Annotated in this window: 94 protein-coding genes, 2 tRNA genes and 3 pseudogenes (2 of these 99 cut by a window edge); 72 read left to right on the top strand and 27 right to left on the bottom strand. The window is 65.6% G+C overall.

Annotation, left to right across the window (positions count from 1 at the left end; translation table 11 throughout):
• The 3 genes from carB to DIE11_RS20440 all read left to right on the top strand — a co-directional run.
• Positions 1-2,210, top strand: the 3' portion of a protein-coding gene (gene carB / locus DIE11_RS20450; protein ID WP_059603591.1) for a carbamoyl-phosphate synthase large subunit. Its footprint begins 1,045 nt before the window's first position; only the last 2,210 of its 3,255 coding nucleotides appear in the window; its start codon lies beyond the left edge, outside the window; its stop codon occupies positions 2,208-2,210.
• A 118-nt stretch (positions 2,211-2,328) separates the two neighbouring features.
• Positions 2,329-2,805: a transcription elongation factor GreA gene (gene greA, locus DIE11_RS20445; RefSeq protein ID WP_057927897.1), complete on the top strand. Its 477-nt coding sequence runs from the start codon at positions 2,329-2,331 to the stop codon at positions 2,803-2,805.
• A 14-nt stretch (positions 2,806-2,819) separates the two neighbouring features.
• Positions 2,820-3,278 carry a DUF4149 domain-containing protein gene (locus DIE11_RS20440; RefSeq protein WP_059603594.1) on the top strand — a complete coding sequence of 153 codons (459 nt, stop codon included), beginning with the start codon at positions 2,820-2,822 and terminating at the stop codon, positions 3,276-3,278.
• Between the two features lie 58 nt (positions 3,279-3,336).
• On the opposite strand, the gene DIE11_RS20435 is transcribed toward DIE11_RS20440, so the two are convergent.
• Positions 3,337-3,864, bottom strand: coding sequence for a YhbY family RNA-binding protein (locus DIE11_RS20435; RefSeq protein ID WP_124626665.1), 528 nt, complete (start codon positions 3,862-3,864; stop codon positions 3,337-3,339).
• 194 nt (positions 3,865-4,058) lie between these two features.
• On the opposite strand from DIE11_RS20435, the gene DIE11_RS20430 reads away from it, so the two are divergent.
• From DIE11_RS20430 to phoR, 11 genes are all read left to right on the top strand, one after another.
• Entirely contained in the window at positions 4,059-4,721 is a 663-nt protein-coding gene (locus DIE11_RS20430; RefSeq protein ID WP_059523464.1) for an RlmE family RNA methyltransferase, read from the top strand.
• A gap of 166 nt (positions 4,722-4,887) precedes the next feature.
• Positions 4,888-6,783: an ATP-dependent zinc metalloprotease FtsH gene (gene ftsH, locus DIE11_RS20425; RefSeq protein ID WP_059603600.1), complete on the top strand. Its 1,896-nt coding sequence runs from the start codon at positions 4,888-4,890 to the stop codon at positions 6,781-6,783.
• Positions 6,784-6,811: 28 nt separating this feature from the next.
• A complete protein-coding gene (gene folP / locus DIE11_RS20420; protein ID WP_409364578.1) occupies positions 6,812-7,753 on the top strand; it encodes a dihydropteroate synthase in 942 nt (313 codons plus the stop codon).
• A gap of 36 nt (positions 7,754-7,789) precedes the next feature.
• Positions 7,790-9,145 (top strand): phosphoglucosamine mutase, encoded by a 1,356-nt coding sequence (gene glmM, locus DIE11_RS20415; protein WP_124626661.1) that lies wholly within the window; start codon positions 7,790-7,792, stop codon positions 9,143-9,145.
• A 456-nt stretch (positions 9,146-9,601) separates the two neighbouring features.
• A complete protein-coding gene (pstS, locus tag DIE11_RS20405) occupies positions 9,602-10,636 on the top strand; it encodes a phosphate ABC transporter substrate-binding protein PstS (protein WP_124626659.1) in 1,035 nt (344 codons plus the stop codon).
• Between the two features lie 94 nt (positions 10,637-10,730).
• Positions 10,731-11,714 (top strand): phosphate ABC transporter permease PstC, encoded by a 984-nt coding sequence (gene pstC / locus DIE11_RS20400; RefSeq protein WP_124626658.1) that lies wholly within the window; start codon positions 10,731-10,733, stop codon positions 11,712-11,714.
• Complete coding sequence (pstA, locus tag DIE11_RS20395) at positions 11,711-12,604, top strand: phosphate ABC transporter permease PstA (RefSeq protein WP_059603615.1); 894 nt, start codon at positions 11,711-11,713, stop codon at positions 12,602-12,604. The genes pstC and pstA overlap by 4 nt, the downstream gene beginning before the upstream one ends.
• Before the next feature lie 15 nt (positions 12,605-12,619).
• A complete protein-coding gene (gene pstB / locus DIE11_RS20390; protein WP_059523444.1) occupies positions 12,620-13,468 on the top strand; it encodes a phosphate ABC transporter ATP-binding protein PstB in 849 nt (282 codons plus the stop codon).
• Between the two features lie 18 nt (positions 13,469-13,486).
• The gene (gene phoU, locus DIE11_RS20385) at positions 13,487-14,191 is read left to right on the top strand and encodes a phosphate signaling complex protein PhoU (RefSeq protein ID WP_059523442.1); all 705 of its coding nucleotides are present in this window, start codon (positions 13,487-13,489) and stop codon (positions 14,189-14,191) included.
• A 30-nt stretch (positions 14,192-14,221) separates the two neighbouring features.
• The gene (phoB, locus tag DIE11_RS20380) at positions 14,222-14,923 is read left to right on the top strand and encodes a phosphate regulon transcriptional regulator PhoB (RefSeq protein WP_006750313.1); all 702 of its coding nucleotides are present in this window, start codon (positions 14,222-14,224) and stop codon (positions 14,921-14,923) included.
• Positions 14,924-14,980: 57 nt separating this feature from the next.
• Positions 14,981-16,300, top strand: coding sequence for a phosphate regulon sensor histidine kinase PhoR (gene phoR, locus DIE11_RS20375; protein WP_124626656.1), 1,320 nt, complete (start codon positions 14,981-14,983; stop codon positions 16,298-16,300).
• Positions 16,301-16,431: 131 nt separating this feature from the next.
• On the opposite strand, the gene ppk1 is transcribed toward phoR, so the two are convergent.
• Entirely contained in the window at positions 16,432-18,495 is a 2,064-nt protein-coding gene (gene ppk1 / locus DIE11_RS20370; RefSeq protein ID WP_124626654.1) for a polyphosphate kinase 1, read from the bottom strand.
• A gap of 278 nt (positions 18,496-18,773) precedes the next feature.
• Here ppk1 and ppx point away from each other — a divergent pair, with 278 nt between their 5' ends.
• A complete protein-coding gene (ppx, locus tag DIE11_RS20365; protein WP_059603629.1) occupies positions 18,774-20,288 on the top strand; it encodes an exopolyphosphatase in 1,515 nt (504 codons plus the stop codon).
• A gap of 53 nt (positions 20,289-20,341) precedes the next feature.
• Here ppx and DIE11_RS20360 read toward each other — a convergent pair whose 3' ends face one another.
• On the bottom strand, positions 20,342-20,782 hold the full coding sequence (locus DIE11_RS20360; protein ID WP_124626652.1) for a hypothetical protein: 441 nt from the start codon (positions 20,780-20,782) through the stop codon (positions 20,342-20,344).
• A gap of 338 nt (positions 20,783-21,120) precedes the next feature.
• Between DIE11_RS20360 and DIE11_RS20355 the strand changes: the two genes are divergently transcribed.
• The 6 genes from DIE11_RS20355 to DIE11_RS20330 all read left to right on the top strand — a co-directional run bounded on the left by DIE11_RS20355 (position 21,121) and on the right by DIE11_RS20330 (position 28,351).
• Positions 21,121-21,348: a hypothetical protein gene (locus DIE11_RS20355; RefSeq protein ID WP_260437150.1), complete on the top strand. Its 228-nt coding sequence runs from the start codon at positions 21,121-21,123 to the stop codon at positions 21,346-21,348.
• Positions 21,349-21,881: 533 nt separating this feature from the next.
• Positions 21,882-22,124 carry a hypothetical protein gene (locus tag DIE11_RS20350; protein ID WP_124626650.1) on the top strand — a complete coding sequence of 81 codons (243 nt, stop codon included), beginning with the start codon at positions 21,882-21,884 and terminating at the stop codon, positions 22,122-22,124.
• Positions 22,125-22,264: 140 nt separating this feature from the next.
• Positions 22,265-25,039: a type VI secretion system Vgr family protein gene (locus DIE11_RS20345; protein ID WP_124626648.1), complete on the top strand. Its 2,775-nt coding sequence runs from the start codon at positions 22,265-22,267 to the stop codon at positions 25,037-25,039.
• A gap of 35 nt (positions 25,040-25,074) precedes the next feature.
• On the top strand, positions 25,075-27,021 hold the full coding sequence (locus DIE11_RS20340) for a triacylglycerol lipase (protein ID WP_124626646.1): 1,947 nt from the start codon (positions 25,075-25,077) through the stop codon (positions 27,019-27,021).
• A gap of 74 nt (positions 27,022-27,095) precedes the next feature.
• Positions 27,096-28,052, top strand: a complete 957-nt coding sequence (locus DIE11_RS36440) for a T6SS immunity protein Tli4 family protein (RefSeq protein ID WP_185633793.1) — start codon at positions 27,096-27,098, stop codon at positions 28,050-28,052.
• A gap of 11 nt (positions 28,053-28,063) precedes the next feature.
• A complete protein-coding gene (locus DIE11_RS20330; protein WP_124626644.1) occupies positions 28,064-28,351 on the top strand; it encodes a PAAR domain-containing protein in 288 nt (95 codons plus the stop codon).
• A 480-nt stretch (positions 28,352-28,831) separates the two neighbouring features.
• Here the strand turns inward: DIE11_RS20330 and DIE11_RS20325 are convergent.
• Positions 28,832-28,908 (bottom strand) — tRNA-Pro (locus tag DIE11_RS20325).
• 161 nt (positions 28,909-29,069) lie between these two features.
• Here DIE11_RS20325 and sixA point away from each other — a divergent pair.
• On the top strand, positions 29,070-29,531 hold the full coding sequence (gene sixA / locus DIE11_RS20320; RefSeq protein ID WP_124626642.1) for a phosphohistidine phosphatase SixA: 462 nt from the start codon (positions 29,070-29,072) through the stop codon (positions 29,529-29,531).
• Between the two features lie 159 nt (positions 29,532-29,690).
• Positions 29,691-30,497, top strand: a complete 807-nt coding sequence (locus DIE11_RS20315; protein ID WP_059606381.1) for a GNAT family N-acetyltransferase — start codon at positions 29,691-29,693, stop codon at positions 30,495-30,497.
• 209 nt (positions 30,498-30,706) lie between these two features.
• Here DIE11_RS20315 and DIE11_RS36435 read toward each other — a convergent pair whose 3' ends face one another.
• Complete coding sequence (locus tag DIE11_RS36435; protein ID WP_162840567.1) at positions 30,707-30,877, bottom strand: hypothetical protein; 171 nt, start codon at positions 30,875-30,877, stop codon at positions 30,707-30,709.
• Positions 30,878-31,012: 135 nt separating this feature from the next.
• Between DIE11_RS36435 and DIE11_RS20310 the strand changes: the two genes are divergently transcribed.
• Positions 31,013-31,204, top strand: a complete 192-nt coding sequence (locus DIE11_RS20310; RefSeq protein ID WP_124626640.1) for a hypothetical protein — start codon at positions 31,013-31,015, stop codon at positions 31,202-31,204.
• Positions 31,205-31,229: 25 nt separating this feature from the next.
• Here the strand turns inward: DIE11_RS20310 and DIE11_RS20305 are convergent, their stop codons facing one another.
• The 5 genes from DIE11_RS20305 to DIE11_RS20285 form a co-directional block, all read right to left on the bottom strand.
• A complete protein-coding gene (locus tag DIE11_RS20305; RefSeq protein WP_124626638.1) occupies positions 31,230-32,600 on the bottom strand; it encodes an MATE family efflux transporter in 1,371 nt (456 codons plus the stop codon).
• A gap of 10 nt (positions 32,601-32,610) precedes the next feature.
• Entirely contained in the window at positions 32,611-32,937 is a 327-nt protein-coding gene (locus DIE11_RS20300) for a DUF2288 domain-containing protein (protein ID WP_124626636.1), read from the bottom strand.
• 88 nt (positions 32,938-33,025) lie between these two features.
• Positions 33,026-34,645 carry an acyl-CoA synthetase gene (locus DIE11_RS20295; protein ID WP_124626634.1) on the bottom strand — a complete coding sequence of 540 codons (1,620 nt, stop codon included), beginning with the start codon at positions 34,643-34,645 and terminating at the stop codon, positions 33,026-33,028.
• A 378-nt stretch (positions 34,646-35,023) separates the two neighbouring features.
• Positions 35,024-35,716, bottom strand: a complete 693-nt coding sequence (locus DIE11_RS20290; RefSeq protein ID WP_059606395.1) for a peptidoglycan DD-metalloendopeptidase family protein — start codon at positions 35,714-35,716, stop codon at positions 35,024-35,026.
• Positions 35,717-35,852: 136 nt separating this feature from the next.
• Complete coding sequence (locus DIE11_RS20285; protein WP_124626632.1) at positions 35,853-36,764, bottom strand: aldose epimerase; 912 nt, start codon at positions 36,762-36,764, stop codon at positions 35,853-35,855.
• A 485-nt stretch (positions 36,765-37,249) separates the two neighbouring features.
• Here DIE11_RS20285 and DIE11_RS20280 point away from each other — a divergent pair, with 485 nt between their 5' ends.
• From DIE11_RS20280 to DIE11_RS20215, 14 genes and pseudogenes are all read left to right on the top strand, one after another.
• Positions 37,250-38,080 (top strand): undecaprenyl-diphosphate phosphatase, encoded by an 831-nt coding sequence (locus DIE11_RS20280; protein ID WP_059606402.1) that lies wholly within the window; start codon positions 37,250-37,252, stop codon positions 38,078-38,080.
• 183 nt (positions 38,081-38,263) lie between these two features.
• Positions 38,264-38,340, top strand: a tRNA-Arg gene (locus DIE11_RS20275).
• A 1,359-nt stretch (positions 38,341-39,699) separates the two neighbouring features.
• Positions 39,700-41,196 carry a ShlB/FhaC/HecB family hemolysin secretion/activation protein gene (locus DIE11_RS20270; protein ID WP_124626630.1) on the top strand — a complete coding sequence of 499 codons (1,497 nt, stop codon included), beginning with the start codon at positions 39,700-39,702 and terminating at the stop codon, positions 41,194-41,196.
• Between the two features lie 79 nt (positions 41,197-41,275).
• Positions 41,276-42,178 (top strand): hypothetical protein, encoded by a 903-nt coding sequence (locus DIE11_RS20265; protein ID WP_124626628.1) that lies wholly within the window; start codon positions 41,276-41,278, stop codon positions 42,176-42,178.
• Between the two features lie 72 nt (positions 42,179-42,250).
• Complete coding sequence (locus DIE11_RS20260) at positions 42,251-51,742, top strand: hemagglutinin repeat-containing protein (protein WP_124626626.1); 9,492 nt, start codon at positions 42,251-42,253, stop codon at positions 51,740-51,742.
• A gap of 459 nt (positions 51,743-52,201) precedes the next feature.
• Complete coding sequence (locus tag DIE11_RS20255; protein WP_124626624.1) at positions 52,202-52,714, top strand: hypothetical protein; 513 nt, start codon at positions 52,202-52,204, stop codon at positions 52,712-52,714.
• A gap of 254 nt (positions 52,715-52,968) precedes the next feature.
• Positions 52,969-53,418, top strand: a complete 450-nt coding sequence (locus tag DIE11_RS20250; protein WP_124626623.1) for a hypothetical protein — start codon at positions 52,969-52,971, stop codon at positions 53,416-53,418.
• Positions 53,419-53,467: 49 nt separating this feature from the next.
• Positions 53,468-53,623, top strand: a complete 156-nt coding sequence (locus tag DIE11_RS36430) for a hypothetical protein (protein ID WP_185633791.1) — start codon at positions 53,468-53,470, stop codon at positions 53,621-53,623.
• 342 nt (positions 53,624-53,965) lie between these two features.
• Positions 53,966-54,199 carry a hypothetical protein gene (locus tag DIE11_RS20245; protein ID WP_124626621.1) on the top strand — a complete coding sequence of 78 codons (234 nt, stop codon included), beginning with the start codon at positions 53,966-53,968 and terminating at the stop codon, positions 54,197-54,199.
• A gap of 1,353 nt (positions 54,200-55,552) precedes the next feature.
• Positions 55,553-55,816, top strand: coding sequence for a hypothetical protein (locus DIE11_RS20235; protein ID WP_124626619.1), 264 nt, complete (start codon positions 55,553-55,555; stop codon positions 55,814-55,816).
• 767 nt (positions 55,817-56,583) lie between these two features.
• Positions 56,584-56,688, top strand: a pseudogene (locus DIE11_RS36980) (peptide transporter); the annotation flags it as partial.
• Positions 56,689-57,070: 382 nt separating this feature from the next.
• The gene (locus DIE11_RS20225; protein WP_124626615.1) at positions 57,071-58,900 is read left to right on the top strand and encodes an acyl-CoA dehydrogenase; all 1,830 of its coding nucleotides are present in this window, start codon (positions 57,071-57,073) and stop codon (positions 58,898-58,900) included.
• A 126-nt stretch (positions 58,901-59,026) separates the two neighbouring features.
• Entirely contained in the window at positions 59,027-60,007 is a 981-nt protein-coding gene (locus DIE11_RS20220) for an NADPH:quinone oxidoreductase family protein (protein ID WP_059606595.1), read from the top strand.
• Between the two features lie 91 nt (positions 60,008-60,098).
• Complete coding sequence (locus tag DIE11_RS20215; protein WP_124626613.1) at positions 60,099-60,536, top strand: nuclear transport factor 2 family protein; 438 nt, start codon at positions 60,099-60,101, stop codon at positions 60,534-60,536.
• A 24-nt stretch (positions 60,537-60,560) separates the two neighbouring features.
• Here DIE11_RS20215 and DIE11_RS20210 read toward each other — a convergent pair whose 3' ends face one another.
• Both DIE11_RS20210 and DIE11_RS20205 read right to left on the bottom strand, forming a co-directional pair.
• Positions 60,561-61,931 carry an ATP-binding protein gene (locus DIE11_RS20210; RefSeq protein WP_124626611.1) on the bottom strand — a complete coding sequence of 457 codons (1,371 nt, stop codon included), beginning with the start codon at positions 61,929-61,931 and terminating at the stop codon, positions 60,561-60,563.
• Positions 61,932-62,657 (bottom strand): response regulator, encoded by a 726-nt coding sequence (locus DIE11_RS20205; protein WP_059606429.1) that lies wholly within the window; start codon positions 62,655-62,657, stop codon positions 61,932-61,934.
• Between the two features lie 246 nt (positions 62,658-62,903).
• Here DIE11_RS20205 and DIE11_RS20200 point away from each other — a divergent pair, with 246 nt between their 5' ends.
• Positions 62,904-63,650 carry a MipA/OmpV family protein gene (locus tag DIE11_RS20200; protein WP_124626609.1) on the top strand — a complete coding sequence of 249 codons (747 nt, stop codon included), beginning with the start codon at positions 62,904-62,906 and terminating at the stop codon, positions 63,648-63,650.
• 273 nt (positions 63,651-63,923) lie between these two features.
• Positions 63,924-64,259 carry a hypothetical protein gene (locus DIE11_RS20195; protein ID WP_124626607.1) on the top strand — a complete coding sequence of 112 codons (336 nt, stop codon included), beginning with the start codon at positions 63,924-63,926 and terminating at the stop codon, positions 64,257-64,259.
• Positions 64,260-64,280: 21 nt separating this feature from the next.
• Here the strand turns inward: DIE11_RS20195 and DIE11_RS20190 are convergent, their stop codons facing one another.
• Positions 64,281-65,495 carry a transglycosylase SLT domain-containing protein gene (locus DIE11_RS20190; protein ID WP_124626606.1) on the bottom strand — a complete coding sequence of 405 codons (1,215 nt, stop codon included), beginning with the start codon at positions 65,493-65,495 and terminating at the stop codon, positions 64,281-64,283.
• Between the two features lie 415 nt (positions 65,496-65,910).
• Positions 65,911-67,071 carry a porin gene (locus DIE11_RS20185; protein ID WP_124626604.1) on the bottom strand — a complete coding sequence of 387 codons (1,161 nt, stop codon included), beginning with the start codon at positions 67,069-67,071 and terminating at the stop codon, positions 65,911-65,913.
• Between the two features lie 434 nt (positions 67,072-67,505).
• Between DIE11_RS20185 and DIE11_RS20180 the strand changes: the two genes are divergently transcribed.
• Positions 67,506-68,090: a flavin reductase family protein gene (locus tag DIE11_RS20180; RefSeq protein ID WP_059606439.1), complete on the top strand. Its 585-nt coding sequence runs from the start codon at positions 67,506-67,508 to the stop codon at positions 68,088-68,090.
• Between the two features lie 104 nt (positions 68,091-68,194).
• Here DIE11_RS20180 and DIE11_RS20175 read toward each other — a convergent pair whose 3' ends face one another.
• Genes DIE11_RS20175 through DIE11_RS36975 form a run of 3 tightly spaced genes read right to left on the bottom strand, consistent with a single transcriptional unit; the run spans position 68,195 to position 70,015 of the window.
• Entirely contained in the window at positions 68,195-69,124 is a 930-nt protein-coding gene (locus DIE11_RS20175; RefSeq protein ID WP_124626602.1) for a phosphatidate cytidylyltransferase, read from the bottom strand.
• 37 nt (positions 69,125-69,161) lie between these two features.
• A complete protein-coding gene (locus DIE11_RS20170; protein WP_059467781.1) occupies positions 69,162-69,794 on the bottom strand; it encodes a lysophospholipid acyltransferase family protein in 633 nt (210 codons plus the stop codon).
• Positions 69,791-70,015, bottom strand: a complete 225-nt coding sequence (locus DIE11_RS36975; protein ID WP_239007135.1) for a hypothetical protein — start codon at positions 70,013-70,015, stop codon at positions 69,791-69,793. Before DIE11_RS36975 ends, DIE11_RS20170 begins: the two co-directional genes overlap by 4 nt.
• 229 nt (positions 70,016-70,244) lie before the next feature.
• Between DIE11_RS36975 and DIE11_RS20160 the strand changes: the two genes are divergently transcribed.
• Positions 70,245-70,850 carry a CDP-alcohol phosphatidyltransferase family protein gene (locus DIE11_RS20160; protein ID WP_124626598.1) on the top strand — a complete coding sequence of 202 codons (606 nt, stop codon included), beginning with the start codon at positions 70,245-70,247 and terminating at the stop codon, positions 70,848-70,850.
• A gap of 68 nt (positions 70,851-70,918) precedes the next feature.
• A pseudogene (locus DIE11_RS36970) lies at positions 70,919-71,191 on the top strand (serine aminopeptidase domain-containing protein); the annotation flags it as partial.
• A 37-nt stretch (positions 71,192-71,228) separates the two neighbouring features.
• On the opposite strand, the gene DIE11_RS20150 reads toward DIE11_RS36970, so the two are convergent.
• The gene (locus DIE11_RS20150) at positions 71,229-72,251 is read right to left on the bottom strand and encodes a sensor domain-containing diguanylate cyclase (RefSeq protein WP_124626596.1); all 1,023 of its coding nucleotides are present in this window, start codon (positions 72,249-72,251) and stop codon (positions 71,229-71,231) included.
• A 504-nt stretch (positions 72,252-72,755) separates the two neighbouring features.
• Between DIE11_RS20150 and bcsB the strand changes: the two genes are divergently transcribed.
• From bcsB to DIE11_RS20100, 9 genes are read left to right on the top strand one after another with little or no spacing between them, the layout of a single operon-like run.
• Positions 72,756-75,083 (top strand): cellulose biosynthesis cyclic di-GMP-binding regulatory protein BcsB, encoded by a 2,328-nt coding sequence (gene bcsB, locus DIE11_RS20140; protein WP_124626594.1) that lies wholly within the window; start codon positions 72,756-72,758, stop codon positions 75,081-75,083.
• 3 nt (positions 75,084-75,086) lie between these two features.
• On the top strand, positions 75,087-76,307 hold the full coding sequence (gene bcsZ / locus DIE11_RS20135; protein ID WP_124626592.1) for a cellulose synthase complex periplasmic endoglucanase BcsZ: 1,221 nt from the start codon (positions 75,087-75,089) through the stop codon (positions 76,305-76,307).
• Positions 76,292-80,224, top strand: a complete 3,933-nt coding sequence (locus tag DIE11_RS20130; protein ID WP_124626590.1) for a cellulose synthase subunit BcsC-related outer membrane protein — start codon at positions 76,292-76,294, stop codon at positions 80,222-80,224. Before bcsZ ends, DIE11_RS20130 begins: the two co-directional genes overlap by 16 nt.
• A gap of 9 nt (positions 80,225-80,233) precedes the next feature.
• Positions 80,234-82,189 carry a cellulose biosynthesis protein BcsE gene (gene bcsE / locus DIE11_RS20125; RefSeq protein WP_124626588.1) on the top strand — a complete coding sequence of 652 codons (1,956 nt, stop codon included), beginning with the start codon at positions 80,234-80,236 and terminating at the stop codon, positions 82,187-82,189.
• On the top strand, positions 82,186-82,395 hold the full coding sequence (locus DIE11_RS20120; protein ID WP_059606456.1) for a hypothetical protein: 210 nt from the start codon (positions 82,186-82,188) through the stop codon (positions 82,393-82,395). Before bcsE ends, DIE11_RS20120 begins: the two co-directional genes overlap by 4 nt.
• A complete protein-coding gene (gene bcsQ / locus DIE11_RS20115; RefSeq protein ID WP_124626586.1) occupies positions 82,392-83,180 on the top strand; it encodes a cellulose biosynthesis protein BcsQ in 789 nt (262 codons plus the stop codon). Before DIE11_RS20120 ends, bcsQ begins: the two co-directional genes overlap by 4 nt.
• Positions 83,177-85,714, top strand: coding sequence for a UDP-forming cellulose synthase catalytic subunit (gene bcsA, locus DIE11_RS20110; RefSeq protein WP_124626584.1), 2,538 nt, complete (start codon positions 83,177-83,179; stop codon positions 85,712-85,714). Before bcsQ ends, bcsA begins: the two co-directional genes overlap by 4 nt.
• 27 nt (positions 85,715-85,741) lie before the next feature.
• On the top strand, positions 85,742-87,295 hold the full coding sequence (gene bcsG, locus DIE11_RS20105) for a cellulose biosynthesis protein BcsG (RefSeq protein WP_124626582.1): 1,554 nt from the start codon (positions 85,742-85,744) through the stop codon (positions 87,293-87,295).
• Positions 87,277-87,471: a hypothetical protein gene (locus DIE11_RS20100; protein WP_059691215.1), complete on the top strand. Its 195-nt coding sequence runs from the start codon at positions 87,277-87,279 to the stop codon at positions 87,469-87,471. Before bcsG ends, DIE11_RS20100 begins: the two co-directional genes overlap by 19 nt.
• Before the next feature lie 60 nt (positions 87,472-87,531).
• Here the strand turns inward: DIE11_RS20100 and DIE11_RS20095 are convergent, their stop codons facing one another.
• From DIE11_RS20095 to DIE11_RS20080, 4 genes are read right to left on the bottom strand one after another with little or no spacing between them, the layout of a single operon-like run.
• Entirely contained in the window at positions 87,532-88,416 is an 885-nt protein-coding gene (locus DIE11_RS20095) for a pirin family protein (RefSeq protein ID WP_059606463.1), read from the bottom strand.
• A 24-nt stretch (positions 88,417-88,440) separates the two neighbouring features.
• Entirely contained in the window at positions 88,441-88,833 is a 393-nt protein-coding gene (locus DIE11_RS20090) for an OsmC family protein (RefSeq protein ID WP_124626580.1), read from the bottom strand.
• Between the two features lie 52 nt (positions 88,834-88,885).
• A complete protein-coding gene (locus tag DIE11_RS20085) occupies positions 88,886-90,466 on the bottom strand; it encodes a Na+/H+ antiporter (protein WP_124626578.1) in 1,581 nt (526 codons plus the stop codon).
• 10 nt (positions 90,467-90,476) lie between these two features.
• Positions 90,477-90,737, bottom strand: a complete 261-nt coding sequence (locus tag DIE11_RS20080) for a DUF1427 family protein (protein WP_059508791.1) — start codon at positions 90,735-90,737, stop codon at positions 90,477-90,479.
• A 284-nt stretch (positions 90,738-91,021) separates the two neighbouring features.
• Here DIE11_RS20080 and DIE11_RS20075 point away from each other — a divergent pair, with 284 nt between their 5' ends.
• Entirely contained in the window at positions 91,022-91,708 is a 687-nt protein-coding gene (locus tag DIE11_RS20075; protein ID WP_059606600.1) for a hydrolase, read from the top strand.
• Positions 91,709-91,726: 18 nt separating this feature from the next.
• Here the strand turns inward: DIE11_RS20075 and DIE11_RS20070 are convergent, their stop codons facing one another.
• Complete coding sequence (locus tag DIE11_RS20070; protein WP_124626576.1) at positions 91,727-92,650, bottom strand: LysR family transcriptional regulator; 924 nt, start codon at positions 92,648-92,650, stop codon at positions 91,727-91,729.
• Between the two features lie 113 nt (positions 92,651-92,763).
• Between DIE11_RS20070 and DIE11_RS20065 the strand changes: the two genes are divergently transcribed.
• The 5 genes and pseudogenes from DIE11_RS20065 (at position 92,764) to DIE11_RS20045 (ending at position 96,382) form a co-directional block, all read left to right on the top strand.
• The gene (locus DIE11_RS20065; RefSeq protein WP_059467730.1) at positions 92,764-92,931 is read left to right on the top strand and encodes a DUF1427 family protein; all 168 of its coding nucleotides are present in this window, start codon (positions 92,764-92,766) and stop codon (positions 92,929-92,931) included.
• A 130-nt stretch (positions 92,932-93,061) separates the two neighbouring features.
• Positions 93,062-93,220: pseudogene (locus tag DIE11_RS36420) on the top strand (DoxX family protein); the annotation flags it as partial.
• A gap of 53 nt (positions 93,221-93,273) precedes the next feature.
• Positions 93,274-94,188 carry a glyoxalase gene (locus DIE11_RS20055; protein ID WP_124626573.1) on the top strand — a complete coding sequence of 305 codons (915 nt, stop codon included), beginning with the start codon at positions 93,274-93,276 and terminating at the stop codon, positions 94,186-94,188.
• Positions 94,185-94,883: a YoaK family protein gene (locus DIE11_RS20050; RefSeq protein ID WP_124626571.1), complete on the top strand. Its 699-nt coding sequence runs from the start codon at positions 94,185-94,187 to the stop codon at positions 94,881-94,883. The genes DIE11_RS20055 and DIE11_RS20050 overlap by 4 nt, the downstream gene beginning before the upstream one ends.
• Entirely contained in the window at positions 94,880-96,382 is a 1,503-nt protein-coding gene (locus DIE11_RS20045; RefSeq protein WP_124626569.1) for an alginate export family protein, read from the top strand. Before DIE11_RS20050 ends, DIE11_RS20045 begins: the two co-directional genes overlap by 4 nt.
• 105 nt (positions 96,383-96,487) lie before the next feature.
• Here DIE11_RS20045 and DIE11_RS20040 read toward each other — a convergent pair whose 3' ends face one another.
• Positions 96,488-98,074 carry an acid phosphatase gene (locus DIE11_RS20040; RefSeq protein ID WP_124626567.1) on the bottom strand — a complete coding sequence of 529 codons (1,587 nt, stop codon included), beginning with the start codon at positions 98,072-98,074 and terminating at the stop codon, positions 96,488-96,490.
• 223 nt (positions 98,075-98,297) lie between these two features.
• Here DIE11_RS20040 and DIE11_RS20035 point away from each other — a divergent pair, with 223 nt between their 5' ends.
• From DIE11_RS20035 to DIE11_RS20025, 3 genes are all read left to right on the top strand, one after another.
• Positions 98,298-99,647, top strand: a complete 1,350-nt coding sequence (locus DIE11_RS20035) for a cytochrome-c peroxidase (protein ID WP_124626565.1) — start codon at positions 98,298-98,300, stop codon at positions 99,645-99,647.
• Positions 99,648-99,759: 112 nt separating this feature from the next.
• Positions 99,760-100,146 carry a hypothetical protein gene (locus DIE11_RS20030; protein ID WP_059606483.1) on the top strand — a complete coding sequence of 129 codons (387 nt, stop codon included), beginning with the start codon at positions 99,760-99,762 and terminating at the stop codon, positions 100,144-100,146.
• 11 nt (positions 100,147-100,157) lie between these two features.
• Positions 100,158-100,628, top strand: coding sequence for an NUDIX hydrolase (locus DIE11_RS20025; RefSeq protein ID WP_124626563.1), 471 nt, complete (start codon positions 100,158-100,160; stop codon positions 100,626-100,628).
• Positions 100,629-100,747: 119 nt separating this feature from the next.
• Here the strand turns inward: DIE11_RS20025 and DIE11_RS20020 are convergent, their stop codons facing one another.
• A complete protein-coding gene (locus DIE11_RS20020; protein WP_059606487.1) occupies positions 100,748-102,457 on the bottom strand; it encodes a glutamine--tRNA ligase/YqeY domain fusion protein in 1,710 nt (569 codons plus the stop codon).
• A gap of 253 nt (positions 102,458-102,710) precedes the next feature.
• Here DIE11_RS20020 and DIE11_RS20015 point away from each other — a divergent pair, with 253 nt between their 5' ends.
• Positions 102,711-102,920, top strand: coding sequence for an ornithine acetyltransferase (locus tag DIE11_RS20015; protein WP_124626561.1), 210 nt, complete (start codon positions 102,711-102,713; stop codon positions 102,918-102,920).
• Positions 102,921-103,092: 172 nt separating this feature from the next.
• Positions 103,093-103,641 carry an alpha/beta hydrolase gene (locus DIE11_RS20010; RefSeq protein WP_124626559.1) on the top strand — a complete coding sequence of 183 codons (549 nt, stop codon included), beginning with the start codon at positions 103,093-103,095 and terminating at the stop codon, positions 103,639-103,641.
• A gap of 106 nt (positions 103,642-103,747) precedes the next feature.
• Here the strand turns inward: DIE11_RS20010 and DIE11_RS20005 are convergent, their stop codons facing one another.
• Positions 103,748-104,968 carry a CaiB/BaiF CoA-transferase family protein gene (locus DIE11_RS20005; RefSeq protein ID WP_124626557.1) on the bottom strand — a complete coding sequence of 407 codons (1,221 nt, stop codon included), beginning with the start codon at positions 104,966-104,968 and terminating at the stop codon, positions 103,748-103,750.
• Between the two features lie 239 nt (positions 104,969-105,207).
• Here DIE11_RS20005 and alaS point away from each other — a divergent pair, with 239 nt between their 5' ends.
• A complete protein-coding gene (gene alaS, locus DIE11_RS19995; RefSeq protein ID WP_124626709.1) occupies positions 105,208-107,832 on the top strand; it encodes an alanine--tRNA ligase in 2,625 nt (874 codons plus the stop codon).
• A 141-nt stretch (positions 107,833-107,973) separates the two neighbouring features.
• On the opposite strand, the gene DIE11_RS19990 is transcribed toward alaS, so the two are convergent.
• Positions 107,974-108,891 (bottom strand): LysR family transcriptional regulator, encoded by a 918-nt coding sequence (locus DIE11_RS19990; protein ID WP_124626555.1) that lies wholly within the window; start codon positions 108,889-108,891, stop codon positions 107,974-107,976.
• A 124-nt stretch (positions 108,892-109,015) separates the two neighbouring features.
• On the opposite strand from DIE11_RS19990, the gene DIE11_RS19985 reads away from it, so the two are divergent.
• The 8 genes from DIE11_RS19985 to DIE11_RS19950 all read left to right on the top strand — a co-directional run.
• Positions 109,016-110,272, top strand: coding sequence for a YbfB/YjiJ family MFS transporter (locus DIE11_RS19985; RefSeq protein ID WP_124626553.1), 1,257 nt, complete (start codon positions 109,016-109,018; stop codon positions 110,270-110,272).
• 121 nt (positions 110,273-110,393) lie between these two features.
• A complete protein-coding gene (locus tag DIE11_RS19980; protein ID WP_059606500.1) occupies positions 110,394-110,930 on the top strand; it encodes an NUDIX domain-containing protein in 537 nt (178 codons plus the stop codon).
• Between the two features lie 139 nt (positions 110,931-111,069).
• Positions 111,070-111,507, top strand: coding sequence for a thioesterase family protein (locus DIE11_RS19975; protein ID WP_059606502.1), 438 nt, complete (start codon positions 111,070-111,072; stop codon positions 111,505-111,507).
• A 12-nt stretch (positions 111,508-111,519) separates the two neighbouring features.
• Positions 111,520-112,455, top strand: coding sequence for a branched-chain amino acid ABC transporter permease (locus tag DIE11_RS19970; protein ID WP_124626551.1), 936 nt, complete (start codon positions 111,520-111,522; stop codon positions 112,453-112,455).
• Positions 112,448-113,674: a branched-chain amino acid ABC transporter permease gene (locus DIE11_RS19965; RefSeq protein WP_124626549.1), complete on the top strand. Its 1,227-nt coding sequence runs from the start codon at positions 112,448-112,450 to the stop codon at positions 113,672-113,674. The genes DIE11_RS19970 and DIE11_RS19965 overlap by 8 nt, the downstream gene beginning before the upstream one ends.
• On the top strand, positions 113,671-114,420 hold the full coding sequence (locus DIE11_RS19960; RefSeq protein ID WP_124626547.1) for an ABC transporter ATP-binding protein: 750 nt from the start codon (positions 113,671-113,673) through the stop codon (positions 114,418-114,420). The genes DIE11_RS19965 and DIE11_RS19960 overlap by 4 nt, the downstream gene beginning before the upstream one ends.
• On the top strand, positions 114,417-115,121 hold the full coding sequence (locus DIE11_RS19955) for an ABC transporter ATP-binding protein (protein WP_124626545.1): 705 nt from the start codon (positions 114,417-114,419) through the stop codon (positions 115,119-115,121). Before DIE11_RS19960 ends, DIE11_RS19955 begins: the two co-directional genes overlap by 4 nt.
• 162 nt (positions 115,122-115,283) lie before the next feature.
• On the top strand, positions 115,284-115,343 hold the start of the coding sequence (locus DIE11_RS19950) for a glucose 1-dehydrogenase (protein WP_124626537.1). It continues 687 nt past the right edge of the window; only the first 60 of its 747 coding nucleotides appear in the window; the start codon lies at positions 115,284-115,286; its stop codon lies beyond the right edge, outside the window.

Raw genomic sequence — 115,343 nt, 5'->3', positions numbered from 1 at the left:
GCCAGACGCCGGCATCGTTCGAGCCGACGATCGACTACGTCGTCACGAAGATCCCGCGTTTCGCATTCGAGAAGTTCCGTGAAGCCGATTCGCGCCTGACCACGCAGATGAAGTCGGTCGGCGAAGTGATGGCGATCGGCCGCACGTTCCAGGAATCGTTCCAGAAGGCGCTGCGCGGCCTCGAAGTCGGCGTCGACGGTCTCGACGAGAAGTCGACCAACCGCGACGAGATCGCGATCGAGATCCACGAGCCGGGCCCGGACCGCATCTGGTATGTCGGCGACGCGTTCCGCATCGGCATGACGGCCGAGGAAATCTTCGCGGAAACCGCGATCGATCCGTGGTTCCTCCATCAGATCGAGCAGATCATCCTGAAGGAAAAGGCGCTCGCGGGCCGCACGCTCGCGTCGCTGACGTTCGACGAGCTGCGCTACCTGAAGCAGAGCGGCTTCTCCGACCGCCGCCTCGCGAAGCTGCTCGGCGCGACGCCGGAAGACGTGCGCCGCCGCCGCATCGAACTCAACGTGCGTCCGGTGTACAAGCGCGTCGACACCTGCGCGGCCGAGTTCGCGACCAAGACGGCCTACATGTACTCGACCTACGAGGAAGAGTGCGAGGCGCAGCCGACCACCAACAAGAAGATCATGGTGCTGGGCGGCGGCCCGAACCGGATCGGTCAGGGCATCGAGTTCGACTACTGCTGCGTGCACGCGGCGCTCGCGATGCGCGAGGACGGCTACGAAACGATCATGGTCAACTGCAACCCGGAAACGGTGTCGACCGACTATGACACGTCCGACCGCCTGTACTTCGAGCCGCTGACGCTGGAAGACGTGCTCGAGATCGTCGACAAGGAAAAGCCGGTCGGCGTGATCGTCCAGTACGGTGGCCAGACGCCGCTGAAGCTCGCGCTCGACCTCGAGGCGCACGGCGTGCCGATCGTCGGCACGTCGCCGGACATGATCGATGCGGCCGAAGACCGCGAACGCTTCCAGAAGCTGCTGCAGGACCTCGGCCTGCGCCAGCCGCCGAACCGCACCGCACGCGCCGAAGACGAAGCGCTCAAGCTCGCCGAGGAAATCGGCTACCCGCTGGTCGTGCGCCCGTCGTACGTGCTGGGCGGCCGCGCGATGGAAATCGTCCACGAGCCGCGCGACCTCGAGCGCTACATGCGCGAGGCCGTGAAGGTGTCGAACGATTCGCCGGTGCTGCTCGACCGCTTCCTGAACGACGCGATCGAGTGCGACGTCGACTGCATCTGCGACGGCGAAGCCGTGTTCATCGGCGGCGTGATGGAGCACATCGAGCAGGCGGGTGTCCACTCGGGCGACTCGGCATGCTCGCTGCCGCCGTACTCGCTGTCGAAGGAAACGGTCGCCGAACTGAAGCGCCAGACGGGTGCGATGGCGAAGGCGCTGAACGTGGTCGGCCTGATGAACGTGCAGTTTGCGATCCAGCAGGTGCCGCAGGCAGACGGGTCGAAGCAGGACATCATCTACGTGCTCGAAGTGAACCCGCGCGCATCGCGCACGGTGCCGTACGTGTCGAAGGCGACCAGCCTGCCGCTCGCGAAGATCGCGGCGCGCGCGATGGTCGGCCAGAAGCTCGCGCAGCAGGGCGTGACGAAGGAAGTCGAGCCGCCGTATTTCAGCGTGAAGGAAGCGGTGTTCCCGTTCGTGAAGTTCCCGACCGTCGATCCGGTTCTCGGGCCTGAAATGCGTTCGACCGGCGAAGTGATGGGCGTCGGCCAGACGTTCGGCGAGGCGCTGTTCAAGTCGCAGCTCGCGGCCGGTTCGCGCCTGCCGGAGTCGGGCACGGTGCTGCTGACCGTGATGGACGCCGACAAGCCGAAGGCGGTCGAAGTCGCGCGCATGCTGCACGACCTCGGCTACCCGCTCGTCGCGACCAAGGGCACGGCTGCCGCGATCGAAGCGGCCGGCGTGCCGGTGAAGGTCGTCAACAAGGTGAAGGACGGCCGTCCGCACATCGTCGACATGATCAAGAACGGCGAGATCGCACTCGTGTTCACGACGGTCGACGAGACGCGCCAGGCGATCGCCGATTCGCGTTCGATCCGCATGAGCGCGCAGGCGCACAAGGTCACGTACTACACGACGATGTCGGGCGCGCGCGCGGCCGTCGAAGGCTTGCGCTACCTGAAGGATCTGGAAGTCTATGATTTACAAGGTCTTCACGCTCGCCTAAACTAAGCGGTCAGTTACCTGTCGAAGCAACACGTGCCGCGATTAAGCGGTGTTTCCGGTTCGCCGGAAATGCGCTTAATCGCGGTGATTTTTTTTAAAGCCGTTTTTAGCGATTGAGCCGTTTATGAGCACCATTCCGTTGACAAAGCGTGGCGCAGAACTCCTGCGCGATGAATTGCAGCGCCTCAAGTCCGTCGAGCGGCCGGCCGTGATCAACGCGATCGCGGAGGCCCGCGCACAGGGCGACCTGTCCGAAAACGCCGAATACGATGCCGCGAAGGAAAAGCAGGGCTTCATCGAGGGTCGTATCGCGGAACTCGAATCGAAGCTGTCGGCCGCGCAGGTCATCGATCCCACCGTGCTCGACGCCGAAGGCCGAGTGGTTTTCGCATCGACGGTCGAACTCGAGGATCTCGAGTCCGGCGACACCGTCAAGTACCAGATCGTCGGCGACGACGAAGCCGACATCGATCACGGCCTGATCTCGGTCAGCTCGCCGATCGCACGCGCACTGATCGGCAAGTCCGAAGGCGACGTCGCGGCCGTGCAGGCGCCGAGCGGCGTGCGCGAATACGAAATCATCTCGGTCAGCTACATCTGAAGCGGGGCGACGTGATGCCGCATCGCGTGTTCCGTCTGCTGTCGGCCGTGTGGGTCGGCAGCCTGCTGACGATCGGGTATGCGGTCGCGCCCGTGCTGTTCAAGACGCTGGAGCGGATGACGGCCGGCACGGTCGCCGCCCAGTTGTTTCGCATCGAGGCGATCCTCGGTGTCGTATGCGGTGTGTTGCTGCTCGCGCTGTCGAACCAGCAGGTGCGGCGCGGCAGCGGTGATTACCGTCGCGTGCGCTGGATCGTCGCGGCGATGGTCGCGTGCGTGCTGGTCGGGTATTTTGCGCTGCAGCCGTTCATGAACGCGCTGCGGGTGGCCGCGATGGAGGCGGGCACCGATATCGCGAACTCGCCGTATGCGAGCCGCTTCGGGATGCTGCACGGCGTCTCGAGCCTGTTCTATCTCGTCGAGAGCGTGCTGGGGCTGATGCTGATCTGGCGTTTGCCGGCGCAAGACGCCTGAACGGCCTGAGCGCCGCACCGGCAGGGCGGCACGGGCTGCCCCGTGCCGCGCGGCAGGATTACTTGTCCTGGTGCGGCCGCTTCGTGCTTGCCTGGCGCTTTTTCGCGCGCTTCACGTTGCCGCCCGCCGTCACGCGCTCGTTGCCGCGCACGACGACCTTGGTCGGCTTCGGACGACGCACGGGGCTCGCGTTCGGCGACACCTTGACGACCTTGACGGTGCGCGGCGCACGGCCTTTCTTGTCGTCGACGGCTTCGGCTGCGCTCGGCAGCGCGCCGGCACGACGACCGCGGGTCGGGGCCGCCACGGCAGCCTCGGGCTTCCAGATCACCAGCAGCTTGCCGATGTGCTGGATCGGCGCCGCGTTCAGGCGGTCGCAGATCTCGTCGTAAATGGCGACGCGCTCGTCGCGCTCGTCACCGAACACACGAATCTTGATCAGCTGGTGCGCGGCGAGGTGTACCTTGATTTCCTTCAGCACGGCGTCGGTCAGCCCTTCGGCGCCGATCAGCACGACGGGCTTGAGCGCATGGGCCTGGGAGCGCAGCGCGGAGCGCTCGGCGGGGGAAAGCGAAAGGGCGGGCATGGAAATGTCGAAATCTAAATAGGGGCGCGCTGCATCAGAAGCGAATCGCGGGAAGTTACCGCATCAGCCGCGCGCCGAAACCACGTAAAATCGCGGCTTGGGCCCCGGAAGGGGCCGTAGCCGCGCGAAGAAGACGCGTATTATCCGCCAAAAGCACGGCTTCACGAAGCAAATAGCAGCAATCTCTCTCTCGAATGGCAAAAAACCGCTTTAACCAGCACTGGCTGCACGATCACATCAACGACCCGTACGTCAAAATGGCGCAGCGGGAGGGCTATCGCGCGCGTGCCGCGTACAAGCTGAAGGAAATCGACGAGCAGGACAAGCTGATCCGTCCGGGCCAGGTGATCGTCGATCTCGGCGCGACGCCGGGCAGTTGGAGCCAGTATGCCCGCAACAAGCTCGCGCAGGGCAAGAAGCGTGACGCGGAGCGCGAAGGCGGCATCGACGGCACGATCGTGGCGCTCGACATCCTGCCGATGGAACCGATCGCCGACGTCCACTTCCTCCAGGGCGATTTCCGCGAGGACGAGGTTCTTCACCGGCTGGAGGAAGTGCTCGAAGGCCGCTCGGTGGACCTTGTTATTTCGGACATGGCCCCCAACCTCTCGGGCGTGGCCTCGGCGGACGCGGCGCGCATCGAGCATCTGTGCGATCTGGCGCTCGAATTTGCGCAGAATCATCTGAAGCCGGAAGGTGCGCTGCTCGTGAAGTGTTTCCACGGCAGTGGCTACAGCCAGATCGTCGAAAAGTTCAAACAGCAGTTTAAGATCGTCGCGCCGCGCAAGCCGAAGGCGTCGCGCGACAAATCGTCCGAAACGTTCATTTTGGGCCGGCAACTGAAGCATCCGCGGTGACGCGGCGCGCTGTGCCGCAAACGGGCTCCGGCCCTTGCCAGACAAGCGAAGCGCTATTGCGACGGTTGTCAATGCTTATGGCAGGGGTGGTCGGACTGGATTAGAATGACCGAGGAGCGCCGCAAGGAAAATGTAGGCGCTCGTCTACGAGTGAAGGAGTGGTGCTTTGAACAACAATATGTTTTCGAAGGCAGCGGTGTGGCTGGTGATCGCACTGGTGCTGTTTACGGTGTTCAAGCAGTTCGACAAGCCCCGCGTCCAGGAAGGTGTGTCCTATTCGCAGTTCATGGACGACGCCAAGAACGGCAAGGTCAAGAACGTCATCGTGCAGGGGCGCAACCTCACCGTCACTCCGGCTGATGGCCAAAAATACCAGATCGTGTCGCCCGGCGACATCTGGATGGTCGGCGATCTGATGAAGTACGGCGTGCAGGTCAGCGGCAAGGCCGATGACGAACCGAACGCGCTGATGTCCGCGTTGTACTACCTCGGGCCGACGATCCTGATCATCGTGTTCTGGTTCTACATGATGAGACAGATGCAGGGAGGCGGCAAAGGCGGCGCATTTTCGTTCGGGAAATCGCGGGCGCGGCTGATCGACGAGAACAACAACGCGGTGAACTTCTCCGACGTCGCGGGCTGCGACGAAGCGAAGGAAGAAGTGTCCGAGCTCGTCGACTTCCTGCGCGACCCGCAGAAATTCCAGAAGCTGGGCGGTCGCATTCCGCGCGGCGTGCTGCTCGTCGGCCCCCCGGGTACCGGCAAGACGCTGCTCGCCCGCGCGATCGCCGGTGAAGCGAAGGTGCCGTTCTTCAGCATCTCGGGTTCCGACTTCGTCGAAATGTTCGTCGGCGTCGGCGCGGCCCGTGTGCGCGACATGTTCGAGCAGGCGAAGAAGCACGCACCGTGTATCGTGTTCATCGACGAAATCGACGCGGTCGGTCGTCATCGCGGCGCCGGCATGGGCGGCGGCAACGACGAGCGCGAGCAGACGCTGAACCAGATGCTGGTCGAGATGGATGGCTTCGAAGCGAACTCGGGCGTGATCGTGATCGCCGCGACCAACCGTTCCGACGTGCTCGACAAGGCGCTGCTGCGTCCGGGCCGTTTCGACCGCCAGGTCTATGTCGGCCTGCCGGACATCCGCGGCCGCGAGCAGATCATGCGCGTGCACCTGCGCAAGGTGCCGATCGCGAACGACGTCGACGCAGCGGTCATCGCGCGCGGCACGCCGGGCTTCTCGGGCGCCGATCTCGCGAACCTCGTGAACGAAGCGGCGCTGTTCGCCGCACGTCGCGGCAAGCGCATCGTCGAGATGCAGGATTTCGAGGACGCGAAGGACAAGATCTTCATGGGTCCGGAGCGCAAGTCGGCGGTGATTCGCGAAGAAGCGAAGCGTGCGACGGCTTACCACGAGTCGGGCCACGCGGTGATCGCGAAGCTGCTGCCGAAGGCCGACCCGGTGCACAAGGTCACGATCATCCCGCGCGGTCGCGCGCTGGGTGTCACGTGGCAGCTGCCGGAGCATGACAACGAGACGTACTCGAAGGACTACCTGCTCGACCGCCTGGCGATCCTGTTCGGCGGCCGCGTGGCTGAGGAGCTGTTCCTGAACCTGATCAGCACCGGCGCGTCGGACGACTTCAACAAGGCGACGCAGACGGCGCGTGCGATGGTGGCGCGTTTCGGCATGACCGATGCGCTCGGACCGATGGTCTACGTCGACGACGAGAACGACAGCAGCCCGTTTGGCCGCGGCTTCACCCGCACGATCTCGGAAGCGACGCAGCAGAAGGTCGACAGCGAAATCCGTCGAGTGCTCGACGAACAGTACGGCCTTGCGCGTCGCCTGCTCGAAGAGAACCGCGACAAGGTCGAGGCAATGACGGCCGCGCTGATGGAGTGGGAGACGATCGACGCCGATCAGATCAACGACATCATGGAAGGGCGTCCGCCGCGCTCGCCGAAGAGTTCGCCGGCCGTCGGCGGCGATTCCTCGGGTGGCGGCACGGCCGCCGAAGTGAAGCCCGGCAACGCGCCGGCGCCTGCTTCGCCCGCCTGACCTTCGCCGTAGCACCGTTCACGGGCTGGTGTGGCTTCACACCGGCCCGTTTTGCATTCATCAACGTCTCCCGCCCGTGCCCGAATCCGCAGTTCCAGCCTCCATTCCCGCGCCGCTCCAGTGCGGCCGTTTCTCGCTGACGTTCGAACGCCCGCTCGTGATGGGCATTCTCAACGCCACCCCCGATTCGTTTTCCGACGGCGGCCGCTTCCTCGCGCGCGACGATGCGCTGCGCCAGGCCGAGCGGATGATCGCCGAAGGCGTCGACCTGATCGACATAGGCGGCGAGTCGACGCGTCCCGGTGCGCCGCCCGTGCCGCTCGACGAGGAACTCGCGCGCGTGATCCCGCTCGTCGAAGCGCTGCGGCCACTGAACGTGCCGCTTTCGATCGACACCTACAAGCCGGACGTGATGCGTGCGGCGCTCGCTGCCGGCGCGGATATGATCAACGACATATGGGGGTTCCGGCAGCCGGGTGCGATCGACGCCGTGCGCGAAGGCAACGGCGGGCTGTGCGCGATGCACATGCTCGGCGAGCCGCAGACGATGCAGGTCGGCGAGCCCGATTACGGCGACGTCGTGACCGACGTGCGCGACTTTCTCGCCACACGCGTGCAGGCGCTGCGCGACGCGGGCGTCGCGCCGGAACGGATCTGCGTCGACCCCGGGTTCGGATTCGGCAAGGCCGTGGTCGATGACAACTACGCGCTGCTGGCCGCGTTGCCGGACACGGCGCCCGCGCGGCCCGACGGGCGCGCGTATCCGATTCTCGCGGGCATGTCGCGCAAGTCGATGCTCGGCGCGGTGATCGGCGGCAAGCCGCCGATCGAACGCGTCGCGGCGAGCGTGGCGGCCGCGTTGTGCGCGGTCTGGCGCGGTGCGGCGATCGTACGTGTGCACGACGTCGCGGCGACGGTCGATGCGCTGAAGGTCTGGAACGCCGTGCGCGAAGCCGCGCGGCAACGATAAGTCAGAAGTCAGAAAGACGAAGGAGGAAGGTAAGCCATGGGACGTCGATATTTCGGCACGGACGGCATTCGCGGCACGGTGGGCGATGCGCCCATCACGCCTGATTTCGTGTTGCGTCTCGGCTATGCAGCCGGCAAGGTACTGGCCGGCGCGGCCGACGTCGCGGCGGGGGCACGTCCGACGGTGCTGATCGGCAAGGACACGCGCGTGTCGGGCTACATGCTCGAGGCCGCGCTCGAGGCCGGTTTTTCGGCGGCAGGCGTCGACGTGATGCTGGCCGGCCCGATGCCGACGCCGGGCGTCGCATACCTGACGCGCGCGCTGCGCCTGTCGGCCGGTGTCGTGATCAGCGCATCGCACAACCCGTATCAGGACAACGGGATCAAGTTCTTCTCCGCCGATGGCAACAAGCTGCCCGACGACACCGAGGCCGAGATCGAAGCATGGCTCGACAAGCCGCTCGAATGCGCGTCGTCGGACCGGCTCGGCAAGGCGCGCCGCCTCGACGACGCGGCCGGCCGCTACATCGAGTTCTGCAAGAGCACGTTCCCGGCTGCATACGACCTGCGCGGGCTGAAGCTCGTGATCGACTGCGCCCACGGCGCCGCGTACCAGATCGCACCGCACGTATTCCACGAACTCGGCGCGGACGTGATCCCGATCGGCGTCGCGCCGAACGGCTTCAACATCAACGACGGTGTCGGCGCGACGGCGCCCGACGCACTGGTGCGTGCCGTGCGGGCGAACCATGCGGACCTCGGCATCGCGCTCGACGGCGATGCGGACCGCCTGCAGGTCGTCGATTCGACGGGCCGGCTGTACAACGGCGACGAGTTGCTCTACGTGCTCGTGAAGGACCGGATTGCGACCGCCGGCAAGGTCGACGGCGCGGTCGGCACGCTGATGACGAACCTCGCGGTCGAGGTCGCGCTGCAGCGCGAGGGCGTGCAGTTCGTGCGGGCGGCCGTTGGCGACCGCTACGTGCTCGAACAGCTGCGCGAGCGCGGCTGGCAGCTTGGCGCGGAAGGCTCGGGCCACATCCTGTCGCTCGACCGCCATTCGACCGGCGACGGCATCGTGTCGGCGCTGCTCGTGCTGGCCGCGCTCAAGCGCAGCGGCCGCACGCTTGCGCAGATGCTGGACGGCGTCACGCTGTTCCCGCAGAAGCTGATCAACGTGCGGATGAAGGCGGGTGCCGACTGGAAGGCCAGCGCATCGATTCGCGCGGCGATCGACGCAGCCGAAAGCGCGCTCGCCGGCCGCGGCCGTGTGCTGATCCGCGCGTCGGGCACCGAGCCCGTGCTGCGCGTGATGGTCGAGGCACAGCATGCGGCCGACGCGACCCTTCACGCGGAAGCGATTGCCGACGCGGTGCGCGCGGCGACGAGCTGAGCCGAACCGGTGACGGCGCGCGACGGTCAGGCCGTGTGCGCGCCGCCTCTTTGGTGATTCGACGGGCGGCGCTCTCAGGCGCCGCAATTCGTCAGACGCAAAGGTTTGCGCTATTAAATAGAGGGCGACTTCGGCGCGGATTTCGTCTGACGGAGGAAAACATCCGACCCTGAATTGCATTGGCTGTGGCGATGGGTTTTCCTGCCCCCACGTGCGGGTGCATATGTTTCTCTCCGGGCCTCGCATCAGCGGGTACCGAACAGCCCTTCCTGACCGGTAATTCTTGCCGTCATTCCCGCCGCGCTGCCCTTGCGCGGCCGCCCTCACAGGGCCCGATACTCCCTTTCAACCAGTCATGTTACTGTCACACCAGTTTCATCGATTGTCACATTATCGTCATGAGGAGCCCCTAACCTTCGCGGTGCCGTAGTCATCCGCTCACACACTGGAGGTCTCATGAAATTGATGCAAACCGCGATTGCCGGCCTGGCTGGCGCGCTTTTCGCAGTCGCCGCGCAAGCTGCCGACATCACGGGCGCAGGCAGCACGTTCGCGATGCCGATCTATACGAAATGGGCTGCCGACTACCAGCAGTCCGGCGGCGCGAAGGTGAACTACCAGGGTATCGGTTCGTCGGGCGGCCTCAAGCAGATCAACGCGAAGACGGTCGATTTTGCCGGTTCGGACGCACCGCTGAAGGATGAAGAGCTCGCGAAGGAAGGCCTGTTCCAGTTCCCGACGGTGGTCGGCGGCGTGGTGCCGGTCGTCAACGTGCCGGGCGTGAAGGCCGGCGAACTGACGCTGTCGGGCCCGGTGCTCGGCGACATCTACCTCGGCAAGATCAAGAAGTGGAACGACCCGGCGATCGCCGCGCTGAACCCGAAGGTCAAGCTGCCGGATACGGATATCGCAGTCGTTCGCCGCGCTGACGGTTCGGGCACGAGCTTCATCTGGACGAACTACCTGTCGAAGGTCAACGACGAGTGGAAGTCGAAGATCGGCGAAGGCACGACGGTCAACTGGCCGACGGGCACGGGCGGCAAGGGCAACGACGGCGTCGCGGCCTTCGTGCAGCGCCTGCCGGGCGCGATCGGCTACGTCGAGTGGGCGTACGCGAAGAAGAACAACATGACCTACACGGCCCTGAAGAACTCGACGGGCACGGTGGTCGAGCCGAAGACCGAAACGTTCAAGGCAGCTGCTGCTGGCGCGAACTGGTCGAAGTCGTTCTACCAGATCCTGACGAACCAGCCGGGCAAGGAAGCATGGCCGGTCGTCGGCGCGACGTTCGTGCTGCTGCACGCGAAGCAGGACAAGCCGGAGCAGGGCGCCGAAACGCTGAAGTTCTTCAGCTGGGCGTTCAAGAACGGCGAGAAGGCAGCCGACAGCCTCGACTATATCTCGCTGCCGTCGTCGGTCGAGACGGAAATCCGCAAGCAGTGGAAGACGAAGGTGACGGACGCATCGGGCAAGCCGGTCGCCGCAGAGTAAGCAATTCAGCGGTTCGCTGCCCGGCCGTGCCGGCCGGGCAGTGTGTGCGGTAAGGCCGGGCGTCACGGCGCCCGGCGATCCAGAACAGGCGCCCATGTCTGATATTTCCTACACGTCTTCCCGGTCCGATGTCCCGCAGCAACGCGCGCCGAGCCGTCTCGGAGACGTTCTGTTCGGCGGCCTCGCACGGCTCGCCGCGATCGTGACCCTGCTGCTGCTGGGCGGGATCATCGTTTCCCTGATCATTGCGTCGATGCCGACCATCCAGAAGTTCGGCCTCGGCTTCTTGTTGCAAACCGAGTGGGATCCGAACTCGGATATCTACGGTGCAGTGGTGCCGATCTACGGCACGATCGTGACGTCGCTCATCGCACTCGTCATCGCGGTGCCGGTCAGCTTCGGCATCGCATTGTTCCTCACCGAATTGTCGCCCGTGTGGCTGCGTCGCCCGCTCGGCATCGCGATCGAGCTGCTCGCCGCGATTCCGTCGATCGTGTACGGCATGTGGGGCCTGCTCGTGTTCGCGCCGATCTTCGCTGAATACTTCCAGAAGCCGATCGGCCGTCTGTTCAAGGACGTGTGGGTGCTCGGTCCGCTGACGGCGGGCCCGCCGATCGGCATCGGCATTCTCGCCGCCGGCGTGATCCTCGCGATCATGATCATCCCGTACATCGCATCGGTGATGCGCGACGTGTTCGAAGTCACGCCCGTGCTGCTGAAGGAATCGGCCTACGGGATCGGCTGCACGACGTGGGAAGTGATGTGGAAGGTCGTGCTGCCCTACACGAAGACCGGCGTGATCGGCGGGGTGATGCTCGGCCTCGGCCGCGCGCTCGGCGAAACGATGGCCGTGACCTTCGTGATCGGCAACACCAACCTGCTCGACAGCGTGTCGCTGTTCGCGCCGGGCAACAGCATCACGTCGGCGCTCGCGAACGAATTCGCGGAAGCGCAACCGGGCCTGCATACGTCCGCGCTGATGGAGCTGGGCCTGATCCTGTTCGTGATCACGTTCATCGTGCTGTCCATCTCCAAACTGCTGCTGCTTCGTCTCGAGAAAGGAGAGGGCAAGAAATGAGCGAGCCCGTCATGAATTTCCCGGGGCCGAACGGCGCCGCGCTCGACGCGATGCGCAACCGCCTGCAGCGCAAGCGCAAGGTGACCAACGCGATCGCGCTGACCGCGTCGCTCGCCGCCATGGCGTTCGGCCTGCTGTGGCTTGTATGGATTCTCTACACCACGGTGCATCTCGGCATCGGCGGTCTGTCGCTGCAGCTGTTCACCGAATCGACGCCGGCACCGAACACGGAAGGCGGCGGTCTGGCGAACGCGATCGTCGGCAGCCTGCTGCTGTGCGGTTTCGGCACGCTGGTCGGCACGCCGATCGGCATCCTCGCGGGCGTCTATCTCGCCGAATACGGCCAGAAGAACCTGCTGGCGGGCACGATCCGCTTCATCAACGACATCCTGCTGTCGGCGCCGTCGATCGTCATCGGCCTGTTCGTGTACGCGATCGTCGTCGCGAAGTCGGGGCGCTTCTCGGGCTGGGCCGGCGTGATCGCACTTGCGCTGCTGCAGATCCCGATCGTGATCCGCACGACCGAGAACATGCTGAAGCTCGTGCCGAACGCGCTGCGCGAAGCAGCCTTCGCGCTCGGCACGCCGAAGTGGCGAATGGTGCTGAAGATCACGCTGCGCGCATCGGTGGGCGGCATCATCACGGGCGTGCTGCTCGCCATCGCGCGGATCGCCGGCGAAACGGCGCCGCTGCTGTTCACCGCGCTGTCGAACCAGTTCTTCTCGTGGGACATGAGCCAGCCGATGGCGAACCTGCCCGTGACGATCTACAAGTTCGCGATGAGCCCGTTCGCCGAATGGCAGTCGCTCGCATGGGCGGGCGTGTTCCTGATCACGCTCGGGGTGCTCGGACTCAACATCCTGGCGCGCTCGATCTTCTCGAAAAAGTAACGGCGGAGCAATCCGATGAATATGGCAGAAAGCCACCTGAATCCCGTCGAGCGCACCGCTGCGCCCGCCGGCACGCAAGATGCGGCACATGGCCGTCCGCTGGCGCCGCTGAACGCGAAGATCGAGGTCAACAACCTCAACTTCTTCTACAACAAGTTCCACGCGCTGAAGAACATCAACCTGCGCATTCCCGAAGGGAAGGTGACGGCGTTCATCGGTCCGTCGGGTTGCGGCAAGTCGACGCTCCTGCGCACGTTCAACAAAATGTACGCGCTCTATCCGGAGCAGCGCGCCGAAGGCGAAATCCTGATGGACGGCGAGAACCTGCTGACCACCAAGCGCGACATTTCGCTGCTGCGCGCGCGGATCGGCATGGTGTTCCAGAAGCCGACCCCGTTCCCGATGTCGATCTACGACAACATCGCGTTCGGCGTGAAGATGTTCGAGAAGCTCACGCGCTCGGAGATGGACGATCGCGTCGAGTGGGCGCTGACGAAGGCCGCGCTGTGGAACGAAGTGAAGGACAAGCTGAACCAGAGCGGCTACGGGCTGTCCGGCGGCCAGCAGCAGCGTCTGTGCATCGCGCGCGGTATCGCGATCCGTCCGGAAGTGCTGCTGCTCGACGAGCCGTGCTCGGCGCTCGACCCGATCTCGACGGGCCGCATCGAGGAACTGATCGCGGAGCTGAAGAGCGACTACACGGTCGTGATCGTCACGCACAACATGCAGCAGGCTGCGCGCTGCTCGGACTACACGGCCTACATGTACCTGGGCGAACTGATCGAATTCGGCGAAACCGAAAAGATCTTCATCAAGCCGGTGCGCAAGGAAACGGAAGACTACATCACCGGCCGTTTCGGCTGATGACGGAGAATCACAACCATGTCGGATAAACATCTGTCGAGCCAGTTCGACGCGGACCTGAATGCCGTGTCGTCGAAAGTGCTGGAAATGGGCGGACTCGTCGAGTCGCAGATCGTCGGTGCGATGCATGCGCTGAACGAATTCGACCGCGAGACGGCCGAGAAGGTGATCGCGGCCGAGGAAACGCTGAACGCGATGGAAGTCGACATCGACCAGGAGTGCGGCAACATCATCGCGCGGAGGCAGCCGGCCGCGCGCGATCTGCGTCTTCTGATGTCGATTTCGAAAACGATTACGAACCTCGAGCGCGCCGGCGACGAGGCCGAGAAGATCGCGAAGCGCGTGCGCCGCCTGATCGACGAGCCGGCCGCGCGTGCGGTGAACATCGCCGAGATCAAGGTGTCGGGCGAGATGGCCGTGACGATCCTGCGCCGCGCACTCGACGCGTTCGCGCGCCTCGATACGGTAGCGGCCGCGCAGATCGTCAAGGACGACAAGGAAATCGACCTCGAATTCCGCGCGTTCGTGCGCAAGCTCGTGTCGTACATGCAGGAAGACCCGCGCACGATCTCGGTCGGCCTCGAGTACCTGTTCATCGCGAAGGCGATCGAACGGATCGGCGACCACGCGAAGAACATCGCCGAATTCATCATCTACATCGTGAAGGGCACCGACGTGCGGCACCAGCCGCGCGACACGCTCGATCGCGAAGCCAACAGTTAATCGACTCCGTAAGGAAGAACAGAGGTGCCGATGCCCAGCAACATTCTCGTCGTCGAAGATGAGCCCGCGATTTCCGAACTGATCTCGGTGAATCTCCAGCATGCCGGTCACTGCCCGATTCGCGCGTACAACGCCGAGCAGGCGCAGAACCTGATCAGCGACGTGCTGCCCGACCTCGTGCTGCTCGACTGGATGCTGCCGGGCAAGTCCGGCATTGCGTTTGCGCGCGACCTGCGCAACAACGAACGGACCAAGCACATCCCGATCATCATGCTGACCGCGCGGGGCGACGAGCAGGACAAGGTGCTCGGCCTCGAGATCGGCGCGGACGACTACGTGACGAAGCCGTTCTCGCCGAAGGAATTGATGGCGCGGATCAAGGCCGTGCTGCGCCGTCGCGCGCCGCAGCTGACCGAGGACGTCGTGTCGATCAACGGGCTGCGCCTCGATCCGGCCACGCATCGGGTCGCCGCGCACGGCGACGGCAGCGAGATCAAGCTCGATCTCGGCCCGACCGAATTCCGCCTGCTGCATTTCTTCATGACGCATCCGGAGCGCGTGCACAGCCGCACGCAACTGCTCGATCAGGTCTGGGGCGACCACGTGTTCGTCGAAGAGCGTACGGTCGACGTCCATATCAAACGATTGCGCGCGGCCTTGAAACCGGCCGGTTGCGATGCGATGATCGAGACCGTGCGCGGCAGCGGCTACCGGCTCGCCAAGCACGCGTAACGTATCCGGACATGCCGTGTGCCACGGCATGTCGTTCATTCTTTCGGGCGCTGAAACATGAACATCATCTGGGCGCGCTTTCTCGTGTCGCTCGTGCTGCTCGTGCTGATCAGCGTATTGGTCGGCGTGTTCGCCGGCCCGATCGCGGGCCTCGGGTTCGCGGTCGTGATGCTGGTCGCGCAGGGCTTCTTCAGTACCTTCCATACGCAACGCCTGTGGCGTCTGCTCGATGCGCCCGTCTACGGCGAGGTGCCGAGCGCACCGGGCATCTGGGGTGAAATCTACTACCGGCTGCACAAGCTCGCGAAGCAATGGCATGCGCAGGTGCGGCAGGTCGAGCAGCAGCATTCGCGCTTCATCCAGGCGATCCAGGCGTCGCCGAACGGCGTCGCGATGCTCGACGACCATGACCAGATCGAGTGGTGCAACGCGATCGCCGAGGTGCATTTCGGCCTCGACGCGAAGCGCGACCTGCGCCAGCACATCACGAACCTGGTTCGTCATCCGGAATTCGTGCGCTACCTGAACGCGCAGCATTACGACGAGACGCTCGTGATGCGCGGGATGGGCGACTCGCGGCAGAACGTGCTGGAAGTGCAGGTGTTTCCGTACGGCGAGAACCGCAAGCTGCTGCTCACGCAGGACATCACGGAGCTCGAGCGGACCGACGCGATGCGGCGCGACTTCGTCGCGAACGTGTCGCACGAACTGAAGACCCCGCTCACCGTGCTGTCGGGCTTCCTCGAGACGATGCGCGAACTGCCGCTGAACGAGGAAGATCGCGCGCGCTATCTCGAGATGATGGAGCAGCAGGCGTCGCGGATGCGGCACATCGTCACCGATCTGCTGGTGCTCGCGAAGCTCGAGGGCGAAAGCAAGCCGCCGATGGATCACGCGATCGACATGCGTGCCGTGTTCGACCATCTGAAGGAGGATGCGCAGACGCTGTCGAACGGGCATCACGAGATTGCGTTCACGATCGACGAGACGCTCGGCGTCACGGGCGCGCAGACCGAAGTGTTCAGTGCGTTCGCGAATCTCGTGACCAATGCGATCCGCTATACGCCGGACGGTGGCAAGATCTTCGTGTCGTGGCGGCGCGAGGGCGCGCAAGGCGTGTTCTCGGTCACCGACAGCGGCTTCGGCATCCCGGCCGCCGACCTGCCGCGGCTGACCGAGCGCTTCTACCGCGTCGACCGCAGCCGCTCGCGCGATACGGGCGGCACGGGGCTCGGCCTCGCGATCGTCAAGCACGTGCTGCAGCGGCACGACTCTCACCTGTACGTGCAGAGCGAGGAGGGGCGGGGCAGCACGTTCACCGCGCGCTTCCCGGCCTCGCGGATCATCGCGATCCGGCCGGCCGCGTTCGAAGCGTGAGCGCGTGACGCGAATCGGGTGCCTGACGTCGGCATCCCAACGCAAATACGCCGCAAACAAAAAAGCACAGCCCGTGGGCTGTGCTTTTTTGTTTGGTGGCGCGGCACGCGAAACCGCGCGCCGCCCCGTGTCTACGAACAGAACTTCGCGAGCAGCCCGAGCTGCGCGTTGCGGAGCGTCTTGCCCGCACGGCGCCGGCGGTAGTGGCCGTCGCTGAGCATCTGCCAGGCCGACTGGTTGTCGCCGAGGCAGACCGACAGCCCTTCGGCGATCACGCGGCGCTTCAGCTTGCGCTCGCGGATCGGGAACGCGACTTCGACGCGGCGGAACAGGTTGCGGTCCATCCAGTCGGCGCTCGACAGATAGACGTCCTCCGCGCCGCCCGCGTGGAAATAGTAGATGCGGTGGTGTTCGAGGAAGCGCCCGACGATCGAGCGCACCGTGATGTTTTCCGACAGCCCCGGCACGCCGGGCTTCAGCGCGCACACGCCGCGCACGATCAGGTCGACCTTGACGCCGGCCTGCGACGCTTCGTACAGCGCGGCGATCACCGACGGCTCCAGCAGCGCGTTCATCTTCGCGACCACGCGCGCGCGCTTGCCGGCGCGCGCATTGTCGATCTCCGCGCGGATCGATTCGATGATGCGCGGATGCAGCGAGAACGGCGACTGCCACAGCTCGTGCAGCGTGAGCTCGCCGCCGATCCCGGTCAGTTGCTGGAAGACGTGGTGGACGTCCTCGCAGATTTTCTGGTCGGCCGTCATCAGGCCGAAGTCGGTGTAGAGGCGGGCGGTGCGCGGGTGATAGTTGCCGGTGCCGAGGTGCACGTAGCGGCGCAGCGACGCCTTGCCGTTCTGCACGACGCGTCGCACGATCAGCATCATCTTCGCGTGGCACTTGTGGCCGACCACGCCGTACACGACGTGCGCACCGACGGCTTCGAGCTGCGACGCCCAGTTGATGTTGGTTTCCTCGTCGAAGCGCGCGAGCAGCTCGACGACGACGGTCACTTCCTTGCCGTTGCGCGCGGCTTCCATCAGCGCGTCCATCAACGGCGAATCGGTGCCGGTGCGGTAGATCGTCTGCTTGATCGCGACGACGCTCGGGTCCTTCGCGGCCTGCTGCAGCAGTTCGAGCACCGGCTGGAAACTTTCGTACGGATGGTGCAGCAGGATGTCGCCGTCGTCGATCGCGTCGAACATCGTCGGCGCGTTGACGATCGCGGGCGGGATCGACGCGGCGAACGGCGCGAACTTCAGGTCGGGGCGATCGACGAGATCGGGGATCTGCATCAGCCGCACGAGGTTCACGGAGCCGGCCACGCGATAGCAGTCCTTCTCGCTGAGCAGGCTTTCCTCGAGCAGGCGCCGAACGATATGCGCCGGCGTATCGGCCGACACTTCGAGCCGTACCGCGTTGCCGAGGTGGCGCGCGGGCAGCTCGCCCTGCAGCGCGACGCGCAGGTTGGTGATTTCGTCCTCGTCGACGAAGAGCTCGCTGTTGCGCGTGATGCGAAACTGGTTGCAGCTTTTCACGACCAGTTGCGGGAACAGTTCGCCGACGAAGCGCTGCATGAACGAGCTGAGCAGCACGAAGCCGTGCTCGAAGCCCGACAGCGCCTGCGGCATGCGCACGACGCGCGGCAGCGCGCGCGGCGCCTGCACGATGCCCATCACCGCCTGGCGGCCGAACGCGTCTCGGCCCTCGAGCTCGACGACGAAGTTCAGGCTCTTGTTCAGCACGCGCGGGAACGGGTGCGCGGGATCGAGGCCGATCGGCGTCAGCACCGGCAGCAGTTCATCGAGGAAGTAGCGGCGCGCCCATTCGAGCTGCTCTTCGTTCCACGTGTCGCTCGCGTGGAAGTAGATCCCTTCCTGTTCGAGCGCGGGCAGCACGGTATCGTGCAGCATCGTGTACTGGCGGTGCACGAGCCGTTGCGCGCGCTCGACGACGAGGTCGTAAGCGTGCTGCAGCGACATGCCGTCGGGGGTGAGTGCGCCCGGGTTGTCGCGGATCTGTTCCTGAAGGCCGGCCATCCGGACTTCGAAAAATTCGTCGAGGTTGCTGCTCGTGATGCAGATGAAGCGGAGTCGCTCGAGCAACGGAATCTGCGGGTCAGCCGCCTGGGCCAGCACGCGCTCGTTGAAACCGAGGATGCCGAGTTCACGATTGAGAAGCGGATAGCGGACGGACATCGGCAGAGTAGGGGGTGATTCGGGCGATGATTCGAAAGGACGCTCGGAAACTCTCACGGTACGATGACGTGCTGATGACGATAATGTATTTATATCGGGAAATTCTACGCCTGAACCGTTTTGTCTCATAAATGTTTCGGCCATATACAATCTACCCGTGTACATGCCCGTGAAGCGTGGCAACGGCAAGCGTTCCACGCTTAAAATGTCGCCTTTGATTGATCGCCCAGCGTGGCCGGCCGGCTGCCGCGGGCGAACGCGCACGGAGCCCCCTTCTGATGGTTACATCCCCCCACTTGCTGGCTGCCGTCGATCTCGGCTCGAACAGCTTTCGGCTGATCGTCGGGCGCGTCGAGGAAACGCCGGCGGGCAGCCAGATCTATCCCGTCGATGCGCTGCGCGAGCCCGTTCGACTGGCCGCGGGCCTGTCGAGCGACAAGATGCTCGATCGCGCGTCGCAGGAGCGTGGCTGGGAGGCGCTCAAGCGGTTCGGCGAGCGCCTGCGCGATTTCCATCCCGATCATGTGCGCGCGGTGGCGACCAACACGCTGCGCGTCGCGAAGAACGCGGGCGAATTTCTCGGCGAGGCCGAAGCGGCGCTCGGTTTTCCGATCGAAGTGATCGCGGGCCGCGAAGAGGCACGTCTGATCTACGCGGGTGCCGCACATTCGGTGCCGGCGAGCGCCGGCAAGCGGCTCGTCGTCGACATCGGCGGTGGCTCGACCGAATTCATCATCGGCTCGCACTACACGCCGATCGTGATGGAGAGCCTCTACATCGGCTGCGTGAGCCATAGCCGCGCGTTCTTCCCGGCCGGCAACGTCGACGAATACACGATGCGGCAGGCCGAACTCGCGGCCAAGCGCGAGATCCAGATCATTTCCAGCGAGTACAAGAAGGCCGGATGGGACCAGGCGATCGGTTCGTCCGGCACGGCGCGTGCGCTCGCCGAGCTCGTCGAGGCGAACGGCTTCAACGACGCGGGCATCACGCATGGCATTTCGCGCGGCGGGCTCGAACGCCTGAAGCGCGCGCTGATCAAGTCCGAGAACGTGAACCGGCTGAAGCTGATCGCGCTGAAGCCCGATCGCGTGCCGGTGCTCGCCGGCGGCCTCGCGATCATGCTCGCGGTATTCGAGGAGCTGGGGGTCGACTACGTCGATACCACCGACGGCGCGCTGCGTCTCGGCGTGCTGTATGACCTGCTCGGCCGGACCCAGCACGAGGACATGCGCGCGGTGACCGTCGAGGGCTTCACGCGCCGCTACGGCGTCGATCGCGCGCAGGCCGGGCGTATCGGTGCGCTCGCGGTGCGGTTCTACGACGAGCTCGACGAATCCGACGACGAAGAACGCGAGGAAGGCAGGATGTTCCTCGGTTGGGCCGCCGCGTTGCACGAGATCGGCCTGTCGATTTCGCACAGCTCGTATCACAAGCATTCGGCCTATATCGCGAGCAACGCCGACATGCCGGGTTTCTCGCGCACCGACCAGGCGCGCCTTGCCGCGCTCGTGCTCGGGCATGCGGGCAAGCTCGGCAAGCTATCGCAGGCGCGCGACGTCGAATGGCCGCTGCTGTTCTGCCTGAGGCTCGCGGCGCTGCTGTGCCGGCGCCGGACCGATGCCGGGCTGCCGGACATTTCCGTGTCGCAGATGAAGAAGGGCGGGTATGAAGTGCGCCTGCCGGGCGCATGGGTCGAGCAGAACCCGCTGACCGACTACAGCCTCAGCCAGGAAGCGGCCGAGTGGGAGAAGGTCGGTATTCCGTACCGCGTGGTTTATACGGGCGCGTGACGCGCCGGCACGACGGCGGCGCGCTCGCGCCGCCAGGCTGCCTTGCGATGCGCTCAGTCCGAGCACACGATCGCGGTCAGGAACGGGAATGCCTGCTTGACGGTCGCGTCGCTGCCGGCCTTGCGCACGGCCTGCTCGACCGCGTTCTTCGTGCCGCGCACCACGACGCCGTATGCCCAGTTGCCGATCGGCGTGCCGTCGCCGGGCTGGAAAATCGGATCGTTCGCCTGGTAGCCGAGCACGACATAGACGCCGAAGCCGTAGGCGGTCAGCGGATGGTTCGTGCGGAATGCGTTCACCGAATTCGATTCGACGTGCATCGGCTCCGACTGGATGTCACCTGCCGCGAGCAGCGGCGCGACGAACTTGTGGCCGTTCGAATGGCAGTCGAGCGCGTCATCGAGCGACTTGGCCGATGCGACGCCGGACGCACCGAGGGTGCCGATTGCGAGCAGCACGCCGAGCAGGGCAGTCTTGAAAACGTGGTTTTTCATGCGCGATTGCGGGTTGGTCGCGGACATTATCGCGTGTTCCCGCAATTTTCGTGCGCGGGCTGCGGGCGGTACGGTACCGGTGGCGCAAGCGGGCGGCGGACCAAACGAAAAAGGGCTGCAAGCGCGATGGCTTGCAACCCTTATCGTGTATCTCGTGGTCGGAGCGATAGGATTCGAACCTACGACCCTCTGATTCCAAATCGGGTGTCCCTGCAATTTTCAACGTCGCTGGCGATCGATGGAAGTTATAAATCATTGATTTGATGTGGAACTTAAGCTCATTGCGATTTGCTGTTCCGATCCACAACGCTGCACGTAGTAGCAAAATGCTAGCAACGATGAGCGATAGCGAGAAAACGCAGCGGGCGGGCAAGGATGCCTTGAATTTTACGAAAGCGGCGACCGAAGCGTTGCCGATGCCAGAGAAGGGCTGGGAGTATTACTACGACACGAAGGTGAGTGGCCTAGCGATCGGCATCGGCCCGAGCGGCGTCAAGACGTTCATTCTCGATATGAAAGTAAATCGTAAGAAAAGCGGATCGAGATTGAGGGCTATCCCGATCTGACAGTCGATAAGGTAAGGACGCAAGCTCTGACCCTTATCGCTGGTTGAGCTGTCGCGCACACGACAGGTGTTTGCTTCACACATAGACTTTCATTGCGGGCGCTTCTCGATGATGCGTTGGAAGCGGTCGAAAAGGTCGTGCTGAACGGCTTAATCGAAAAATTTCGGCGCTCCGTCAGACTCCGCAGATTCGCTCACCCGCAAAGATCACACAAGATGACAGTGTGCTCGTCGATCAAATGACGACGAAATATTCTCGGTTTGAGCACTCAAAGTCCGACGAGTTCGACGCCACTCTTCCCGGAGTCGACGAGCTGGCCGATGACCCGAAACTCATGATCGATTGGATTGGGGAATTTGATAAGCGTGCGGTGGCGTAGGGACGAGGAAAGCTCGGCGACCTGTACCGGCAACGAGAGTGGCGATTCTCCCGCGACTAGCGCCGGGGCCGGTCTTGTTGTCGCTTAGCTGTTCTGCGCCACCTATTGCGCGCACTTCGTCCACGAAGTGACGGAGGGGCGAACCGGCCTGGACTTGTTCCAGGCCGCTGATGAAGCGGCGCTTCACGATTGCGTCGTCTGCGGCAAGGCTGAAGACAAATTCACGACTATGGCCGATGGCATGGCCGCGATCCAGAAGGTACTTGTCCTCCGAAACGAGCAATTGCTGAATTACCCGTCGTACGTCATTGCCAACGCCCAAGCGGAGCTCAGCAAATTTGTGATCAATGACTCGCTGTCGCCGATTGCACCTGAGCGCGAGCCTCAGCTCCGCTAGATGACCGGGGGCAAACTCAGTCAAGCCGCACCATATTTCTCAGACTTTAGATTAGAATCGCGCGAGAAACTTGCTGTCGGAATGGCTGACCGTCGCCTTTATCACTGGATTGACGGTCGAACCTGAGAGAAATAACGAAAATGGATATCAGACCGTCCGCACTCGGGGACCTGAAGTTGCGCGACCTCTATGAGGCGATCAGCAAGGGCGTTTTGCAGCAGGGGCGACTGCTGATGCTGGATACGCCGCTCGGCAAGAATGCGCTAGTGCCGTTACGGGCCCGCGGATCGGCCAGAATCGGGCGCGACTATTCGTACACGATTGACGTCGCGTCGACGCGCGATGACACTGCGCTGCTGTCGTTGATGCACCAACCCGTTACCCTGCGGATTCAGCAGGTCACGGCTCCTTTTGCGGTTCCCGTCTATCGTCCGGTCCACGGCTTCGTGCATCGGGTGGCCTATTTGGGCGGAAACGGCGGCCTTTCGACATACCAGATCGAGTTTTCATCGGCACTGGTCTTTCTTGAGAAGACCCACAACGAAGAAGGCTGGCTCGAGAAAGACGCTCGCGAGATCATCTCTGACGTGCTCGATCGGTATCCGCAATTGCGCGGGCAGTACCGTTTTGCGCTGTCATCCGATCCTGCCAAGCGTTCTTGGTGCAGGCAAAGCGAATCCGATCTTCACTTTGTGAACCGCTTGGCTGAGGCTGAGGGTTGGTATTTTTACTGGGCCCACGAAAACGTTAGCGAAGGCGACGCTCCCAAGACGACGCTCGTCATCGTTGATCGCGTCTCGACCCTTCCCGACGCCAAGCCAGTTGAATTCATTCGGGCGAACGACAGCAATGAATCCGATGGTTTCGCCCATTGGGCAGCGGTGCAGACGATGCAGAGCACGCGTTACATGTCGCGTGCGTTTGATTACAAGCGGCCCGCGTCCGATTTTCAGGTTGAGAGCGGACTTGCCGCGACGAGCTATGTTATGGAGGAGCGCGGCCAGAAAGCTGAGCATAGCGTTCCTGATGCGCCGATGACGGTCTACGAATCGACGGCTTACGGCTATTCCAGCTCAGACACCGGTGAGGTGCGAGCGCGACGGCGAGTAGAGATGTGGGATGCGCGAGCAAGCCGATATTTTGGTGTCGGAGGCGTGCGGTGGCTTGATGCCGGTTCGCGGTTTATGTTGAACGGACATCCCCGCCACGAAGGCGGTGATGCGAAGAAGCGAGAGTTTCTGGTGGTCGAGGCGCGTTGGTTCATCGAGAACAACGTCCCGATCGGCCAGCAGACGGCCGAGTTTCCGCAAAGTCTTCGTGCAACGCTGGCCGAGCAGCAGGCGATTCACCGTGAGCGGTTCAAGACGCTTGGACATGAGGCGGATGGCTCGGCCGGGTTTTTTGTGATCGAAGTCGAAGCGCAGCCCACGGCTGTTGAATACCGGAGCCCGCTGGATCATCCGAAGCCTGTCATGTCGATCGAACACGCGCTTGTCGTGACCCCGGATGGCGCGGAGGCGTGGACGAACGACCGAAACCAGATCAGGGTGCATTTCGCATGGGATCGCAAGAACCCGCCGGAAGCCTTCAATTCCTCACCATTGCTGTCGTCGCTTCAATCCGATACCGGGAACGGTTATGGGGCTGTCCACGTCCCGAGGGCGCGGGAATGGGTCATCGTTGGTTACTGGAACGGCGACTGTGACAAGCCGTTCGTATTAGGGCGTATCAACGGAGGCGCGACCCCCTCTCCATGGCATTCAAACGCATTGTTGTCCGGGTTCAAGTCGGAGGGATTCGGCAAGACAGGCGCATACAACTCGTTCGTCCACGACGATTCTACGAATCAAGGCGGCACGCGGCTGGTCAGCTATACCGGCAAGAGCTATGCGGCGCTGACGCAGGGCTACCTGATCAAGCATGACGGCAACACGCGCGGACAGTACCTGGGTACAGGTTTCATCCTGCACGCCGACGAGTTCGGGGCAGTTCGTGCCAGCAAGGGGTTGTCCATCAGTGCGCACTCGAAATCCTACGACGATGAACAGATGGGCGTGGACGAGGCGCGGTCGCAGTTGCAGCAGGCGGGAATGCTGGTCGAGTCGCTGTCTAGCGCAAGCACAACCGCTCAGGCGGAATCACTGCAAACCGGACAGGATGCGCTCAAGGCGCTATCGACGGACATCCAGCATCCGGTGTCGGGCGATACGTCGGGCGGCGTGACGGCGGGTGGCGGTACTGGCAGTGCCAACGGATTTGCGCAGCCGAACATATTGGTATCGACGCCGAAGGACATTGCACTGGTCGCAGACAACTCGACGCATATCGTGGCCGAGAAAGAGGTCAACGTCGTCAGTAACGAGAACACGTACGTGGCAACTGGCAAGTCGTTCGTCGTGGCGGCCGCGGAAAAGGTGAGCTTCTTCGCGCACAAACTCGGCGCATTCTTTGTGACGGCGAAAGGTCCGATCAAGCTGTCGGCCAACACGGATGACGTGAACGTCAATGCGGGTAAAGACGTGACGGTGAAGGCCAAGCGCATTGTGCTCGACGCCGATGAAATCATCATCAAGGCGGGCGGCTCATACACCCGTTGGGTGGCGGCTGGCATTGAAGACGGTACGCAAGGCCCGCGCACGATTAAATCGGCGTCGCTCAGCCGTCAGGGGCCGAGTTCGATTGCGCAGCATATGAACAGTCTGCCGCAGGCCAAATTTAACGATCCGTATGTGCTGCGTGATCGCATCACGGGCGAGGTGCTGAAAAACCACCCGTACGAACTGATCCGCGGGGACGGCACACGTCTGACCGGGATGACGAACGAGCTGGGGCACGTGGCCGAGCAGAAGAGCGAGGATATCGAGAAGCTGGCGGTGCGCGCATTGCGGCCGAAGCCGAACGGTCCTGCGGCATGAATTCGATAACCGATGCGCGAATTTGAAGAATAACGATGAGCGAAAACACAGATCAATCCGGCGGCGGATCGCCGTTCAGTGACGATGCCGAGAACGAAGTCGTCCGGCAGGCTGGTCGCACGGACAAGGACGGGGCGTCGGTCGGGCATTTTACGTTGACGCCGGCGAGTGACACGCGCACCAAAGAACTGCTGTGCGACGTGCGGCCAATCATTCCGGTGATCTTCCTGCCAGGCGTGATGGGTTCGCCACTGGTGAATGCCGAAACCGGAGACGAGATATTCTTTGCACCGGAGACGGACGGCCTATTTGGAAAGGCGGGCGCGTTGCCAGCACTGATCGGCATGTGGTTCAAGGGGGCGTCCGCACGGGAAAAGCTGTTCGACCCGACCCTGGCAGCCGTCACCCCGTTCGGGCCAGTCAGCGCCGGCAAGCACGAAGAGGATGCTGAACCAGACCAGTACGTGGACGAGAAGGAGGCCATTCGGCGGGGTTGGGGCTCAGTGTATAGGTCGAGCTATCAGCCGATGCTGGCGTGGCTGCAGGAGCAACTGAACGAGCCGATGCATCTGGGGAAGCATAAAGGGCCATGGATTGCAGGCGACCCTGACGGCAAGAAATGGGCGCTCAAGCCGCTGCTGGACACGGAGCCGGCCGACTACGGGGCGATCGATGCCGGCGCGCAAGGCCGGGGGCAGGCGATCACAAGAGACTCGGAGGTATTCAAGCATTTCATGAAATACCAGTACCGAGTGTACGCGATTGGCTACAACTGGCTGCAATCGAATGAGAAATCTGCGCAACAGGTGATCGATGGCGCGGATTTCAAGGACAAGAAGACCGGCAAGATCACGCGCCTGATGGGCATCAGGGAGATCATCGAGGAGAACCATAGCGGTAAGGCGATTATCCTCACGCACTCCATGGGCGGGCTGGTTGCACGGATGGCGATCGCGATGCACGGCGGAGCAGACCTGATGCACGGTGTATTTCACAACGTGCTGCCGGCGACCGGGGCACCAATCGCGGCGAAGCGGTTCCGCACCGGTGGCGGCAGCGAGGGCGGCGTAAACGGTTTCATCAATGGTGCCCTGCTCGGGAGCGATGCAGACGAGTTCGTAGCGGTGGCCGCGAATGCGCCGGGACCGCTTGAGCTGTTGCCGATGCCGGATTACCACAACGGCGAACCGTGGTGGATATTTGCGCGGCTCAACGGCGAACCGGTGATGAAGTTGCCGAAGGATGGAAATACTTACGATGATGTCTTCACTAACCCAAAGTGGTACGGCTTGGTGCCCGAGCAATCGGCTTCGTTACTCGATCCAGCCGGAATTATGAAAGAACGACTTGATAAAAGCGATAAAAAGACGTCGGTGGTTGACAACTTCAAGGATACAATTAAAAAGGTTGTCGAAAACCAAAATAAGATAATTAACATATATCACGATAAAACGTATGTTGCCTACGGGGATGGAGAGCTGAAGCCTAGGGCGGCGGCATCGGATGAAAATCACGGCAAGCCCAAGATCGAGAAAGGCGAGAGTCTGACCGATCTGTTGGCATGGGGTACGGTGATTTGGAAGGGAGATGTGCCGGCGGGAGTGACGGAGGAAGAGCTGCGCTCTGCGCGGTTCCTGGGGGAGAAACACGACGATTCCCACACTGGAAAGCTGCGCGTGCACTTAGATTCGCGCAACGTCACGATCGAGTTCGAGGTGCAGAAGGTGGCGAAGCTGCCGCCTGGCAGCGAAACGCCCGATCCGGAGAAGAATGGCATCGTGCCGGGTGACGGAACGGTGCCGGTCTGGTCCGCCGAAGCCCCCGCGCGCGGCGCGGAGGGGGGCGCAGCCCACGGCGTACAAATGGTGTTTGACCAGGGAGGCTACGTGCATCAGGAAAGCTATAACCATCCGTGGACGCGCTGGGCGCTCCTCTACAGCGTCGTGCAAATCGCGCAGGATGCCCCGGAGCCGAAATGCTGACACGAATTGGCCGATTTCTATTTCTAGTCACAGGCATATGTGCCTGTTCGATAACGTTTTCCGGTGAACCGACCATGACGAATCCCTTGTTGTCCAAGCCACGGCCGTGGTGCATCGGCCGCTTCGTTTTTGAACGCCCAGTGGCAAGCGAAATCACCAATCAACGGTATGAGTTTCAGGGAGAAAAACTGGAGACGCGATACAATGTATCGTCTGCGACGTATCAGGGGAAAGTTGCCGCCCGGGAAAAAGAGTTGCGTACAAAAAAGCGCATTAATCCTGGGCGCAGAAACGAAGAAACAAATCATGTATGGCTAGAGAAGGCATTTTCTCCTACAAAGGATTCCAGGGTGTTCGTATTCCAAGATGCGGTTTCGGCTAACGGACTGCCTTTCGATACGGAGGGATATATTTACGAAAATAATACCTTGTTTCACACAACTAGCAGCGTTGGATCGGCTGCAATTGGTGATGTCGAAAATATTTATAATGGGATCTATCGTCGGATAAAGGCGCGCGATAACTGGTCGGTCCCAACCGAATCAGGGTTCTGTTTCGACGGAGGGATTGCCACAGGCTCGTCGACTTCGACCGAGGAAGTAAGCCAGTCACTGGCGCTGATGCCGGGCCGGCCGGCGCTACTCGTCATTCAGATGCGCGATTCGGTGAACGCGGACCAGAAATCGCCATTAACCAAAACCCTTCCCGAACTGCGCGCGAAGATGGATCAGGTTTCGGGCGGCAGCTACCGCATCCTGCGGCAAGGCAAGCGCACGGTGGCTGGGATGGACGCTGAGGAAGTGCTGTTCGCGCTGAAGGAAGGCGAGATCACGTCCTATCGCTTCTACCTGCTCGCGCCGGGCGATCCAAGTACGCTGGCGAAACCACATACCGCTATTCAGTTGCTGCTTGGGGCGAGCAGTCCTGATTTGAAGCCTGAAGAGGCAACGTCACCGGTCGATGAGGCCGGCGCACTGCAGACGTGGGACACACTGCTGAACAGTCTGCGACTGCGGCCTGGCGCAGTCTGAGCGGAGGCGACATGCGACGCTACGACATCGTGAAGGGTGACGCGACGACAGTCGGAGGCATCGTGCAGGGTGGTGACGGACTGGACATGCTGCACGACCGCGAACAAGCGTATGAACACGATCCGGTATGGTGCCCGGTGTGCAAGACGCTCGGCGTGATCGAGTGCGATGGCCCACGTCATTCGAGCACCGGACCGGATGGCCGACAGTCAGCGCTGAGTGACGACCTCTGTCGGTGCGCGTGTCCGGTTCCGCCGAAACTGGTGGCGTCACAGTCGGTATCGTTTACGGAGGTCTGAGCGACGGAGAAGGAGAACGACATGCCCCGAACGATCGCAGGTCGGGTTGTACTGCTGGTGCTGGCAGTGAGTGTTACGGGGTGCGCTTCGACCGGAATATTGAGCAGCGCCATGTAGTTCCCCGTACTCGACACTAGGCCGATGCCCTTGGCCTTAGCCTACAAAACTGTCCCATTTGAAAGTGGAAAATTCTGGCATATCGGTGACGGTACCGAATGTAGTCTTGTGCGTAATCGTTATTGCGCCGGAGGAGTTCCAAAGACCAGATGGCTAGATCGCGGAGGGTCGCTTGGGATACTGCTCGGCATCGCGCCAGTCGGCGCGGGCGATGAAAAGGCGGTGCTGGGCGGGGACGAGACGGTCAGCCATCGGGCGCGGTTCCTTATGGGAATCGCATCCAGATGCTAGCAAAATAGTAGCAATAGCCCGGTGACGCACCAAAGAAAAAGGGGTTAGCTTTCGCTAACCCCTTGATTCCTTTGGTCGGAGCGATAGGATTCGAACCTACGACCCTCTGATCCCAAATCAGATGCGCTACCAGGCTGCGCTACGCTCCGACGAGCCAAAGATTCTATCGTCTAATGGGTAACTGGGTCAATCACGTTTTGCATAAGGCGCACGTCATCACGAAACGCTCACGATTGGCGACAATTCGAAGCGTGATCGTCCGGCCTGCGAGTGTGCGGCCGGATCATTCGTCGAAGCCTGGAGAGACATCATGATGAACCTGATCCTGTGGCGCCACGCCGAAGCCGAGGACTACGCGGCAAGCGACCTCGCACGCCAGTTGACGGCCCGCGGGCGCAAGGAAGCGCAGGCCATGGCCAAATGGCTGCGCGGCCGGCTCGAGTCGAGCAGCATGATCCTCGCTAGCCCGGCGGCGCGCACCGTGCAGACCGTCGAGGCGCTGACCGACCAGTACCGGACCGTCGATGCGCTCGCGCCGGGCGGCAGCGTCGAAGACGTGCTGGCGGCCGCCGGGTGGCCCGACGGCATCGCGCCGACGGTCGTGATCGTCGGGCACCAGCCGACGCTCGGCAGCGTCGCGGCGCAGCTGATCGCCGGCAACGGCGACAGCTGGAGCGTCAAGAAGGGCGGTATCGTGTGGCTCGCGAGCCGCACGCGCGACGGCAGCCGTCAGGCCGTGCTGCGCGCGGTATTGACGCCAGACCTTGTCTGAAGGGGTTCGAAGGCATTGATCATACGGTTTCGCAGGCTTTCTGCTAAAGTCAATTCGGCGACACGTCATTGAAAGGACACGGTCGTGCCACAGAACGGTAACGACCGGTTACTACATTGGCTGGCATGTCGTCCTATTCCTTACGATCAGGAAAGCCTAATGCGAGAACTGCCGACGCCTACGCTCCCCTTTGCCTCGCTTCCCCTCGACACGTCGCGGCGTCACCTGCCGCGCGCTGCTGAAACCGTCACATCCGAGTTCCGTCTGCGGGCCGCCTGGGCCCGCACGGAAGACGAACTGCGCGAGGCCCAGCGCCTGCGTTACACCGTGTTCGCCGAAGAGATGGGCGCGCAGGTCAGCGGTCCATCCGGTCTCGACGTCGATCCGTTCGACGCCTATTGCGATCATCTGCTGGTGCGCGATCTCGACACGCTGAAGGTGGTCGGCACGTACCGTGTGCTGCCGCCGCACCAGGCCGCACGTGTCGGCCGTCTGTACGCCGAAGGCGAATTCGACCTGTCGCGCCTGACGCACCTGCGCGGCAAGATGGTCGAGGTCGGCCGCTCGTGCGTGCACAGCGACTACCGCAGCGGCGCCGTCATCATGGCGCTCTGGGGCGGTCTCGGCGCGTACATGATGCAGAACGGCTACGAGACGATGCTCGGCTGCGCGAGCGTGTCGATGGCCGACGGCGGGCACTATGCGGCGAACCTGTATCAGTCGTTGCCGGCCAACTCGCTGACGGCGCCGGAATACCGCGCGTTCCCTCATACGGCGCTGCCGGTCGACGAACTGCAGACGGGCACCGTCGTCGCACCGCCGCCGCTGATCAAGGGCTACCTGCGTCTCGGTGCGAAGATTTGCGGTGCGCCGGCGTGGGATCCCGACTTCAACTGCGCGGACTTCCTGACGCTGTTCCGGTTGTCGGACATCAACGCCCGCTATGCCCGGCACTTTCTGGGCTGAGCCATTCTGATCGCGGCGCGCTGCTCAGGCGCGCACGCAAGTGAACGCCGTTGCACGGCAGATTGCCGCGCGACGGCGTTTGTTCGTTCCGAGGAAGTTGTTCTATCCGGCCCTGTTAATTTGGGCGGTACACACTGCCCACCGTGCACGCAGGCGCACGTTCGGAGCAGGCCGCGCAAGCGGCGGCCCGGACGACAGCGCGGGCTTGCCTAGTGCTTGCGCCGCCAGTCGAGCAGGTGGTGTTCGGCCATCCAGTGATGGATCATTCCTTCGCCGCCGTGGCTGCGCTTGTATTCGCGCGACTCGAAATAGGACAGGGCGACGAGCACCATCAGACCGATGAACAGACCAATCAGGCCGGCGATCTCTTCAGACGACATGGCAGCCTCCTTTCAACGGCACAGCGCCATGGGTACATGGTAGAACATGCGCGGGACAACCCCTAACCCGGAATTCCGCTAGACTCGGCGCGGTCCTGGCGCGCGATGGGCGCGCCGTTTTCCGGAGCCTCACCGATGACCCGTTTCATGCTGGCCGTGCTGGCCGCGTCCGTTCTCGCCGGCTGTTCCGGCGATCCCCGCCAGGTCCGCCGCGGCCACCCGCCGCAAGATCCGGCCGATTACCACGGCGTGCCGACCGACATGACGCCACCGTCGATGCTCGGTGCGCCTGGGCCGTCAGCACCCGCACCCGCACCCGCGCAATAACGAAACCGGCCGGCCTGAGTGGCCGTCAGGTGCCGGCTGCGGGTGCGTCGGCGCCGATTCGCCGCGTCAGCGCCGGCAGGTAGCGCGCGAGCGTCGCGCCGCGCGCCACCATGAACAGCAGCAGCGCGAACCACAGCCCGTGATTGCCGAACGGGCCGACAGCCGCCAGCGTCGCGGCAATGAAGATCGCGAACGACACGACCATCGCGCGCATCAGCGATTGCGTCTGCGTCGCGCCGATGAACACGCCGTCGAGCAGGAACCCCCATACGGACACGATCGGCGAGATCGCTGCCCACGGCAGGTATTGCAGCGCGACCGCGCGGATCCCGGCCTGGTCGGTCAGCCGTGCGACGATCCAGCCGCCGGCCGCCCAGTAGACGAGCGCGAACAGCAGCGCGCCGAGCGCGGACCACAGCAGCGTGACCCGCACGGCCCGCCGGAATGAGGCGCGGTCGCGCGCGCCGGCTGCGGCGCCGACGAGCGCCTCGGCCGCATGCGCGAAGCCGTCGAGCCCGTACGCCATGAAGGTCTGGAAATTCAGCAGCAATGCGTTGGCCGCGAGCGTCGCGTCACCCTGTTTGGCGCCCAGGTGCGCGAACCAGCCGAACGCGCCGAGCAGGCACAGCGTGCGAAGGAAGATGTCGCGATTGAGCGCGATCAGCCGCTTGAGCGCCGCACGATCCGCCATTGCACCCACGGCCAGCGGCGCAAGGCCGCGCGGGCGCAACTGCCATAGCATCCATGCGCCGAGCGCGAAGCCGCACGCGTCCGCGGTCGCGGTCGCCGCACCGATCCCGGCGATACCCCAGCCGAAGCCGTACACGTACAGCAGCACGGCGCCGATGTTCACCGCGTTGATGAAGACCTGCGCGACGAGCGCGAGCCGCACGCGCTGCACGCCGAGCAGATAGCCGAGCACGACGTAGTTCGCGAGCGCGAACGGCGCGCTCCAGATTCGTGCGTGGCCATAGGCCAGCGCCGTCGCGCGGACGGCGTCGCTGCCGCCCAGCGCGGTCAGCGCGAACGACAGCAGCGGCACCTGCAGCGCGAGCACGGCGGCGCCGAGCGCGAACGCGACGATCAGCGCGCGCAGCACGTTGAGCCGGATGCTGGCGGCGTCGCCGGCGCCGTGCGCCTGCGCGACGAGGCCGGTCGTGCCCATGCGCAGGAAGCCGAAGCCCCAGAACACGAAGTTGAAGAACAGCCCGCCGAGCGCGACGCCGCCGAGATACTGCGCGCCGTCGAGGTGGCCGGCGACGGCCGTGTCGACCGCGCCGAGGATCGGCTGGGTCAGGTTCGCAAGGACGATCGGGAAGGCGAGCGCGAGGACGCGCCGGTGCGAGACCGCGGCCGACCCGGTGCCGGCTCCGTGCGGTAATGCGGATTCGGACATGGCGAACGCGTCAGGCGCGTTCCTGCACGCAGACCCACGGCGACACCACTACCGCCCACAGCTCCGGATGGCGCGCCGCGAAGTCGGCGGCGGTTTCCGCGGGCATGCGCGCGACGAGACCGGACGACAGCCAGCGCGTGACCTGTTCGGCGTCGTCGCCGGCGATCGCTTCCGCGACGCTGACGAGATCGAGATCGCGTGCGACCGACAGCAGCTTGCCCTGCGCGAAGAAGCGCTCGAGGTCGCACCAGTCGATCTTGGCGGTTTCGCCGAGGAGTTTGGCGTAGAGCGGGCTGTGCGACGCGCCCGCGGCGGATTCGTGTTGGTCGGAGGACATCGGTCGTGTACTGAAAAGACTGCGTGGGCGCCACTATAAACCATCCGGGCGCGCGGCCAGCCACGCGGCGCGGAGGCACGCGCCCGGTTCATGCGTCGCGCAGTGCGCGGCGCACGATCTTGCCGGTTGCCGTCATCGGCAGGCTGTCGACGAACGCGATCGCGCGCGGGTACTCGTGCGCGGCCAGGCGCGTTCGCACGTGGGCCTGCAGTGCCTGCACGAGCGCGTCGTCGCCGACATGGCCGGGGTTCAGCACGACGAACGCCTTGACGATCTCGGTGCGCGTCGGATCGGGCACGCCGACGACGGCCGCCATCCGCACCGCCGGATGCGTGAGCAGGCAGTCTTCAATCGGCCCCGGCCCGATCCGGTAGCCGGCGCTCGTGATCACGTCGTCGTCGCGGCCGACGAAGCGCACGAAGCCGTCGTCATCGATGGTGCCGGTGTCGCCGGTGAGGAGGTAGTCGCCCGCGAACTTGTCGCGCGTCGCGGCGGGATTGCGCCAGTATTCGAGGAACATCACCGGGTCGGGGCGACGCACCGCGATGCGCCCCTCGACGCCGGGCGGGAGCGGCGTGCCGTGCTCGTCGACGATCGCGACCGCATGGCCGGGCACGGCCTTGCCGATCGCACCGGGCTGCGCGTCGAACAGCGCCGCGCATGACGACAGCACCATGTTGCATTCGGTCTGTCCGTAGAACTCATTGATCGTCACGCCGAGCGCGTCGCGTCCCCAGGCGGTCAGTTCGGTGCCGAGCGATTCTCCGCCGCTCGCGACCGATTTCAGCGCCAGCGCATGGCGCTCGCGCGGCGCGGGCACCGCGCGCATCAGCTTCAACGCGGTCGGCGGCAGGAACGCATGGGTCACGCCGTGCCGCGCCATCAGCGCGAACGCGGCTTCGCCGTCGAACTTCTCGAAGCGGCGCGCGAGTACGGGCACGCCGTGGTGCCATGACGGCAGCAGCACGTCGAGGAGCCCGCCGATCCACGCCCAGTCGGCGGGTGTCCAGAACAGGCGCGCGTCGCGCGGAAAGCATTGCTGCGACATCTCGACGCCCGGCAGGTGGCCCAGCAGCACGCGATGCGCATGGAGTGCGCCTTTCGGCTTCCCGGTCGTCCCGGACGTGTAGATGATTACCGCCGGGTCGTCGGCGGCGGTGTCCGCCGGCACGAAATCCGGCGATTCGGCGGCCAGTGCGGCGTCGAAGCGCAGCACGCCGGGCGCAACGGGCGCATCGTCGCCGATGCAGTAGCACGTGCGCAGCGCCGGCAGTTGCGCGCGCAGCGGCGCGATCTTCGCGTAACCGGCCGCGTCGGTGACGAGCGCGGCGGCTTCGCTGTTCGCGAGCCGGTATTCGAGCGCGTCGGCGCCGAACAGCGTGAACAGCGGCACCGCGATCGCGCCGAGTTTGTACGCGGCGAGATGGGCGATCGCGGTTTCGGGGCCCTGCGCGAGGAAGATGGCGATCCGGTCGCCGCGTTGCAATCCCGCACGCGCAAAGCTGTTCGCGAGCCGGTTAGAAGCATTCCTCAGGTCGTCGAACGTGAGGTGGGACACGTCGCCTTGCGTCGTTTCGTGAATCAGCGCGAGCCGTCCGCTCCCGTCGGCCCACTTGTCGCAGACGTCCACACCAATGTTGTAACGGGCCGGAACGTCCCACGCGAAGCGGGAGAGCAGGTCGTCGTAGCGGTCGGCGGCGGGTAGCATCGCGTGTCTCCTTGGCGTCGATCGTCGGCATTGGTCGATAGATTACATCGGCGTTTCACGCGACCGAAATCACAATGGCGCCTGATGGATAGGGAATGTGCGGACTCGTCCAACGGGGGCGGCTCAGTGCACGATCCCGCCATGACGCATAAGATCATGACAAAACAGTGATGAGACCATGGATTTGCTTCTGATAGCTGCGGGGTTCAGCCTGTTCGGAATCGGTGCGCTGGTGGCGTTTGCCAGCCGCGTCGATCCGTTGTCGGGCCGGTTCACCGGCCGTCTGCGCAAGCGCTGACACAACCTTACCGATCTCCCTCGCGACGACATGCGATGCATGCCGGCATCGCGTGTCGTCCTCCTTCGGCGGTGGCGTGCTCAGCGCGCCGGCAGGTAGCGTGCCGGATCGATCGAGCGGCCGCCGTAGCGCAGCTCGAAGTGCAGCGCGACGCGATCGCTGTCGCTGTTGCCCATCTCCGCGATCGTTTGCCCCTGCGTGACCGACTGGCCTTCCTTCACGAGCAGCGCGCGGTTGTGCGCGTAGGCCGTCAGGTAGTCGGCATTGTGCTTGAGGATGATCAAATTGCCGTAGCCGCGCAATCCGTTGCCCGCGTAGACGACGGTGCCCGGTGCGGCGGCCAGCACCGGCGTGCCCGTGGCGTTGGCGATATCGATGCCCTTGGATTTCGAGCCGTCGAAGCTGCGCACCACGTTGCCGGCGGCCGGCCAGATCAGCGCGATGCTGGTGGCCGGCTTGACGGCCGATTCGACCGGCGCCGAGGGCGCGGGGCGGCTGCGGCCCGCACTGCCGGTGCCGGTGGTCGATGCGGTCGTCGTGCCGGGCGGCGGCGCGACGCGCAGCACCTGGCCGACCTCGATCGCGTCGGGATTCGTGATCTGGTTCCAGCGCACGATGTTCGCCATCGACGTGCGATTCTCGCGCGCGATCTTGTAGAGCGTGTCGCCGCGCTCGACGCGGTAGTAACCCGGGCCGACGGGTGCGGAGCCGCACGCGACGAGCAGTGCGGCGCAGGCGGCCGCGAAGAGCCGCTTCGTAGTTGTTCCGAACATTGAACCTCGCAAAACCCCGCCGCGCGCGATGCGGCAGGCGATACAAAACGTCCGATTTTAACGGGTTCGACCCGAGCACCGCAGTTTCGGGCCGCGGGCGCCGCCGGCGCGCACCGATTCGCCGGTGCGGCCGACGTCAGCCGGCGAGCGGCAGCACGCGAATCCGCAGCGCCGCCGTTTCGGTTGCGCCGGGTGCGAGCGTACGCAGCCCGAGGCCGTTGTGGATCGCGTCCGGCAGGCCGAGCCACGGCTCGACGCAGTAGAAGTCCGATTCCGGCTTTTCCGTCCAGGTCGTGACCGCGTACCACGGGATCGAGCCCGGGACGTCGAGCGCGATCTCGATCGTGCGGCGGCGGCCCGGCATCACGATGCGCACCGGCTCGGACGGCGCACCGTCGAGACAGTGGAAGCGGTCGAGAATGTCCTGATCGCCGAGGCTGTACGATGCTTCGCCGGGCTCGAGCGGGCTGATCGAGCCGTCGGCGCGCTGCATGCAGCGGCGCGTCGGCGGCAGCTCGAGCGTGGTTTGCGCGCGCTCGCCATGCGGCAGCGCGAAGTAAAAATGGTGGCCCGCGTAGTAGGGCAGCGGCGTGTCGCCGCGATTGGTCGTGGTGAGCGCGACGTCGAGCGTGTGGGCATCGGCGAGCCGGTAGGTCGTCTCGAACCGGAAATCGAACGGGTAGCTGTCACGCAGTGCGTCGTTCGCATCGAGCGTCATCGATAGCGCGGCGCCGTCGGCCGACGGTTGTGCCGCGAACGGGAGGTCGCGCGCGAAACCATGCATCGGCAGGTCGCGGACCACGCCGGCGGCATCGCGCCAGCGGCCCAGTTCGCCGTCGACGCGATGGCGGCCGAGGAACGGGAACAGCAGGGGATTGCCGCCGCGCACGCGCGCGAGGTTGCTCCAGTCGGCGGCTTCCGGCCAGAAGATGACCGGCTCGTTGTCGACGTGCCACGACAGCAGGCGGCCGCCGAATTGCGGGGCGACCCGGACGAGCGACGGGCCGGCGTGAAGTTCATGAATGTCGTGCTGCTGGAAGATCGGCATGGCGAATCGGTATGAACGGGTGGACGGGTGCGCGATGGTGCGCTCCATTATCGGGCCGCGAGGCGGTCGGGGAAAACCCTTCTCGGGGAAATCGCGAGTTTTTCAGACTGCCGACGGTCTGGATAATGGCGTTAAACCGGTGATGTTGCCGGGTCATGACACTTCGTGGAGGGGGCCATGGATCTGGCAATGGCAATGGGTATCGCACTGTTCGGCATGTTTACCGGCAGCACGGTATTGTTTTTCTATCAGCTCGGCCGCTGACGGCAATTTCTGCCGGAATCGAAAGGCCCGCCATGCAAATGGCGGGCTTTTTGCTTTCTGAGCGCTTACAAGTTGCAAGCGTTTGTGTGCATTGCCGCAATAACCGGCCAAATGCCTTGGCGCAGTAATCCTGGCTGGGCATAATCGGGGCGCGTTTTTTCGGACGCGCGATGCGTCGTCCGCTTTTCTACCCGATTGATCATCACTAAAAGGACCGACGCGTGAGTCTCTGGTTTCTGATATTCCTGAGCGTCCTGCAGGGCGTCACCGAACTCTTCCCCGTCAGCAGTCTCGGCCACACGCTGCTCGTGCCCGCGCTGTTCGGCATGCACATCGACAAGCACGCACCGCAGTTGCTGCCGTTTCTCGTCGCGCTGCACCTCGGCACCGCGCTCGCACTGCTGTGGTACTTCCGCGCACGCTGGATCGCGCTGATCAGCGGCTTCTTCGCGCAGCTCGGCGGCCGCAAGAACGACGACGGGCACCTGATGTGGGCGCTGATCATCGGCACGATCCCGACCGGGATCGTCGGCCTGCTGCTCGAGAAGCGCATCGAGCGCGTGTTCCACGACCTGCGGATCGTCGCGATCGCGCTGATCATCAACGGCGTGCTGCTGTGGGTCGGCGATCGGATCCAGCGCAGCCGTGCACACCAGCCGCCCGAGAAGATGACGTTCAAGCAGGCGTTCTTCGTGGGCCTCGCGCAGATCGGCGCGCTGATCCCGGGTTTTTCGCGCAGCGGGCTGACGATGATTGCCGGTAACGCGGCGGGGCTGACGGCGGAAAAGGCGGCGGAGTTTTCGTTCCTGCTCGGCACGCCGATCATTTTCGCGGCGGGCGTGCTGGAACTGCCGAAGCTGTTCCATGCACGCGACCAGCTCGCGGACGCGTTGCTCGGTGGCGTGCTGACGGCGATTGCCGCTTATCTGAGCGTGCGGTTCTTGATGCGCTATTTCGAAGGGCGCGGGCGGCTGGCTTCGTTCGGCGTGTATTGCGTGATTGCCGGAGTGTTTTGCCTTGGGTGGTTCATGCTGCATCCGCAGCCGGTTTGACGGTTGCGGAGCCGGTTGCGCGTCGCGCATGATATGACGCGATGATCGGGTATAATTTCGGGCTCGGCTTCATGCCGGGCCCGTTTCGTTTCGGGGCTTTGAGTCCGGTTTGTGTGGTGTTGTGCTCGAAGCCTTTCGCGTCAAATGCGGCCCGGTTTGTGTGGCCGTGTCTTTTCCCCTCGACCGCCCTTAGCTCAGTTGGATAGAGCAACGGCCTTCTAAGCCGTAGGTCACACGTTCGAATCGTGTAGGGCGGGCCAGTGAAATCAGTGCGTTAGCTGGTATTTTCAAATTTCCCATCCTCTGTCGGCATGCTCGTGTAAGCAGCACGTAGGTGTTTGTCGTCACCCCGGATCGTAACCAATCCATGTGAGACCGGCTGGCCGCACGCGAGACAGTGGTGAGTGTCCAGCATGTTGTCATCGATTGCGCCACCGACAGCGGAACCGGCGGCGCAGCCTGCGACGTTGCCGACTAGCACGGCGATTACTGCGCCGGCGAGGCCACCGAACACGGTGTCGATCTGGCCGGCGATCGAGCCGACGACCTCGTCGGTCTTTGTACCCGCGAACGCGGCGGCTGTACCGCCCGTGGCTCCCGCAACGCTGTTGCTGCGCGCCGGCGGGGGAACGACGGGCGGATGAGGGCATGTCGGCCGGCGAGCCAGTAGAAGCCCGTCGCGAACATCGCGACGAGCGCGAGGCCCAGCCCGATCAGCACAAAGGTAAGGGGATCCGAGATCACGGAAACGCCTGAGCGATGTGCGCCGATGAGGAAATGCTCGACGGAGCGGCCGTAGCTGGCCGGGCTCAGGACGGTGATATGTGATTTAAAAATTCTGCCTTCCGGAGGCGAGCATGGCGCTGGCGAAAGTCCTGTTGCAAATTGGAGACATGCGCCATCGCACGGACGTCTACTGCCACTAGTCGATGATCAGTGGATTAACGGCGGCGAGAAATGTCAATCGGCTAGATTTTGATTTTTCCTATCTCAATAGCAGGCGTGGTTTTGTGGATCTTCGGAAGAACGATGAAATCTCGCAGGGCTCTTCCACGGAGATGTGTCTGGCGCTCCTTGCTGACGTGCGAGCCGTCGAAATAAATCGATATTTATTGAGTTGATATGGGAGTGGTAGCACCCCCTTTGCCTGATGGTCTCTTGGAGAATTGCCCTATTTTTGATGCGCGATTTTATATTGGATAAACTTTTCGAAGTGTCAAATTTTTGTTTTTAGAGGGATTGGATTGCGCGTATTTGATTTGAATATGCCGTGATCGCGGATCGTGCAGCAACGGCGGGCGAGCGCTCACGGCTGGGCATATTGGTGCGGCATTGCAATTTCTGACAATCTGCTTTCGAGTGTTTTGATAAATTGCGGCGCGAGAGACCAATCATTACGCCGCTAACAAGTGAAGAAACGAGAAACTTCGGCAGCGTTGATTTCGGCGTTGGCGAGTGTTTCTGCATTCGCGCAAGGCGTTCCGCCGTCCGAGATCACGTCTGGCCCGCAAATCCAGCGTTTGCAACAACAGCAATTGGATGCGACGAAGGAATTGAATCCTCGTCCGACAGTCCTGACACCGACGGGCGAGAAGGCATCGGCGACTGGCGTCGAAAGCTTGCCGCTCGATAACCCGTGCTTTCCGATCAACGCAATCGCATTGGAAGACAATGCGTTCGCGTGGCTTGCGCGTTTTCTGCAACCGGTCGTCGGCCAGTGCGTCGGCAAGACCGCACTCAAGCAGATTCAGGACGCTGCCAATAACGCATTGATCGACCGTGGCTACGTGACGTCACGCGTGCTCGTGCCGACGCAATCGCTGCAATCCGGAACGTTGACGCTTCACGTGGTTCCGGGGCGTATCAGCGACATCCGCGCCGACAAACCGACGATTGGCTGGACGCGCGCGGCATTGCCGACATCAGCCGGTGCCTTGTTGAATCAGCGCGACATCGACCAGGGGCTCGAGAACGTGCGCCGGCTTCAGTCGCAGTCCGATGCGACATTCGACATCGCGCCCGGCGTGAATCCGGGGGACTCGGAGCTGGTATTTCATCCCGGCACCGGCAAGCGCTGGCATGCCGTCATCGGCGCGGACAACGCGGGTCTCGATTCGACCGGCAAGTACGAGCTGTCCGGCTCGTTCACGTTCGATTCCCCGTTTCACTTGTACGACCAACTGCAGATCGCGGGCACGACGAACGCAAACATTGGCGCATCCGAGAAGGGTAACCAGTCTGTCTCCGCGAACTACAGCGTGCCGATCGGTTACGCGATGCTGACGCTGAACGCGAGCCGCTCGCGGTACAAGCAGACGGTCGCGGGTTTTGGCGAGCCGATCGAATACAGCGGTGTCCAGTCTCAACTCCAGGCCGGGCTGTCCGGCGTGATCTATCGGAACGCGCATGCGCGTTCCGAAATTCACGGCAACCTGTTCCACAAGATCAGCCGTAACTCGATCGACGGTGTCGATATTCCGGTGCAGCACCGCGACATCATCGGTTACGAACTGGGTGTCGCGCATCGCCAGTACATCGGCGATGTGGTGCTCGACGGCTCATTCGCGTGGCGCGCATCGTTGCCGGGCCTGTCCAGCAATTCGGGCACGGTGGTCGGGGCCCCCGACTTCGACGGCAAGACGCAGATCGAACTGGCAAGCCTCAGCGCTCAAGTCCCTTTCAAGATCGGCAGTCAGACGTTCTCGTACCAGTTCGGCTGGAACATGCAGAACGCACGTACACCACTGACCCCTTCCGACTATTTCACGATCGGCACGCGTTACGCCGTACGCGGCTTCGATCAGCAACTGACGCTGGCTGCCGAGAGCGGCTGGGTTGTCTCCAGCGAACTCGACTGGTACGTGCCGACGCCTGTCGGTACGCAGGCGCTCTATGCCGGCGTCGATGCCGGGCGCGTGCGAGGGCCCGCTGCACAGTACCTGCTCGGCGAAACACTGGTCGGCGCCGTCGTCGGTGTGCGCGGCAATCTCGCCCCGAAGAACGTGCTCGGTGCCGCACTGAATTACGACGTGTCGCTTGGGTTCCCGTTGTCGAAGCCGCAGGGCTTCAAGACGAGTTCGCCGACGTTGCTGTTCCAGGTCAGCACATTGTTCTAAGCGTAGCTGGGGTGAACCGAGCGGGGTGTCGATCTCGACTCGGTGTCTTGTTGATCGTCAATCAGAAGAAGGAAGAACTATGCAGCACCTGTACGAGAAGCATCGGCTTTTGCAAGCGGCGACGGCAACGTTTGCGGTGGTGGCAGCGCTTGGCCTGAGCGCATGTGGCGGTGGTGACGACGGTGATAGCGGTGGCAGCGCGGCATCGAGTGGCGCGTCGTCGAACGGAGCGCCGTCGGGTAGTGCGTCGTCCTCGACGGGGATTCGCGTGGAAGGGCAATCCCAATCGATCTCGAGCCAGGTTTCGACAGTCCGCATTCTGATGCCGCCTGCATCGTGGAACGGTGGACAGATGCCGAACGGGAATTACACGCTCAGAGCCCTGTCCCAGCCGACCGCGTCGCTCAAGGAGCAGGCGCCGGGTGCCTATGTCGCGATTCCGTACGACTCCTCGGGCACGATCAAGACCCTGACCAAAGGCATCGTGACGGACATCGCCGGCAATGGCGACATCGCAATCGGTCGCTGGGCGGATGGCGCCGATTCGGCAGGCGCGACGTACAACGCCAACCAGGGGCAAGTATGGGCAATCGGTGTGCCGGTTGCGATCGACACGACGTCGCCCGTGCAAATGCAATGCTCGCTGGCCTTCGCAACGCGTCCGACGTCGACGGACGGCAATACGGCGCCGGGTTCGCTGAATGGCGCCACGGCGACGCTGACGAGCGGTACCGATACCTTTGGTAATCCGACCATCAACTACACGCTGAATCTGCAGTACTCGATCGGCAGCGACCAGAACCAGTCGTTCGTCGGAAGCTCTGCGATTGGTCTGACGGAGCTGAGCTCGAAAACCAAATCGACGCTGATGAGTACGGTCATGGGCCCGGACGCGAAGCAACCGTATCTGGTGGTGTCGTACGGCATCCCGGCCGCGACGACGGGCAACATCAACGGTCTGGTGGCACTGAGCTGCAAGTAACGTGAGTAGGGGCCGGTCATTCACGCGATGCGTGGAAGGCCGGCCTGACATGCATTCAAGAATAAAACGATCATGAATTCCGGAATCTTTCGTTTGGTCTTCAGTGCCGTTCGCGGCATGCTGGTAGCGGTTGACGAATACGCATCGGCGCACGGGGGCGGTGAACGCGCTCGCGTGCGGCCAGCCACTCGACCTATGTCGGTGGATTCCGGAATCTCGATCTGGTTTGCGGCACGCGCAACCGCGTTTGCCGCACTCTGTACGTTCGGCATGCAGCCGCTCGTTGCCGAGGCGCAGGCAACGTTGCCGATCACGCCCGATCGAAGCGGTCCGACTCATCCGGTCGTCGGGGTGTCGGCATCGGGCGTACCACTCGTCAACATTACTGCACCGAAGAACGGCGTCTCGCTGAACAACTTTACGCAGTACAACGTCGGGACGAAGGGAGCAGTGCTGGTCAACAGTGGCCAGAATTCGCAGACGCAGCTCGCCGGCTGGGTTCAAGGCAATCCATTCCTCGGCAACAACGCTGCGCGTGTGATCGTCAACCAGGTCACGTCGGGTAACCCCAGTCAATTGCTCGGGCCGACCGAGATCGCGGGCAATCGCGCGAATCTCGTGATCGCCAACCCGGCCGGCATCACCTGTGCCGGTTGCGGCTTTCTGAATGTTCCGCGTGTCACGCTGACGACGGGCATGCCGACTTTCAATCCGGACGGCACGTTGGCAGGTTTCAACGTGACGCAGGGGCAGATCGGCATTGCCGGTGCCGGGCTCGATGCGCATGGCAGTGCGATCGACCTGATCGCTCGCGCGATGACGATCAACGGCCAGCTGTGGGCGGATTCGATCAACGCAGTGGCGGGGGCGAACCGGGTCGACTATGCGAGCAACACCGCGCAGGCACAGACCGGTACCGGTGCCGCGCCGGGCGTCGCGATCGACGTGCAAGCGTTGGGAAGCATGTTTGCCAATAGCGTCCGGATGATCGGGACGGAGGCCGGCGTGGGTGTGCGAGACGCCGGTTCCGTCACTTCACTGACTGGCGATATTCAAGTGTCGAACAACGGCGATGTGACGATCGCGCCGACGGCGCGTATTCAGTCGGCCGCGAACACTCGGATCGATGGCGCCCACGTCGCCCAGCAAGGCACGATTGTCAGTACGCAGGCCACCTATCTGAACGCGTCCCAGGCACTGTCGAACGCCGGAACGATTTCGTCGGGCGGCAACACGAACCTCACAGCCGCCACATCGTTCAACAACAGCGGGCAGGCATACGCGGGTGTGGATTCCGCAGGCAATCTCGTTGGCGGTGGCTCCGTCACGGCACGCGCCGCGAATGTGACGAGCAGCGGCACGCTGGCAGCGGGCGATAACGTCAATCTGTTCGCAAACGACGTTACGCTCGATCAGGGAACCGTGAACGCGGCCAGCGCGGTCAACGTCACGACGAATGGCACGTTGTCGAATGTCGCCGGCACGATGAGCGGACAGAACGTGACGTTGAGTGCGGGACAACTGATCAACAATTCCGGCACCATCAGTTCGCACAGCCTCGCGAACGTGGCCGCGCAATCGGTTTCGAACCGGTCCGGGACGTTGGCGGCGGACGCGCTGTTCCTAAACTCGGCTATCGCGCTTGACAATACGCAGGGGCAAATGACTGCGCGCACAGCGCAGATCGCTGCAACCGACCTCACGAACGTGGCGGGCGAGATCGGCACGTCGACGGGCGCGTTGACATTGACGGCGACAGGGAACGTCTCGAACGCCAACGGGAAGATCGCAGGCGGAAATGGTCTCACGCTGACGGCGAATGAGGTTTCCAACGCACAGGGCCAGATCGGCTCCGTGGCGGGCAATACCTCGCTCGACGTCACGCAATCGCTGAACAACGCAAACGGCAAGGTTGCGTCCGGTAACGATCTGTCGATTCACACGACTCATCTCGACAACTCGGCTGGAGCGGTTAGCGCACACGCCGCACAGATCACGGCGACCGATATCGTCAATACGGGCGGCAAGATCGGCACCACCGATATGCTGACCGTGACGGCGACAGGCACCGTCTCGAATCAGTCCGGCGCGATAGTCGGTGGCAATGGTCTGTCGGTGATGGCAAACAGCGTTGGCAATGCGGCAGGCGCGATCGGATCGGCCGCCGGCGACACGACGCTGCGTGTGACGAAGTCTCTGACGAACACCGGCGGTGCGGTGAGTTCGGCCAATGCGCTCGTCGTTGCAAGCGACACGATCGACAACTCGAACGGCAGTATGACGGCCGTGCGCGGTGCACAAATCCAGACGGGGGATCTCGTCAATGCGGGCGGCCAGATTGGGTCATCGTCGGATGCGTTGTCGTTGACCGCAACGCGCACGGTGTCGAACGATGGCGGCAAGCTGGTGGGGGCGACCGGGCTGTCGGCGACAGCCTCGACGCTGAGCAACCGTGCAGGCCAGATCGGCGCGTCCACCGGCGACATAACGCTGACCGTCTCGCAGGCACTGGACAATACCCAGGGCAAGATTACTGCTGCTGGTGCGCTGAACACGCAGGCCGGTGCGTTCGACAATTCGCAAGGCATGATCTCCGCGGATGCAGCGAAGCTCAACGTTGCAGGCGCATTGACGAATGCAGGCGGCACGATCGCGACGACACACGACACGACCGTGGCCGCGCAGACCGTTACGAACCGCGGTGGCACCATCGGCTCCGTCTCCGGTGCATTGTCGGTGGCGACATCCGGTACGACGGACAATGCAGGGGGCAAGCTGCTGGCGTCGGGTGACACGACCCTCACCAATTCGGGCCTGGTGAACTCGGGCGGTACGATCACGGGGGCGAACGTCACGCTCGCGTCCGGGCCGGGGGCGATCGACAACACGCTCGGCAACGTGGCGGCAAGCCAATCGCTGACGAGTCGATCGGGGGCGTTCGATAACCGGTCGGGGTTGGTGCAGGCAACGGGAGCGGTTGACATCGATACGCACGGCCAGACGTTCGACAACGGCGTATTGGCAGGGCAATCCACGGGTGGTCAGGTTCTCGGTAAAAGCGTCACGCTGACAACGGGGGCGCTGAGCAACGCAGGTGGTGCGATTTCGTCGAGCGGTGCGGCAACCGTCGACGCCGCATCCGTGACGAACGATGCGGGTTCGCTCGTGGCGAACGGCGTGTTGAACGTGCGAAGCGCCGGGACGGTGTCGAACGTGGCCGGCCAGATCGGCGGCAACAGCGATGTAACGGTGTCCGGTACGACGGTCGACAACACGCGCGGGGCCATGCATGCGAGCGGCATGCTGTCGGTGACAGGCGATACGGTCCGCAACGCGCAGACTGCCCATTCAACGCTGCCGACGACCGCAGGCGTGCCGGGATTGACTGCAGGAATGGAAGGCGCAAGCGTTACCCTTGACGCCAACCAGGCGATCGACAATACGTCCGGATCGATTCGAGCGGACAAGGATGCGAAGCTCACTGCACCGATCATCGACAACACGTCGGGCAGCATCCAGTCGAAAGGCTCGGCAACGTTGACGGCAGCGAATGCACTGGTCAACAGCCAGGGCGACATCAATGGTGGTCAGCAACTGACGGTCTCGACCGGTACGCTGAACAACGACGGCAAGCTCCAATCGGCGGGCGACGTCAACGTAACGACGCAAGGCGATCTGACCAACACCGGCCAGATCGTAGCGGGTCACGATCTGACGACCACGGCCGGCCGCACGCTCGACAACAGCGGCACACTGTCGGCCGGCAATGTTGCCAATGTGAGCGCCAATTCGATCCAGAACCGTGCGACGGGCGAGATTTTCGGTGGCAACGCGACCAACGTTCACGCGAACCAGTCGATGACGAACGAAGGCCTGATCGATGGTGGCACAACGACGGTGACGGCAGGTGACACGATCACGAATGCCGGTGGCCGGATTTACGGCGACACGGTCGCGGTGGGCGCGAACACGGTTGTCAATGACCGGAATACCCAGGGTTTCGGTGGCGTGATCGCTTCTCGCGGGGATCTCGACATTGGGGCGCAGACGCTCAAGAACCAGAACAACGCGCTGATTTACGCGAGCAACGACATTCGTGTTGGCGGCGCGCTGGACGCGAACCATCAGGCAACCGGTGCTGCGCAGACTGTGACGAACAACGGCGCGCAAATCGACGCCGGTCGCGACATCACGATCAGCGCAAACCGGTTCGAGAACCTGAATTCGAACTTCCAGACCTCGACGGTCACGACCGACAGCGGCAACCAGTTGTGGTACCAGGTGCCGGGTTCGACCGAAAAGATCGACCCGTCGACTGTTTACCTGTACCAGAAGAACAGCCAGGAAATCCATCCGGGCACGGATTACCAGTGGGCGCTGGACGACGACCAGAAATTCATTCTGCTGCCGTCGACGAAATATCCATTTTCCGAGTACGCGAAGTACACGATGAACGGGGTAGCGGGCAAGATCGATAACACGGCGTATCCAGCAAGCAATTTCGGTACGGGAGCTTGGGCGTCTCAGACTGGCGCGTATCGAACTGTGCCGGCTGACATCTGGACGACTTTTGGTGTGACGCCGCCGCCCGACGCAAATCCGGCATGGACCACATCCGGACCGTTCTGGATGTCGGCGATTGCAGGTTCGTTTGCCGGTAGAAGCAACGTCGGTAGTGACTGGTTTGCCATCAAGCCCCCCACTGAAGCTGACGTAACGGGGGCAAAACCGGATCCCTTCGGTTGGCCGAGCCCTTCGTGCCTGACGTCAACGAATGCAGCATGCGCCCCGTTCCAGCAGTGGTACAACGCCACGGTCGCCGCTTACCAGAAGCTGGATCAGGTGCTGGTCGGCTATAACGCGGACGTCCGGAGCCGGCTTGTACAGACCTACACCGTCTACACGGTCGACGTGAAATCGACCAAGGACGTGGTAACGGCGTCGCAACCCGGCACGATCACCGCTGGCCGTCATATCACGATCAACACGCCCTCCGGCGTCAACGACAAGAGCCAGATTGTGGCCGGTGACGGCAACAATCCGATGAACGTGCAGAACATCGGTGCGACCGGTACTGAAACGTTCACGGGCTCGGGCAAGGCGATCTATACATGGGTCCAGTCCGGCGGCGCCTTCAGCGGTGACGAACGCGCGACCTCGACGACCAACTACTCGCCGGCTATTCCGTCACAAACGATCGATCTGCCGGTCGTGCTGACCGATCCGGACAAACCGTCCAATCCGGTCAAGAGCGTGGCGGCGGCGACGTCCGCTGCGCAAGGTGCGAGCGGTACCGGCGTGACGCCAGTAGCGGGCAAGGACGTTGGCGGGCAAGTGCTGGTCGGCTCGGGTGTGTCGGGCGTCGGCGTCGGGACCGTATCGGCCGTGAAGGCCAATGTCGGCGATGTAGTCGTGCGCACGGTCACGCCGAACACGCGTTTGCCCAATAACGCGCTATATCAGGTGGCGAGCGACCCGGGCAGCCACTTCCTGATCGAGACAGACCCGCGCTTTACCGATTACAAGAAGTGGTTGTCCAGCGACACGATGCTGGATGCGCTCAAGGTCGACCCCAATATGGTCCTCAAGCGCATCGGCGATGGCTTCTACGAGCAGCAACTGATTCAGCAACAGATCATTCAGACGACCGGCCAGCGTTTCATTGGCGACTATACGGACAATCAGAGCGAATACGAAGCGCTGATGGCCAATGGCGTGAAGGCGTCGCAGCAGTTCGGGCTGAATGTCGGCACGGCGCTGACCGACGCGCAAATGGCCGCACTGACGAGCGACATCGTGTGGCTTGTGAATCAGACGGTGACATTGCCGAACGGTAGTCAGCAGACGGTGTTGGTGCCGCAGGTGTATCTGCACGCGAACGCGGCGGACGTGACAGGCGAAGGCACGATCATCTCCGGCAAGAACGTCACGGTCGATGCCGACGGCGCGTACAAGAACTCGGGCACGATCGCTAGCCGCAACGTCACGATCATTCATGCCGATTCGATCGACAACAGCGGCACGGTGTCGGGTGGCACTGTGCTCGCCAGTGCGAACGAGGACCTCAATAATCTCGGCGGGTTGATTCAAGGCAATACCGTAGCGCTGTCGGCTGGCCGCGACCTCAACCTGACGAGCACGACCAGTTCGGCGAAGGCGGCGAATGGCAGCGCGACCGGCATCGACCGTGTATCGACGGTCAATGCGGGTACGCTTCAGGCTGCTGCTGGTCGAGACCTGAACGCCAACGCGGCTGTAATTGCGACGACCGGCGATGCAGTGCTGGCCGCGAACAACGACGTCAATCTGAATGCGGTTCGTCAGAGCAGCCAGGATGCGGTGAAGTGGGACGCACGCAATCACGCCGAACACTCGGCGTCGAGCGATACGGGCACGCAGATCGCGACGGGCGGCAATCTGGCGATTGCGGCGGGCCATGACGTGAATGCGACTGCCGCTTATGCGAATGCGCAGGGTGCGATTGGCATCAGCGCCGGGCACGATGTGAATCTGAATGCCGGTGAACAGAGCGCGAGCGCGAACGACCAGCACTATCACAAGGAAAACGGCTTCCTGTCGTCGAAATCGACGCACACGATCGATTCGAGCAGTTACACCAATGCGGTGGGCACGACGTTGTCGGGTAACAGTGTCTCGGTGCAAGCAGGCAATGACCTGACGGCAAAGGCGGCAACGATTGCGGCGACTAACGACGTCAGCCTGACGGCCGGTCACGATCTGACGGTGACGACGGCGGACACGGCGTCGAGCGAATATCACTACAAGGACGTGAAGAAGTCGGGCCTCGGCAGCGCGGGCGCCGGGATTTCGTACGGTACGAACCAGACCATCGATACCAGCCGCGACACGGTGAAGAGTTCGCAGGGCAGCCTGATCGGCAGCACCGACGGCAGCGTGTCGATGGTAGCGGGCAACAAACTCCACGTGACGGGCTCCGACATTGTCGCGAGCAAGGACGTGACGGGCATCGCGAAGGAAGTGACGATCGATGCGTCGCAGACGGATCGCCATCACGAAGAAACCCACGAGGTGAAGAGTTCGGGTTTCACGCTGGCAGTGAAGTCGCCTGTCATCGATGCGATCCAGAACGTGAATCAGCAGGCGCAGGGCGCGGGCGGTAGTCAGGACGGACGGGCGGCAGCGCTGCATGCGATTGCCGCGGCCGGCGGCATGGCTGATCTGGTCGGCGCGACCGGCAATATGACCAAGGCGCTGAACGATCCGAAGGGCAAGGTCGAGGCGAAGGTGGAGTTGAGTTTCGGTTCTTCACACAGCAAGACGACGTTCACCGAGGACGGCAGGCAGAACAACGGCAGCAGCGTGAAGTCGGGCGGCACGGCGGCATTCGTCGCGACGGGTGACAAGAACTCGGGCCAAGGGAACGTGACGATTCAGGGATCGAACTTGAACGCGAAGGACGTGCTGCTGCAGGCGACGAACAAGATCAATCTGGTCAACAGCACGGATACCGACAGCACGCGCAGCACGAACGAGTCGAAGAGCGCGAGTGTGGGCGTGTCGTATGGCACTGGCGGATTCGGTGTCTCGGCGTCGATGTCGCGCGCGCACGGCGATGCGAATTCGGATGCGGCGACGCAGAACAATACACACATCAACGCGAGCAACACCGCGACGATCATCAGCGGCGGTGACACCAATATCGTCGGTGCGAATGTCAATGCGAACAAGGTGATCGCGGACGTGGGCGGCAACTTCAATCTCGCGTCGGTGCAGGATACGAGCCGTAGCGAGGCCCACCAGAGCAGTTCGGGCGGCGGGTTCAGCATCAGCCAGGGCGGTGCGAGCGCCAGCGTCAGCATGCAGAACGGCCATGCGAGCGGTAACTATGCCGGCGTGAACGAGCAGGCGGGTATTCAAGCCGGGGACGGTGGTTTCGACATCAACGTGAAGGGCAATACGGAGCTGAAGGGGGCGTATATCGCGAGCACGGCGACGCCGGACAAGAATCAGCTGACGACCGGGACGTTGTCGTTCTCGGATATTCAGAATAGCTCGAGCTATAACGCGAGTAGCTTCGGGATCAGTGCTGGTGGTGGTGTGGGTGATGGGGGCAGCAACTACGCGACGCACGGCCAGACGTCGGGCAAGAACACGGGCGGTGCGTTACCGCTGTATGTGAGCGAAAGCGACGGCAGCAGCGCGAGCACGAAGAGCGCGATCAGTGCCGGTACCATCACGATTACGGATCAGGCGAACCAGAAGCAGGACGTGGTGACGGTCAATCGCGACACGTCGAATCTGAACGGGACGGTCACCAAGACGCCGGATTTGCAGCAGGTGTTGAGCAATCAGTCGGATGTGATCGGGGCGGCGCAGGCGGCGGCGGAGACGATTGCGAAGCAGATTGGGAGCTACGCCGATAAGAAGCGGGAGGAGGCACAGACGAACGCGAACAACGCGACCGATCCGACGCTCAAGGCACAGTACCAGCAGGAGGCCAACAGTTGGGCCGAGGGTGGTGAAAATCGTGTTGCGCTGCACATTGCCGGCGGTGCGTTGACGGGCGGGTTGACCGGCGGTGGGTTGGGCGCGGTTGGTGGCGCTGCGGGTGCGGGTGTGTCAGCCAAGCTTGCTCCGCAACTGAGTGAGATTGCGCAGTCGATCAAGGATGCGGGACCGACTGGTAACGCGAACGTCGATGAGCTACTGGGAAATTTGACATCGAATGTGCTGGCAGGCGGAGCCGGTGTGATGGTCGGTGGTGGGACTGGGGCGTTGACTGGGGCCAGTACTGATCGGTTCAATCGACAATTAAATCAGGACGAGAAGAAGGCGATCCACGACAAGGCGAATGGCGACAAGGACGAAGAGAAGCGGCTGACACGGGCCGCTTGTTATGCCGTCAAATGCTGGGCGGAATATGCCGTAGGTAGCGATGACCGAAACAAGAACTTTGTTAGCGAGGTTGAAGCGGCGTCGCTTACCAAAGAATTGGACTGGGTGAGCCAACAGAAGAGTTCGGGCCTATTCGAATATAATTTTCTGCAGAAAAGCGGCGACGCCATCAAGAACGATCCGGTGGGTGTGGCAAAAGATGCGACCAAAATCGCCCTTGGTGGAATGACGGCAAAAACTGGAGCCGCACTGTGTACGAGTGGTATTGGATGTGTTGCCGGTGGCTGGATGACCACCTTCGGGCTGAGTGAAGTCGTGGAGGGCGGTATTGGATTGTATAATCGATATAATGGAATTAATGCACCTGGAGAAAATCCGCTGCGGTGGGGATTTAATCAGGTTCTTCCATCGGGATGGGGCAATATTGCATACGATGGATTGAATTTGGGTGCAGCAATTCTTACCTTGCGCGCACCCGTGCCTCTCAATATGGGCGTGGCTGATGGCTTGAATCGACCTGTATCAATGTTCGGAGTCACTGTGCCTAAGATTGACAATGTAAATTTGCTTCCGTTTATTAAGCAGCCGTGGCCATATGGGACGACTCAAGGATTCTTGTTGTTCGGGGTCGGCGCGAAAGGCCTCACGTTGTTTAACGATGTTAAAAATACCGGAGGACACCAGTGAATTGGCGGCGAGCATATGCAACGTTTCAAATCTGGTTTGTTTTATTGCTTGCATCTGCGTTTACGGCCGGCTGCAACACGGTCGTGGTGGTTGGAATTTGTAGATTGGTGTTGAATTTAAGTGACGATGTGTCGGTATTTTTGATTGGAATTTCAGTGTTTTTTATTCAATTGCCAATATTTTTAAAATATCTACAGAAGCCACTTCGAACTGCTGGGATGTTGAGCGATAACCCGGAAAGATTTGGGCCATGGTTTAAATGACGGCGTTTTTAGTAAAATCAGGAGTTTTGGGGCGCCTAATCGACGGCCCTAGTTCTGGCGCTATGTGGGGACCAGTTCAGCTGGCGGTTGCTTGTTGAAATTTCGATAAGCACACGACGTAGACCAACACAACGTTTTATGATCAGGCGGGGAAGAAAATTACTTATGATCCGGTAGGTAAGAGGTGGAGTCACTAATGAATGATGGGATTGACTGGGAGGCACCGATTGAGCCAGGCCGAGCAATGCTAGGGCTCCATCTTGGTCTATCAATCGATGCTGTACGGAACCTCATAGGGTGCGATGGTGAGAATCACCAAAAGGTGACTCAGTTCCGAATTTCCCCTCGATTATTGATCGATTGTCTTCGGCCAGGAGTTATATTCTTTCGTGCTGCTGATATGAATACTGTCGAATGCGACTGGCAGAATATGCTTGCTCGACTTATTTTTAAGCAAGACGCGCTCGATAGCATTATAGTTGAGTCTATTTCTGGTTCAGTCGGATACGCGTATAAAGGGCGCATCTTGAATAATGTTGGTCTCGGTGAAAAAGTGGCCGGATTACTCGAGTTTGGGTCGATCGAATTTGACGATGCTGACGAGGTCTTCTACTCGGATAATTTGAGCGGGGTGGAGGTTGCTGCTAACGATTCTTGTGATTTGTCAGTTAACCCAAACCAGATTGTGACGTACATTAAGATATTTTGACTGATGTTGGGTGTTCATCAGTGTTGACGAGGTGTCGTTTTAATCGATGGAAACGAAGGCGGCGTTTGGGGAGTAATTTGTCTCGATGGCCGCGGAGGCGAGGTCTTGTGCAGATCTGCCGTCGGGGATCCACTGCGTTCGAGTTCGGAGTTGGTTTCGTTGGTTTCACAAAGGCTCCCAACTTGAATGGGAACGCTGCGGATGGTTATTCCAGTCAGATCCCCAATCCATTCGTGAAATGATCGAGCAGAGACATGAAGAAGTTGTCGGCAAAGGAAGTAATTTTTTTCCTAATTTGGGTGGTACTGGGGGTTTGGGTTATTTCCCGGACTCCGACAATTTCCACTGCGAAAACGAAATTGGAAATTATGACTTCGGATTTGAGTTATCTTTTTGATAGTTCAACCATTTTATCTCGGCGTGAAAGTGCAAAAACGGGGTCGGCTCTTGCGCTTTATGATGTGGATGCATCGAATTTCGGTGAGGAGAAAGAAAAATTTCTCAAAGATTCTCTAGAAAAAAGGGGGTGGGTGTTTTTGGGGAGGGATGGTGGTGCATATGTGATGTGCAAGAGTGGAATGAAGGCGTCTTTTGCTGAAAAATCTGATGCACAGGAATCGGATAGGGTGGGGAGGCCTGTCTTTTCTGTAAGCATGGAATTCAATGCCGGAGCCGAGGATTTCTGTCGCCGGAGAATGCGCTGATCGGTTCAATCGGCAATTGAATCAGGACTAAAACAATACCATCCACGACATGGCGAACGGCAACAAGGACGAAGAGCAGCGGCTGAAACGGGCCGCTTGTTATGCCGTAAAACGCTGGGCGGAATGTGCGACGGGTAGCGATGACCGAAACAAGAATTTTGTGAGCGAGTTTAAAGCGGCGTCGCTTACCAAAGAGTTCGATTGAGTTGGCCAACAGAAGAGTTCGGGCCTATTCGAATATACTTTTCTGCAGTAAAGCGACAACGCCATCAAGAACGATCTGGTGGGTGTGCAAAAGATGCGACCAAAATCGCCCTTGGTGGAATGGCGGCGAAAACTGGAGAAGCACTGTGTACGAGTGGTATTGGATGTGCCGTCGGTGGCTGGATGACCACGTTTGGATTGAGTGAAGTCATAGAAGGCGGTGGCGGCTTGTATAATCGGTACAACGGAATCAGCGAGCCGGGAGATAACCCGTTGCGTTTGGGGGTTTAACCAACTTTCTCCACAATGGGGAAGTGCCGTGTATGACGGAATTAATTTTGGAATGGCCATTCTCACCTTGAAGGCTCCGGTACCTTTGAACGTGGGCGTTGCTGATGGATTGAGCCGACCGGTTTCTATGTTTGGCGTAATCGATCCGCGCATTAATAATGTAAATTTACTTCCTTTTCTTAAGCAACCGTGGCCATATGGTACGACGCTGGGATTTTTGCTTTGCGGCGTTGGCTCGAAGGGTGTAGCCGTTGTCAACGACATTCGAGGTGGAGGTGAAAAGTGAACTGGCGTAGATTATATGCAACGTCCCAAATTTTTCTCACCGTATGCCTCGCATCTTCAGTCGGTGCTGGCTGTTGGTCGTTCCTTGTATCCGGACTTTGCCGCATTGCATTCAAAATGGATGACACTATAGCGTTACTTTCAATTGGGTTACCGTTATTCATTATCTTGTTCTTCGTTTTTGCGGGGTACCTGCCAAAGCCGCTGCGCAAGGCAGGACTGTTGAGTGATGACCCGGAGAAGTTCGGACCTTGGTTCAAGTCATGACCACTGTGGCGAGGTTATGCGAGTAGCGTAGTTGGATAGAGTTCAATGCATTCTGGCTAAAATAACTATCATTTCCATAATCTGCTTGAGGAAATTCTTATCGTGGCCGTGCTGAATATGCTCGAATATTTGGCGAACGCGATTATTTGATCCATCAGTCGAAGCGCGGGTTTCAATCTATACGGGTGGCGGTAAGCCAATGTATGTGAGCGAGAGCGACAGCAGTAGCGCGACCCGCGAAGAGCGCGGTCCGCGCAGACACCATCACGATCACGGATCAGGCGATCCTGAAGCCGGACGTGGAGACGTTCAATCGTGAGACGTCGAATCTGAATGGGACGGTCAGCAAGACGCCAGATTTGCAGCACGTGCTGAACAACCAGTCGGACTTGATCAATGCTGCCACGATCCAATTACGAAGGGGGATTAGTTGCAGTCGATTAACAAAGCAAATCCGGGTAATGTAAATGTTTCCGGCTCGCCGAAGAGGTTGAAATGAAGGGCGCTGAAATTTTAGATGAGGAAGGGAGGTTGCTTAATTTTATTGAGGAATTGGGCAAGCTAGAGTGGAGGAAATTTCAAAAAAGATACCCTGTCCAATTTTCCAATGGGATTCGCAAGACGGTGGATTGCTCTACATCCCCCCGTATGTGAGCTTCAGATTTGTTGCGGATGAGTCTGGTGTAGTCGATAAGCTTCAGGCGGCAATAGATAGCTATAAAGGTAAGGTCAAGTGGGTGATGGTCGCGCACCAGCGAGAAGGCTTGCCTGGAATTAATTGGATGATTTGTCCTCGGCGAATTCAAGAGGCTAGCTCGCTGGCTAAAATTTCGATATGACTGCCGGTCAGTATTTGGCCGAGACTGAGCCTGAATTTGGGCCGATTGCCTACGATGATTTTGCTAAATTGGAGGAGTATCTTAGATATGAATTAGGCGGTGTTCGTCGCCAAGGATAAGCCTTGGGTTTGTCGTTGATGGGATTGGAAACACGTTCAATAATGATCATGGCGTGGCAAAAGTCCAAATTTGGATGAGCTCATATTGGCAAGCTGTGTCAAATAGCATCGCTACCAATGGAGGCAAGGGTGCGAAAAATTAAAATTACAGAAGATGGGAATTTTCCTGATTGGGTGAGATTGGCATTCATTGTCGTGGGGTTTGCGTTGATGTTCTGTGCGTTCAAATTTATTCCCCCTACGATCTTCGGCGGAGCGGTTGCCCTCATAGGATCTGGTCTGGCGCTTATCGGCGGGTTTGCAAGTCAGGCACATATGCTAAAAATCAAACCATTTGGCGGCTCGGCTTGGCGTAAAGCAAAGAGAACATACGAAAAGGATGACCACTCCTGATCTTGAGTATTAGTTGAAAGCGATGTGCGCAATATGCCGAACCGTCCGCTCCCGCCAGTTTCCGCGTTGTCGCCGGCAGCGTTATTTTTCGACGTCGACGGCATTCCCGTTTCGCTTGGCGAGCCACTGGCCGGCAAATTCTCGGCGGCGTGGGCCCAAGACCCGCCGCGTCGATTTGCCCCCGAACTCGGCGTGGCGAAGCGGCCGGCCGGTTTCGCGCGATGAACTCTTGGAAGTTGTTCGCGCTGCCCGCACCGAATGGTTGCGATGCGTCGCTACTGAGCCGCTATCGATCGCGCATCTTCGGCATACGCTGGTTCCCGCGTACAACAACGTTAAGCTGCTTCCACTCGCAAAAATGCCCTGTCCGGGAGTAAATTTGTCATTGATGCTGTCCGGGGTTGGGGCAAGTGGAGTTGCGGTTTACAGTGATGTACCTAAAGAGATCGAGTCTAGTCGTCCATGAATGAAAGCGTTTTCGGAAAAATTTGCCACTGGCTCGCGACTGTATTGATTGCCTTTGGGACTGGTGTATTTTGGACATTTTTGATCTCGGAGTTGATTCGGCATTTATTTGAGTTGAATGAAGACATGGTGTTGATTTACTTTGGCGGTCCATTATTTGTAATTTATTTCGTATGGTGCTGTCGCGTGTTGTCTCGTATTTTTTCGAGAAGGGGCGAAATATAGAAGATGGCGAAGATGGCAACGATTGCGGCGACCAACAACGTCGGCCTGATCGACGGTCACGATCTGACGGTCACCACGGCGGATATGCGGACGATCTCTTCGCCGGTACGCCTGTCTACAAGCCGTCGGGCTTTCCGATCGCGCGAGTGACGCTTGGTTTTCAGGTGACTGCCCAGTTCTGAAGACAATGAGTCAAGGTACTTCTCCGACACGTACACGTCGCAAGCCCGATGTTGCGTATGCCCGTCTGGTCGAGATTGCCACCGAACGGGGGCTTACGCTTCTGACTCGCATCAATTGCCGGGACAGCCCCGCATCGACCGACCTTCCCATGCCGCCATCGCCTCGATTCACCGTCGGGGTGACTCGCCATTGTTGTTTTAGAACGACCGTGCTAAATTCCTGCCAGCATTTGCAGTCACCGACCTAATCATCCGGTTCCGGCAACCGGCGCCAAAGGGCGCGCCTGCGCGTCGCCCGACAGGAGACAGACGTGATGGAGCATGCATCGATCGAGCACCCGCGGACCGAGCCGGGCAAGCGGGCCGCGTGGAGGGCGTCGCGATGAGCCTGCTGATGTCGCGACGCGATCTCGCGTTTCTGCTGTACGACTGGCTCGATGCGAATGCGCTCGCCGCGCTGCCGCGCTATGCGGAGCACAGCCGCGAGACGTTCGATGCGGTGCTCGACACCAGCGAGCGGATCGCGGCGGACCTGTTCGCGCCGCACGCGGCGCGCGGCGACCGCGAGGAGCCGCGGTTCGACGGCGAGCGCGTGACGCTGATTCCCGAGGTCGAGCCGGCGGTGCGTGCCTTCGCCGACGCCGGCCTGATCGCCGCGGGCCAGGACGAAGCATTCGGCGGGATGCGGCTGCCGAAACTCATCGAAGCCGCATCGTTCCTGTTCTTCCAGGCCGCGAACATCGCGACCGCCGCGTATCCGTTCCTCACCGTCGCGAACGCGAACCTGCTGCTCGCGCACGGCAGCCCCGCGCAGATCGACGCGTTCGCGCGTCCCGAACTGGAAGGACGCTTCTTCGGCACGATGTGCCTGTCCGAGCCGCAGGCCGGTTCGTCGCTGTCGGACATCGTCACGCGTGCCGACTTCGAGCGCGCGTCGCCGCTCGGCCCGCGCTACCGGATCACCGGCAACAAGATGTGGATTTCGGGCGGCGAGCATGAACTGGCGGAGAACATCGTTCACCTCGTGCTCGCGAAGATTCCCGACGAACAGGGGCGGCTGCTGCCCGGCACGCGCGGCATCTCGCTGTTCATCGTCCCCAAGTATCTGCCGGCCGAGGACGGTGCCGCTCACGGCGAGCACAACGACGTGGTGCTTGCGGGCCTGAATCACAAGATGGGCTATCGCGGCACGACCAACTGCCTGCTGAACTTCGGCGAAGGCACGCGCCATCGTCCGCAGGGGCGCGCCGGTGCGATCGGCTATCTGGTCGGCGAGCCCAATCACGGCCTCGCTTACATGTTCCACATGATGAACGAGGCGCGCATCGGTGTCGGCGCGGGTGCGGTGGCGCTCGGCTACACCGGTTACCTGCATGCGCTCGACTATGCGCGCAACCGGCCGCAGGGGCGTCCGCTCGGACCGGCCGGCAAGGACGCGGCGGCGCCGCAGACGCCGATCGTCGCGCACCCGGACGTGCGGCGCATGCTGCTCGCGCAGAAGGCGTACGTCGAAGGCGGGCTCGCGCTGATCCTGTACTGCGCGCGGCTCGTCGACGAAGCGCGCGCGCACGGCGATGCGGCGGTGCGCGCCGAGGCCGCGCGCCTGCTCGACATCCTGACGCCGATCGCGAAAAGCTGGCCGTCGCAGTGGTGTCTCGCGGCCAACGATCTCGCGATCCAGGTGCACGGCGGATATGGCTATACGCGCGACTATCCGGTCGAGCGGCTCTATCGCGACAACCGCCTGAACCCGATCCACGAAGGCACGCACGGCATCCAGGCGCTCGACCTGCTGGGTCGCAAGGTCGGTCAGGACGACGGCGCGCTGCTGCGTACGCTCGATGCACGTATCGAAACGACGCTCGAACGTGCGCGGGCGGCGGATGGCGATACGCGCGTGCATGCCGATGCGCTGGCGCCGCGCTGGGCACGGCTAGTCGACGTCACGCGCGCATTGGCCGCGCTCGGCGATCCGCAGGTGCGGCTCGCGAATGCGAGCGTCTATCTGGAGGCGTACGGTCATCTGGTTGTCGCGTGGCTGTGGCTCGACGTGACGCTCGCCGCGCGCGGACGCGATGACGATTTTCACGACGGCAAGCGAGCCGCCGCGCGATACTTCTTTCGCTGGGAACTGCCGAAGGTGGATGCGCAGCTCGACCTGCTGGCGAGCGTCGATACGACGACGCTCGACATGCGCGACGCGTGGTTCTGAGCGTCGCGCCGCACGGATGAAGGTGCCGCGGTGCGGGCCGTCTGGCCTGCGCCGCGCGCCGGTCGCGCGGGCGCGTCCCGCTGCCGTATCGATGCGCGGCGATGTCGCGCAAGGAGAATGGAGAGCATGAAAGCGCTGTTGTGTACCGCATTCGGCCCGATCGACCGCTTGCGTATCGAGGACGTCGCGATTCCTGAACCGGCCGCTGGTCAGGTGCGGATTCGCGTGAAGGCGGCGTCGCTCAATTTCCCCGATGCGCTGATCGTCCAGGGGCTGTATCAGGTGAAGCCGGCATTGCCGTTCTCGCCCGGCGCCGAATTCGCCGGCGTGATCGACGCGGTCGGCGACGGCGTGAGCGCCTGGCGGCCGGGCGACGAGGTGGTCGCGTTCACCGGCCACGGCGGCTTCGCCGCGCAGTGCGTGGCCGACGTGCACCAGATCGCGGCGCTGCCGCCGGGGATGACGTTCGAGCAGGGCGCGGCGCTCGTGCTGGCGTATGGCACGTCGCTGCATGCGCTGCAGCAGCGCGCGCGCCTGCAGCAGGGCGAGACGCTGCTGGTGCTGGGCGCGGGCGGCGGTGTCGGGCTCGCCGCGATCGAGATCGCGAAGGCGCTGGGCGCGCGCGTGATCGCGGCCGCGTCGAGCGCGGACAAACTGGCGCTATGCCGAGAAGCCGGCGCCGACGACACGATCGACTATGCGACCGAGGACCTGCGGCGCCGCGTCGACGAACTGACCGGCGGACGCGGCGCGGACGTCGTCTACGATCCGGTCGGCGGCGCGTACAGCGAGGCCGCGCTGCGCGCGACCGCGTGGCGCGGCCGGTTCCTCGTAGTCGGTTTCGCAGCCGGCGAAATTCCGAAGATCGCGCTGAACCTTGCACTGCTCAAGGAGCGCGACATCCTGGGCGTGTTCTGGGGCGATGCGGTGCGGCGCGACCCGGCGCAGCATGCGGCGAACATGCGCCAGCTCGCGCAATGGTTCGCGGCCGGCAAGGTGCGGCCCGCGATCACCGAGCGCGTGCCGCTCGCGGGTGCGGCCGACGCCATTGCGCGCATGGCGAACCGGCAGGTCAAGGGCAAGGTCGTGATCCTGCCGGACGCGTGATTACGCCGGTGCCGGTTCACGCGGCGGTGGCCCGACCGGGCATCGCCTTCGATCGAGGACCTTTCCTGTAACGTTACCGGAGTCGCTGACCATGCAATCCCTGTCGAATCTGCAGCCCACCGTCGCGGCCTCGCTTGCTGCGTGGCACGCGATGCTCGCGCGCAAGGATTTCAGCGCGCTCGACACGATCGTCCATCCGGATGCCGTGTTCCGTTCGCCGATGGCGTTCAAGCCGTACGGGCCGGCGCCCGCACTGTTGCTCGCGCTGCGCACGGTGCTCACGATCCTCGAGAACTTCGAATATCACCGCGCGTTCGCCGACGACGACGGCACGAGCGTCGTGCTGGAATTCAGTGCGACGGTCGGCGACAAGCGGCTGAAGGGGATCGACATGATCCGCTTCGACGCCGACGGACGGATCGTCGAATTCGAGGTGATGATCCGTCCGTTCAACGCGCTGCAGGCGCTCGGCGCGGAGATGGGCGCACGGCTCGGGCAGCAGCTGCCGGCGTTCAGGAGCGGCGGGTGAGGGGCGGCGACGCCCCGCTTGCATTCATTGACGCAGTGATATGGACGATGCGCGGCCAGCCCGGCCACGTGCCGTATTCTCCGGTGCGTCGCCGAGGAAGTCCGGCAACGCCCGCGGCGGTAGAGTAATCACGAAGCGTGCGCCGCCGAGCGCCGAATCCTCGAGCCGCACGTCGCCGCCGTGCACGAGCGCGACGCGTCGCACGATCGCGAGCCCGAGCCCGAATCCGCCGGTCTGCCGGTCGCGGCTCGAATCGAGCCGCTGGAACGGTTCGAATACGCGCGCGCGTTCGGCGACCGGAATGCCGGGACCGTCGTCGTCGACGCTCAGCACCAGCGCGCCGGACGCATCGTGCGTCGCGGACAGCAGGACGGTGCGCGACGCATAACGCGCGCCGTTGCGGATCAGGTTCAGCAGCGCGCGTGCGACGAGCTTCGGATCGCACACGTGCGATGCAGGGGCGCCGCTCGTCGACACGCCGAGCGTGAGGCCGCGGTCGGCGACGTCGTTCGCGACGTTGCCGGCCACACTGTCGATCAGCGCATCGACGACGACGTCCATCGGCGCGAGCTCGCTTGCGCCTTGTTCGAGCCGCCCGATCGTCAGCAGCTCGGTCACGAGACCGTCGAGTTCGCGCACGTCGCGTCGGAGTTCGTCGCGGCGTTCGCGCATCCGCCCGCTCTCGTCGGATTCGGCGAGCAGCGCGAGCCCGAATTCGAGGCGCGCGAGCGGCGTCTTCAGCTCATGCGAGATGCCATGCATCATTTCGCGCTGCTGCTTGATCGACGCCTCGATCCGCTCGGCCATGTCGTTGAACTGCTGCGACAGCTCGTAGATGTTCGATCGCCCGGACAGCTTCACGCGCGTCGACAGCTTGCCCGCGCCGAACGCGTGCGCGGCGGCCTGCAGCTTGCGCAGGTCGCGCCAGTGATACGAGATCCACAGCACCACGGCGAACAGCGCGGCGAGCGCGAGCAGCAGGTACGCGTAGATCTTGATGTCGAGATCGGCCGCCTCGGTCGGGCGCGCATGCAGCACGGAGCCGTCCGCGAGCGGCATGTAGTAATCCTTGGCGTCGTAGCTGATCGCGATCCGGCCCGCGTCGAGATCGCGCAGCGGTGTGCCGCTCAACTGCGCGCGGGCGTCGGCCATCGTCATGAAGCCGAATCCTTCGTTGCCGTGCTTCGCGAGTTCGCGCAGCGCGAGCATGCGCTGCGCGCCCGGATGACGCTCCAGATAATCGTTCAGCACGAACGCGTAGGTCGTCAGCGAATCGCGCTGCGCCTGCGCGACGCGATCATAGAAGATCCGGTCGAACGAGAACTGGATGAAAGCGATCGATCCGGCGACGCACAGGATCACGATGAGGTACAGCCTGATCAACGGGCGCAGCATTTATTCGTCCCACGCGGAAGGGCTGAACAGGTAGCCGCGGCCCCAGATCGTCTTGATCTTGTGCGGCTCCGACGACGCATCCTCGAAGCGGCGGCGCAGCTTCGAGATGCCGGAATCGACCGAGCGGTCGAGCCCGTCGAACTCGATCCCGCGCAACTGCTTCAGGATGTCGTCGCGGCTCAGCACGGTGCCGGCCGCGCGCGCGAGGATCAGCAGCAGGTTGAACTCGGCCGTCTTCAGGTCGACAGGATCGCCGCGCCATGTGACGGTGCGGTTCGGCGGCGAGATCGTCAGTTCTCCGAATACCAGCGCTTCGGGCGCGGCAGCGGGCCTGTCCGTCGCGGCCGGCTGCGCGCGGCGCAGCAGCGCGCGGGCGCGCGCCACCAGCACCCGCGGCTCGATCGGCTTCGTCACGTAGTCGTCGGCGCCGGTTTCGAGGCCCGCGACCTGATCGTAGACGTCCGCGCGCGCGGTGAGAATCAGCACCGGGACGTTGGTGAACGCGCGAATGCGCCGGCACACTTCCATCCCGTCGAGGTTCGGCAGCATCAGGTCGAGGATCACGAGCGCGGGCTGGTGTTCGCGCACCGCCGCGACCGCCAGGTCGCCGCGTCGCACGACCGTCACCGCGAATTCGTAGTTGTCGAGGTATTCGCGCACGAGCTGCGCGAGGCGGTCGTCGTCCTCGATCAGCAGTACACGGTATTTGAGCGGATTGTCGTACATGGTCTCCTCGATGCGCGCGCGTCGTCCCGCATCCCGGCAGGCGGGCGCGCGGCGCGGCACGCGAATTCTATCCGGCGTTCCGGCGGCCTGGGCAGCAAGGCGACAATCGCGAACAATCGAACACAATTGAGCACAGATTCCCCGCAGATTCCGGACAGTCCCGGCGCACGGCGGCACCTAGACTTCGGGCTCCGTCACTCTTATTTCAATATTGTGCGCCCAACCCTTCGCCGCTCCCGTTATTGCGTGCCGCTTGCCGGCCTGACCCTTGCCGCCGCCGCCCATGCGGAAAACCAGTATTCGCTTTCGCTCGGCGGCGGGTTCGCGCCGCGCTACCAGGGGAGCAACCAGTATCGCGGCGTCGTCGCGCCGGGGTTTTCCGCGAAGTTCGGCAACGGCTTCTTCATCGACAGCACCGCGGGCGCCGGCTATCGGCTGGACCTCCCGCACGGCGCGTTCGTGTCGGCGGCGGTGAGCTACGACGCGGGCCGCGCGGACGAGAACCGCTTCGACCTGCCCGGTTCCGACTACCTGAAGGGGATGGGCCGGATTCCGGGCTCGGTGCTCGTCGGCGTGCGGGCAGGGCTGACGCTGTTCGATGCGGCGGAGCTGAGCGTGTCGGTCGACACCCCGGTGACGCATACGTCGCGCGGCGTGTCGGGGCATGTCGACCTCGCGGTGCCGGTGTTCAAGACCGCGCGGCACGAGATCGTCGTGACGGGCAGCGTGCATGCCGGGACCGGACGCTACACGCAGACGTTCTACGGCGTGACCGACGCGCAGTCGATGGCGAGCCGCTTCCGGCCATATTCGACGAGCGGCGGGATCGACAGCGCGACGATGTCGGTCGCGTGGCACTGGAACCTGTCGCGGCACTGGTCGGTACTCGCGACGGGCGGCGTGACGCGCCTGCTCGGGCGCTATGGCGACAGCCCGATCGTCCAGTCGCGCAGCAACTACTACGGGATGGCCGGCGCGACCTACAGGTTTTGAACGTGGGGCCGGCGCGCGCGTGCCGGACATGACGCGCCGGTGCCGGGCCGTCGCCGCGAACCGCGTGCGGTAACATGCGGGCGGGTCCGGCGTCGCGCCGGGCCTGCGACGCCGGTGCGCCTGAACGGCTCGACCGCGTTATGCATCGCCGCCATTCGCCGGCTGCCATCCGTCAGGATAGGGCCGGCGGCGCGCGGCGCCGATCACGCAAGCGATACCCGGCCTTGCACGCATGCCGCACGTGAATCGCCGGGCCGCGACAGGGAGATACCGATGAAGAGAACGATCGCGATGCTCGTGGCACTCGTTGCGAGCGCAACCTTCGCAGGATGTGCGGACATGAACACGAAACACCGCAATGCCACCGCCGGCGGCGCAGTGACGAACCCGGCTCCGTCGGGCGCCGTGAACGCATGCAAGGCGGATGCCGCGCCGGACGATGCGCTGATCGGCAAGACGGAGGGCGAGGCGGCCGCGCTGCTCGACGGCTGCCTGTGGCGCGTGCTCGAGCGCGACGGCCAGTCGTTGCCGGGCACGATGGACTATCGCCCGGAGCGCCGCGACCTTGGCATTCGCGACGGCAAGGTGATCTGGGTGCGGCGCGGGTGATGCGGCTGGGCGGTGCGTGCGTTACTTCGAGATATACCAGAGCGCGTCGGTGCTGACGCGTGCAGCCGGCTTCGTCGCGGCCGGCGCCTGAGGTGTCGCGACGGGGGGCGGCGTGTTCGACGTCACGGCGGTGGGCCACGTCGCGGGCGTCTGCGACGTGGTCGATGCCGTCGAGGTATTTGCCGTACTCGAGGTCGCCGCCGATCCCGACGTCGACGCCGTATCGATATACCAGAGCGCATTGGCAGTGTGCTTCACGGTCGGTGCCGCGGCAGCCGTTGCCGCCGTCGCGCCTGAACGCGGCGTTCCCGCTGCCGCTCCCGCCCCAGCCCCTGCCTGCGCAGTCGCCCCTGCCGCACCGCGCTGCGCGCGCGCCTCGAACGGCCCGAGCTGGAAGATTAACGTTTGCGCGGGACGCGTCAGAACGGCATACGGGAACTGCAGCTCCCACGACATCAGCACGCGGCCCGACGACGTCTCGGTGAAGATCGCCGGCACGTGCTTCATGTCGCTGAATTGCACGTAGATTCGCGCGCCGTCGTCGAACACCTGGGTCGGCTTGGCCTGGTCGGCACCCGTGACCGTCCAGCCGAAGTTGTACGTGCCGGCCGGGCCGGCGGGCCCGCCTTGCGGCTGCGGCGGCGGGGCGGCCGGCGCGAGCGTGCGGGCACGCGCGACCGGCGGTGCCGACACGCTCAGGCTCGCGAACGGGTTGTACGCCTGCACCTGCTGCGGCGGCGTGAAAGAGGGTGGCAGGATGGGCATGGGAGTATCCGGCGAATCCGGCATGGTCCGGATTGCATCATAGACCTTGCGGGCATACGCGAGGCGCTTGTCGGGCGACGCGGAGTTGTACGCGCCGATCGCGTTCCAGTTGGCGCCGAGCTGTCGGATGTTCTGCGACAGGATCCACGCGCCGACGTACGCGTTGGTGCACGCATCGAACAGGCTTTCCCGCGAGATGCCTTCGCGCGCGAGCGTCGGCAGCCACGTGCTGTTGATCTGCATCAGCCCGATGTCGACGGTGCCGTTCGTGTTGGTGTTGACGGCATTCGGGTTCATTCCCGATTCGACCTGCGCGATGCCGCGCAGCAGGCTCACGCTCACCTTCTGGAACGTGGCCGCGTCGTCGAGGCAGTCGGCACGCGCGAATCCGTGCAGCGCGCACGACAGCGCGATCGTCGCGGCGATCTTCGGCGTGGCGTGGCTGATCGAACGGGCAGTCTGACGCGGCATGGCAGGATGGGGCGGAATCCGGCCGCCCGGTGCAAGGAAATTACGCAGACGCGAAGTGTGCCATAGCGCGCAGTCAAATGGCTCGCGTCAAACTTTCCTTTGCATTTGCCGGCGCATGTGTCGCGCATTTTCGTTGGCGCCGGTATCGACGCGCGGCAGGACGGAATCGGTAAAAAAGACTGCAATCGTGCGCATGCCGGCAGGCGCGCGCAGTCGCAATACTGACGCCACGCGTCAGATGCGCCGCGGAGGCGGCAGTGAATGGCGCAGCGAAGCGGAGACGAGAGGCGCATCCGGCGCTGCGCGGGCCGTAGAAGCGACGACGGCGGCCGCAGCCGCCGTGTCGGTGATTTCTCGATCCCCGTTCGGTACCGATCGACCGGCCACGCGATGCCGCGCAACCGGCCATCGTCGATCAGAAGCGGTGACGCAGGCCCAGGTTGACCATCGTCTGCGAGCTGGTGCCCGCATAGCCGTACGAACCGATCGACGCCTGCGCGGCCATCGCCCCGCCGTTGCCGTCGCCCGTCTGGCCGCTCGCGTGCTGGTACGCGGCGGTCAGGTACACGTCCGTGCGCTTCGACAGGTTGTAGTCCGCGCCGGCCGACACCTGGTGATAGGTCGCCGACGTATCGCCGCCCGAGCGCGTATAGCTGTAGCCGACGCCGACGAGCAGCGAATTGGTCGCCTGGTAGTTCACGAAGCCCTGGCCGGTGTTGTAGTGCTCGTTCGAGTTGAACACCGAGCTCGCGTCGCGGCGGTACTGCGCGTTGCTGTAGCCGAGGCCGAACGTGAACGGGCCGGCGACGTACTGGCCCGCGATGCGGGCGATGCCGATCGAGTGCGCGCTCGCATAGCCGGTGTTGATCGGGCCGTCGAAGGTGCCGTCCGACGAGCTGGTCCAGCCGTTGCGCAGCCCGTTCGACGCGGGGCTGTTGGTCGCGTGGAAGTAGCCGCCCGCGACGCTGAACGGGCCATTGTTGTACGACACGGCAGCCGAATACGACTGCGCGGCGCCGGTGCTGCCGGCGATGCCTCCGAACGAGTACATCGCCGAGAACTGCAGGCCCGAATACACGGCCGACGTGTACTTCACCGCGTTGTCGACGCGGAAGCTGTTGTCGTAGTTGTCGACGTCGCCCGGCGTCGCGAACACGCTGCCGAGATAGTTGTCGGCGGTGATGCCTTGCACGAGGTCGACGAGCGGATCGTACTGGCGGCCGAACGTGAGCGTGCCGTAGCGGTCGCTCGAGAGCCCGACGAACGCCTGCCGGCCGAACAGGCGGCCGCCCTGGCCCTGCCGGCCGCTGCTCGGGTCGAAGCCGCTCTCGAGCTGGAATAGCGCCTTCAGCCCGCCGCCGAGATCCTCGGTGCCCTTCACGCCCCAGCGGCTGCCGGCAAGATTGCCCGCGCTGCTGTTGCCGAGCATCCATGCATTGTCCTTACCCTGCGCGTGATTCACGTACGTGATCGACGTGTCGATCACGCCGTACAGCGTGACGCTCGACTGCGCATGCGCGGCGGGCATCGCCGCGAACGATGCGAGCGAAATCAGCGAGAGGGTCGTGCGTTTCATTTCATCTCCTTGCGATTGGCTTGCTTGAACCGGATGGGCAGGAGACTACCGAGCCGCCGACGAACGGCAAAAATGAAATTCTTCGATGTGACGTAAAGCAGACATGCACATGCTGCGGCAAGGTCCATTGAGAGATTCACATTATTGAGAACTGTGCATCAATCGATCTGAATTTCAGGGTGGGGCGATTGGTGCATTGCCGGATTCGTGATAATTCCGCGCGATTTTCGGTCGAATTTCGATGGCGACGCATTCGTCGTCGATTCATCAATTGATTATTTAATGAATTGAATCGCGTGATGCGGGCCGGGGTGTGTTATGGCGCGCATCGCGCGAGCGTGATGCGGCGCGCTGACCGTCAGCGGCAATTGGCATCGGGTGCGAGAATGCGGCCTTCGGCCGGCACGCGTCGTGCCGCTCACCAGGGAACCCGCATGGACACTCACATCGCTCCGGTGGAGCTGAAGAAAGCCTACCGTCTTCTCAACCATGGCCCGACCGTGCTCGTATCGGCCCGTCATGACGGCGTCGACAACGTGATGGCCGCCGCATGGGCCTGCGCGCTCGACTTCCTGCCGCCGAAGCTGACGGTCGTGCTCGACAAGTCGGCGAAGACGCGCGAGCTCGTCGAGCGCAGCGGGACGTTCGTCATCCAGGTGCCGACGGCCGCGCAGCTGCAGCTCACGCATGCGGTGGGCAGCCACAGTCTCGCGGAGCGGCCGGACAAGCTGCGCGAGGCGGGCGTCACGCTGTTCGACGTCGAAGGCCACGACCTGCCGTTCGTCGCCGGCTGCTCGGGCTGGCTCGCGTGCAGGCTGGTTCCCGAGCCGCACAACCAGCAGACCTACGACCTGTTCATCGGGGAGGTGGTCGCGGCGTGGTCCGACACGCGGGTGTTCCGCGACGGGCACTGGTATTTCGAATCGGCCGATCCGGCGCTGCGCAGCCTGCACTACATCGCGGGCGGCAACTTTTATGCGATCGGCGAATCGCTGCACGTCGATCCGGCCGCTGAGTAGGCGTCGGGCGGGCAGCCGGCCGCGTCCAGCGCGGCGTCGACGACGTCGTGCGCGAGATCGAGCGTGCAGCAATCGGAACCGGGCGGCGTGGCGCCGCCCGCGCATCACACGTACGCGTAGCGCACGAGGTGGAAGAACACCGGCGCGGCGAAGCAGATCGAATCGACGCGATCGAGCATCCCGCCATGGCCCGCGATCATCGAGCCCCAGTCCTTGGTGCCGAGCGAGCGCTTCACGGCCGACAGCACCAGCCCGCCGACGAAGCCCGCGATCACGATCGCGAGCGAGATTCCGAACGCCGCGCCGAAGCTGAACGGCGTCACGCGATACAGCGATGCACCGCACAGCGTGGCCAGCAGCCCGCCGCCGATGAAGCCCTCGATCGTCTTCGACGGCGACAGCTGCGGCGCGATCTTGCGGCGTCCGAACAGCTTGCCGACCACGTATTGCAGCACGTCGCTGATCTGCACGACGAACAGGAAGAAGAACAGCAGCAGCGCGTTCTGCCCGGCGTAGCGCGGGATGTCGAGGATCAGCACGGCCGGCGCATGGCTCAACCCGTACACGCACACCATCAGCGCCCAGTTGATCTTCGCGTTGCGGCTCAGGAATTCCCGCGTGTCCTGCGTGAGTGCCGACACCAGCGACATCGCGAAGAACAGGTGCACCGGCACGAAGATCGAATACATCCCGTACCAGTTGATCCCGAGCAGCAGGTACTGCACCGGAATCGCGATGAAGAACGCGATGAAGAGCGTCGTGTGGTCGCTTGCGGTCGTCGGCGTGAGCGTGATGAATTCGCGCAGCGTCAGGTACGACAGCAGCGCGAACACCAGATACGTGACGTTGTTGCCGAGGCTGATCGCGATGACCATGATCGCGATCATCGCCCACCACGCGCGGATGCGCTGGTTCAGGTTGACGATGGTCGCGCTGGTGCCGCCGCTGCGCGCGCCGAGGATCGCGCCGATCACGGTCGCGAGCACCAGCACGCCGGTGACGCCTGCGACCAGTTCCCAGAAGAGAGTTCGCATGGAGAGGTCCGGAAAAGGGGAGAGAGGGGCGCCGCGTTCAGCCGGCCGGCCGCTGCGGCGGCGCGAGCGCGACGATCGCGTCGCGCATGCGGGCGAGGAAGGTCGGCTTGTCTTCGCCGGCGCCGAGCGCCTCGTTCGCACCGAAGTGCACCTTGCAGATCAGCGGCACGGGCCAGATCGCGCCCTTCGGCATGATGCGTTGCAGGTTCTCGAGATAGACCGGCGCGAGCGCGACCTCCGGAAACTCGGTCGCGAGATGGAACAGGCCGCTCTTGAACGGCTGCGGCAAGACTTCGGCGCCGCGCGTGCCTTCCGGAAAGATGATGATCGAGTGGCCTTGCCGTAGTGCATCGCGCACCGGGTCCAGCGGGTCGCCGCCGCTTTCGCGGTGACGGTCGATCAGCACGACATTCAGCAGCTTCTGCGCGATGTGACGCTTCACGTTGCTGCTGTCCCAGTAGTCGCGCGCGGCGACGGGGCGCACGACCGCGCGCACGTCGCGCGGCAGCGCGGCGAGGATCGCGAGCGTGTCGATGTGGCTCGTATGGTTCGAGAAGTAGATCTTCTGCGTCGGGGAAGGCGGCGCCTGATGCCAGACCGGATACGCACCGGCGACGAGCCGCACGATCGACAGCAGGAAATCGCGCTGCCAGACGTTCAGGATGTTCATCGGCGCCGCGCCTCCTGCATGCATGCCCGCGCGGCCGCGCATGCGCGGCGGGCGGAATCCCGGAATGCCGGTGCGGCAGGATGCGCGCCGGTCGGCCCTTGTTTAAGTTTTTTCAAATTCGTGGCTGCCTGTTGCAGGGCCGCGATAATCGGACGATGCACCGGCGGGTATTGCGTCGCGGCGAATTCGCCGTTCGACGGCGTGATAATCGGCTGTTGCACGCGCGCCCGGCCACAGTTCGAATGAATTGCTGCGCTCACGGGCCAGCGGATTATCGCGAGTTTCCGTCGAAAACACCAGATTGCCCGGCGCGGCACGGAGCGGGGTGCGGCTTGACGCGTGGGGACCGCTCGGCGACGATTACGCCCACCTGTCGAAAGCCGCCGCCGACGGGTGCGCTGCCCGGGGCCGGGCCGCAAACGTGTCCGAACGCAAAGAACCAATAAAACGATGAGCCTCTACGCACTCAAACCGAAATTCCAGAATCGTCTGCGTCCGTTCGCGGATTCGCTTGCCGAACGCGGCGTCACGGCCAACCAGGTCACGCTGTTCGCGGCCGGCGGCTCGATCGTCGTCGGCGCGCTCGCGGGGCTTGGCGTGTTCGCCCGCGTGCTGTTCCTGCTGATCCCGATCTGGCTGTTCGTGCGGATGGCGCTCAACGCGATCGACGGCATGCTCGCCCGCGAGCACGGGCAGAAGAGCACGCTCGGTGCGTACCTGAACGAGCTCGGCGACGTCGTGTCCGACGTCGCGCTCGTGCTGCCGTTTCTCGCGATTCCCGCGTTCGCTGCGGCGGACGTCTGGCTGTTCGCGCTGACGGCGGTCATCGTCGAATGCTCGGGGCTGATCGGCCCGCTCGCCGGCGCGACGCGCCGCTACGACGGCCCGTTCGGCAAGAGCGACCGCGCGCTCGCGCTCGGCGCGTTCGCGCTGTGGATCGGTTTCGGTCTGCCGGTCGGCAGCGTCGCCGCGTGGCTGTGGCGCGTGCTGATCGTGCTGTCGATCGTGACGGTGGTGCGGCGCGTGCGGGCCGGGATCGCCGAAGCAGGCGGCTGACGGCGGCAGTGGGACCGGCGCCGGAGGGCGCCGCAGCATGATTCGAATAACGAAACGAGCGAGACCGCATGAACGCAAGCGCGGCCCGCGAGGCCGACTTCATCACGCGCGACGACGAAACGCCGTTCTATCGTCACGGGCCCGCGACGGGTCCGCGCTGCCGTGGTGCGATCGTGCTGCTGCATCGCGGCCACGAACATTCTGCGCGCGTCGCGCACGACGTCGACGAGCTCGACCTGCCGGACTTCGCGTTCTTCGCGTGAGAGGCGCGCGGCCACGGCCGCTCGCCCGGCGCGCGCAGTGCGCTTGACGCCGGCGCGCGTCGGTCAGCCATCCGTGACCGGCCCGGACGGCCGCGGCTCGCGGTGGCCAAGCGGGTCATGCGTGCGCCGCCCGCTGCGTCCGCGTGCGCTTCACCGCGTACATCGCCTGGTCCGCGTGCTCGATCAGCGCGTTCATGTCGGTGCCGTCGTCAGGCAGTATCGCGACGCCGACACTGACGCCGAGCCGCAGCGGATGCCCCTCGAATTCGAACGGCTCGCCGACCTGCCGGGCGAGCCGTGCGCGTTGCGCATCGACGTCGTCGCGGCTGCCGATGTCCGGCAGGATCACCGCGAACTCGTCGCCGCCCACGCGCGCGACCGTGTCCGAACGCCGCACGGCGCGCTGCATCCGCGTGGCGATCGCACGCAGCGCGGCGTCGCCCGCGCGGTGGCCGTAGCCGTCGTTGATCGGCTTGAGCCCGTCCATGTCGATGTTGAGGATGCCGAGCCGGCCGTTCGCGCGCAGCGCCGTATGCATCGACTGGCGCAGGCGGTCGTAGAACAGCGCGCGGTTCGGCAGGCCGGTGAGCGCGTCGTGCGTCGCGCGCAGGTACAACTCGTTGGCCTCGTTGCGCGCCGCATGGAACATCGCGGCGGCGATCAGGTCGGCCGTGAGCCGCAGCGTCCCGGCATCGGCGGCCGAAAAACCGTCGAGGTCCGGCGACATCACCTTCAGCACGCCGACCGTCGTGTCCGCATGGGTGAGCGGCATCACCAGCATCGAGCGCAGCCCCACGCGGCGGCACGCATCGCGGTCGACGCGCGGGTCGGATTCCGAATCCTTGCAGTGCAGCAGTTCGCCGCGCGTCACGCACAGGCCGGACAGGCTGCCCGAGCGGCGCAGCCGCAGCCCGAGCATCCCGGCGGCGGAGCCCGACGCGGCGCGGTACACCATGTCGTCGCCTTCGGCGAATTCGACCGCCGCGCCGCTCGCGCCGGTGAGCTGCGGCACCTGCTCGGTCACGTAAGCCATCACGCTGCCGAGGTCGAGGCCGAGTTTCGCGATCTCGGTTTGCGCGGCGATGATGCGCAGCAGCGTGTCGGGGGACGGAGTGGCGGTGTCGACGAATTGATCCAAGTCAGTTTTCCAAGAAGAAAGCACAGCGCGCGGCCCGAGCTTGCGGTAGCATACGCGCCGCTCACGCGGCAGCGCGTTCCGGGCGGCCCGCAACGGGCCGCCGCCGGCATCCGGCCGGTTTCCCGGGGCGCCGGGCCGTCGGTTCGGCAGCGCCGGCAGTATGCCGGTCGGTCCGGCCGGCAGCAACGGTGTAACTCTTGCCATTCCATCGCGACGCGCAGCATTTCCGACCGGATTGAGTTGTTTTTCGCTTCGTCGGCACGAATCAGGGCGAGTTTTGTCTTGATTTTGAGATAGTGTGACGAATGTGCGAGCGCCGGTGCCAGGTGCGCGCTGTCCGACGAGTCGGCAGCGAAATGATTCGCCGCGTTGTTTCGATAATTGCATTCAGGCCAGACTTTGAGGGGAAGCAGTGGGGATGTGCACTCACGGGCATAGCTGCTTTGCGCGCGTCGGTTGCGGCGCGCTTGATGACCGGACGATCGTGACGATGCGGGGCCGCGCATGAAGCCGGCCGCGTCGCTGTTCGTCCTGTCGGTCGCCACGTTCGGCGCGTTCCATGCGGCCGCGCTGGCGGCCGCGCCCATGCCGGCTGCGGCCGCTCCGGCGTCAGCCGGCAGTCAGGCCGTGCCGGTGCTCGCCAGCGGCGCGGCCGTGCCGCCGCTCGCGGCCATGCCGAGCGCCGCCAGCGCGGCGTCCGCCGGCCTGCCCGCGACGACCGTGCACCTGCCGTTCGCGTCGCTCGGCGCGTTCGATCCGGTCCACCTGCGCGGCGCCGACGACGCGCGCACGATCAATGCGGGCGTGCGGCTCGACCGCGTGGTCACCGGCGCGCGGCTGCGCCTGACCTACGCGTATTCGCCGTCGCTGGTCTTCCCAATGTCGCACCTGAAGGTGTCGATGAACGGCGAGGTGGTCGCGACCGTCCCGTTCGACGCGACGCGCGCGGGCCGCACGGTCACGCAGGACATCCCGATCGATCCGCGCTACTTCTCCGATTTCAACCAGATCGGCCTGCGCCTGATCGCGCATTACACACTCGACCACTGCGAGGATCCGTCGAGTTCGGCGCTGTGGGCCGACGTGAGCCCGACGAGCGAACTCATCCTCGACGAGTCGCCGGTGCGCTTGCCGAACGATCTCGCGCTCTTGCCCGCGCCGTTCTTCGACCGGCGTGACAACGGGCTCCTGCGGCTGCCGTTCGTGCTGCCTGCGTCGCCCGACTCGGCGACGCTGCGCAGCGCCGGCGTGCTCGCGTCGTGGTTCGGCGCGCAGGCCGACTACCGGCAGGCGCGCTTCCCGGTTGCAGCGACGCTTCCGGCCGACGACCAGGCGGTGGTGGTCGGCACGGCCGCGACGTTGCCGGCCGGCCTCGCGCTGCCGTCGGTCAACGGCCCGTTGCTCGCCGTCGCCGACAACCCGGCCGCGCCGGGCCGCAAGCTGCTGATCGTGACGGGCCGCACGGCCGCCGAGGTCGACGACGCGGTCGCGGCGCTCGTGCTCGGCCGCGCGGCGCTGTCCGGCCCGGCGGCGACGGTCGCGCACGTGGATCTCGGCGCGCCGCGCAAGCCGTACGACGCACCGCGCTGGCTGCCGGTGAACCGGCCGATCGCGTTCCGCGAATTGGTGTCGGATCCGCGCGAACTCGAAGTGCGCGGCACGTCGCCCGACGCGATCCGGCTGAACCTGCGCGTGCCGGCCGATCTGCATTCGTGGAACGGCTCGGGCGTGCCGATCACGCTGCGCTATCGCTACACGGCGCCGACCGTGCAGGACAACTCGACGCTCGCCGTCGAGATCAACGAACAGCTCGTGAAGTCTTACCGGCTCGGGCCGGCCCACGCGGAAGACGCGCGCGGGCGCATGCAACTGCCGCTGCTGTCGGTGCCGGAAGGGCGCGTGACGAGCGATGTCGACATCCCGGCGTTCCGCGTCGGCAGCGGCAACCAGCTGCAATTCCGCTTCACGCTCGATTCGCAGAAGACGGGGCTCTGCTCGAGCACCGCGACCGAGCCGCAGCGCGCGGCGATCGATCCGGATTCGACGATCGACTTCTCGCACTTCGTCCATTACGCGCAATTGCCGAACCTGGCGTTCTTCGCAAACAGCGGTTTCCCGTTCACGCGCTTCGCCGACCTGTCGCAGACGGCGGTCGTGATGCCGGACCGGCCGTCGCCGCAGGAACTGGAAGCCTACCTGACGATGCTCGGCCACATGGGGCAGTGGACCGGCTTCCCGGCGCTGCGCGTGCAGGTCGCGCGGCCCGGCGACGTCGCCGCGCTCGCGGGCCGCAAGGACCTGCTCGTGATCGACGGCTCGCCCGCGTCGCCGCTGCTGTCGCACTGGCGCGCGGCGTTGCCGCTGTCGATCGACCAGCAGGCCGGCACGGGCGCGACGCGTGTCGCGTTTTCGGTGAAGGAGCGCTGGCGCAACGGCATCGGCATGGCCGACGGCGGCGCGCATATCGAACAGACGGGCTCGCTCGCGGCGCTGGCCGGGTTCGAGCTGCCGGGCAGCCATGGCCGCAGCGTCGTGGCGCTGACGGCCACCGACCAGACGCGTCTTGCCGACCTGCTCGACGTGTTCGAGAAGCCGGGCCTCGTGTCGCAGCTGCAGGGCGACCTCGCGCTGGTGCGGCCGGGGCAGGTCGACAGCCTGCGCGTCGGTGAGCCTTACGTGGTCGGCTTCGTGCCGTGGTACGCGCGCGTCTGGACGCACGCGGCGCAGCACCCGGTGGTGCTCGGCGTGGTCGGCGTCGTCGCGGGGCTGCTGCTCGCGCTCGGCGTGTTCAGCGTGCTGCAGAGAATCGCCGCGCGCCGACGGGGGATGTAACGGATGGCGTGGGCATTCGCAAGGCGACGGGCAACGCAGCCGGCGCGGCGGGTCGGCACGACGCTCGTGCTGGCCGTCGCGGCTGCGTGCGCGGCGACCGGCGCCGCCGGGCGCGCGCAGGCCGCGCAAAGCGGCGCGGCCGACGTGCGGTGCGGCGCGGCGTGGCCGCGCTGGGACGCGTTCAAGCGCGATTTCGTGTCGGCCGACGGCCGGGTGATCGACGTCGGCTCGGCGGATTCGCGCACGGTATCGGAGGGGCAGGCGTATGGACTGTTCTTCGCGCTCGTCGCGAACGACCGGCACACGTTCGACACGATCCTCGCATGGACCGAGAACAACCTTGCACAGGGCGACCTGAGCGCCCGTCTGCCGGCGTGGCTGTGGGGCCGCGCGCCGGACGGCGCGTGGCGCGTGCTCGACGCGAACGCGGCGTCGGATGCCGACCTGTGGATCGCGTACACGCTCGTCGAAGCCGGACGGCTATGGCACGAGCGCAGCTACACCGCGCGCGGCGCGCTGCTCGCGAAGCGCGTGCTCGACGACGAGACGGCCAGCGTGCCGGGCCTCGGCCTCACGCTGTTGCCCGGGCCGACCGGATTCAGGCTGGCCGACGGGCGATGGCGCGTGAACCCGAGCTATTCGCCGCCGCAGGTGATCCGCGGGCTCGCCGCGCGCCTGCCGGACGATCGCCGCTGGTCCGCGCTCGCGGCCAGCACCGGCCGCGTGCTGCTCGACACCGCGCCGAAGGGCTTTGCGCCGGACTGGGCGTTGTATCGCGCCGGTGCCGGCTTCGCGCCCGATCCGCAGACCCACGCGGAAAGCGCCTACAACGCGATTCGCGTGTATTTGTGGGCCGGCATGCTCGATCGCGCCGATCCGCTCGCGGCACCGCTGCTCACGCGCTTCGCGCCGTTCGCCGATCACATCGCCGCGCATGGCGCGCCGCCGGAGAAGGTCGACACGACAACCGGCGTCGCGGGGCCGAACGACGGCAATGGCGGCTTCTCGGCGGCGGCCGTGCCGTTCCTCGACGCGCGCGGCCAGCATGCGCTCGCCGATGCCCAGGTGGCCCGTGTCGACGCGCTTGCGCGCCAGTCGGCGCCCGGCTACTACACGAGCGTGCTGACGCTGTTCGGCCTCGGATGGCGCGATGGCCGCTACCGGTTCGGCGCGGACGGGTCGCTCGATGCGCGCTGGGAGGGCCCGTCATGCGCAGGCCGATGAAGTACACCGCGCGGCGTGTCGCGGGGCTTGCGTGGCTCGCGTCGTCGGTCTCTGCGGGGGTGCCGGCCGCCGTTGCCGTCGCGGCGACGAAACCCGTCGCGCCGAAAGCCGCGTCGGCGCCGGCTTCGGCCGCTGCGTCCGCTTCGTCCGATGCGCGGCTTCAGCTCGCGACCGCCCGCATGTGGGGCGCCAAGCATCGCGACGACCTCGCGCGGGACGCACTGCGCAAGGGGCTCCTGATCGCGCCGGACGATCCCGAACTGCTCGCGGAACAGGTGCGCGTGCTGCTGCGGCTCGGCGACGCGCAAGGTGCGCAGGCCACGCTGGCACGCCTGCAGGCGCGCGTGCCCGCGGCGCCCGACACGCGCCGCGCGGCCGACGAATACCGCGTCGCGACGAGCGGCCGCGGCGAGATGGCGCAGATCCGCCTGCTCGCGCGCAGCGGCCGCGCCGACGAGGCGGCCCGGCGGATCGTCGCGCTGTTTCCGAACGGTGCGCCGTCCGGTGCGCTGGGCGCCGAGTACTTCCAGATCGTCGCGAACGCGCCGGGCGGCCGCGAACCGGCGATCGCCGCGCTGCGCCGCGCGGTCGCGGCCGACCCACAGGATTCGAGCGCGGCGCTCGCGCTCGCGCGGCTCCTGAACCAGCGCGACGACACGCGTGCGGAGGCCAACCGCATCGCGTGGTCGCTCGCGAAGCGGGGCGACGCCGATCATACGGAAGCGATGGCCGTGTGGCGGCGCGTGCTGCAGTCTGCCGGCACCGATCCCGCGTATCTCGACGCATTGCATGCATATCTCGCGCTCGTGCCGGACGACACCGAATTCCGCGATCGTGTCGGCGCACTCGACCGGCAGCGCGACGCGCAGCGGCTGCTTGAGCGCGATCCGGGCTACATCGCGCAACAGCGTGGCTTGCAGGCGCTCGCGCGCGGCGACCTGGCCGGCGCCGATCCGCTGCTCGCGCGCGCCGCGCAGGCGCGTGCGGGCGACGCCGATGCGGTCGGCGGGCTCGGCCTGCTGCGTCTGCGCGAAGGCCGGCACGACGAAGCGCGCGCGCTGTTTACGCGTGCCGCGGCGCTGTCGACCGACCAGCGCGGCAAGTGGCAGAGCCTCGCACGCACCGCGCAGTTCTGGGGGCTGATCGCGCAGGGGCGCGCGGCGGCGTCGGCCGGACGGCCGCAGGATGCCGAGCGCGCGGCGCGCGCCGCGCTCGCGATGCAGCCCGACAGCCCGGACGCGAAGCTGCAGCTTGCCGATGCGCTGCTCGCGCAGCGCGACTGGGCGCGCGCGGAGCCGTTGCTGCGCGAGTTGCTCGCCGCACGTTCGCCGAATCTGTCGGCGGTGCGCGGGACGGCGACGCTGTACGAGAACACCGGCCGCGCCGATCGCATCGGCCCGCTGCTCGACGCGCTGCAGAGCCGCGTGACGGGCCGCGACGACCGCCGCGCGCTCGACGGCTTGCGCGCCGACCTGCTCGCGAGCGAGGCCCGCGCGCTTGCGGACAAGGGCGAACGCGGGCCAGCCGCGCAACGCTACGAAGCGGCGGTGCGCGCGGCGCCCGATGCGCCGTGGACGCGTTTCGCGCTCGCCCGGTTGTATCGCGACATGGGGCTGCCGCAGCTCGGCCGCACGGTGATGGACGACGGGCTCGCGCAAAGCGACACGCCCGAGATGCGCTATGCGACCGCGCTGTATCGCAACTCGCTCGACGACATCGCGGGCGCCCAGGCCGCGCTTGCGGGCGTCGATGACGCGCAACGCTCGGACGGCATGCGTGCGCTCGCGCGCAAGCTCGACGCGGAAAGTTCGCTGGCCGGCGCGCGCGGCGCGCTCGGCCGTGGCGATCGTGCGGCCTTCGCCGCGTCGCTCGCACATGCGCAGGCGAGCGCGCCGGACGATCCCGACATGCTGGCCGCGATCGGCGCGCAGTGGATCGACGCGGGCGAACCCGAGCGCGGCCTCGCGCCGCTGCGCGACTGGATCGCCGCGCATCCGCACGAGGCCGATCCCGACGTGCGCTTGCGCTACGGCGACCTGCTCGGCAGCGCGGGGCGCGACGACGCGCTCGCCGCGTGGCTCGACGCGCTGCGCCGCGAGCCGGCGCTGACGCCGGCACAGACCGCGCGGATCGAGGACCAGTCGCTGCGGCTCGTGCTGCGGCGGACGGACGACGCGATCGCGCAACGCGACTATGCACGCGCCCGCACGCTGCTCGATCAGGCGAGTCCGGCGGGACGCGCGGACAAGCGCTACGCACTTGAACTGGCCGACCTCGAACGCGCGCAGGGCCATTACGACGCGGCACGCGATGCGCTCGCGCCGGTCGTCGCGCGCACGCCGGACGATGCCGATACGCAGCTCGCGCTCGCGCGCATCGACGAGGACGGCGGCCATCGCGCGGCCGCGCTCGCACGCGTGCAGGCCGTGCTCGCGCGCACGCCGGACGACGACGTCGACACGCGGCTGTCGGTCGTGCGCCGCCTGAACGCGCTGCGCCGCGCGGACGAAGCCGCGCAGGTGATCGACCCGCTGCAGGCCGCGTACCCGGCGCGTGCCGACGTGACGGTCGCGGCGGGGCGCGTGGCCGAGGCGCAGGGTCGCTACGACGATGCCGCATCGCTGTACCGGCTGTCGCTGTCGCAGGAGCGCACGAGCGGCGTGAGCCCGGGCCGCGACGGCCGCACGCCCGCGCAGGCCGCGTTCGCGGATCTCGCACAGCGGCGCGATCCCGAGATCGAGGTCGGCTGGCTGCCCGCGTACAAGTCGGGCGACGAGGGGATTTCCGCGTACCGCGCGCAGCAGGTGCCGATCTACATGCAGCTGCCGGTGCGCTACGACGGGCATGCGTTCCTGCAACTCGACACCGTGCACCTCGACGCCGGCACGCTCGATACGAGCGACCCGAACGCGTATTCGCTGAAGACGTTCGGGACTTACGCGGCGCTCAACACGCCGATCGGGCTGCCCGCGCCGTTCGCCGCGAATCCGTCGGCCGCCGCGTTGATCGCGCATCCGCCGGGCGACCTGCATCAGCCGATGACGGGCGTCGCGCTCGGCGCCGGCTATCTCACGGACGCATGGCGCGTCGATCTCGGCACGTCGCCGCTTGGCTTCCCGGTGCATTACCTGGTCGGCGGCGTACGCTATCGCTTCGACGCGGGGCCGGCGAGCTTCAGCGTGAACGCGTCGCGCCGGCCGGAGACGAGCAGCGTGCTGTCGTATGCGGGGATGCGCGATCCGTGGACCGGCGCGGTATGGGGCGGCGTGCGCCGCGACGGCGTGAACCTGCGCGGGTCGGTCGACGTCGGCCGCGTGAACCTGTTTGCCGAACTCGGCGCGGGCGTGCTGTCCGGCAAAAACGTCGAGCGCAACGCGGAAGTGACGCTGCGCTCGGGCTTCACGGTGCCCGTGTACGAACGCGCGACGATGAAGGTGAGCACGGGGCTCGTCGGCAATGCGTGGCACTACGCGCAGAACCTGCGTTACTACACGTATGGGCAGGGCGGTTACTACAGCCCGCAGCGCTACCTGTCGCTCGGCGTGCCGATCGAGTGGGCAGGGCGGCGCGACGCGCTGTCGTGGGACCTGACCGTCACGGCCGGGATCTCGAACAGCTACGAAAAGGATTCGCTGTTCTACCCGACCCTCGCGAACCAGCGCGCCGCGCAGGAGGCGGCGGGGCTCGTCTACGCGAGCAGTTCGACACGTGGCGTGTCGTTCTCGTACGGCGTGAACGGCATCGTCGAATATCGCGTGAATCCGCACCTGAGCGTCGGCGCGCAACTGCACGTCGACCGGTCGCACGACTATGCGCCAAGTTCGGCGCTCGTGTACCTGCGCTATGCATTCGACGCACGCGCGGAGCGCAGCTGGCTTGTCACGCCGACGCCGGTGCGGCTTTATTCGGATTACTAGGGGAAGCGCGTGAATACGGAAATCGATGCAACCCGTCCCGCGCTCGGCGCCGCCGGCCTGCTGGGCCGCCTGCGCGCGCTGCTGCGCACCGGGCGGCCCGGCGGCCGCACCGGCCCGCTGAGCCGGCTCGCGATCGACGGGCTGCCCGATGCGTGGACGCAGCTGGAAGCGGGCGGCCTGTACACGATCTATGCCGCTGCCGGCACGCCGGCGTGCGACGCGCTGGTGTGGGAAAGCGCGCGTCAGTCGCGCACGCGCGACGTGACGGTCGTGCTGTCGCGCGACGCGGCGCGCGTTGCCGCGCAGATGGCGTCGCGCGGTTTCGCGGGCGGCGCGCAGCCGGCCGGCTGGCCGCGTAACCTGAACGTGCTGGCGATGCCGCCCGCGCATGAGCCGGCCGGCGGCGATGCCGCGCGCGAACCGGGTGCGCCGCGCCGTGCGGCGCCCGCTCCGTTCGCACGGCTCACCGGCGGCTTGCGCGCGATGAAGCGCTACGGCTTTCGTGCGCGCTCGCTGTATTTCATCGAAGGCGCGCAGCGCTGGTTCAGCTGGGACGATCCGGCGGCGCTCGCTGAAGAGGCACACGCGCTCGCCGACTGGTGCCGCACGCACCGGATCGCGCTGGTGCTGCTGGTCGATCCCGAGATCGTGCGCACCGGCGCGGACCCGGATACCGACGATCCGCCGCTCGTGCGCGATGCGAATCGCGCGCCGCGCAGCGGCTTTCACGCGGTGTGCTCGGGCGTCTCGCAGCTGCAGCGCACGCATGGCGAGCTGCTGTGGGTCGTCGATTTCTGGCGTGCCGGCGACACGCTCGCGGCCGGTGAAGTGCGGCCGCTGCGTTTCGCGCCGAGCGGTCGGCTCGCGGCGATCGTCGACGGCGCCGCCGCCGAGCCGTCGCGCCGCATGAAGCTCGCGATCGACGAGGATCGCGTCGTCGTCAGCCGCGCGGCGCTCGACGAAGCGAGTCGCGTACCCGCCGGCTGGGAAATCGTCGACGACAACGCGGCGGTCGTCGCCGCCTGTGCGCATGCGCAGGCCGCGACCGCCGTTCTGGCGTTCCGCACGCACGCGCAGCTCGAGGCGCTGTGCGCGGCCGTTCACACGCTGCGCCGGCAATCCGGCGGCGCATTGAAGATCGCCGTCGTCGAACGCGGCGAGGTGCTGCGCCAGCAGTTCGAGATGCTCGTGCTGAGCGTCGGCGCGAACCGCGTCGTCGCGCGCGACCTGCCGGTGTCGCGGATGCACGCGGCCGTGAACGCGCTGCGCGGGCAGCTCTATGCGCGGCCCGTCGCGGCCGACTATCGTGCGGCGCTCGCGGCCGCGCTCGGCGATTCGGTGCTGGGCTACCTGCCGGTCGGCGCCTTCTGCCTGCGGATTCGCGCGGTGCTCGATCGCGGCGCCGTGCTCGCGTTGCCGCATACGCTCGCGAAGATCGCGCTGCTGCCCGGCGTGTCGCACGTCGATGCGCTGCGGCACTGTCGGCCGCGCCGCGCGGGCGATGTCGTGACCGCCGATGCCGGACACCTGTACGTGTTCCTGTTCGCGTGCGAGCCGGCCGATGCCGATGACGCGCTTGCACGGATCTTCGACGTGCCGGTCGATACGCTGTCCGATCGCGTCGTGTGTCTCGGGCAGGGCAGCATCGACACCGAGCTCGATGCGCTGAAGACCGAGAACCGGCGCGCGCCGATCGCCGACTACAGCGACCTGTTCGCGACGGTGAAGCCGGCCGGTGCGGCGCGCGCGCCGATCGAACGCGCGGGGGATGTCGCGACGCCCGCTGAACCGGACGCCGAAGTCGCAGCGGCCGGGACGGTCGACGAGCATGCCGATGCGCCGCCGCACGCCGACGACGCAACGCCGGCCGCCGATGCGCGGGCACGGTCCGCCGAATTTCCCGTCGCGCGCACGCGCGGCGCCACCCGCAGTGCGATGCCGCTGCGCAAGCCGGAGGGCGCATGATCGCCGAACTCGTCATCGGATTCGTTGTCGGCATCGCGATCGCGGTGCCGGTGTGGATCATCGCGCAGCACCTGGGCCTCGGCCGCGGCTTTCATGCGCCGCGCGGGCTGCACCGGCGCGACGCGGTGCCGTGCGAACTCGTGCCGGTCGCGCTGCGCGGGCGCCTGTTGCCCGAAGCCGGCCGTACCGACGAGGCCGCGCCATGAAGACGATCGCCGTCACGTCGACGACCGGCGGCGCGGGCCGCACGACGCTCGCGGGCGCGCTCGCGGTGCTGCTCGCGCGCCGCGGCCGGCCCGTCGTCGCGGTCGAGTTCGACGCGCAGAACCTGATGGGCGCGACGCTCGGTCTCGATACGCTGGCCGAGCACGGGCTCGCGCACAGCCTGCTCGGTGACGCGGGCGACGCCGCGCCGTGGCACGCGCATACGTGGCGCAATGCCGATGGCGTGCTGTTCGTGCCGTACGGGCAGGTCGACGCGGCGGGCGCCGCCGCCTGCGATGCGCGGCTCGCGGCCGATCCGGCCTGGCTGTCGCGCGCGCTCGACGAGATCGCGCTGCCGGCCGACGGTGTCGTGCTGGTCGATACCGCGCGCTATCCGTCGCCGCAGGCCGAGCAGGCGATTCGTCGTGCCGATCTGACGCTCGTCGTCGTGCCGCCCGAACCGGCCGCGTGCGCGACGGTCGCCGCGCGCCTCGATGCGTTGCGGGCCGGCGGCGGCGACCTGCAGATCGTCGTGAACCGGCTGAACCCGGCGCGCGACATGCAGCGCGATGCGCTCGCGATGCTGCGCGCGGTCGCGGGGCCCGCGTCGATGCTCGAACAACGGATTCACGTCGATGCGGCCGTGCCCGAGACGCTTGCGCGCGGCACCTGGATCTTCGACGACGCACCGTATTCGCAGGCGTCGCACGACCTGAACGGCGTCGCGAACTGGGTCGACACGTGGCTCGTGGCAGCCGCGGCCGGCCGCACGGGAGCGCGGCGATGAAGGCCGCGTTCGTGTCGCGCTGGCGCGCCGCGACCCGGCGTGCGACCGACTGGTGCGCGCGCGGGATCGGGCTGCCGGCCCAGCGCACACTGCTCGACTGGCTCGTGCGGCTGTTCTTCCATGCGCCGTCGCCCGGCCGGGCCGATCCCGTGGGCCGCCGGGCGCGCGTCGTCTTCCTGCGGCTCGCGCAGGAGTGGGGCGTGCTGCAGCCGCTGAGCCCGCGCGAGTGGCTGTGGCGCGCGATCGTGCGCGCGCCGCGCGCGGCCGACGAGCGGCCCGCGCGCGATCCGCTCGCATGGTTCGACACGTTCGTCGTGCCGGTCTACGTCGCGGCGCGCGCGCTCGGCGCCCGCCTCGACGCGCTCCTCGGGCGCCTGCCGTGGGCGCGCTGGGGCGGCTGGCTCGACGCGCGCGCACACGGCGTCGGCCAGCACCGCTGGCTTGCGCCGCTGCTGCTGATTGCCGGTGCGCTGATGTGGGCCGCGGCCGGGATGTCGCCGCTGATGCCCGGTGCGCAGTTCGCGTTTTTCGCGATCGTCGCGGTGCTGGCGCTGGCGCTGCGCCGCCTGCCGGGCCATCTGCCGACCCTCGCGCTCGCGTCGCTCGCGCTGCTTGCCACGGTCCGCTATGTGTGGTGGCGCACGACCCAGACGCTCGATTTCCGCAGCCCCGTCGAGGCGTTCGCCGGCTACCTGTTGTACGGTGCCGAAGCCTACACGTGGATGATCCTGCTGCTCGGCTTCATACAGACCGCATGGCCGCTCGATCGGCCGATCGTGCCGTTGCCCGACGATCCCGACAGCTGGCCGAGCGTCGACATCTATATCCCGACCTACAACGAGCCGCTGTCGGTCGTGAAGCCGACCGTGTTCGCGTCGCAGAGCATCGACTGGCCGACGGCCAAGCTGCGCGTGTACCTGCTCGACGACGGCCGCCGCCCCGAGTTCGAGGCGTTCGCGCGGGAAGCGGGAATCGGCTACCTGACGCGCGACGACAATCGCCACGCGAAGGCCGGCAACATCAACCGCGCGCTGCCGAAGACGCACGGCGAATACATCGCGATTTTCGACTGCGATCACGTGCCGACGCGCTCGTTCCTGCAGACCACGATGGGCGTGTTCCTGCGCGATCCGAAGTGCGCGCTGGTGCAGACGCCGCACCATTTCTTCTCGCCCGATCCGTTCGAGCGCAACCTCGGCACGTTCCGCGAGATCCCGAACGAGGGCAACCTGTTCTACGGGCTCGTGCAGTCGGGCAACGACCTGTGGAACGCGACGTTCTTCTGCGGATCGTGCGCGGTGCTCAAGCGCAGCGCGCTGGAGGAGGTGGGCGGCGTCGCCGTCGAGACCGTGACGGAGGACGCGCACACCGCGCTCAAGCTGCATCGCCGCGGCTACACGTCGGCATACTTGCCGACCGTGCAGGCGGCCGGCCTCGCGACCGAGAGCCTCGCGGGCCACGTGAAGCAGCGTACGCGCTGGGCGCGCGGGATGGCGCAGATCTTCCGCATCGACAATCCGTTCCTCGGGCGCGGGCTCGGCCTCATCCAGCGGATCTGCTACGGCAATGCGATGCTGCATTTCTTCTACGGGATCCCGCGGCTCGTGTTCCTGACGATCCCGCTCGCATACCTGTTCTTCCACCTGTACTTCATCAACGCGTCGTCGATCGCGCTCGCGAGCTACGTGATCCCGTACCTGGTGCTCGCGAACGTCGCCAACTCGCGGATGCAGGGGCGCTATCGCCACTCGTTCTGGGCCGAAGTGTACGAATCCGTGCTCGCGTGGTACATCGCGCTGCCGACCACCGTCGCGTTCTTCAGCCCGAAGCACGGCAAGTTCAACGTGACCGACAAGGGCGGCAAGATCGACGAAGGCTACGTCGACTGGTCGACGTCGAAGCCGTACCTCGTGCTGTTCGCGCTGAACGTGCTCGCGATCGTGGCCGGCGTGTGGCGGCTCGTGGCCGACCAGGGCGACGAGGCGTCGACGATCCTGATCACGCTCGGCTGGACCGTCTACAACCTCGCGATGCTCGGCGCCGCGCTGGCCGTCGCGCGCGAGACCAAGCAGGTGCGCGTCACGCACCGAATTGCGATGCGTGTGCCGGCGACGCTGCTGCTCGCCGACGGGTCGACGGCCGCTTGTTTCACCAGCGACTACTCGACCGGCGGCCTCGGCCTCGAAGCGGTGCCGGGGCTGCCGCTCGCGGTCGGCGACACGCTGACGGTGTGCGTGACGCGTGGCGACCGGCCGTTCCCGTTCCCGGTGCGCGTGAGCCGCGTGACGCCGACACATGTCGGCGTGAGCTTCGAGGCGCTGACGCTCGAGCAGGAGCGCCAGCTCGTGCAGTGCACGTTCGGCCGCGCGGACGCGTGGCTCGACTGGCACGCGGGCGCGCGCACGGACACGCCGCTGCGCGGGCTGAAGGAAGTGCTGCGCGTGGGCCTGGACGGTTACGTACGAATGTGGAAGGGCGCGGCGCGCGGCGTGCAGTCGATGCTGGCGCCGAAGCTCGATCGGGCGCGCGACTGACGCGGCGCCCATCACGGAGTGGTTTAGATGACGTTCTGGAATCTGTATTTCATCCTGAAGTTCGCGCTGTTCGCGACCGGCCACTTGCAGCCGCTGTGGCTCGCGAACCTCGCGTTCGCGCTGGTGCTCGCGGCGAGCGCGCCGATCCGGCGGCGCGCGTGGCGCATCGTGCGACAGCTCGTCGCGATCGCGATCGCGGTGCCGCTTCTCGCGCGCGAAATGCATGCGCCGCCGCTCGCACGCCTCGCCGAAGCCGCGCGCGAGGTCGCCACGTTCCGCCTCGACTACTGGATGGAGCTGCTGCCGCGCCTGTTGCCGCCGGTGCTGGTGCTGACGGTCGCGGGCGTGCTGATCGTCTATTTCGTCGTCAACCGCTGGGTGCGTGTCGCGACCTTCGTGCTGGCCGCGCTGATCGTGATGCCGCTGTGGCAGGCCGGCAACGGGCTGATGGCGCGCGTCGTCGCGCCGCTTCCGCAGCAGGCCGATGCGACGGGCGCGCGCGCCGGCCAGCCCGAGGATCACAACGCGGCGCTCGCGACGTTCCGCGCGCAGGAATCTCAGCGCCAGGTCGCGTTCGGTCATCTCGGCAACGACTCGGCCGCGCAGTTCGACGTGATCGTGCTGCATGTCTGCTCGCTGTCGTGGGACGACCTCGACGCCGCGAAGGTGCGCAACCACCCGATGCTGAGTCACTTCGACTACCTGTTCAACAACTTCAGCACGGCCGCGAGCTACAGCGGGCCGGCCGCGATCCGCGTGCTGCGCGCAAGCTGCGGGCAGGAAGCGCATGCGGACCTCTACAAGGCCGCCCCCCAGCAGTGCTATCTGTTCTCGCAGCTCGCGTCCGCCGGCTACACGGTGCAGTCGCTGCTGAACCACGACGGCCACTTCGACAACTTCCTGCAGGTCATTCACGACAATATCGGCGTGCCCGACGCGCCGATGATCTCGAACGCCGCCGCCCCGGTCGCGATGCATGCGTTCGACGGTTCGCCGATCAAGGACGATTACGGCACGCTCGCGAACTGGTATGCGCAGCGCGCGTCGGTGCCGGGCCCGGTCGCGCTGTACTACAACACGATCAGCCTGCACGACGGCAACCGCGTGGCGGGTAGCGCGCTGACCAGCATCGATTCGTATCCGCAGCGCGCGACCAAGCTGATGAACGACTTCGACCGGCTCGCCGACCTGATCGCGCAATCGGGCCGGCGCGCGGTGATCGTGTTCGTGCCCGAGCACGGTGCCGCGCTGCGCGGCGACAAGAACCAGGTCGCGGGCCTGCGCGAGATTCCGACGCCGCGCATCGTTCACGGGCCGGTCGGCGTGCGGCTCGTCGGTTTCGCGGGCAATCACGGCACGACGACCGTGATCGACCAGCCGACGAGCTTTCTCGCGCTCGCGCAGCTGCTGTCGAACCTCGTGTCGAACAGCCCGTTCAAGCCGGGCGCGACGCTCGCGCAATATGCTGCCGACCTGCCGCGCACGCGGATGGTCGGCGAGAACGAAGGCACGGTGACGATACAGACGAGCGCCGGCTACGCAGTCAAGACCCCGGATGGCGTATGGATCGACGAACAGTAAACATCGGCGAAGGCGACGACGATCGCCTGTCGCAACCGAACGACGTGCTCGGCCTCGCGCGGCACTTGCCCGCGCTGGACCCGGCACGCTACGTCGACGAGCAGGCGCGGCGCGCGTTCGTCGAATCGCTCGACCGCTGGCCGGTGCTGGCGAAGCTGATGGGATTGAAGCGGTAAACGCGACGCGGCCGGCGTGAAAGCCGGCCGCGTCGCATCGATGAGCCGACTGCTGCCGGCCTACTGCGCGCGGCGCGCCGGCTGGCGCGTCCACTCGTTTTCCTCACCGGGCACCTTGCCGAAGGTCTGCTCGGCCCACGCGTTGCGGGCCGCCTCGATTTTCGCGCGCTCGCTCGACACGAAATTCCATTCGATGAACCGCTCGCCCGGCAGGTGCGCACCGCCGAGCAGCATGACGCGCGCGCCGTTCCCGCTGGCGAGCGCGACGTTCGCGCCGGGTTCGAGCACGGCCATCGTCGCGGCTGCGAGCGGCGTGCCGTCGATCGTGAGGTCGCCGTCGACGAGATACACGCCGCGCTCGTCGTGTTCCGCATCGAGCGCGAGTTGCCCGCCCGCGGCGAATTCCGCATACGCATACAGCGTCGGCGAGAACACGGCGACGGGCGACGTGAGCCCGAATGCAGTGCCCGCGATCACGCGCACGCTCGCGCCGTCGCGCGTGAACGATGGCAGCGTGTCGGCCGCGTGATGCACGAACGCGGGCGCCGTGTCCTCGTGCTCGACCGGCAGCGCGACCCAGGTCTGGATCCCGTGCACGGGCTGTTCATGCGGGCGGTCCTCGTCGGGCGAGCGCTCCGAGTGGACGATGCCGCGCCCGGCCGTCATCCAGTTCACGTCGCCGGGCACGATCTTTTGCCGGAAGCCGAGGCTGTCGTGATGCATCAGCGTGCCGTCGAACAGGTAGGTGACGGTCGCGAGGCCGATGTGCGGATGCGGCAACACGTCGATCCCGCTGCCGGCCGGCAGCACGGCCGGCCCCATTTCGTCGAAGAAGATGAACGGACCGACGAGGCGCGCGGCGCGCGCGGGCAGCACGCGCCGCACGACGAGGTTGCCGATGTCGCTCTCGCGCGGCGTGAGCAGGGTCTTGATCGATGCGGACATGGTGGGTCTCCCGGTTTCGGTGAGTCAGGCGATGGCCGTATCGATCGTGATCGGGTGCGTGAGGATCTTGTGCACCGGGCACGCGTTCGCGATCTGCAGCAGGCGCTCGCGCTGCTCGTCGGTCAGGTCGCCGTCGAGCGTGATGCGGCGCATGATCGTGCTGCCCGCGCTGCCCGCTTCGTGGGCGAGCTTCACGTGGACTTCGGCGAGCGGCCAGCCCTTGCGTTGCGCGTACATCTTCAGGGTGATCGCGGTGCAGGCGCCGAGGCTCGACAGCAGCAGCGCGACGGGTGTCGGTGCGGTGTCGCCGCCGCCGAGCGACACGGGTTCGTCGGCGCGCCACTGATGCACGCCGTCGGTGAAATGGACCAGGTAATCGACGGAGCCGATGCTCGCTTCGACGGACAGTTCGCTCATTGCAATTCCATGTGGGGAAAGGGGAGACGGGCCGGCCAGGCATGGCCGGGCGTCACGGTTCGAGCAGGCGCTGCAGTCGCAGTTCCTCGAAATCCAGCTCGGATTCTATGCGGTGCAGCACCGCGTCGTCGACCCGGCCGTCGCGATGCAGGTCGAGCAGCGCGTCGCGCGACACGCCGACCAGCTCGAGCTCGACGCGCAGCATCCGCGCGCGTACGTCCGCCGGTTGCGCGCCGTCGCGGTGCGCGTGCTCGTTGAACGCGACGCGGCTGCGGTATTCGGTCAGCAGCCGGTCGAGCGATGCACGTTCGAGGTCCGGGCCGCGCTGTTCGCGAGCATCGAGTTCGGCGAGCGCCGCCCCGAACGTATACGCGCGCGCCGCATGCTCGGACATCGTGTGCCGCGCGGCCGGGCGCAGCTTCAGCACGCGGATCAGCGGCGCGAGCGTGCCGCCTTGCACCACCAGCGTCGCGATGATCAGCAGGAACGTGCTGAACAGGATCAGGTCGCGCCCGGGGAAGTCGTTCGGCAGCGCGATCGCGGCCGCGAGGCTCACGACCCCGCGCATGCCGGACCAGCCGAGCACGACGGCTTCGCGCCACGACCACGGCGCGTGGCCCGCGCGCGGCGTGCGCAGGCGGCCCGGCAGCCACATCGCGACGAACACCCACACGACGCGCGCGGCGATCGCGGCGGCCGTCGCCGGCAGCGCGACGCGCAGGCCGGCCATCAGCACCGCGCCTTCGTGGTTCACGCGCGCGAGGATCGCGTGCAGCGCGAGGCCGATCAGGATGAACACGAGCGCGTCGAGCACGAAGACGATCGCTTCCCAGGTCGCCTTCGCCTTGATCCGCATGTCGGCGTCGAACACGCGATGCTGGCGCACGCCGAGCACGAGGCCGCAGGTCACGACCGACAGCACCCCCGAGCCATGTACGGCTTCCGCGATCCCGTAGCTGCCCCACGCTATCGCGAACGTCACGACGATGCCGAGCATCGGCTCGCGCAGGCGCTGCAACACCCAGCACATCGCATGACCGCATGCGAGACCGACCGCGATGCCGATCAGCGTGAGCGAGAAGAACAGGCCGGTGGCGCTCGCGGTCGTGATGGTGACGGCGAGCGCGGCGGACACGGCCATCTGATACAGCAGCAGGCCCGACGCATCGTTGACGAGGCTTTCGCCTTCGAGCACCGCGACGAGCCGGGCGGGCAGCGGATGGCGCTGCAGGATCGCCTTCGCGGCGACGGCATCGGGCGGCGACACGATCGCGCCGAGCGTGAAACACGCGGCCCACGGCAGCGCCGGATTGACCGCATGCACGGCGAGCGCGACCGCAACCGTCGTGAACGCTACCGCACCGAGCGCGAGCGACGCGATCGATCCGAGCTCGTGCCGGAATTCCTTCCATGCCGTATAGAAGCCGCTCGACATCAGCAGCGGCGGCAACACGGCCGCAAGCAGCAGCGCCGGGTCCATGTCGGGCACGCGCTTGCCGGCGACGGCCACCACGCAGCCGCCGAGCAGCAGCACGACGGCCGGTGGAATCGAGATCCGCTCCGCGAGCCACGTGAGCGCGCCCGCGCCGCAGATCAACAGCAGCAGGTAATGAAACAGTTCGACGTTGGTCATGAGCCTTGCATCACGACGGTTTGCGGTCGTTCGCGGCGCCGCCCGGCAGCGCGCCGAACATGTGCTGGCTGCATTGCGCATCGCGCCACGCGGTATTCAGCCGGTAGCCGGACAGCATCCGGCGCGCGAGCGGCAGGATCTGTTCGCCGGCCAGCATGCCGAGCAGGCCGAGGAGCGCGATGATCGGCGGCGCCGGCGAATTCACGCCGAGCGCGCCGTAGATGACGCCGGCGAGGATGCCTGCGAACAGCGACAGAAAATACGGTTTCATGATGAAAATCGCTCGTGATAGGCTGATCGGGGGGCGAAGGGCGCGCCTTCAACGTGCTGGAAGCGTATCGGGTTTACGTGTGGAACAAAAGGGCGGATAGCCCTTGAAGAGCCCCTTCTTTCGGAATTCGATCGATTCCATTTCTTGGATGTTCGAGCCGCGGCTTTTCCGATTAAATGCCTGCAACCGGAAGACGCAGATCCGGGGTAACGCACAGCCGGCTCCTCTCGGTTTCCGATCGAGGCAAGCCTTCCACGATTCCTGTTCAAAGGATGATTCGCGCCATGCGCAACCCGAAGCTTGAAGTCCTCACCCCCCAGAACAGCCAGTTGATCTTCATCGACCAGCAGCCGCAGATGGCATTCGGCGTGCAGTCGATCGATCGTCAGACGTTGAAGAACAACGTCGTCGGGCTCGCCAAGGCCGCGAAGGCATTCAACATCCCGACCACGATCACGACCGTCGAAAGCGACAGCTTCTCGGGTTACACCTATCCCGAACTGCTCGACGTGTTCCCGAACCAGAAGACGCTCGAACGCACGTCGATGAACTCGTGGGACGACCAGAAGGTCCGCGATGCGCTGGCCGCGAATGGTCGCAAGAAGGTGGTCGTCTCGGGGCTGTGGACGGAAGTCTGCAATACGACGTTCGCGCTCTGCGCGATGCTCGAAGGTGACTACGAGATCTACATGGTGGCCGATGCATCGGGCGGCACGTCGAAGGACGCGCACGACTTCGCGATGCAGCGGATGATCCAGGCCGGCGTCGTGCCCGTCACCTGGCAGCAGGTCGCGCTCGAGTGGCAGCGCGACTGGGCACGCCGCGAGACGTATGACGCCGTGATGGCGATCGCGAAGGAACATTCGGGTGCATACGGCATGGGCGTCGACTACGCGTACACGATGGTCCACAAGGCCGCGCAACGCACCGCGACGCCGCACGAGTCGATCCCGGCCGTGCCGGCGAAGTAACGGGCGCGGGCCGCCCGTTCAGACGGGCGGCAGTGCCCACGGCGCGTGCGACAGATGTTCGACGAGGAAGTCGAGCAGTGCCGTTACGCGCGCGGCACGCAGCATGCCGGGTGGCGTGACGAGATTGACGTTGATGTCGGCGATTTTCCAGTCGTGCATGACTTCCTCGAGCTCGCCGCTTTGCAGCGCATCCCACACCAGGAATGTCGGCTGCAGCGCGAGACCGTGGCCTGCAAGCAGCGCGGGGACTATGACGTCGGCGTTGTTGGTGCGGATGCGGCCGCGCACGGGTATGCCGATTTCGTCGTTCGACGCGGCGTGGCGAAAGCGCCAGTAGTCGGGCGTCGGGATGTTCGTGTAGGTCAGGCACACGTGCTGGTCGAGTTCGCTCGGATGGGTCGGCCGGCCATGCCGGTCGAGATACGCAGGCGATGCGACGAGCGGCCGGCGCACCGCGCAGAGACGACGCGCCCGCAGCGAGGAATCGTTCAGCTCAGCGATCCGGATCGCGACGTCGAAACCGCCCGACACGATGTCGACGAAGTGGTCGGTCAGCACGAGGTCGATGTCGACGCGCGGGTAGCGTTCGAGAAACGCGGGCAGTACCGGCGCCAGGTGGCGCAGCCCGAACGACATCGGCGCGTTCACGCGCACGAGGCCGTGCGGTTCGAGCGCGTGCGCGGATGCCTCGCCCTCGATCAGCTCGGCGTCGGCGAGCAGCCGGATCGCGCGATCGCGCAGCAGTTCGCCGGTCGGTGTGAGCGACAGCTTGCGCGACGTGCGGTACAGCAGCATCGCGCCGAGGCGCTTTTCGAGGCGTGCGATCGCTTTCGACACGGTCGGTTGCGAGATGCCGAGCAGGTCGGCGGCCTTGGCGAACGAACCGGTCTCGGCGACGCGCGCGAAGATGGCCCAGGCTTCGAGATCGGGAAGATGTTGCATGGCTGGAGAGCGTGGCGGCGAAGTGAAGCGGACGGGGCGGCAACGGTTCGGGCCGCCGTCGCACGGCGTCCGGGCGGCAATGCGGCACATTCTAGTTCAGTCGGGAAGGGCGTATGGAATCGTATCTGGCTTCATTGGGCGCGGGCGTGCTGGTCGGCGTCGTGTACAGCGTGATCAAGGTGCGCTCGCCCGCACCGCCGTTGATCGCGCTGGTCGGGCTGGCCGGCATGCTGATCGGCGTGGCGGCCGTCGCACCGGTCCGTCACTGGCTCGGTTTCTGATTGCATCGAGGACATATTGATGAGCGCAATCGAGTCCCAACCGGACCTGATCCTTCACGACGGAAGGTTCACGACGCTCGACCGCGCAAACCCGTCTGCGACCGCAGTGGCGATCACCGCGGGCCGCTTCGTCGCGATGTTCGTGGCGAACGATTTCTGGAACCGCTCGGGCGCCGAACATTTCATGGCGCTCAACAGCTTTTTCGAGCATCTTGGGCTGATCGCGGCACTCGTGCTCGAGACCGTGCTCGCCGATGCTCGGCAACCGGCCGGCGACGGCCTCGGGTGACCGGGATCGCCCGAGCCGCTGCACCATTTGATGAAACAACAAGGACATCCGTCATGAAAATCCTTCGTTCCGCGTTGCTGGCGCTTGCGGTTGCCAGCGGCCTCGTCGCCGCGCCTGCCGCGTTCGCGAAACCGCCCGTGCCGCCCGCCGTCGCGCCCACGGTTGCCGTCGGTCCGCAGTACGATACGACGCACGTGTGCGTGGCACCGGAAGATTTCGACCGCTTCACCGACAGCTTGGTCGCGACGTTCGGCGGCAAGAAGTCGAAGCAGGGCGTGTTCCAGGTCACGCCGACACCGAGCCAGACGATGTCGCAGCTCGTGTTGACGCCCGTCGGCACGATCTCGGTGTTCGGCTTCAAGACGCCGATCCCGTATCCGTTCTGCGCGGAGCGCACCGGCTATCTCGTCACGGACATGGATGTCGCCGTGAAGTCGGCGCGCGAGCATGGCGCCGACGTGATCGTCGACACGTTCCCGGATCCCATCGGCCGCGATGCGGTCATTGCGTGGGCGGGCGGCGTGAAGATGCAGCTCTACTGGCATACGCAGGCGCCGAACTACGACGCGTTGCAGACGATCCCCGAGAACCGCGTCTACGTGTCGCCGCAAAGCGTACGCAAGTTCGTGCACGACTTCGTCAAGTTCTCGAAGGGCAAGGTGGTGTCGGACAACCTGAGGGCGCCGGGCATCGAGATCGGCCGGCCGAACGACACGTACCGCCGCATCCGCATCGAGTCGGGCTTCGGCAAGATGACCGTGCTCGTGACCGACGGCCATCTGCCTTACCCGTTCGGGCGCGAGATGACCGGCTACGACGTACCCGATCTCGCCGCGACGCTGAAGAAGGCCGAAGCCGCGGGCGCGACCGTGCTCGTGCCGCCGTTCACGGCGGATGGGCGCGACGCTGCACTCGTGCAGTTCCCGGGCGGCTATGTCGCCGAGATCCACGCGAGCGCCGCGCGATGAAGCACGAAGACACGCTCCTTGCCGCGGTGGCCGGCTTCGTCGACACGCTGAGCTTCGTCGCGCTATTCGGGCTGTTCACCGCACACGTGACCGGCAACTTCGTGCTGATCGGCGCGGGCATCGCGGGCTTCGGCCAGGGCGTCGTGCTGAAGCTCAGCGTGTTTCCCGCGTTCGTGTGCGGCGTGATCGCGAGCAGCCTGATCGCGCGGTCGATGTCCGGGCGGCCCGCCTGGCAGGGTGCGCGCGCGCTGCACGCGGTGCAGGCCGTGCTGCTGCTCGGCTTCTGCGCGGCCGGCGTGTGGGCGACGCCCGTCACGCAGCCCGACGCGTTGCCGGCACTCGTGGCCGGCATTGTCGGTACGTTCGCGATGGGGGTGCAGAACGCGCATCCGCGCGTGATTCCGCGTGCGGGCGGCGTGCCGAATACGGTGATGACGGGCAACGTGACGCAGGCGATCCTCGACGTCGTCGACCTGCTGTCGGCCGGCACCGCAGACACCGCGCGCGCGGCGGCGCGGGCGCGCTTCGGCAAGATGCTGCCGGCGATCGTTGCGTTCGCGCTCGGCGCGGCGGGCGGTGCGCTCGGGTTCCGCCATGTCGGATTCCTGGCGCTGCTCGTACCCGTCGGCGTGCTTGCGATGCTCGCACTGTGTGCGGCGCAAGCGGCCGGACCGGCCACGCAGGAGCGCGCATGATCGCGCGGGAGCGGGGGAGTCAAGGGAGGCGCCACGGCCGCCGCTTCGAGCAGGCCGCGCGCTTGTCCATCGTCGCGGGCCTGCTGTTCGCGGGCGCCGACGCGGCGTTCGCGGAAACGGCGGCGACATCCACGTCGACTTCCACGTCGACATCGACACCCGGTGACGCAACCGCTTCGACATGCACGGCGAAGCGGCCGACGGTGCTGTTCAACCGCTGGCAGGAAGACTGGTCGGTGCTGGCGAATCCGTGCGTGCCGCGCGCGCCGCTCGACGGGCTCAAATACATTCCGCTCGGCAATGATCCGGCCTCCTATCTGTCGCTCGGCGTGAACCTGCGCGAGCGGCTGGAGACCAACGACGCGCCGCTGTTCGGGATCGGCTCCGCGCAATCGGATACGTACCTGATCCAGCGCGTCGAAGTGCATGCCGATGCGCATCTGGGCCAGCACTGGCAGTTCTTCGTGCAGTTGCAGGACGACCGCGCATTCGGCAAGAACACGATCTCGCCGGTCGACAGGAACCCGCTCGATCTCGAACAGGCATTCGCGACCTACACGGGCGCGCTCGGCGGTGGCACGTTCAAGTTCCGCGTCGGCCGGCAGGAAATGGCGTTCGACCTGCAGCGCTTCATTGCCACGCGCGACGGTCCGAACGTGAGGCAGGCGTTCGATGCAGTGTGGGCCGACTACGAATATCAGAAGTGGCGCTTCATCGGCTATGCGACGCAGCCCGTGCAGAACCGCACGATGTCCGCGTTCGATGACGTGTCGAACCGCGACCTCACGTTCAGTGGCGTGCGCTTCGAGCGGCAGTCGGTCGGGCCGGGGGATCTGTCCGGCTACTGGTCGCGCTACAACCGCAGCAACGCGCGTTTCCTCGATGCGAGCGGCCCCGAGCATCGCGACGTATGGGACTTGCGCTACACCGGCACGCAGGGCCGCTTCGACTGGGATCTCGAGACGATGCTGCAGACGGGGACGGTCGGTAACAACACGATCGGTGCGTGGGCCGTCGGCTCGATCGCCGGCTACAAGCTCGATGCGCCGTGGTCGCCGCGCATCGCGCTGCAAGTCGATGCGGCATCGGGCGACCGGCATCCGCACGATGGCCGCGTCGGCACCTTCAACCCGCTCTTTCCGAACGGTTATTACTTCACGCTGGCCGGCTACACGGGCTACTCGAACCTGATCCACGTGAAGCCGTCGGTGACGCTGAAGCCGTCGCCGAACCTGTCGCTGCTCGGTGCGCTCGGCTTCCAGTGGCGCGAGACGACCGGCGACGCCGTCTATCAGCAGCCGAACGTCGCGGTGCCCGGCACGGCAGGCAAGGGCGGCCTGTGGACGGGGATGTACGTGCAGCTGCGTGCGGACTGGACGATCGCCGCGAACCTGATCGGCGCGGTCGAGGCCGTGCACTTCCAGGTCGGCGACGCGATCCGGCAGGCGGGCGGGCACAACGCGGACTACGCCGGGATCGAGCTGAAGTACGGCTGGTGACGCGGCCGCGCGGCACCGCGCGCGCATGAAAAAAGGGCGGCCCCGCGGGGCCGCCCTTCGTTCGTCCGGGCCGGCACCGCGGCCGGCCCGTTCGCCGCGATGGCGTTACAGGTTCGGCGACAGCGCGAGCGCGTTCGTCAGGTCGCCCATCGGCTGCGCGCCGTTCGCCTTCAGCGCGTCGTCGCGCTGCTGCAGGCCCGCGAGGCGCGGCAGCGAGAAGCGACGCGTGATGAAGCGCAGGATCGAACCCGTGTCGTACTGCGTATGGTCCACGAAACCCTTCTTCGCGAACGGCGACACGATCAGCGCCGGAATGCGGGTGCCGGGGCCCCAGCGATCGCCGCTCGGCGGCGCTGCGTGATCCCAGAAGCCGCCGTTTTCGTCGTACGTGACGACCACGACCATGTTCTTCCACTGCGGGCTGGCCTGCAGGTGCGCGATCACGTCCGCGATGTGCTGATCGCCGGAGGTGACGTCCGTGTACCCCGGGTGCTCGTTCAGGTTGCCCTGCGGCTTGTAGAACGTAACTTGCGGCAGCGTGCCCGTGTCGATCGCCTTGATGAAGTCCGCGCCGTTCGCGCCGCCGTCGAGCAGGTGCTGCGCGCGGCTCGCGGTGCCCGGTGCCTGGTTCGCGTAGTAGTTGAACGGCTGATGGTGCGGCTGGAAGTTCGGCGTCGAGAGGTCGGCGCCGTAGATCACGTTCGACGTGCCGTTCTGGCTCGCCTGCAGCGCCTGGCCCCAAGCGCCGCTATACCATGCCCACGACACGTTTGCGTTGGTCATCAGGTCGCCGATGTTGGTCGCCGTCTGCGGCGGCATCGTCGAAGGATTGGCCGGGTCGGCGAGCAGCGGGTCGCCGCCCGTGGCGGCCTTGTTACCGCTCGGCTGGTACGCCGGCTGCATCGTGTTGACACCGTAGAAGTCCGGCGTCAGTGCGCCGTCGTTGACGAACTTCGGCGGGCCGCTCAGCGCCGAGGCCGGCGAGTTCGCGGCGACTGCCAGCGACTTGCCGTCGGCGTTCAGGACTGCGATCTTGCCGGCCGCCGGACTCTTGTCGGCGTTCGCATAGAACGGCGCGCATGCGCAGATCAGGTACTGGTGGTTCAGGAACGAGCCGCCGAACGCGCCCATGAAGAAGTTGTCGGCCAGCACGTATTGCTGCGCGATCTTCCACAGCGGCAGCTTCGACGGATCCGGCGTGTAGTGGCCCATCGTCAGGCCGCCCGCATCGGTCCATGCGGCATACATGTCGTTCTTGCCGCCGTCGATCTGCATCTGGTCCTGGTAGAAGCGGTGCACGATGTCGCGCGTCGCGATGCTCATCGACTGGTTGAAGCCGTTGGGATCGTCGATCGCGAACGGCGCGTTCGGCAGGTTCGCCGTCATCGCTTCGGTGACCGCGGGCGTGATGCCGGTTGCGGTCAGGCCACCCCAGACCTTCGGCAGCGTCGCCATCGTCGAGCCGTCGCGATCTTTCTGCACCGAGTTCGCAGTCGTTGCGTTCTGCAGACCGTTCGCGCCCGGGAAGTTGCCGTAGAGGTTGTCGAAGCTGCGGTTTTCCGCGTAGATCACGACGACGTTCTTGACGGCCGACAGGCCTTGCTGCGTGACATCGTCGCCGCCGCAGGCGGTCAGGCTGAGCGCGGCCGCGAGGGCGATCGGCGTGTAGCGAATCCAGGCGTGCTTCTTCATGCGATGTTCTCTCTCTTTCGTCGTTTGTCGCGTGTGGGAACCGGGTTGGCGTCGGGCCGGCGCAGGAACCAGGGGGCACCAACCGGCTGCGCGCATTATCTGGAACCCGTTTGACAGCCGGGTGTAGGGGCGCTTTCAATTGACTGTCGGTCGAACGTCATGCACCGGTCACGGAACTGACATAAGCTCCGGCCGATTGCCCACCGCTACAAGAAGAACGACGATGCACAGCCTTCTGAAATCCTTCGCGTTCGCGCGATCGTTGATCCCCGCCGCGGCGACGCTCGCGCTGATGGGCGGGCTCGCGCCGCTCGCCGGCTGCGATGCGCGGCCCGGTGCGAACGCGCAGGCGGTCTCCGTCGTGTCGGCGGCACAAGCCGCCCCGGCCGCCCCGGCGGTCGCGCCGGCCAGCCAGCCGCAGACACGCGCGCAGGTATTCGAGGGCGTGAAGCAGATGACGGCGCTCGGCAAGCAGTTGTTCTTCGATCCGTCGCTGTCCGGCTCCGGCAAGCTCGCATGCGCGTCGTGTCATAGCGCCGAGCATGCGTTCGGCCCGCCGAACGCGCTGTCGGTGCAGCTCGGCGGCGACGACATGCATCGCATGGGCTTTCGCGCGGTGCCGTCGCTGAAGTACGTGCGCGGCATTCCGCCATTCACCGAGCACTTCCACGATTCGCCCGACGAAGGCGACGAAAGCATCGATGCAGGCCCGACCGGTGGATTGACCTGGGACGGTCGCGTCGACACGCGCGATGCGCAGGCGCGTATTCCCCTCACGTCGCCATTCGAGATGAGCAGCTCGCCGGCGCGGGTCGCGAAGGCGGTGCGTGCCGCGCCCTATGCCGACGCGTTCCGCAAGGCATTCGGCGATCGGGTCCTCGGCGACGACCAGGCGACGTTCGGAGCGGTGCTGCGTGCGCTCGACGCATTCCAGCAGCAGCCGGCATTGTTCGATCCGTACACGAGCAAGTACGACGCGTATCTGGCCGGCCACGCGCAACTCACGCCCGCCGAGTTGCACGGGCTGCAGCTGTTCAACGACGAGAAGAAGGGCAACTGCGCGAGCTGTCACGTGAGCCAGCGCACGCTCGAAGGGGGGCCGCCGCAGTTCAGCGATTTCGGCCTGATCGCGATCGCGGTGCCGCGCAACCGCGCGCTGCCGGTCAATCGCGATCCGCGCTTCCACGATCTCGGCGCGTGCGGCCCCGAGCGCACCGACCTGAAGGGCCGCGACGAATTCTGCGGGCTGTTCCGCACACCGTCGCTGCGCAACGTCGCGTTGCGCAAGACGTTCTTCCACAACGGCGTGTACCACTCGCTCGAGGACGTGATGCGCTTCTACGTCGAGCGCGACATCCATCCCGAGAAGTTCTATCCGGTCGTGCACGGCAAGGTGCAGGTGTATGACGACCTGCCGAAGCGCTACTGGCCGAACATCAACCGCGAGCCGCCGTTCGACCGCAAGCGCGGCGACGCACCCGCGCTGAACACGGCCGAGATCAAGGACGTGATCGCGTTCCTGAACACGCTGACCGACGGATATCAACCGGCGGCCACGTCGGCCGCGCGCTAGAACACGGACCTTGCGGCACGCATGCTATGCTCGCTGGCTGACGGGCGTGGCGCGTGCCGGGTCGCCGGCCGTGCGCCATGCCGTTCGATCGAACATCCAAGGAGAACAACACATGTCGATGCGTGCATCCCTTTCCGTCGTCACGCGCGTGCTGGCCGGCGCCGCGTGCGCAGCCGCGATGCTGCCCGCCCACGCGCAAAGCAACCTGGGCTTCCTGAACGACACGCCGCTGACCTATTTCAGCAAGACCGATCGCGCGTCGCTGGCCAAGGCCGTCGTGCAGGTGCGCGACGAAGGCAAGGACGGCGAGACCACGACGTGGCAGAGCAGCGGCCGCGGCACGCAGATCGACGCGAAGCTCACGCCGTCGACGTCCGAGAACGACGGCAAGACCTGCCGCGAAATCGCCACCGACATTACCGCGAAGGGCCAGACGATGACGCTCAAGCCCGTCTACTGCAAGACCGCCGCGGGCAAGTGGCAGCTGCAGAAGCGCTGAGCGCGCGAGCAATGAAGCGCAGCGGTGCGCGGCGCACGGTATCGTGCGGCGTCGTGATTCTCGACGGGGCCGGCCGCGTGTTCCTCGCGCACGCGACGGATACCACGCACTGGGACATCCCGAAGGGGCAGGGCGAGCCCGGCGAGTCACCGGCCGACGCGGCGCTGCGGGAGCTGCGCGAGGAAACCGGCATCGAACTCGCGGCGGCGCGGCTGCTCGATCTCGGCCGCTTCGCATATCGTCACGACAAGGACCTGCACCTGTTCGCGGTGCAGGTCGCGGACGACGAGATCGATCTCGCGCACTGCACGTGCACGTCGATGTTCCCGAGCCGTCGCGACGGCTCGCCGATTCCCGAGATGGACGCGTATCGCTGGACCGCGCCCGGCGACGTCGACGCATATGCGAGCCGCAGCCTCGCGCGGTTGTTTCGCACGACGCTGTCGCTCGCGGATCTGCACCGGCGACTGGCGGGCGCGTGAGCGCTGCCGCGTCGATTCCGACGATCCCGCGCGCGCAATAAAAAACCGGCCCGAAGGCCGGTTTTTTTATCGTCGCGCGACGCCGGCCCGGAGCCGCGCGCCGTGCATGGAGCAGGCCGTCAGGCCGGCTTGCCCCAGCTGTCGCGCAGCCCGACGATCCGGTTGAACACGGGCTTGCCCGGTTTCGAATCGACGCGGTCGGCGACGAAATAGCCGTGACGCTCGAACTGGAGGCGCGTTTCCGGCGCAACGTCGCCGGCGCCCGGTTCGACGTAGGCCTGCGTGACCTTCTTCGAATCCGGATTCAGCGCCTCGAGGAAGTTCGCGCCGCCCGCGTCCGGATGCGGCTCCTTGAACAGCCGGTCGTAGATCCGGACTTCGGCCGCCTGCGCATGCTTCACGCTGACCCAGTGGATGTTGCCCTTGACCTTGTACGTGTTCGCGCCTTCGGTGCCCGACTTGCTGTCCGGGAAATAGTTGCAGTGCACGGCCGTCACGTTGCCGTCGGCGTCCTTGTCGAAGCCCGTGCACTCGATCACGTAGCCGTAGCGCAGGCGCACCTTGTTGCCCGGGAACAGGCGGAAATAACCCTTCGGCGGGTTCTCGACGAAGTCCTCGCGTTCGATCCACAGCTCGCGCGAGATCGGGAACGTGCGCACGCCGCGCTCCGGGTGATGCGGATGCACGGGCGCCGTGCACGCTTCTTCCTGGCCTTCCGGATAGTTGTCGATCACGAGCTTCAGCGGATCGAGCACCGCGACCGTACGCGCTGCCTTGTCGTCGAGGTCGTCGCGCAGCGCGCCTTCGAAGATGCTCATGTCGATCCACGAATCGATCTTCGTTACGCCGATCCGCTCGCAGAACAAGTGGATGCTCTCCGGCGTGAAGCCGCGGCGTCGCACGCCGACGATCGTCGGCATCCGCGGGTCGTCCCAGCCGTCGACGTGGCCTTCGGTGACGAGCTGCAGCAGCTTGCGCTTGCTCGTGATCGCGTACGTGAGGTTCAGCCGCGAGAATTCGATTTGCTGCGGCAGCGGGCGCGTGAACACGCCGGCTTCCGCGAGTTCGTTCAGCACCCAGTCGTACAGCGGGCGGTGATCCTCGAACTCGAGCGTGCACAGCGAATGCGTGATGCCTTCGAGCGCATCCGAGATGCAGTGCGTGTAGTCGTACATCGGATACACGCACCACGCGTCGCCGGTGCGGTAGTGGTGCGCGTAGCGGATCCGGTAGATCACCGGATCGCGCATGTTCATGTTCGGCGAAGCCATGTCGATCTTCGCGCGCAGCACGTGCTCGCCTTCCTTGAACTCGCCGGCCTTCATGCGGCGGAACAGGTCGAGGTTTTCCTCGGGCGAACGGTCGCGGAACGGCGACGGCTTGCCGCCTTCGGTCAGCGAGCCGCGGTTCGCGCGCATTTCCTCGGCGCTCTGGCTGTCGACGTATGCCTTGCCGCGCTGGATCAGCAACTCGGCGAATTCGTACAGCTTGTCGTAGTAGTCGCTCGCGAAATACTGGTGATCGACCGCATCCTTGCGCCAGTCGAAGCCGAGCCAGCGGACCGCGTCGACGATCGAGTCGACGTACTCGACGCTTTCCTTTTCGGGGTTCGTGTCGTCGAAGCGCAGGTGGCACACGCCGCCGTAGTCGCGCGCGACGCTGAAGTTCAGGCAGATGCTCTTGGCATGGCCGATGTGCAGATAGCCGTTCGGCTCGGGCGGAAAGCGCGTCTCGACGCGGCCGCCCCATTTGCCGGTGCGGTTGTCGTCGTCGATGATGTTGCGGATGAAATTGGAAGCCGCGGGGGCGTCGTTGCGTTCGGTGCTCATGCGGTTGGCGTCAGGTTGTGTCGGCGCGTCGCGCCGGGGTAATCCCGCAATTCTACCTGACCGGGGTCCGTCCCGCGCGGGTTGCGCCACTGGCCGGGCGGTTCGCGGCGCGGAACCGCAATATCTCGATTGTGTGTCGGCTGTAACACGACGTAAATCGGATTGCCCGGCGCATTCGGCTTTTCCTATGATGGCTTTTACCGATTCAATGCCGCCATTCGTATTTTTTGCTGGCGGGAGGACACCAACAATCATGATGAAGAAGACCACTTTTCTCGTTCGTACCGCGGTAATCGTCGCGGCCCTGTCGCAGCTCGGCGCATGCGCGATGACGACGACGCAGCGTAATGCCGGTATCGGCGCGGCCGCGGGCGGCGCGCTGGGCTACCTGATCACGGGCGGCCCGGTCGGCACGGTTGCCGGCGCCGCGGCGGGTGGCCTGGTCGGCGCCGGCGTGCGCTGATCGAAGCCGGCGCGCATGAGCGCCGGCTGGTCGTGACGGTGTTGCCGCAGCGTCACGGCCCGTTTCTGCTTCGCACATCCATTCCGCGATTCGACAGGCAGTATCAGGGAGGACCGGGTGTGCGACACTTCGTCGACGTTACATAACGACTTCATTCGTCGACGAACCATCCATGAGCGATTCTCTCGTTTTCGTGCTGCCGGGCTACGGCAACTCCGGTCCGCTCCACTGGCAAAGCCGTTGGGAGCGCGCTGACGCGCGTTTCGTGCGCGTCGCGATGCCCGACTGGAACAGTGCGTTCCGCAACGGCTGGTGTCTCGCGCTCGACCGCGCGGTCGAGACCGCACCGGGCCCCGTGACGATCGTTGCGCACAGCCTCGGCACGTTGACCACCGCGTGGTGGGCGACGCGCTACGCGCGGCCGGCCGCGCTCGCGAAGGTGCGCGGCGCGTTGCTCGTCGCGTTGCCCGATCCTGCCGGGCCGGCGTTTCCGGCCGACGCGCACGGCTTCGGGCCGGTGCCGCATGAGCGGCTGTTGTTTCCGACCTGCGTGGTTGCAAGCAGCGACGATCCGTACGGCTCGATCGCGTTCGCGCGCGGCTGCGCGGATGCGTGGGGCAGCGCCTTCCATGACCTCGGCCCGCGCGGCCACATCAACGCGGACAGCGGACTCGGCGACTGGCCCGACGCGCGAGGCTGGCTCGATGCGCTCGCGCGCTAGTGGCTAGCTGCTAAGCGCCGATCCATCGAGCCGTCAGCGTCCGCCGGCGCTCGGGCACGCCGCCGCGTGTCTCCGGAGGCGCCGCGGCGCACTCGTCCGGGTCGGTTCAGATCGCCTGCTTCGCCTTCAGCGCCGCAATGCGCGCCGCGTCGTAGCCGAGCATGTCGCGCAGTACGTCTTCCGTTTGCGCGCCGAGCAGCGGCGGGGCGGTGCGCGCATCGGGCGGCGTCGCGCTCATCCGGATCGGATTGCGCACGAGCTTCACGTCCGCGCCGCACGGGTGCGGCAGCGATACCTGCATCCCGCGCGCGACCACCTGCTCGTTGTCGAACACCTCGTCGAGCTCGTTGATCGGCCCGCACGGCACGCCGGCCGCTTCGAGCGCGCCGATCCAGTCGGCCTTGCCGCGCGTCTTCACCATCTCGGCGAGGATCGGCACCAGCGTATCGCGATGGCGCACGCGCGACGGGTTGGTCGCGAACCGTTCGTCGTCGGCCAGCTCGGGCCGGCCGCCGGCCTCGACGAACTTGCGGAACTGCCCGTCGTTGCCGACCGCGACGATGATCCAGCCGTCGCTCGTCTGGAACGTCTGGTACGGCACGATGTTCGGGTGCGCGTTGCCCCAGCGCACCGGCGGCTTACCGCTCGCAAGGAAGTTGGTGTTCATGTTCGCGAGCAGCGCGACCTGCACGTCGAGCAGCGCCATGTCGATGTACTGGCCTTCGCCCGTCCGGTCGCGGTGCGCAAGCGCGGCGAGTACCGCGATCGTCGAGTAGAGGCCCGTCGCGAGATCGGCGATCGCGACGCCGGCCTTCTGCGGGCCGCCGCCCGGCTCGCTGTCGCGCTCGCCGGTGATGCTCATGAATCCGCCGATTCCCTGGACGATGAAGTCGTAGCCCGCGCGGTGCGCGTACGGGCCCGTCTGGCCAAAGCCCGTGACCGAGCAGTAGACGAGATCGGGTTTCACCGCGCGCAGCGATTCGTAATCGAGCCCGTACTTCTTCAACTGCCCGACCTTGTAGTTCTCGAGCACGACGTCGCTCTGCGCGGCGAGCTCGCGCACGATCTGCTGGCCTTCCGGCGTCGCGATGTCGATCGTCACCGAGCGCTTGTTGCGGTTCGCCGCGAGATAGTACGCGGCCTCCGCCGTATCGTCGCCGTTCGCGTCCTTCAGGTACGGCGGCCCCCAGTGGCGCGTGTCGTCGCCGGCGCCGGGGCGCTCGACCTTGATTACGTCCGCGCCGAAGTCGGCGAGCGTCTGCGCGCACCACGGGCCCGCGAGCACGCGGGTCAGGTCAAGCACGCGGATATGGCTCAAGGCACCCATCGTCGAATCGTCTCCTTTCATGGCTCGCCTGGCCGGGGCAAGGCGGATTGGCATGCCGAGCATCTTAAGGCGAATCGGCCGCAAGGGTGGCCCAGGCCGGTCGTCCGCCGCGCCGGGCCGCTGCCGTCTGGGGCGCCGGTCTGTATCGTATAATCGATCGTTTACGATATTTGCCCGCCGTGCGTCCGCGAGGACGGCCGGCGTTTGAAGCCGTCTCAGCCAGACATTCCCCGCACGCCATGAAAGCTGCCGAAATCCGCGAGAAATTCCTCAAATTCTTCGAATCGAAGGGCCACACGATCGTCCGCTCGTCGAGCCTCGTGCCCGGTAACGACCCCACGCTGATGTTCACGAACTCGGGCATGGTCCAGTTCAAGGACGTGTTCCTCGGCACGGACCCGCGTCCGTACTCGCGCGCCACCACGGCGCAGCGCAGCGTGCGCGCGGGCGGCAAGCACAACGACCTCGAGAACGTCGGCTACACGGCGCGCCACCACACGTTCTTCGAGATGCTCGGCAATTTCTCGTTCGGCGACTACTTCAAGCATGACGCGATCAAGTTCGCGTGGGAACTGCTGACCACGGTCTACCAGCTGCCGAAGGAAAAGCTGTGGGTCACCGTCTACCAGGAAGACGACGAAGCCTACGACATCTGGGCGAAGGAAGTCGGCGTGCCGACCGAGCGGATCATCCGCATCGGCGACAACAAGGGCACGCGCTACGCGTCGGACAACTTCTGGACGATGGGCGACACGGGCCCGTGCGGCCCGTGCACGGAAATCTTCTACGACCACGGCCCGGACGTCTGGGGTGGTCCGCCGGGATCGCCCGAAGAAGACGGCGACCGCTACATCGAGATCTGGAACCTCGTATTCATGCAGTTCAACCGCGACGCGCAGGGCAACATGACGCGCCTGCCGAAGCAGTCGGTCGACACCGGCATGGGCCTCGAGCGTCTCGCCGCGGTGCTGCAGCACGTGCATAGCAATTACGAGATCGACCTGTTCCAGAACCTGATCAAGGCCGCCGCGCGCGTGACCGAGATCAGCGACCTGAACAACAACTCGCTGAAGGTGATCGCCGATCACATCCGCGCGTGCTCGTTCCTGATCGTCGACGGCGTGATCCCCGGCAACGAAGGCCGCGGCTACGTGCTGCGCCGCATCGTGCGCCGCGCGATCCGCCACGGCTACAAGCTCGGTCGCAAGGGCTCGTTCTTCCACAAGCTGGTGGCCGACCTCGTCGCCGAGATGGGCGCCGCGTATCCGGAACTGAAGGAAGCCGAACAGCGCGTGACGGACGTGCTGCGTCAGGAAGAAGAGCGCTTCTTCGAGACGATCGAACACGGGATGTCGATCCTCGAGGCCGCGCTCGCGGATGTCGAGGCGAAGGGCGGCAAGGTGCTCGACGGCGAACTCGCGTTCAAGCTGCACGACACCTACGGCTTCCCGCTCGACCTCACGGCCGACGTGTGCCGCGAGCGCGGGATGACGGTCGACGAGCCGGCGTTCGACGACGCGATGGCGCGCCAGCGCGAACAGGCGCGCGCGGCCGGCAAGTTCAAGGCCACGCAGGGCCTCGAATACTCGGGCGCGAAGACCACCTTCCACGGCTATGAGGAAATCGCGTTCGACGACGCGAAGGTCGTCGCGCTGTACGTCGACGGTTCTGCCGTCAACGAAGTGAAGCACGGCCAGGATGCGGTCGTCGTGCTCGACCACACGCCGTTCTACGCGGAATCGGGCGGCCAGGTCGGCGACCAGGGCGTGCTCGCGAATGCGTCGACGCGCTTCGCGGTGGCCGACACGCTGAAGGTGCAGGCCGACGTGATCGGCCACCACGGCACGCTCGAACAGGGCACGCTGAAGATCGGCGACGTGCTGCGCGCGGAAATCGACGCGCACCGCCGCGCGCGCACCCAGCGCAACCACTCGGCCACCCACCTGATGCACAAGGCGCTGCGTGAAGTACTCGGCGCGCACGTGCAGCAGAAGGGTTCGCTCGTCGACGCGGAGAAAACCCGCTTCGACTTCGCGCACAACGCGCCGATGACCGACGACGAAATCCGTCGCGTCGAGCAGATCGTCAACAACGAAATCCTCGCGAACGCGCCGGGCATCGTGCGCGTGATGCCGTATGACGAAGCGGTGAAGGGCGGCGCGATGGCGCTGTTCGGCGAGAAGTACGGCGACGAAGTGCGCGTGCTCGACCTCGGCTTCTCGCGCGAACTGTGCGGCGGCACGCACGTGCACCGCACCGGCGATATCGGCTTCTTCAAGATCGTCGTCGAAGGCGGCGTCGCGGCCGGCATCCGCCGCGTCGAGGCGATCACCGGTGACAACGCGGTGCGCTATGTGCAGGAGCTCGACGCCCGCGTGAACCAGGCGGCGGCGGCGCTGAAGGCACAGCCGTCGGAGCTCACGCAGCGCATCGCGCAGGTGCAGGACCAGGTGAAGTCGCTCGAGAAGGAACTGGGCGCGCTGAAGTCGAAGCTCGCATCGAGCCAGGGTGATGAACTCGCGCAGCAGGCCGTCGAAATTGGCGGTGTGTACGTGCTCGCGGCGACGCTCGACGGTGCCGACGCGAAGACGCTGCGCGAAACGGTCGACAAGCTGAAGGACAAGCTGAAGAGCGCGGCGATCGTGCTCGCGGCCGTCGAAGGCGGCAAGGTCAGCCTGATCGCGGGCGTCACGCCGGACGCGAGCAAGAAGGTCAAGGCCGGCGAGCTCGTGAACTTCGTCGCGCAGCAGGTGGGCGGCAAGGGCGGCGGCCGTCCGGACATGGCGCAGGCAGGCGGCACGGAACCGGCGAACCTGCCGGGCGCGCTGGCAGGCGTCAAGGGCTGGGTTGAAGAGCGTCTTTGATCGGCATGGCTGATGCGATGCGGTCTTGCTGACCCCGTCGCAGCGCACGAGAAAACGACCCGATCGGCGGTGGCCGGTCGGGTCGTTTTGTTTTTGCCGGTGCGCAGGATGAGCGCATGCCGGCGCGTCGGCGCGGCGGAATCAGGCCGGTAATGCCGTTGCCGGCAACGAGGGCGAATCTCCCGACTGCCGCGCGGCATCGCCGAGCGCATCGCGCAACGCGGCGAGTGCCGCCGACGCGTAACCGTGCCGCCACGCGAGCAGCGTGTCGATTGCTTCGAGTTCCGCGATCCTGTGGGCGGCGACGTTGCCGGTCTCGGGCTGAAGCTCGAGCACCGAGCGCGGCGCGACCGCGACGCCCGCACCGGCCGCGACGCACGCGACGATCGCGTGATACGAACCCAGTTCGAGCACGCGCGCGGGTTTCATCCCGTGCGCCGCATACCATCGCTCGACATACTTCCGGTACGTGCAGCCGCGCTCGAACGCGATCAGCGTCGGCAGGATCACGTCGCGCGGCGTGCGCACCGGCGGATGGCCGCGCGGCGTCAGCAGCACCAGGTCCTCGCGGAAGATGGGCACCGTCTCGAACGTGTCGGGCAGCGTGTCCGGCTCGGGCGGCCTCGCGAACAGCGCCGCGTCGACCTCGAAGTCGCGCACCTTGTCGATCAGCCAGCCGGTCGTGCCGGTCACGAGTTCCAGCGACACGTCGGGCCACGCATGGTGATAGCGCGCGAGCACGGCCGGCAGCCGGCTCGCGGCCGTGCTTTCCATCGTGCCGAGCCGCAGCCGCCCGCGCGGCGTATCCTCGCGCACGGCGTCGCGCGCCTCGTCGGCAAGCTCGAGCAGTCGCTCCGCGTACGGCAGCAGCGTATGCCCGGCCGGCGTCAGCACGAGCCGGCGGCCGTCGCGCACGAACAGCGCCGCGCCGAGTTCCTCCTCGAGCTGCTTGATGCGCGTCGTCACGTTCGACTGCACGCGATTGAGCTTCGCCGCCGCGCGCGTGATGCCGTTCTCGCGCACGACGGCCCTGAAAATCGCCAGCGCCGCCAGGTCCATGATTCTCTCCGTGAGATTGCTGGATTCTCAATTATTCGTTTTTAGAGAACGTTCGGTCAAGCTACGATACAAGCAATCCGATTCTCGTTCCGGCCGTTGCGCAACCCGCGCGGCCCATGCCGCCATGTCCCGTTCCGATGCTCCGAGCGCCGCCGGCGTACCCCTTTCCGATGACGCCGACCGTCGCGCCCGCGCGGTCGCGCTTGCCTGCATGATCGGGCTTGCCGTCGCGCTCGGCATCGGCCGCTTCGCGTTCACGCCGCTGCTGCCGCTGATGCTCGCCGACGGCTCGATCGGCCTGAAAGCCGGCAGCTGGCTCGCGTCGGCGAACTACGCGGGCTATTTCGTCGGCGCGGTCAGTTGCGCGGCGATGCGCGTCGCGCCCGCGCGGATGGTGCGCTTCGGGCTTGCCGCCACCGTGCTGCTGACCGCCGCGATGGGCATCGGCCATGTGCTGCCGGTGTGGCTCGTGGTGCGCTTCGTCGCGGGCGTCGTCAGCGCATGGACGTTCGTGTTCGTGTCGCAATGGGGGCTGCGGCGGCTCGCCGAACTGCACGCGCCCGAATGGAGCGGGGTGATCTACGCGGGGCCCGGCGTCGGCATCGTGCTGACGGGCCTGATCGGCAGCGCACTGGCCGGCCATCGCGCCGCGCCCGGCTGGCTCGGCTTCGCGGCGTTGTCGGCGGTGTTGTCGATCGCGATCTGTCGCACGTTCGGCAGCGCGCCGGTGCCGGCGGCGGCAGGCGCCACGTCGGCCGCGCCCGTCCTGCATGCGGCGACGGACGCGGCACCGCACGACGCGCGGCGCCATCGGGCCGACGCCGCATGGCTCGTCGTCCTGTACGGGATGCCGGGTTTCGGCTACATCATCACCGCGACGTTCCTGCCAGTGATCGCGCGCGCCGCGCTGCCGGCCGGCTCGCCGTGGCCGGACCTGTTCTGGCCGATGTTCGGCGCGGCGCTGATCGTCGGCGCGATCGCGGCCGCGCGGCTGCCCGGCCATTGGGACAACCGGCTGCTGCTCGCCGCCGGTTGCGCGACGCAGGCGCTCGGGATCGCGGCGGGGATCGTGTGGCCGAATGCGGTGGGCTTCTCGATCGGGAGCGCGCTGCTCGGCCTGCCGTTCACCGCCATCACGCTGTTCGCGATGCGCGAGGCCCGGCGGCTGCACGGCGAACGCGCGGCCGGGCTGATGGGCTATGCGACCGCGTCCTACGGGGTCGGGCAGATTCTCGGCCCGCTCGTCGCGGCGCCGCTGACCGCGCGTTTCGGGTCGTTCTCGCCGGCGCTGTGGGTCGCGGCGGGTGCCTTGCTCGTCGGTGCCGCCGGCTTCGCGGCGACGGCCGCACGCGGGCGTGCGCAACCGCGCATGCAACCCTGACATCATCGGGGCCGGATCGTCAGCGACGCGGGCAAACTCGCTAGAATGAAGCCTTTCCTGCGCCGAGCGGGCGTGCGAGGCGGCTTGCCGGCCGCCGTCGGCGCCTGCCAGATCCCCATCGATGACCATCGCCGACTACCGTTTTTGCCCGCGCTGCGCGCGTCCGCTGACCGAGCGCGCCGATCCCGAACACGAGGGCGGGCGCGTCCGCCAGGCCTGCCCGGATGACGAGTGTGGCTACGTGCACTGGAACAACCCGCTGCCGGTGGTGGCCGCGATCGTCGAGCTCGACGGCAAGATCCTGCTCGCGCGCAATGCGGCCTGGCCGGAGGGGATGTTCGCGCTGATCACCGGTTTCCTCGAGAACGGCGAGACGCCCGAGGACGGCATCGCGCGCGAGGTGTTCGAGGAAACCGCGCTGAAGGCCGAGCAGGTCACGCTGGTCGGCGTCTATGAATTCATGCGCAAGAACGAGCTGATCATCGCGTACCACGTGCGCGCGTCGGGCACCGTCGCGCTGTCGCCGGAGCTGCTCGAATACCGGCTCGTCGAGCCGCCGTTGCTGCGCCCGTGGCGCGCCGGCACCGGCTACGCGCTGGCCGACTGGATGCGCGCGCGCGGCCTCGATTTCGAATTCGTCGATCGAGCGGGGCAGTGACGGGCCGCGCCGCTCCCGGAATGTCATCCGCCGCGCCGCGCGCGATCGCGACGCGGCATCCCGCCGTTGGCCGGCGCGCCGTCGCGAACGGCCATCGCGCGCCGTCCGCTGCGCCTTCTTCATCCTGACTGCCATCGCCATGTCCGACAAGCCGCAGCCGCGTTCCCGCGACGCCTATCGCCACTTCCTGCCGATCACGACCCGCTGGATGGACAACGACGTCTATGGGCACGTGAACAACGTCGTCTACTACAGCTACTTCGACACCGTCGTGAACGAATACCTGATCCGCGCGGGTGTGCTCGACGTCGAGCACGGGCAGACGATCGGGCTCGTGGTCGAGACGCAGTGCAACTACTTCGCGCCGCTCGTGTTTCCGCAGTCGGTCGATGCGGGGCTGCGCGTCGCGAAGCTCGGCACGTCGAGTGTGCGCTACGAGATCGGACTGTTCGCGGCTGGGGAAGCCGCGCCGGCCGCGCAAGGGCATTTCGTGCACGTGTACGTCGATCGCGGCACACGCCGCCCGGTGCCGCTGCCCGACGCGCTGCGCGCGGCGCTCGAACCGCTCGCCGGCTGACGGGCGCGCGGCGTGCACGCGTTCGCGCTCCAGGCGTTCAATGGCCTCAGCTACGGGTTGCTGCTGTTCATGCTGTCGGCTGGCCTCACGCTGATCTTCAGCGTGCAGGGCGTGCTCAACTTCGCGCACGCGAGCTTCTACATGCTCGGCGCATACATTGGATACAGCATCGCGGCCCGCGCGGGTTTCTGGGCCGCGCTCGCGCTCGCGCCGCTCGCGGTCGGGTTGCTCGGCGCCGGCTGCGAGCGCTGGCTGCTGCGTCGCGTACAGCCGCATGGACACACGAGCGAACTGCTGCTGACCGTCGGGCTCGCGTACCTGATCGGCGAGGGCGCGAAACTCCTGTGGGGCCTCGCGCCGCTGCCGGCGCCGGTGCCGCCGCTGTTCGACGGTGCGCCCGTGGCCGTGTTCGGCCTCGCGCTGCCGCGCTACCGGCTCTTCATGATGGCGATTGCCGCGGCGATGCTGGTCGCGCTCGGCGCGCTGCTGCGCGCGTCGCGCATCGGGCTCGTCGTGCGCGCCGCGCTCACGCACCGCGCGGCCGTCGAGGCGCTCGGCTACGACGTGCCGGGCGTGATGACGGGCCTGTTCGGCGCCGGCACCGCGCTCGCGGCGCTGGCCGGCGTGATCGGCGCGCCGCTTGCGGTGATCGAACCGGCGCTGGCCGAGACCGTCGGGTCGGTGGTGTTCGCGGTCGTCGTGATCGGCGGGCTCGGCTCGCTCGGCGGCGCGTTCGTCGCGTCGCTTGCGGTCGGCTTCGCGCAGACCTTCGCGGCGGCCAGCGACACGTCGCTGCGCGACCTCGCGCAATGGTCGGGTGTCGCGCTGCCCGACAGCGTCGCTGCCGTGTCGATCGCGCAGCTCGCACCGCTGGTCCCGTACCTGCTGCTCGTCGCGGTGCTGGTCGCCCGCCCGCGCGGACTGTTCGGCGAGCGTGTCGATGGCTAGCCGCGCACGGGCCGGCGCACTGCGCTGGGTGCTGTTCGCCGCGTGCGTCGCGCTGCCCGCGTGGCTGTGGCCGCACGGCGCGGTGCTTGGCTATCTCGCACAGACGGCCGCGCTCGTCGTGCTCGCGCTGTCGTACAACCTGCAGCTCGGTACGACGGGGCTGCTGTCGTTCGGTCATGCAGCCTTCGCGGGCCTTGGCGCATTCGCCGCCGCGCATTGGTTCAATCATGTCGGCGGCCCGCTGCCGCTGTTGCCGCTCGTCGGCGGCGTGGCCGGCGCGGGCTTCGGGTTCATCGCCGGACTGCTCGCGACACGCCGCGCGGGCACCGTGTTCGCGATGATCACGCTCGGCCTCGGCGAGTGCGTCGCGGCTGCGGCGTGGAGCGTGCCGGCGTGGTTCGGCGGCCTCGGCGGCGTACCGATCGACCGCGCGAGCGGCACGCCTTTGGGCGGCTGGCATTTCGGCGCGCAAACGCAGGCCTACGCCGTGATTGCCGCATGGTGCATCGTCTCCGCGGTGGCGATGCACGCGCTGACGCGCACGCCGCTCGCGCGGCTCGCGAACGCGGTGCGCGACAACCCCGCGCGCGTTGCCGCGCTCGGCACCGAGCCGCGTCGCGTGCGGCTTGCGATGGTGACCTGCGCGTCGTTCTTTGCGGGCATTGCCGGCACGTTGACGCTGATCGACGTCGAGATCGCGACGCCCGACAGCGTGTCGATGGCGCGTTCGGCGACCGTGCTGATTGCAGCAGTGATCGGCGGCACCGGCACATTCTTCGGGCCGGCGGCCGGCGCGGTGGTGCTGACCGCGCTGAGCGTCGTCGTCGCGGGCGTGTCGCGCGCATGGGCGCTGTATCTCGGCCTCCTGTTCGTCGCGGTCGTCGTCGCGGCGCCGCGCGGGATCGCGGGCATCGCGCAGACGCTGGCGCATGCGTTGCGCGGCGACGCACCTCCCGCCGAGCGCTGGCGCGTGCTGTGTGGCGTCGGCGCATGTGCGTTCTGGGCCGTCGCGATCGTCTGCGCGGCCGAGCTCGGCTATGCATGGCGCTTCGCGCAGGACGACGGCACGGGCATCGCGTTCGGCGCGTGGGGCATCGACGCCGATGCGCCGGCGGGCTGGGCCGTCGCATGCTCGGCGGCCGGCATCGGCACGTTGCTGTGGGGCTGGCGTGCACGGTTCCAGAGCCACGGGCAAGGCAAGCGGGGGGACGGGCGATGAGCGGCAGCGCGATCGAGTTGCACGGGATCGTGCAGCGCTTCGGTGTGCAGACCGTGCTCGACGGCGTCGAGCTGAACGTCCCGGCCGGCGAGCGTCACGCGCTGATCGGGCCGAACGGCGCGGGCAAGTCGACGCTGTTCGGCGTGATCGCCGGCGCGACGCGGCCGACGCGCGGGCGCGTCCTGCTGCACGGCGTCGAGCTGCGCGGGCGCGGGCCGATCGTGGCGAGCCGGCTCGGCGTCGGCCGCAGTTTTCAGCAGACGAGCGTGTTCGCACGATTGAGCGTGTTCGACAACCTGCGCTGCGCGGCGCTGCATGCGCCGGCCGAGCGGCCGCGCTGGTGGAACCGGCTGCGCGAATCCGCGTCGGTCGATCGCGTGGCCGCGCGTGTGCTGAGCGACATCGGTCTCGATGGGCGGCGCGACACGCCGGCCGGCGAACTCGGCTATGCGGAGCAGCGCGCGCTCGATCTCGGCATCGCGCTCGCGAGCGGCGCGCGCACGTTGCTGCTCGACGAACCGACGGCCGGCATGAACCGCGACCAGGCGGCGCGGATGATCGCGCTGATCCGTGCGACGACGCAGGGCCGCACGGTGTTGATGATCGAGCACGACATGGATGCGGTGTTCGGCTTCGCCGAGCGCATCACGGTGCTCGTGCGCGGCGCGGTGGTCGCAACCGGCGCGCCCGACGCGATCCGCGCGGACCGGGCCGTGCGCGCTGCCTATCTTGGCGAGGGCGCATGAGCGTGCTGCTCGACATTCGTGGCCTGCGCGCGTGGTACAGGATGCAACCCGTGCTCGACGGTGTCGATCTCGCGCTCGCGCCTGGCGAGACGCTCGCGCTGCTCGGCCGCAACGGCTCGGGCCGCTCGACGCTCGCGAAGGCCGTGATGGGACTCGTGCGCACGGCGGGTTCGGTGCGCGTCGCCGGCGCCGAATGCGCGGGCGCGCGCACCTTCGAGATCGCGCGGCGCGGTGTCGCTTACGTTGCCGAAAGCCGCGACGTGTTTCCGCTACTGAGCGTGCGCGACAACCTGCGGCTCGGGCTGCGCGGCGTGCACGGCACGGCCGAACGCGCGGCGCTCGACCGGTTGCTCGCGCGCTTTCCGCTGCTGGCCGCGCGGGCGGACGTGAAGGCCGGACGGCTGTCGGGCGGCGAACAGCAGGTGCTCGCGCTGGTGCGCGCGCTCGCGGGCCGCCCGCGCGTGCTGATCGTCGACGAACCGGCCGAAGGGCTCGCGCCGCTCGCGGTCGACGAGGTGGGCGCCTGTCTCGCCGCGCTGCAGGCCGACGGCGTCGCGATCCTGCTGATCGAGCAGCGGCTGCAACTCGCGCCGCGGCTCGCGCGGCGCGTCGCGGTGATGGGGCGGGGACGGATCGTCTACGACGGCGCGCTCGGCGCGCTCGGCGCCGACGTCGTCAGTGCGTGGCTGAGTGCCGGTTGAGCGCAAGCGCGCCGATTGTTCGGCAAACCCCGCCAGTCAATTCGTGTCGAGCCGCTTTATCGCCGTCGCGCGAACCGCGAATATTGCCAGCAAGGCCGGCGCGCCGCGCACGCGGCAACCGGCCCTCATCCATCGAATGTCTTCCGACTGAGGAATGAAATCATGAGCAAGCTGACAGGCAAGGTAGCGATCGTCACGGGCGGGTCCAAGGGAATCGGCGCC

It is taken from the genome of Burkholderia sp. Bp9012 (assembly GCF_003853825.1).
GTDB classification, from domain to species: Bacteria; Pseudomonadota; Gammaproteobacteria; order Burkholderiales; family Burkholderiaceae; genus Burkholderia; species Burkholderia diffusa.
This window is presented reverse-complemented; position numbering and strand designations above follow the sequence as displayed.

What these genes read in the sequence shown, in the direction of transcription:
- greA (WP_057927897.1), top strand. Translation starts at nt 2,329, where the DNA reads ATGAGCACCATTCCGTTGACAAAGCGTGGCGCAGAACTCCTGCGCGAT.
- DIE11_RS20440 (WP_059603594.1), top strand. Translation starts at nt 2,820, where the DNA reads ATGCCGCATCGCGTGTTCCGTCTGCTGTCGGCCGTGTGGGTCGGCAGC.
- DIE11_RS20435 (WP_124626665.1), bottom strand. Translation starts at nt 3,864, where the DNA reads ATGCCCGCCCTTTCGCTTTCCCCCGCCGAGCGCTCCGCGCTGCGCTCC.
- DIE11_RS20430 (WP_059523464.1), top strand. Translation starts at nt 4,059, where the DNA reads ATGGCAAAAAACCGCTTTAACCAGCACTGGCTGCACGATCACATCAAC.
- glmM (WP_124626661.1), top strand. Translation starts at nt 7,790, where the DNA reads ATGGGACGTCGATATTTCGGCACGGACGGCATTCGCGGCACGGTGGGC.
- pstS (WP_124626659.1), top strand. Translation starts at nt 9,602, where the DNA reads ATGAAATTGATGCAAACCGCGATTGCCGGCCTGGCTGGCGCGCTTTTC.
- pstC (WP_124626658.1), top strand. Translation starts at nt 10,731, where the DNA reads ATGTCTGATATTTCCTACACGTCTTCCCGGTCCGATGTCCCGCAGCAA.
- pstA (WP_059603615.1), top strand. Translation starts at nt 11,711, where the DNA reads ATGAGCGAGCCCGTCATGAATTTCCCGGGGCCGAACGGCGCCGCGCTC.
- pstB (WP_059523444.1), top strand. Translation starts at nt 12,620, where the DNA reads ATGAATATGGCAGAAAGCCACCTGAATCCCGTCGAGCGCACCGCTGCG.
- phoU (WP_059523442.1), top strand. Translation starts at nt 13,487, where the DNA reads ATGTCGGATAAACATCTGTCGAGCCAGTTCGACGCGGACCTGAATGCC.
- phoB (WP_006750313.1), top strand. Translation starts at nt 14,222, where the DNA reads ATGCCCAGCAACATTCTCGTCGTCGAAGATGAGCCCGCGATTTCCGAA.
- phoR (WP_124626656.1), top strand. Translation starts at nt 14,981, where the DNA reads ATGAACATCATCTGGGCGCGCTTTCTCGTGTCGCTCGTGCTGCTCGTG.
- ppk1 (WP_124626654.1), bottom strand. Translation starts at nt 18,495, where the DNA reads ATGTCCGTCCGCTATCCGCTTCTCAATCGTGAACTCGGCATCCTCGGT.
- ppx (WP_059603629.1), top strand. Translation starts at nt 18,774, where the DNA reads ATGGTTACATCCCCCCACTTGCTGGCTGCCGTCGATCTCGGCTCGAAC.
- DIE11_RS20360 (WP_124626652.1), bottom strand. Translation starts at nt 20,782, where the DNA reads ATGAAAAACCACGTTTTCAAGACTGCCCTGCTCGGCGTGCTGCTCGCA.
- DIE11_RS20355 (WP_260437150.1), top strand. Translation starts at nt 21,121, where the DNA reads ATGAGCGATAGCGAGAAAACGCAGCGGGCGGGCAAGGATGCCTTGAAT.
- DIE11_RS20345 (WP_124626648.1), top strand. Translation starts at nt 22,265, where the DNA reads ATGGATATCAGACCGTCCGCACTCGGGGACCTGAAGTTGCGCGACCTC.
- DIE11_RS20340 (WP_124626646.1), top strand. Translation starts at nt 25,075, where the DNA reads ATGAGCGAAAACACAGATCAATCCGGCGGCGGATCGCCGTTCAGTGAC.
- DIE11_RS36440 (WP_185633793.1), top strand. Translation starts at nt 27,096, where the DNA reads ATGACGAATCCCTTGTTGTCCAAGCCACGGCCGTGGTGCATCGGCCGC.
- DIE11_RS20330 (WP_124626644.1), top strand. Translation starts at nt 28,064, where the DNA reads ATGCGACGCTACGACATCGTGAAGGGTGACGCGACGACAGTCGGAGGC.
- sixA (WP_124626642.1), top strand. Translation starts at nt 29,070, where the DNA reads ATGATGAACCTGATCCTGTGGCGCCACGCCGAAGCCGAGGACTACGCG.
- DIE11_RS20315 (WP_059606381.1), top strand. Translation starts at nt 29,691, where the DNA reads ATGCGAGAACTGCCGACGCCTACGCTCCCCTTTGCCTCGCTTCCCCTC.
- DIE11_RS36435 (WP_162840567.1), bottom strand. Translation starts at nt 30,877, where the DNA reads ATGTCGTCTGAAGAGATCGCCGGCCTGATTGGTCTGTTCATCGGTCTG.
- DIE11_RS20310 (WP_124626640.1), top strand. Translation starts at nt 31,013, where the DNA reads ATGACCCGTTTCATGCTGGCCGTGCTGGCCGCGTCCGTTCTCGCCGGC.
- DIE11_RS20305 (WP_124626638.1), bottom strand. Translation starts at nt 32,600, where the DNA reads ATGTCCGAATCCGCATTACCGCACGGAGCCGGCACCGGGTCGGCCGCG.
- DIE11_RS20300 (WP_124626636.1), bottom strand. Translation starts at nt 32,937, where the DNA reads ATGTCCTCCGACCAACACGAATCCGCCGCGGGCGCGTCGCACAGCCCG.
- DIE11_RS20295 (WP_124626634.1), bottom strand. Translation starts at nt 34,645, where the DNA reads ATGCTACCCGCCGCCGACCGCTACGACGACCTGCTCTCCCGCTTCGCG.
- DIE11_RS20290 (WP_059606395.1), bottom strand. Translation starts at nt 35,716, where the DNA reads ATGTTCGGAACAACTACGAAGCGGCTCTTCGCGGCCGCCTGCGCCGCA.
- DIE11_RS20285 (WP_124626632.1), bottom strand. Translation starts at nt 36,764, where the DNA reads ATGCCGATCTTCCAGCAGCACGACATTCATGAACTTCACGCCGGCCCG.
- DIE11_RS20265 (WP_124626628.1), top strand. Translation starts at nt 41,276, where the DNA reads ATGCAGCACCTGTACGAGAAGCATCGGCTTTTGCAAGCGGCGACGGCA.
- DIE11_RS20260 (WP_124626626.1), top strand. Translation starts at nt 42,251, where the DNA reads ATGAATTCCGGAATCTTTCGTTTGGTCTTCAGTGCCGTTCGCGGCATG.
- DIE11_RS20255 (WP_124626624.1), top strand. Translation starts at nt 52,202, where the DNA reads ATGAATGATGGGATTGACTGGGAGGCACCGATTGAGCCAGGCCGAGCA.
- DIE11_RS20250 (WP_124626623.1), top strand. Translation starts at nt 52,969, where the DNA reads ATGAAGAAGTTGTCGGCAAAGGAAGTAATTTTTTTCCTAATTTGGGTG.
- DIE11_RS36430 (WP_185633791.1), top strand. Translation starts at nt 53,468, where the DNA reads ATGGCGAACGGCAACAAGGACGAAGAGCAGCGGCTGAAACGGGCCGCT.
- DIE11_RS20245 (WP_124626621.1), top strand. Translation starts at nt 53,966, where the DNA reads ATGGCCATTCTCACCTTGAAGGCTCCGGTACCTTTGAACGTGGGCGTT.
- DIE11_RS20225 (WP_124626615.1), top strand. Translation starts at nt 57,071, where the DNA reads ATGAGCCTGCTGATGTCGCGACGCGATCTCGCGTTTCTGCTGTACGAC.
- DIE11_RS20220 (WP_059606595.1), top strand. Translation starts at nt 59,027, where the DNA reads ATGAAAGCGCTGTTGTGTACCGCATTCGGCCCGATCGACCGCTTGCGT.
- DIE11_RS20215 (WP_124626613.1), top strand. Translation starts at nt 60,099, where the DNA reads ATGCAATCCCTGTCGAATCTGCAGCCCACCGTCGCGGCCTCGCTTGCT.
- DIE11_RS20210 (WP_124626611.1), bottom strand. Translation starts at nt 61,931, where the DNA reads ATGCTGCGCCCGTTGATCAGGCTGTACCTCATCGTGATCCTGTGCGTC.
- DIE11_RS20205 (WP_059606429.1), bottom strand. Translation starts at nt 62,657, where the DNA reads ATGTACGACAATCCGCTCAAATACCGTGTACTGCTGATCGAGGACGAC.
- DIE11_RS20195 (WP_124626607.1), top strand. Translation starts at nt 63,924, where the DNA reads ATGAAGAGAACGATCGCGATGCTCGTGGCACTCGTTGCGAGCGCAACC.
- DIE11_RS20190 (WP_124626606.1), bottom strand. Translation starts at nt 65,495, where the DNA reads ATGCCGCGTCAGACTGCCCGTTCGATCAGCCACGCCACGCCGAAGATC.
- DIE11_RS20185 (WP_124626604.1), bottom strand. Translation starts at nt 67,071, where the DNA reads ATGAAACGCACGACCCTCTCGCTGATTTCGCTCGCATCGTTCGCGGCG.
- DIE11_RS20180 (WP_059606439.1), top strand. Translation starts at nt 67,506, where the DNA reads ATGGACACTCACATCGCTCCGGTGGAGCTGAAGAAAGCCTACCGTCTT.
- DIE11_RS20175 (WP_124626602.1), bottom strand. Translation starts at nt 69,124, where the DNA reads ATGCGAACTCTCTTCTGGGAACTGGTCGCAGGCGTCACCGGCGTGCTG.
- DIE11_RS20170 (WP_059467781.1), bottom strand. Translation starts at nt 69,794, where the DNA reads ATGAACATCCTGAACGTCTGGCAGCGCGATTTCCTGCTGTCGATCGTG.
- DIE11_RS20160 (WP_124626598.1), top strand. Translation starts at nt 70,245, where the DNA reads ATGAGCCTCTACGCACTCAAACCGAAATTCCAGAATCGTCTGCGTCCG.
- bcsB (WP_124626594.1), top strand. Translation starts at nt 72,756, where the DNA reads ATGAAGCCGGCCGCGTCGCTGTTCGTCCTGTCGGTCGCCACGTTCGGC.
- bcsZ (WP_124626592.1), top strand. Translation starts at nt 75,087, where the DNA reads ATGGCGTGGGCATTCGCAAGGCGACGGGCAACGCAGCCGGCGCGGCGG.
- DIE11_RS20130 (WP_124626590.1), top strand. Translation starts at nt 76,292, where the DNA reads ATGCGCAGGCCGATGAAGTACACCGCGCGGCGTGTCGCGGGGCTTGCG.
- DIE11_RS20120 (WP_059606456.1), top strand. Translation starts at nt 82,186, where the DNA reads ATGATCGCCGAACTCGTCATCGGATTCGTTGTCGGCATCGCGATCGCG.
- bcsQ (WP_124626586.1), top strand. Translation starts at nt 82,392, where the DNA reads ATGAAGACGATCGCCGTCACGTCGACGACCGGCGGCGCGGGCCGCACG.
- bcsA (WP_124626584.1), top strand. Translation starts at nt 83,177, where the DNA reads ATGAAGGCCGCGTTCGTGTCGCGCTGGCGCGCCGCGACCCGGCGTGCG.
- bcsG (WP_124626582.1), top strand. Translation starts at nt 85,742, where the DNA reads ATGACGTTCTGGAATCTGTATTTCATCCTGAAGTTCGCGCTGTTCGCG.
- DIE11_RS20100 (WP_059691215.1), top strand. Translation starts at nt 87,277, where the DNA reads ATGGATCGACGAACAGTAAACATCGGCGAAGGCGACGACGATCGCCTG.
- DIE11_RS20095 (WP_059606463.1), bottom strand. Translation starts at nt 88,416, where the DNA reads ATGTCCGCATCGATCAAGACCCTGCTCACGCCGCGCGAGAGCGACATC.
- DIE11_RS20090 (WP_124626580.1), bottom strand. Translation starts at nt 88,833, where the DNA reads ATGAGCGAACTGTCCGTCGAAGCGAGCATCGGCTCCGTCGATTACCTG.
- DIE11_RS20085 (WP_124626578.1), bottom strand. Translation starts at nt 90,466, where the DNA reads ATGACCAACGTCGAACTGTTTCATTACCTGCTGCTGTTGATCTGCGGC.
- DIE11_RS20080 (WP_059508791.1), bottom strand. Translation starts at nt 90,737, where the DNA reads ATGAAACCGTATTTTCTGTCGCTGTTCGCAGGCATCCTCGCCGGCGTC.
- DIE11_RS20075 (WP_059606600.1), top strand. Translation starts at nt 91,022, where the DNA reads ATGCGCAACCCGAAGCTTGAAGTCCTCACCCCCCAGAACAGCCAGTTG.
- DIE11_RS20070 (WP_124626576.1), bottom strand. Translation starts at nt 92,650, where the DNA reads ATGCAACATCTTCCCGATCTCGAAGCCTGGGCCATCTTCGCGCGCGTC.
- DIE11_RS20065 (WP_059467730.1), top strand. Translation starts at nt 92,764, where the DNA reads ATGGAATCGTATCTGGCTTCATTGGGCGCGGGCGTGCTGGTCGGCGTC.
- DIE11_RS20055 (WP_124626573.1), top strand. Translation starts at nt 93,274, where the DNA reads ATGAAAATCCTTCGTTCCGCGTTGCTGGCGCTTGCGGTTGCCAGCGGC.
- DIE11_RS20050 (WP_124626571.1), top strand. Translation starts at nt 94,185, where the DNA reads ATGAAGCACGAAGACACGCTCCTTGCCGCGGTGGCCGGCTTCGTCGAC.
- DIE11_RS20045 (WP_124626569.1), top strand. Translation starts at nt 94,880, where the DNA reads ATGATCGCGCGGGAGCGGGGGAGTCAAGGGAGGCGCCACGGCCGCCGC.
- DIE11_RS20040 (WP_124626567.1), bottom strand. Translation starts at nt 98,074, where the DNA reads ATGAAGAAGCACGCCTGGATTCGCTACACGCCGATCGCCCTCGCGGCC.
- DIE11_RS20035 (WP_124626565.1), top strand. Translation starts at nt 98,298, where the DNA reads ATGCACAGCCTTCTGAAATCCTTCGCGTTCGCGCGATCGTTGATCCCC.
- DIE11_RS20030 (WP_059606483.1), top strand. Translation starts at nt 99,760, where the DNA reads ATGTCGATGCGTGCATCCCTTTCCGTCGTCACGCGCGTGCTGGCCGGC.
- DIE11_RS20025 (WP_124626563.1), top strand. Translation starts at nt 100,158, where the DNA reads ATGAAGCGCAGCGGTGCGCGGCGCACGGTATCGTGCGGCGTCGTGATT.
- DIE11_RS20020 (WP_059606487.1), bottom strand. Translation starts at nt 102,457, where the DNA reads ATGAGCACCGAACGCAACGACGCCCCCGCGGCTTCCAATTTCATCCGC.
- DIE11_RS20015 (WP_124626561.1), top strand. Translation starts at nt 102,711, where the DNA reads ATGATGAAGAAGACCACTTTTCTCGTTCGTACCGCGGTAATCGTCGCG.
- DIE11_RS20010 (WP_124626559.1), top strand. Translation starts at nt 103,093, where the DNA reads ATGAGCGATTCTCTCGTTTTCGTGCTGCCGGGCTACGGCAACTCCGGT.
- DIE11_RS20005 (WP_124626557.1), bottom strand. Translation starts at nt 104,968, where the DNA reads ATGGGTGCCTTGAGCCATATCCGCGTGCTTGACCTGACCCGCGTGCTC.
- alaS (WP_124626709.1), top strand. Translation starts at nt 105,208, where the DNA reads ATGAAAGCTGCCGAAATCCGCGAGAAATTCCTCAAATTCTTCGAATCG.
- DIE11_RS19990 (WP_124626555.1), bottom strand. Translation starts at nt 108,891, where the DNA reads ATGGACCTGGCGGCGCTGGCGATTTTCAGGGCCGTCGTGCGCGAGAAC.
- DIE11_RS19985 (WP_124626553.1), top strand. Translation starts at nt 109,016, where the DNA reads ATGTCCCGTTCCGATGCTCCGAGCGCCGCCGGCGTACCCCTTTCCGAT.
- DIE11_RS19980 (WP_059606500.1), top strand. Translation starts at nt 110,394, where the DNA reads ATGACCATCGCCGACTACCGTTTTTGCCCGCGCTGCGCGCGTCCGCTG.
- DIE11_RS19975 (WP_059606502.1), top strand. Translation starts at nt 111,070, where the DNA reads ATGTCCGACAAGCCGCAGCCGCGTTCCCGCGACGCCTATCGCCACTTC.
- DIE11_RS19965 (WP_124626549.1), top strand. Translation starts at nt 112,448, where the DNA reads ATGGCTAGCCGCGCACGGGCCGGCGCACTGCGCTGGGTGCTGTTCGCC.
- DIE11_RS19960 (WP_124626547.1), top strand. Translation starts at nt 113,671, where the DNA reads ATGAGCGGCAGCGCGATCGAGTTGCACGGGATCGTGCAGCGCTTCGGT.
- DIE11_RS19955 (WP_124626545.1), top strand. Translation starts at nt 114,417, where the DNA reads ATGAGCGTGCTGCTCGACATTCGTGGCCTGCGCGCGTGGTACAGGATG.